The 113,858-nt window shown below is 59.3% G+C and carries 104 protein-coding genes and 1 tRNA gene (2 of these 105 running past the window's edge); 52 read left to right on the plus strand and 53 right to left on the minus strand.

Features of this window, described 5'->3' with window-relative positions:
• The 3 genes in view from EKL02_RS04865 to EKL02_RS04875 are tightly spaced (at most 25 nt apart) and all read right to left on the minus strand, a layout consistent with a single transcriptional unit that may run on beyond the window.
• Nucleotides 1-2,624, minus strand: partial view of an efflux RND transporter permease subunit gene (locus tag EKL02_RS04865; protein WP_128900993.1) — the 5' portion only. The gene continues 553 nt to the left of window position 1, outside the view; 2,624 of the gene's 3,177 nt are visible here — the first part of the coding sequence; it begins with the start codon at nt 2,622-2,624; its stop codon lies beyond the left edge, outside the window.
• Nucleotides 2,625-2,649: 25 nt separating this feature from the next.
• A complete protein-coding gene (locus EKL02_RS04870) occupies nt 2,650-3,843 on the minus strand; it encodes an efflux RND transporter periplasmic adaptor subunit (protein WP_128900994.1) in 1,194 nt (397 codons plus the stop codon).
• Nucleotides 3,837-4,505, minus strand: a complete 669-nt coding sequence (locus tag EKL02_RS04875; RefSeq protein ID WP_128900995.1) for a TetR/AcrR family transcriptional regulator — start codon at nt 4,503-4,505, stop codon at nt 3,837-3,839. Before EKL02_RS04875 ends, EKL02_RS04870 begins: the two co-directional genes overlap by 7 nt.
• Nucleotides 4,506-4,749: 244 nt before the next feature.
• Here EKL02_RS04875 and EKL02_RS04880 point away from each other — a divergent pair, with 244 nt between their 5' ends.
• Genes EKL02_RS04880 through EKL02_RS04890 form a run of 3 tightly spaced genes read left to right on the plus strand, consistent with a single transcriptional unit; the run spans nt 4,750 to nt 8,248 of the window.
• A complete protein-coding gene (locus EKL02_RS04880) occupies nt 4,750-6,252 on the plus strand; it encodes an efflux RND transporter periplasmic adaptor subunit (protein WP_164931951.1) in 1,503 nt (500 codons plus the stop codon).
• An 11-nt stretch (nt 6,253-6,263) separates the two neighbouring features.
• Nucleotides 6,264-7,019, plus strand: a complete 756-nt coding sequence (locus tag EKL02_RS04885; RefSeq protein WP_128900997.1) for an ABC transporter ATP-binding protein — start codon at nt 6,264-6,266, stop codon at nt 7,017-7,019.
• Nucleotides 7,016-8,248 (plus strand): ABC transporter permease, encoded by a 1,233-nt coding sequence (locus EKL02_RS04890; protein ID WP_128900998.1) that lies wholly within the window; start codon nt 7,016-7,018, stop codon nt 8,246-8,248. The genes EKL02_RS04885 and EKL02_RS04890 overlap by 4 nt, the downstream gene beginning before the upstream one ends.
• A gap of 6 nt (nt 8,249-8,254) precedes the next feature.
• Here EKL02_RS04890 and EKL02_RS04895 read toward each other — a convergent pair whose 3' ends face one another.
• Entirely contained in the window at nt 8,255-9,253 is a 999-nt protein-coding gene (locus EKL02_RS04895) for a PHB depolymerase family esterase (RefSeq protein ID WP_128900999.1), read from the minus strand.
• Between the two features lie 99 nt (nt 9,254-9,352).
• Between EKL02_RS04895 and EKL02_RS04900 the strand changes: the two genes are divergently transcribed.
• On the plus strand, nt 9,353-9,616 hold the full coding sequence (locus EKL02_RS04900; RefSeq protein WP_128901000.1) for a YkgJ family cysteine cluster protein: 264 nt from the start codon (nt 9,353-9,355) through the stop codon (nt 9,614-9,616).
• Between the two features lies 1 nt (nt 9,617).
• Here the strand turns inward: EKL02_RS04900 and EKL02_RS04905 are convergent, their stop codons facing one another.
• Both EKL02_RS04905 and EKL02_RS04910 read right to left on the minus strand, forming a co-directional pair.
• On the minus strand, nt 9,618-11,009 hold the full coding sequence (locus EKL02_RS04905) for a cytochrome P450 (RefSeq protein WP_128901001.1): 1,392 nt from the start codon (nt 11,007-11,009) through the stop codon (nt 9,618-9,620).
• Nucleotides 11,006-12,226: a hypothetical protein gene (locus EKL02_RS04910; RefSeq protein WP_128901002.1), complete on the minus strand. Its 1,221-nt coding sequence runs from the start codon at nt 12,224-12,226 to the stop codon at nt 11,006-11,008. Before EKL02_RS04910 ends, EKL02_RS04905 begins: the two co-directional genes overlap by 4 nt.
• 58 nt (nt 12,227-12,284) lie before the next feature.
• Here EKL02_RS04910 and EKL02_RS04915 point away from each other — a divergent pair, with 58 nt between their 5' ends.
• The 5 genes from EKL02_RS04915 (at nt 12,285) to EKL02_RS04935 (ending at nt 17,952) form a co-directional block, all read left to right on the plus strand.
• Nucleotides 12,285-12,866 (plus strand): DUF1439 domain-containing protein, encoded by a 582-nt coding sequence (locus EKL02_RS04915; protein ID WP_128901003.1) that lies wholly within the window; start codon nt 12,285-12,287, stop codon nt 12,864-12,866.
• Nucleotides 12,867-12,958: 92 nt separating this feature from the next.
• Nucleotides 12,959-13,804: an undecaprenyl-diphosphate phosphatase gene (locus tag EKL02_RS04920; RefSeq protein ID WP_128901004.1), complete on the plus strand. Its 846-nt coding sequence runs from the start codon at nt 12,959-12,961 to the stop codon at nt 13,802-13,804.
• Entirely contained in the window at nt 13,804-15,627 is a 1,824-nt protein-coding gene (recQ, locus tag EKL02_RS04925) for a DNA helicase RecQ (protein WP_128901005.1), read from the plus strand. The genes EKL02_RS04920 and recQ overlap by 1 nt, the downstream gene beginning before the upstream one ends.
• A 33-nt stretch (nt 15,628-15,660) precedes the next feature.
• Nucleotides 15,661-16,692, plus strand: coding sequence for an RNA methyltransferase (locus EKL02_RS04930; RefSeq protein ID WP_128901006.1), 1,032 nt, complete (start codon nt 15,661-15,663; stop codon nt 16,690-16,692).
• 24 nt (nt 16,693-16,716) lie between these two features.
• Nucleotides 16,717-17,952 (plus strand): DEAD/DEAH box helicase, encoded by a 1,236-nt coding sequence (locus EKL02_RS04935; RefSeq protein WP_128901007.1) that lies wholly within the window; start codon nt 16,717-16,719, stop codon nt 17,950-17,952.
• 36 nt (nt 17,953-17,988) lie between these two features.
• Here the strand turns inward: EKL02_RS04935 and EKL02_RS04940 are convergent, their stop codons facing one another.
• Nucleotides 17,989-18,795: a hypothetical protein gene (locus EKL02_RS04940; RefSeq protein WP_128901008.1), complete on the minus strand. Its 807-nt coding sequence runs from the start codon at nt 18,793-18,795 to the stop codon at nt 17,989-17,991.
• 156 nt (nt 18,796-18,951) lie between these two features.
• Between EKL02_RS04940 and dinB the strand changes: the two genes are divergently transcribed.
• A complete protein-coding gene (gene dinB, locus EKL02_RS04945; RefSeq protein ID WP_128901009.1) occupies nt 18,952-20,115 on the plus strand; it encodes a DNA polymerase IV in 1,164 nt (387 codons plus the stop codon).
• 4 nt (nt 20,116-20,119) lie between these two features.
• Here the strand turns inward: dinB and trmB are convergent, their stop codons facing one another.
• The 3 genes from trmB to EKL02_RS04960 form a co-directional block, all read right to left on the minus strand.
• Nucleotides 20,120-20,836 carry a tRNA (guanosine(46)-N7)-methyltransferase TrmB gene (gene trmB, locus EKL02_RS04950; protein ID WP_206732451.1) on the minus strand — a complete coding sequence of 239 codons (717 nt, stop codon included), beginning with the start codon at nt 20,834-20,836 and terminating at the stop codon, nt 20,120-20,122.
• Nucleotides 20,837-20,907: 71 nt separating this feature from the next.
• A tRNA-Gly gene (locus EKL02_RS04955) sits at nt 20,908-20,981 on the minus strand.
• Between the two features lie 62 nt (nt 20,982-21,043).
• Nucleotides 21,044-21,694 carry an alpha/beta hydrolase gene (locus EKL02_RS04960; protein ID WP_128901010.1) on the minus strand — a complete coding sequence of 217 codons (651 nt, stop codon included), beginning with the start codon at nt 21,692-21,694 and terminating at the stop codon, nt 21,044-21,046.
• A gap of 334 nt (nt 21,695-22,028) precedes the next feature.
• Here EKL02_RS04960 and EKL02_RS04965 point away from each other — a divergent pair, with 334 nt between their 5' ends.
• Together EKL02_RS04965 and EKL02_RS04970 are read left to right on the plus strand one after the other, a co-directional pair.
• Nucleotides 22,029-22,565 carry a superoxide dismutase family protein gene (locus EKL02_RS04965; RefSeq protein WP_128901011.1) on the plus strand — a complete coding sequence of 179 codons (537 nt, stop codon included), beginning with the start codon at nt 22,029-22,031 and terminating at the stop codon, nt 22,563-22,565.
• A gap of 128 nt (nt 22,566-22,693) precedes the next feature.
• Nucleotides 22,694-23,215 carry a YXWGXW repeat-containing protein gene (locus EKL02_RS04970; RefSeq protein WP_128901012.1) on the plus strand — a complete coding sequence of 174 codons (522 nt, stop codon included), beginning with the start codon at nt 22,694-22,696 and terminating at the stop codon, nt 23,213-23,215.
• A 1-nt stretch (nt 23,216) separates the two neighbouring features.
• Here the strand turns inward: EKL02_RS04970 and EKL02_RS04975 are convergent, their stop codons facing one another.
• Nucleotides 23,217-23,450 (minus strand): hypothetical protein, encoded by a 234-nt coding sequence (locus EKL02_RS04975; RefSeq protein ID WP_128901013.1) that lies wholly within the window; start codon nt 23,448-23,450, stop codon nt 23,217-23,219.
• Between the two features lie 103 nt (nt 23,451-23,553).
• Here EKL02_RS04975 and EKL02_RS04980 point away from each other — a divergent pair, with 103 nt between their 5' ends.
• From EKL02_RS04980 to EKL02_RS04990, 3 genes are all read left to right on the plus strand, one after another.
• Nucleotides 23,554-25,632, plus strand: coding sequence for a TonB-dependent receptor (locus tag EKL02_RS04980; protein WP_128903383.1), 2,079 nt, complete (start codon nt 23,554-23,556; stop codon nt 25,630-25,632).
• Nucleotides 25,633-25,941: 309 nt separating this feature from the next.
• Entirely contained in the window at nt 25,942-26,871 is a 930-nt protein-coding gene (locus EKL02_RS04985; RefSeq protein ID WP_128901014.1) for a hypothetical protein, read from the plus strand.
• Between the two features lie 153 nt (nt 26,872-27,024).
• The gene (locus tag EKL02_RS04990) at nt 27,025-27,438 is read left to right on the plus strand and encodes a hypothetical protein (RefSeq protein ID WP_128901015.1); all 414 of its coding nucleotides are present in this window, start codon (nt 27,025-27,027) and stop codon (nt 27,436-27,438) included.
• A gap of 110 nt (nt 27,439-27,548) precedes the next feature.
• On the opposite strand, the gene EKL02_RS04995 is transcribed toward EKL02_RS04990, so the two are convergent.
• From EKL02_RS04995 to EKL02_RS05045, 11 genes are all read right to left on the minus strand, one after another.
• On the minus strand, nt 27,549-28,763 hold the full coding sequence (locus EKL02_RS04995) for a class I SAM-dependent RNA methyltransferase (RefSeq protein ID WP_128901016.1): 1,215 nt from the start codon (nt 28,761-28,763) through the stop codon (nt 27,549-27,551).
• 63 nt (nt 28,764-28,826) lie between these two features.
• A complete protein-coding gene (locus EKL02_RS05000) occupies nt 28,827-29,249 on the minus strand; it encodes a CopD family protein (protein WP_128901017.1) in 423 nt (140 codons plus the stop codon).
• Nucleotides 29,250-29,251: 2 nt separating this feature from the next.
• Complete coding sequence (locus tag EKL02_RS05005; RefSeq protein WP_128901018.1) at nt 29,252-30,517, minus strand: glutamate-5-semialdehyde dehydrogenase; 1,266 nt, start codon at nt 30,515-30,517, stop codon at nt 29,252-29,254.
• A 45-nt stretch (nt 30,518-30,562) separates the two neighbouring features.
• Nucleotides 30,563-31,582, minus strand: coding sequence for a DNA polymerase III subunit delta (gene holA, locus EKL02_RS05010; RefSeq protein ID WP_128901019.1), 1,020 nt, complete (start codon nt 31,580-31,582; stop codon nt 30,563-30,565).
• 7 nt (nt 31,583-31,589) lie between these two features.
• On the minus strand, nt 31,590-32,165 hold the full coding sequence (gene lptE / locus EKL02_RS05015) for an LPS assembly lipoprotein LptE (RefSeq protein WP_128901020.1): 576 nt from the start codon (nt 32,163-32,165) through the stop codon (nt 31,590-31,592).
• Between the two features lie 10 nt (nt 32,166-32,175).
• Entirely contained in the window at nt 32,176-34,815 is a 2,640-nt protein-coding gene (leuS, locus tag EKL02_RS05020; protein WP_128901021.1) for a leucine--tRNA ligase, read from the minus strand.
• Between the two features lie 113 nt (nt 34,816-34,928).
• Nucleotides 34,929-35,255, minus strand: a complete 327-nt coding sequence (locus EKL02_RS05025) for a barstar family protein (protein WP_128901022.1) — start codon at nt 35,253-35,255, stop codon at nt 34,929-34,931.
• 3 nt (nt 35,256-35,258) lie between these two features.
• Nucleotides 35,259-35,702 (minus strand): biopolymer transporter ExbD, encoded by a 444-nt coding sequence (locus EKL02_RS05030; RefSeq protein ID WP_128901023.1) that lies wholly within the window; start codon nt 35,700-35,702, stop codon nt 35,259-35,261.
• Between the two features lie 22 nt (nt 35,703-35,724).
• Nucleotides 35,725-36,411 carry a MotA/TolQ/ExbB proton channel family protein gene (locus EKL02_RS05035; RefSeq protein WP_128901024.1) on the minus strand — a complete coding sequence of 229 codons (687 nt, stop codon included), beginning with the start codon at nt 36,409-36,411 and terminating at the stop codon, nt 35,725-35,727.
• A 7-nt stretch (nt 36,412-36,418) separates the two neighbouring features.
• Nucleotides 36,419-37,222 (minus strand): 4-hydroxy-tetrahydrodipicolinate reductase, encoded by an 804-nt coding sequence (gene dapB, locus EKL02_RS05040; protein WP_128901025.1) that lies wholly within the window; start codon nt 37,220-37,222, stop codon nt 36,419-36,421.
• A 29-nt stretch (nt 37,223-37,251) separates the two neighbouring features.
• On the minus strand, nt 37,252-37,863 hold the full coding sequence (locus EKL02_RS05045) for an outer membrane protein assembly factor BamE (protein ID WP_241687784.1): 612 nt from the start codon (nt 37,861-37,863) through the stop codon (nt 37,252-37,254).
• Nucleotides 37,864-37,965: 102 nt separating this feature from the next.
• Here EKL02_RS05045 and fur point away from each other — a divergent pair, with 102 nt between their 5' ends.
• On the plus strand, nt 37,966-38,397 hold the full coding sequence (gene fur / locus EKL02_RS05050) for a ferric iron uptake transcriptional regulator (RefSeq protein ID WP_128901027.1): 432 nt from the start codon (nt 37,966-37,968) through the stop codon (nt 38,395-38,397).
• A gap of 4 nt (nt 38,398-38,401) precedes the next feature.
• Here fur and hrcA read toward each other — a convergent pair whose 3' ends face one another.
• Nucleotides 38,402-39,424, minus strand: coding sequence for a heat-inducible transcriptional repressor HrcA (hrcA, locus tag EKL02_RS05055; RefSeq protein WP_128901028.1), 1,023 nt, complete (start codon nt 39,422-39,424; stop codon nt 38,402-38,404).
• Nucleotides 39,425-39,582: 158 nt separating this feature from the next.
• On the opposite strand from hrcA, the gene EKL02_RS05060 reads away from it, so the two are divergent.
• The 6 genes from EKL02_RS05060 to dnaJ all read left to right on the plus strand — a co-directional run bounded on the left by EKL02_RS05060 (nt 39,583) and on the right by dnaJ (nt 47,289).
• Complete coding sequence (locus tag EKL02_RS05060; protein WP_128901029.1) at nt 39,583-40,494, plus strand: NAD kinase; 912 nt, start codon at nt 39,583-39,585, stop codon at nt 40,492-40,494.
• A gap of 4 nt (nt 40,495-40,498) precedes the next feature.
• Nucleotides 40,499-42,148 carry a DNA repair protein RecN gene (recN, locus tag EKL02_RS05065; protein WP_128901030.1) on the plus strand — a complete coding sequence of 550 codons (1,650 nt, stop codon included), beginning with the start codon at nt 40,499-40,501 and terminating at the stop codon, nt 42,146-42,148.
• 22 nt (nt 42,149-42,170) lie between these two features.
• Nucleotides 42,171-43,277: a ferrochelatase gene (gene hemH, locus EKL02_RS05070; protein ID WP_128901031.1), complete on the plus strand. Its 1,107-nt coding sequence runs from the start codon at nt 42,171-42,173 to the stop codon at nt 43,275-43,277.
• A 128-nt stretch (nt 43,278-43,405) separates the two neighbouring features.
• The gene (gene grpE, locus EKL02_RS05075; RefSeq protein ID WP_128901032.1) at nt 43,406-43,939 is read left to right on the plus strand and encodes a nucleotide exchange factor GrpE; all 534 of its coding nucleotides are present in this window, start codon (nt 43,406-43,408) and stop codon (nt 43,937-43,939) included.
• Between the two features lie 99 nt (nt 43,940-44,038).
• Nucleotides 44,039-45,979 carry a molecular chaperone DnaK gene (gene dnaK, locus EKL02_RS05080; protein ID WP_128901033.1) on the plus strand — a complete coding sequence of 647 codons (1,941 nt, stop codon included), beginning with the start codon at nt 44,039-44,041 and terminating at the stop codon, nt 45,977-45,979.
• A gap of 170 nt (nt 45,980-46,149) precedes the next feature.
• Entirely contained in the window at nt 46,150-47,289 is a 1,140-nt protein-coding gene (dnaJ, locus tag EKL02_RS05085) for a molecular chaperone DnaJ (protein ID WP_128901034.1), read from the plus strand.
• Nucleotides 47,290-47,343: 54 nt separating this feature from the next.
• Here the strand turns inward: dnaJ and EKL02_RS05090 are convergent, their stop codons facing one another.
• Together EKL02_RS05090 and EKL02_RS05095 are read right to left on the minus strand one after the other, a co-directional pair.
• Nucleotides 47,344-50,208 carry an EAL domain-containing protein gene (locus EKL02_RS05090; protein WP_128901035.1) on the minus strand — a complete coding sequence of 955 codons (2,865 nt, stop codon included), beginning with the start codon at nt 50,206-50,208 and terminating at the stop codon, nt 47,344-47,346.
• Nucleotides 50,205-51,068: a phosphate/phosphite/phosphonate ABC transporter substrate-binding protein gene (locus tag EKL02_RS05095; protein WP_128901036.1), complete on the minus strand. Its 864-nt coding sequence runs from the start codon at nt 51,066-51,068 to the stop codon at nt 50,205-50,207. The genes EKL02_RS05090 and EKL02_RS05095 overlap by 4 nt, the downstream gene beginning before the upstream one ends.
• 184 nt (nt 51,069-51,252) lie before the next feature.
• On the opposite strand from EKL02_RS05095, the gene can reads away from it, so the two are divergent.
• A complete protein-coding gene (gene can / locus EKL02_RS05100; RefSeq protein WP_128901037.1) occupies nt 51,253-51,927 on the plus strand; it encodes a carbonate dehydratase in 675 nt (224 codons plus the stop codon).
• A 15-nt stretch (nt 51,928-51,942) separates the two neighbouring features.
• On the opposite strand, the gene panB is transcribed toward can, so the two are convergent.
• The 6 genes from panB to hda all read right to left on the minus strand — a co-directional run bounded on the left by panB (nt 51,943) and on the right by hda (nt 56,444).
• The gene (panB, locus tag EKL02_RS05105) at nt 51,943-52,773 is read right to left on the minus strand and encodes a 3-methyl-2-oxobutanoate hydroxymethyltransferase (protein WP_128901038.1); all 831 of its coding nucleotides are present in this window, start codon (nt 52,771-52,773) and stop codon (nt 51,943-51,945) included.
• 88 nt (nt 52,774-52,861) lie between these two features.
• Nucleotides 52,862-53,209, minus strand: coding sequence for a DMT family protein (locus EKL02_RS05110; RefSeq protein WP_128901039.1), 348 nt, complete (start codon nt 53,207-53,209; stop codon nt 52,862-52,864).
• Nucleotides 53,210-53,224: 15 nt separating this feature from the next.
• On the minus strand, nt 53,225-53,707 hold the full coding sequence (folK, locus tag EKL02_RS05115) for a 2-amino-4-hydroxy-6-hydroxymethyldihydropteridine diphosphokinase (RefSeq protein ID WP_128901040.1): 483 nt from the start codon (nt 53,705-53,707) through the stop codon (nt 53,225-53,227).
• Nucleotides 53,707-55,116, minus strand: coding sequence for a polynucleotide adenylyltransferase PcnB (gene pcnB, locus EKL02_RS05120; protein ID WP_128901041.1), 1,410 nt, complete (start codon nt 55,114-55,116; stop codon nt 53,707-53,709). The genes folK and pcnB overlap by 1 nt, the downstream gene beginning before the upstream one ends.
• Complete coding sequence (locus tag EKL02_RS05125) at nt 55,109-55,783, minus strand: HAD family hydrolase (RefSeq protein ID WP_128901042.1); 675 nt, start codon at nt 55,781-55,783, stop codon at nt 55,109-55,111. Before EKL02_RS05125 ends, pcnB begins: the two co-directional genes overlap by 8 nt.
• Nucleotides 55,761-56,444 carry a DnaA regulatory inactivator Hda gene (gene hda, locus EKL02_RS05130; RefSeq protein WP_128901043.1) on the minus strand — a complete coding sequence of 228 codons (684 nt, stop codon included), beginning with the start codon at nt 56,442-56,444 and terminating at the stop codon, nt 55,761-55,763. Before hda ends, EKL02_RS05125 begins: the two co-directional genes overlap by 23 nt.
• Nucleotides 56,445-56,681: 237 nt before the next feature.
• Between hda and purM the strand changes: the two genes are divergently transcribed.
• Nucleotides 56,682-57,725, plus strand: coding sequence for a phosphoribosylformylglycinamidine cyclo-ligase (gene purM / locus EKL02_RS05135; RefSeq protein ID WP_128901044.1), 1,044 nt, complete (start codon nt 56,682-56,684; stop codon nt 57,723-57,725).
• A 73-nt stretch (nt 57,726-57,798) separates the two neighbouring features.
• On the opposite strand, the gene EKL02_RS05140 is transcribed toward purM, so the two are convergent.
• The 4 genes from EKL02_RS05140 to EKL02_RS05155 all read right to left on the minus strand — a co-directional run bounded on the left by EKL02_RS05140 (nt 57,799) and on the right by EKL02_RS05155 (nt 61,954).
• Nucleotides 57,799-58,683: a proteasome-type protease gene (locus EKL02_RS05140; RefSeq protein WP_128901045.1), complete on the minus strand. Its 885-nt coding sequence runs from the start codon at nt 58,681-58,683 to the stop codon at nt 57,799-57,801.
• 94 nt (nt 58,684-58,777) lie between these two features.
• Nucleotides 58,778-59,575: a transglutaminase family protein gene (locus EKL02_RS05145; RefSeq protein WP_128901046.1), complete on the minus strand. Its 798-nt coding sequence runs from the start codon at nt 59,573-59,575 to the stop codon at nt 58,778-58,780.
• 29 nt (nt 59,576-59,604) lie between these two features.
• A complete protein-coding gene (locus EKL02_RS05150; protein WP_128901047.1) occupies nt 59,605-60,537 on the minus strand; it encodes an alpha-E domain-containing protein in 933 nt (310 codons plus the stop codon).
• Between the two features lies 1 nt (nt 60,538).
• A complete protein-coding gene (locus EKL02_RS05155; RefSeq protein WP_128901048.1) occupies nt 60,539-61,954 on the minus strand; it encodes a circularly permuted type 2 ATP-grasp protein in 1,416 nt (471 codons plus the stop codon).
• Nucleotides 61,955-62,270: 316 nt separating this feature from the next.
• On the opposite strand from EKL02_RS05155, the gene recA reads away from it, so the two are divergent.
• From recA to EKL02_RS05225, 14 genes are all read left to right on the plus strand, one after another.
• The gene (gene recA, locus EKL02_RS05160; RefSeq protein ID WP_128901049.1) at nt 62,271-63,371 is read left to right on the plus strand and encodes a recombinase RecA; all 1,101 of its coding nucleotides are present in this window, start codon (nt 62,271-62,273) and stop codon (nt 63,369-63,371) included.
• Nucleotides 63,372-63,443: 72 nt separating this feature from the next.
• Nucleotides 63,444-63,899: a recombination regulator RecX gene (gene recX / locus EKL02_RS05165; RefSeq protein WP_128901050.1), complete on the plus strand. Its 456-nt coding sequence runs from the start codon at nt 63,444-63,446 to the stop codon at nt 63,897-63,899.
• Between the two features lie 400 nt (nt 63,900-64,299).
• Nucleotides 64,300-65,466: an ADP-forming succinate--CoA ligase subunit beta gene (gene sucC, locus EKL02_RS05170; protein ID WP_128901051.1), complete on the plus strand. Its 1,167-nt coding sequence runs from the start codon at nt 64,300-64,302 to the stop codon at nt 65,464-65,466.
• 12 nt (nt 65,467-65,478) lie between these two features.
• Nucleotides 65,479-66,360: a succinate--CoA ligase subunit alpha gene (gene sucD / locus EKL02_RS05175; RefSeq protein ID WP_128901052.1), complete on the plus strand. Its 882-nt coding sequence runs from the start codon at nt 65,479-65,481 to the stop codon at nt 66,358-66,360.
• Nucleotides 66,361-66,558: 198 nt separating this feature from the next.
• On the plus strand, nt 66,559-67,377 hold the full coding sequence (locus EKL02_RS05180) for a Stp1/IreP family PP2C-type Ser/Thr phosphatase (protein ID WP_128901053.1): 819 nt from the start codon (nt 66,559-66,561) through the stop codon (nt 67,375-67,377).
• Nucleotides 67,378-67,472: 95 nt separating this feature from the next.
• On the plus strand, nt 67,473-68,753 hold the full coding sequence (locus EKL02_RS05185; protein ID WP_128901054.1) for a nucleotide sugar dehydrogenase: 1,281 nt from the start codon (nt 67,473-67,475) through the stop codon (nt 68,751-68,753).
• 3 nt (nt 68,754-68,756) lie between these two features.
• Nucleotides 68,757-69,920, plus strand: coding sequence for a DegT/DnrJ/EryC1/StrS family aminotransferase (locus EKL02_RS05190; RefSeq protein ID WP_128901055.1), 1,164 nt, complete (start codon nt 68,757-68,759; stop codon nt 69,918-69,920).
• 109 nt (nt 69,921-70,029) lie between these two features.
• Nucleotides 70,030-70,569, plus strand: a complete 540-nt coding sequence (locus EKL02_RS05195) for a class I SAM-dependent methyltransferase (protein WP_164931952.1) — start codon at nt 70,030-70,032, stop codon at nt 70,567-70,569.
• Nucleotides 70,566-71,246 carry a class I SAM-dependent methyltransferase gene (locus EKL02_RS05200; protein ID WP_128901057.1) on the plus strand — a complete coding sequence of 227 codons (681 nt, stop codon included), beginning with the start codon at nt 70,566-70,568 and terminating at the stop codon, nt 71,244-71,246. Before EKL02_RS05195 ends, EKL02_RS05200 begins: the two co-directional genes overlap by 4 nt.
• A gap of 308 nt (nt 71,247-71,554) precedes the next feature.
• Entirely contained in the window at nt 71,555-72,997 is a 1,443-nt protein-coding gene (locus EKL02_RS05205) for an MOP flippase family protein (protein ID WP_128901058.1), read from the plus strand.
• Nucleotide 72,998: 1 nt separating this feature from the next.
• The gene (locus EKL02_RS05210; RefSeq protein WP_128901059.1) at nt 72,999-74,159 is read left to right on the plus strand and encodes a glycosyltransferase; all 1,161 of its coding nucleotides are present in this window, start codon (nt 72,999-73,001) and stop codon (nt 74,157-74,159) included.
• Between the two features lie 239 nt (nt 74,160-74,398).
• Nucleotides 74,399-74,923 (plus strand): class I SAM-dependent methyltransferase, encoded by a 525-nt coding sequence (locus EKL02_RS05215; protein ID WP_206732452.1) that lies wholly within the window; start codon nt 74,399-74,401, stop codon nt 74,921-74,923.
• 5 nt (nt 74,924-74,928) lie between these two features.
• Entirely contained in the window at nt 74,929-75,852 is a 924-nt protein-coding gene (locus EKL02_RS05220) for a glycosyltransferase family 2 protein (RefSeq protein ID WP_128901061.1), read from the plus strand.
• A gap of 36 nt (nt 75,853-75,888) precedes the next feature.
• The gene (locus EKL02_RS05225; protein WP_128901062.1) at nt 75,889-76,875 is read left to right on the plus strand and encodes a glycosyltransferase family 2 protein; all 987 of its coding nucleotides are present in this window, start codon (nt 75,889-75,891) and stop codon (nt 76,873-76,875) included.
• A gap of 39 nt (nt 76,876-76,914) precedes the next feature.
• Here EKL02_RS05225 and EKL02_RS05230 read toward each other — a convergent pair whose 3' ends face one another.
• The 7 genes from EKL02_RS05230 to moaC form a co-directional block, all read right to left on the minus strand.
• A complete protein-coding gene (locus EKL02_RS05230) occupies nt 76,915-77,934 on the minus strand; it encodes a glycosyltransferase (protein WP_164931953.1) in 1,020 nt (339 codons plus the stop codon).
• Nucleotides 77,927-78,853, minus strand: a complete 927-nt coding sequence (locus EKL02_RS05235) for an NAD-dependent epimerase/dehydratase family protein (RefSeq protein ID WP_128901064.1) — start codon at nt 78,851-78,853, stop codon at nt 77,927-77,929. The genes EKL02_RS05230 and EKL02_RS05235 overlap by 8 nt, the downstream gene beginning before the upstream one ends.
• Nucleotides 78,850-79,953 carry a glycosyltransferase family 4 protein gene (locus EKL02_RS05240; protein WP_241687785.1) on the minus strand — a complete coding sequence of 368 codons (1,104 nt, stop codon included), beginning with the start codon at nt 79,951-79,953 and terminating at the stop codon, nt 78,850-78,852. Before EKL02_RS05240 ends, EKL02_RS05235 begins: the two co-directional genes overlap by 4 nt.
• A 1-nt stretch (nt 79,954) precedes the next feature.
• On the minus strand, nt 79,955-80,836 hold the full coding sequence (locus tag EKL02_RS05245) for a glycosyltransferase family 2 protein (protein ID WP_128901065.1): 882 nt from the start codon (nt 80,834-80,836) through the stop codon (nt 79,955-79,957).
• A 5-nt stretch (nt 80,837-80,841) separates the two neighbouring features.
• Entirely contained in the window at nt 80,842-82,797 is a 1,956-nt protein-coding gene (locus EKL02_RS05250) for a hypothetical protein (protein WP_128901066.1), read from the minus strand.
• 58 nt (nt 82,798-82,855) lie between these two features.
• The gene (locus tag EKL02_RS18645; RefSeq protein ID WP_277750577.1) at nt 82,856-83,317 is read right to left on the minus strand and encodes a pilin; all 462 of its coding nucleotides are present in this window, start codon (nt 83,315-83,317) and stop codon (nt 82,856-82,858) included.
• A gap of 368 nt (nt 83,318-83,685) precedes the next feature.
• Complete coding sequence (moaC, locus tag EKL02_RS05260; protein ID WP_128901067.1) at nt 83,686-84,180, minus strand: cyclic pyranopterin monophosphate synthase MoaC; 495 nt, start codon at nt 84,178-84,180, stop codon at nt 83,686-83,688.
• A 56-nt stretch (nt 84,181-84,236) separates the two neighbouring features.
• Between moaC and EKL02_RS05265 the strand changes: the two genes are divergently transcribed.
• On the plus strand, nt 84,237-85,787 hold the full coding sequence (locus EKL02_RS05265; protein WP_241687786.1) for a M48 family metalloprotease: 1,551 nt from the start codon (nt 84,237-84,239) through the stop codon (nt 85,785-85,787).
• A gap of 6 nt (nt 85,788-85,793) precedes the next feature.
• On the opposite strand, the gene EKL02_RS05270 is transcribed toward EKL02_RS05265, so the two are convergent.
• The 7 genes from EKL02_RS05270 to EKL02_RS05300 form a co-directional block, all read right to left on the minus strand.
• Nucleotides 85,794-86,894, minus strand: a complete 1,101-nt coding sequence (locus EKL02_RS05270) for a hypothetical protein (protein ID WP_128901068.1) — start codon at nt 86,892-86,894, stop codon at nt 85,794-85,796.
• The gene (locus EKL02_RS05275) at nt 86,869-88,284 is read right to left on the minus strand and encodes an MBOAT family O-acyltransferase (RefSeq protein WP_128901069.1); all 1,416 of its coding nucleotides are present in this window, start codon (nt 88,282-88,284) and stop codon (nt 86,869-86,871) included. The genes EKL02_RS05270 and EKL02_RS05275 overlap by 26 nt, the downstream gene beginning before the upstream one ends.
• A gap of 131 nt (nt 88,285-88,415) precedes the next feature.
• Nucleotides 88,416-89,018: a DUF2946 family protein gene (locus EKL02_RS05280; RefSeq protein ID WP_128901070.1), complete on the minus strand. Its 603-nt coding sequence runs from the start codon at nt 89,016-89,018 to the stop codon at nt 88,416-88,418.
• Nucleotides 89,019-89,068: 50 nt separating this feature from the next.
• A complete protein-coding gene (locus tag EKL02_RS05285; protein WP_128901071.1) occupies nt 89,069-90,043 on the minus strand; it encodes an alpha/beta fold hydrolase in 975 nt (324 codons plus the stop codon).
• Nucleotides 90,040-90,471 carry a nuclear transport factor 2 family protein gene (locus EKL02_RS05290; protein ID WP_128901072.1) on the minus strand — a complete coding sequence of 144 codons (432 nt, stop codon included), beginning with the start codon at nt 90,469-90,471 and terminating at the stop codon, nt 90,040-90,042. Before EKL02_RS05290 ends, EKL02_RS05285 begins: the two co-directional genes overlap by 4 nt.
• Nucleotides 90,472-90,488: 17 nt before the next feature.
• Complete coding sequence (locus EKL02_RS05295) at nt 90,489-90,689, minus strand: zinc-finger domain-containing protein (protein WP_128901073.1); 201 nt, start codon at nt 90,687-90,689, stop codon at nt 90,489-90,491.
• Between the two features lie 25 nt (nt 90,690-90,714).
• Nucleotides 90,715-91,635, minus strand: a complete 921-nt coding sequence (locus tag EKL02_RS05300) for a branched-chain amino acid transaminase (RefSeq protein ID WP_128901074.1) — start codon at nt 91,633-91,635, stop codon at nt 90,715-90,717.
• 216 nt (nt 91,636-91,851) lie between these two features.
• Here EKL02_RS05300 and EKL02_RS05305 point away from each other — a divergent pair, with 216 nt between their 5' ends.
• From EKL02_RS05305 to pbpC, 12 genes are all read left to right on the plus strand, one after another.
• Entirely contained in the window at nt 91,852-92,598 is a 747-nt protein-coding gene (locus EKL02_RS05305; protein ID WP_241687787.1) for an AzlC family ABC transporter permease, read from the plus strand.
• On the plus strand, nt 92,595-92,930 hold the full coding sequence (locus EKL02_RS05310; RefSeq protein ID WP_128901076.1) for an AzlD domain-containing protein: 336 nt from the start codon (nt 92,595-92,597) through the stop codon (nt 92,928-92,930). The genes EKL02_RS05305 and EKL02_RS05310 overlap by 4 nt, the downstream gene beginning before the upstream one ends.
• Nucleotides 92,931-93,042: 112 nt before the next feature.
• Nucleotides 93,043-94,236 carry a phosphoglycerate kinase gene (locus EKL02_RS05315; protein WP_128901077.1) on the plus strand — a complete coding sequence of 398 codons (1,194 nt, stop codon included), beginning with the start codon at nt 93,043-93,045 and terminating at the stop codon, nt 94,234-94,236.
• A gap of 70 nt (nt 94,237-94,306) precedes the next feature.
• Complete coding sequence (gene pyk / locus EKL02_RS05320) at nt 94,307-95,743, plus strand: pyruvate kinase (protein ID WP_128903387.1); 1,437 nt, start codon at nt 94,307-94,309, stop codon at nt 95,741-95,743.
• 38 nt (nt 95,744-95,781) lie between these two features.
• Nucleotides 95,782-96,846 carry a class II fructose-bisphosphate aldolase gene (gene fba / locus EKL02_RS05325; RefSeq protein WP_128901078.1) on the plus strand — a complete coding sequence of 355 codons (1,065 nt, stop codon included), beginning with the start codon at nt 95,782-95,784 and terminating at the stop codon, nt 96,844-96,846.
• A gap of 62 nt (nt 96,847-96,908) precedes the next feature.
• Nucleotides 96,909-97,805 (plus strand): phosphoribosylaminoimidazolesuccinocarboxamide synthase, encoded by an 897-nt coding sequence (locus EKL02_RS05330; protein ID WP_128901079.1) that lies wholly within the window; start codon nt 96,909-96,911, stop codon nt 97,803-97,805.
• A gap of 9 nt (nt 97,806-97,814) precedes the next feature.
• On the plus strand, nt 97,815-98,321 hold the full coding sequence (gene purE / locus EKL02_RS05335) for a 5-(carboxyamino)imidazole ribonucleotide mutase (protein ID WP_128901080.1): 507 nt from the start codon (nt 97,815-97,817) through the stop codon (nt 98,319-98,321).
• The gene (locus EKL02_RS05340) at nt 98,318-99,511 is read left to right on the plus strand and encodes a 5-(carboxyamino)imidazole ribonucleotide synthase (protein ID WP_128901081.1); all 1,194 of its coding nucleotides are present in this window, start codon (nt 98,318-98,320) and stop codon (nt 99,509-99,511) included. Before purE ends, EKL02_RS05340 begins: the two co-directional genes overlap by 4 nt.
• Nucleotides 99,512-99,525: 14 nt before the next feature.
• On the plus strand, nt 99,526-100,563 hold the full coding sequence (locus EKL02_RS05345) for an L-threonylcarbamoyladenylate synthase (RefSeq protein WP_128901082.1): 1,038 nt from the start codon (nt 99,526-99,528) through the stop codon (nt 100,561-100,563).
• Between the two features lie 376 nt (nt 100,564-100,939).
• Nucleotides 100,940-102,178, plus strand: a complete 1,239-nt coding sequence (locus tag EKL02_RS05350) for an outer membrane protein transport protein (RefSeq protein WP_241687788.1) — start codon at nt 100,940-100,942, stop codon at nt 102,176-102,178.
• A 159-nt stretch (nt 102,179-102,337) separates the two neighbouring features.
• Entirely contained in the window at nt 102,338-107,452 is a 5,115-nt protein-coding gene (locus EKL02_RS05355) for an alpha-2-macroglobulin (RefSeq protein ID WP_128901084.1), read from the plus strand.
• Entirely contained in the window at nt 107,436-109,760 is a 2,325-nt protein-coding gene (gene pbpC / locus EKL02_RS05360; RefSeq protein ID WP_128901085.1) for a penicillin-binding protein 1C, read from the plus strand. Before EKL02_RS05355 ends, pbpC begins: the two co-directional genes overlap by 17 nt.
• Before the next feature lie 23 nt (nt 109,761-109,783).
• Here the strand turns inward: pbpC and EKL02_RS05365 are convergent, their stop codons facing one another.
• The 4 genes from EKL02_RS05365 to EKL02_RS05380 form a co-directional block, all read right to left on the minus strand.
• Nucleotides 109,784-110,842, minus strand: coding sequence for a hypothetical protein (locus tag EKL02_RS05365; RefSeq protein ID WP_128901086.1), 1,059 nt, complete (start codon nt 110,840-110,842; stop codon nt 109,784-109,786).
• The gene (locus tag EKL02_RS05370) at nt 110,779-111,171 is read right to left on the minus strand and encodes a hypothetical protein (RefSeq protein ID WP_128901087.1); all 393 of its coding nucleotides are present in this window, start codon (nt 111,169-111,171) and stop codon (nt 110,779-110,781) included. Before EKL02_RS05370 ends, EKL02_RS05365 begins: the two co-directional genes overlap by 64 nt.
• 310 nt (nt 111,172-111,481) lie before the next feature.
• The gene (locus EKL02_RS05375) at nt 111,482-112,687 is read right to left on the minus strand and encodes an acyl-CoA dehydrogenase (RefSeq protein ID WP_128901088.1); all 1,206 of its coding nucleotides are present in this window, start codon (nt 112,685-112,687) and stop codon (nt 111,482-111,484) included.
• 31 nt (nt 112,688-112,718) lie between these two features.
• Entirely contained in the window at nt 112,719-113,228 is a 510-nt protein-coding gene (locus EKL02_RS05380) for a flavin reductase family protein (protein ID WP_128901089.1), read from the minus strand.
• Between the two features lie 198 nt (nt 113,229-113,426).
• Here EKL02_RS05380 and msrA point away from each other — a divergent pair, with 198 nt between their 5' ends.
• Nucleotides 113,427-113,858 carry the 5' portion of a peptide-methionine (S)-S-oxide reductase MsrA gene (gene msrA / locus EKL02_RS05385; RefSeq protein WP_128901090.1) on the plus strand. It continues 96 nt past the right edge of the window, so 432 of the gene's 528 nt are visible here — the first part of the coding sequence; it begins with the start codon at nt 113,427-113,429; its stop codon lies off the right edge, out of view.

Here is a 113,858-nt window from a genome sequence, read left to right on the forward strand (position 1 = left end):
TTCTTGGCAGCACCCCCCACCTGAAAGCGGTAACCGGGCGGCAAGTCCAGGGATTGCAGGGCCGCTTTGACTTCCGCGCTGGCCTGGCCGGCGGAGCGGCCGACGACATTGGCCGACAGCTCGACTTCGCGGTTAAGGTCGCGCCGGTTGATCTGGTTGGCGCCGACTGCCGGGGTGATTTCGGCTACCTGGCGCAAGGGCACCATTTTCGGCGTGCCATCGGCATTGGTTTGCGTACTGCCGAGCATCAGGCGCGACAGGTCCTCGATGCTGTTGCGGTCGGTGGGCGCCAGGCGGACGTTGACATCGTAATTCTGGTCATCCGGAGCGCGCCAGTTGCTGGCGGCTTCGCCTGCCAGGAGCGGGCGCAGCGCTGCGCCAATCTGTCCTACGCCAATGCCCAGGTCGGCGCCGATATCGCGACGTGGTGTCACTGAAATTGTCGGCTTTTGCGATTTCAGGCTCGAATCGATATCCACTACACCGGCAATGGCGCGCAATTTCTCCTGCACCTGCTCCGACAGCCGGGCCAGCTGGGTGAGATCCGGGCCAAGGATGGACAGGCGCATTTGCTTGTTGTCGCCGCCCACACCATCCAGCGTGCCGATATGCGTGACTGTAATGCCTGCCACGTGGGCCAGGCGGTCGCGCAAGGGGCCCGCCATCTGGCTGGCACTGCGGCTGCGTTCGCTGCGCGGCACCAGGCGCACGAAAATGGTCGCATAATTCTTGCCTTGGGCATTGCCGGTATTGACGGTGGTGTACAAATCGCGCACTTCGGGAAATTCGCGCAGGATCGCCTCGACCTGGTGCGCCTTGCTTTCCGTGAGTTCCAGGGAAGAGCCCACCGGCGTGTAGAACGTGACGCCGGTTTCCGAATAATCCGCCTGTGGCACGAATTCCGATCCGATCAGGCCGCTGGCCGGCAGCAGGAAGCCGCCGAGGAAGGTGGCGGCAGCGATCGCCAGGGTCGTCTTGCGATGCTTGAGCGACCATTTCAGCAACACCTGGTAGGTATCGGACAGCCATTGCACCAGGCGTTCGAACTGTTCCAGCACGCGGCCGATGGTTTGGGCGTACCAGCCGCGGCGCGTGCCTTTCTCGCCGTGGACTGCCGGATCGGGCCAGATGGAGGAGAGCATCGGGTCCAGCGTAAACGACACGAACATCGAGATCAGTACCGCAGCGGTGACGGTGATGCCGAACTGGTGGAAGAAGCGGCCGATGATGCCGCCCATGAAGCCCACCGGCAAAAATACCGCGACGATCGAAAAGGTGGTCGCCAGCACCGCCAGGCCGATTTCTGCCGTGCCCTCGAGGGCTGCCGTGCGATGGCTCTTGTAGGCGCCATCGACCTTCATGCCGGCGTGGCGCACGATGTTTTCGCGCACCACGATGGCGTCATCGATCAAGAGGCCCACGCACAGCGACAGCGCCATCAGCGTGATCATGTTGATGGTGAAACCGAACATGTGCATGAAGAGGAAGGTGCCGATCAGCGCCACGGGCAACGTGAGTCCCGTGATCACGGTCGAGCGCCAGGAATTCAGGAACAGGAAGACGATCAGGATGGTCAGCGCCGCGCCTTCGAACAGGGTCTTGCGCACATTTTCGACACCCACGCGGATCTGGCGTGAACTGTCCTTGATGACTTCGAGTTTTACGCCGGGGTACAGCGCTTGCAGGGTCGGCTGCAAATCCCGGATTGCCGCGGCCAGGCCATCGGCGACTTCGATGGTGTTCTGGCCCTGCGCCTTGAGAATGTCCAGCGCCAGCGTGCGCTGGCCGTTGTACAACGCCAGGTTTTCCTGTTCTTGCTGGCCATCGACAACCGTGGCGACCTGCGACAGCAATACTGGCTGGCCGCCGCGGCGGGCGACGATGAGCCGGTTGAAGTCGGCCGGATTCTTGATCCTGCCCTGCACCTGCACGACGTTTTCGCTGGAGAGCGAGCGCACCGCGCCCGCCGGCAATTCCTGGTTTTCATTGCGCAGCGCGTTCATGACCTGGTCGACGCCGATGCCGAGCGCTTCCATTTCCGTCGGCTTGATGTAAATATTGATTTCGCGCATGACCCCGCCGACCAAGGTCACTGAACCGACGCCTCGGACGTTTTCCAGGCGTTTCTTGACGACCTGGTCGGCAATCACCGTCAGTTCGCGCATGGTATGGCGGCCATTGCGGGCATCGTTGGCGACCGACACCGAATAGATCGGCCGGTCAGCCGGATCGTAACGGGTGACGCGCGGTTCCTTGACCTCTTTGCGGAAAACCGCCTTTACCAGCGCCACCTTTTCGCGCACATCTTGCGCCGCCTGTGCCGGGTCGACCGTCAGGGCGAATTCGATGATGACGACCGAGGCGCCTTCATAGGAGCGCGAGGTCAGGCTGTTGATGCCGTTAATGGTATTGACCGCTTCCTCGACCTTGCGCGTGACATCGGATTCGACCGTCTCGGGCGATGCGCCCGGGTAGTCGGTCTGGACCACCACGACCGGAAACGTAATATCCGGGAACTGGTCGACCGGCAGGCGCTGATAGGAAAACAGGCCCAGCACCACAAAGGCCAGCATCATCATGGTGGCCAGGACCGGGTTGGCAATACTGATGCGGGTGAACCACATGGCGTCTCAGTCTTTCATCCTGGCGTCAGCGCGCCGCCGGCGTGGCACTGACGGTTGTCGTAGCCGCGCGAGGAGGCGATGGCGCGATCTGGCCACCCTGTGCCAGGCGCACCTTGACGCCCTCCGGCAATTTGCCGAGATTGCTGTTGACAATCAGGCTGCCGGCCGCAAGGCCCTCCAGGATTTCCACGGCTTCGCCTTTGCCATCATTGCCGCGCATACCGACTTTCACGCGTTGCTGACGCAATTCGCCATCGGCAATGGCGTATACCACCGTGCTGCCGGCCTGATCCTGGATGGCGCCTGGAGGGACGCTCAGTACGCCTGGCTTGCTGGTCAGCGTGATCAGGGCCTGGCCAAACATGCCGGCTTTCAGCATGCCTTGCGGATTGTCGACCTGGATAAACGTCATGACCGAGCGCGATCCTGCCTGGGTGAGCGGGTTGATGCGCACGATCCTGCCGGTCAGCGCGGCAGGCAAGCCTTCCAGCCGCACCTCGGCTTGCTGGCCGGGCGCAATCTGCAGGATGTCAGTGGTTGGCACTGCCGCCTCCAGTTCCAGCTGGCGCAGGTCGACCAGATCCAGCAGGCGGCCATCGACCGAAACCTTTTCGCCCGGCTGCACCGAGCGGCTTGCCACTACCCCGGCAATCGGCGCGCGCACGACACTGTCGGTCAGGGCTTTTTGCGCCACATCCAGTGCGCCCTGCGCGGATTCGACGTTGGCATGGGCGATGTCGTACTGGCTGGCAGCGTTATCGAAGGCATTTTGCGAAATGAAGCCCTTGGCGACCAGCGCCCGATTATTTTCGCGGGCCTTGGTGGCGATGGCCAGCTGGGCGCGCGCAGCGTGCAGGCTGCCCCTGGCCTGTTCCAGGCGCGCCTGGTATTCACTGGCGTCGATTTTTACCAGCACCTGGCCAGCTTTTACCGCTTCGCCTTCGCGCACCAGCACTTCACGGACTTCGCCGGCCACCTTGGCCTTGACTTGCGCCTGGTTGACGGCGCGCAGCGCGCCCGACAATTGCAGCACCTGGCGCAATTCGTGCGGCTGCACTTGCGTGATATCGCCCGGCAGGAATTCCAGCGCAGGTGGCGCCTTGGTCAGGGGGGGCTGGACCGGTGCGGCAGCCTGGCGTTTTTTCATTGCCACGGCGCCTGCGCCGAGTGCGAGCAAGCCTGCCAGCGCCAGGATCCAGATTGTGCGTCGCTTCAGCATGGCATTCTCGGTGGCGGCAACGGCATGCCCGGATCCTGCAGCAAGCCGCGCAAGTAAATGTCGATATAGGTCCGCAGGTAGTCTTGCGGCGAAATCTGTTCCATCTGGCAGGCGCCAAACGATTGATTCCATAGCATCAGCATGACCATGGGGGCGATCACCACTTGCAAGGCATGCCGGGTATCGATCGGACGGAATTCTCCCCGTGCGATGCCCAGTTCGAGCACGCGCAAGATCATGCCGCTGACGCGGGAACTGACTTCTTCATAATAAAAACGCGCCACTTCCGGGAAATTCCCGGACTCGGCCATGATCAGTTTGGGAATGCCGGAAATCTTGCTGTTGCCCACCCGGTCCCACCAACCCAGCATGATTTCCTGAAACAACGAGGCGCTGTCGCCCTGGTGTTGCGCAATCATGTCTTCGGCTTCACCGATCATGGGCAGCATGTTTTCGCGCACCACTGCCTTGAACAGATCTTCCTTGTTGGCGAAGTACAGGTACAAGGTGCCCTTGGACACGCCAGCGCGGGAAGCGACATCATCCAGGCGCGTCGCGGCAAAGCCGCGTTCGACAAACAAGTCCAGCGCGGCGGCCAGCAATTCCTGTGGCCGGGCTTCCTTGCGGCGTTCCCAACGCTTGCTTTTAAGAGGACATTGCATGAAGGCAACTCAATAACTTACTAACGAGTCAGTAATGTAAAATGCATTTTACCGGTCGTCAAGTCGCATTTTTTTCCGGGCGCCCGGATTCGCCGGGTATAACGCCGGTTCGCCTGTGCCGATGAATGCAAGTAGAATCGCGCTTGTTGCTTTCTATCAGTGGCGGATCATGAGTCGAATGCGTAAATGGTGGGTGTGGGTCGTTATCGTACTGTTAGCGATTTTGGCGGCAGCCGGATACCGTATGTGGGCAAAAAACGGCGAGCAGCCCCAATACAAGACCGGGAAAGTCGAGCGGGGCGCCATTACCGCCAGCGTATCGGCTTCCGGCACCTTAAGCCCGGTGGTATCCGTCCAGGTCGGCTCGCAAGTGTCCGGCCAGTTGAAGGAGATTTACGCCGACTTCAATAGCGAAGTCAAACAGGGGCAGATCATTGCCCGCATCGATCCGGAAACTTTTGAATACCGGGTGCGCCAGGCGCAGGCCGACCTGGATGCGGCGCGTGCGCAGGTGCTGACCCAGGAAGCCCAGGTTGCCGCACAACAGGCGCAGGCGGCGCAGGCGGAGGTCAACCTCGTTGAAGCCCGCCGCGACCTCGACCAGAAGCAGCAACTGGTCGACAAGGGCTTCATTTCCGCCGCCGAACGCGACAAGGCGCGTGCGATCTATCATGCGCTCGGCGAGCAGACCAATGCCGCACGCGCCCAGGTGCGGGTAGCGCAGGCAGGCAAGGGCAATGCGCAAGCCGCAGTCAAGCAGCGCGAAGCGGCGCTGGCGCAAGCCCGGATCGAACTCGAACGTACGGCAATCAAGGCGCCGGTCAACGGAATCGTGATCAAGCGCAGCGTGGAAAAAGGCCAGACGGTGGCCGCCAGCCTGCAGGCGCCGGAATTGTTCATCATTGCTGAAAGCCTTTCCGACATGCGCGTCGACACCGCCATCGACGAATCGGAAATCGGCCGTATCCGCAATGGCCAGAAAGCCAGCTTTACCGTTGATGCATTCCCCGGGCGTACCTTTGAGGGGCGCGTCAACCAGATCCGCAAGTCGGCGCAAAACGTCTCCAATGTCGTCACTTACATGGTCGAAGTCGATGCCCCGAATCCGCGCAAGGAATTGCTGCCGGGGATGACCGCCAATGTGCGCATCGTCACCGATACGCGTAGCGAGGTCTGGAAAGTGCCCAATGCGGCATTGCGCTTCCGTCCGCCCGGCGCGGCGCGCGGCGCCGCTGCGGCGAATGCCGCCGCGCCCGGGCAGGCTGACAGCCAGGCGGCAAGCCAGGGCCGCGGCCAAAGCGGCGCGTTGCGCGAGCAGCTGGAAAAGGAACTGCAGCTCACCGATGACCAGAAGGGCAAGCTTGATGCGATCTTTGCCGGCATGCGCGAAAAAATGACGGCCGCGCGCGAAGCGCCCCAGGAAGAGCGGCAAAAGCTGATTGAGCGCAACCGCGCCGACATGCGCGCGAAAATCGCTGAAATCCTGACGCCCGAGCAGCGCAAGAAATATGAGGAAATCACTGCGGAACAGGCAGGCAGGCGCGGCACGAATACGCCCGGGCGCGTGTACATCCTCGACGACAACCAGCAGCCCAGGGAGCTGCCGCTGCGCGCCGGCCTGACCGACGGCACCATGACCGAAGTGACGGCGCCGGACCTGAAGGAAGGCATGGTGGTGATCACCGGCGTGATCGCGGCGCCGGCTGGCAGCAAGCCTGCGGCGGCGCCCGGCCCGCGCATGTTTTAATTGAGGCACGCATGAGTGCACTGATCGAGTCGCGTAACCTGGTCAAGGACTATGTCATGGGCAGCAACCATGTCTTTGCGTTGCGCGGCGTGTCGCTGTCGATCAAGGAAGGCGAATTCGTTGCGATCATGGGTGCCTCCGGTTCCGGCAAATCCACGTTCATGAACATGCTGGGTTGCCTGGACTTGCCGACTTCGGGCGAGTATTTCCTGGCCGGCGAGCTCGTGTCGGCAATGGATAATGATCAGCTGGCAGCGATCCGCAACCGCCGCATCGGTTTCGTGTTCCAGCAATTTAATCTCTTGCCGCGCACGACGGCCCTGGACAATGTTGAATTGCCCTTGCTGTATTCATCGGTGCCGGCGGCCGAGCGCCATGCGCGCGCCGCGCAACGCCTGGCCGAAGTGGGCCTGGCCGAGCGCATGGACCATCACCCGGCGCAACTCTCCGGCGGCCAGCAGCAGCGCGTGGCGATTGCCCGCGCCCTGGTGAACAACCCTGCGCTGATCCTGGCCGATGAACCGACCGGTGCGCTTGATTCGCGCACCAGCGTCGAAATCATGGCGCTGTTCCAGAAACTATCCCGTGCCGGCATGACCATCGTGCTGGTGACCCATGAGCACGACATCGCCAGCTTTGCCTCGCGCATCATTACTTTCCGCGATGGCAATGTCATTGGCGATGCCGCCAATCAGCCGCAAGATGCGCAGGCGCAGCTGGCCGCAATCGACCAGGCAAGCATTGCCGCTCCGGAAGCAAGCGCATGAACCTGCTGGCGACATTTCGCATTGCCCTGAATGCCTTGCGCGTCAATATGCTGCGCTCGATGCTGACCATGCTTGGCATTATCATCGGCGTGGCCGCTGTGATCACCATGATCGCGGTCGGCGCCGGCGCGCAGGCGCGCATCCAGGAACAGATCAAGAGCCTGGGTTCCAACCTCATGATCATCATGCCGGGATCGACCACTGCCTCCGGGGTGCGGCTGGGCGCCGGCGCCAACCAGAACCTGACCGAGGACGATGCGCTTGCCATTGCCCGCGAAATCCAGCAAGTGCAGGCGGCCGCGCCGTCCATGCGCAGTTCCGCGCAACTGATTGCGGCAGGGAGCAACTGGTCGACGCAGATCAATGGCGTCACGCCCGATTACTTCGAGGTGCGCGAATGGCCGCTGGCGTCCGGGCGCATGTTCGAGGCGAATGAATTGTCCGGTTCGGCCAAGGTCGTCATACTTGGCCAGACAGTGGCGGACCAGCTGTTCGGTGACATCGACCCGGTCGACCAGATCTTGCGCATCAAGAATGTGCCGCATACCGTGATCGGCGTATTGGCCAGGAAAGGCCAGAGCATGACGGGGCAGGACCAGGACGATGTGGCGATGGTGCCGCTGTCGACGGCGCGCAACCGCCTCTTTGGCAGCACCCAGGGCAAGCTGCGACGGGTCGGCACGATCCAGGTCAAGGTGCGGGAAGGCGCCGACATGAAGGAGGCGGAAGAGGGGATTCGCCAGTTGCTGCGGCAGCGCCAGCGCACACAGCCGGGCGCCGACGATGCCTTCACGATCCGCAACCTCACGGAGATCCTCGCGACCCAGGAAGAATCCTCGCGCATCATGACCATCCTGCTGGCGGCGGTGGCCTCGGTGTCGCTGCTGGTGGGCGGCATCGGCATCATGAACATCATGCTGGTGTCGGTCACCGAACGCACCCGGGAAATCGGCTTGCGCATGGCGGTCGGCGCGCGCGGCCGCGATATCCTGACGCAATTTCTGGTGGAAGCCATCACGCTGTCGCTGATCGGCGGCTTCATTGGCATCGTGCTGGGCGTGGCCGGCTCGTTCCTGGTCAGCCAGTTCGCCGGCTGGGCGACCCGGCTGTCGCCCGAATCCATCGTCCTGGCAGTGGGTTTTTCTGCCGCGATCGGCATTTTCTTCGGCTTTTATCCGGCGCACAAGGCGTCGAAGCTGCTGCCGATCCAGGCGCTGCGCTACGAGTAGAGGAAGCTAGCGCCTGGCGCGCAGGTTGTTGTCGAAGAAAAAGCGCGTTACCCAGGCCGGGTAATTGATGTGCCGGTAGTCGTGGAACGTGTCGCCATAGGTGCCGCCGCCGCTGCCGCCATCGCCCACCGCGAACGCGTGGCCCATGCCTTCGACCTGGATGTGCGCCACGCGCACCCGGCCCTTGTCATCCTTGTGCAGGCTGCCGTTGCTCTGGTTGGTTTCGGCGATCTTCCCGGCATCCTGGCTGGCGCCATACAGGGCTTGCAGGGCATCGCGGTTGCGCTCGGCATGCGCCGGCTGGGACATGCGGTCTTCGCTGCCGTGGATGACGCTGGCAACCTGGCTGGACAAGGCAGCTTGCTGCTCGCCTGCATAGCGCCGGCAATTCTCGACGATGGTCGCGGCTTCCACCTTGGGCGGGCCGAACATGTCCATGACATTGGAGCCCATCGCAGGCGCGGAATGCAGCCCGACGCCGGCGACCAGTTCCGGGTAGGCGCACGCCAGCACTTGCGCCACGGCGCCGCCTGAAGACATGCCGACGACATAGACTTGCGCGGGATCGATGTTCAGTTCAGGACGTGCCTGCAAGCCCTTGATCATGCCGGCCAGCGCGCCGATGTCGCGGCCGCCGCGCTGGTGCTCGGTGCCGAACCAGTCCCAGCAGCCGGCAAACAGGCGCGACCCGGGTGTATTGGTTTCCGGGACATCGGGTGCGGCCACGACCATGCCATATTGTTCTGCCACGTTTTCCCAGCCTGAACGCTTGCCCATGATGTCGCCATGGACCGTTTGCTTGCAGCCGTGCAGCACCACCATCAGGGCGCGTTTGCTGGAAAGTTTCGGCCTGACTTGCTGCGGCAGGTAGACATACAAGTTGAACATGCCGTAACTTTGCGCGCTTTCCGTCCATGCGCCGGCTTTTGGGGCTGCGGCAATGGCGCCTGCGCTGACCAGAAAAAGCGCCAGGGCGCGTACAATAGGGCGTGAAAGTGGCAGCATCGTGTCGTCCTCGCTTCCCGAAATGAAGTGTATTGATCTTTGTGGCTTGATTCTACGCGGCGAATTATTTTCGTGGCAATTCTTTGTGCAATTTCCATCATGACTGCCTATTCCTGCCGCAACGGGTGCGGCGCCTGCTGCATCGCCCCGTCAATTACCTCGCCGATTCCGGGCATGCCGTCCGGTAAGCCGGCCGGGGTGCGCTGCGCGCAACTCGACGCGCAAAATGGATGCCGCATTTTTGGCGACCCGCGCCGCCCAGCGGTCTGCGCCAGCCTGCAGCCTTCAACTGAAATGTGTGGCGATTCGCCGGCTCAAGCCATGCACTGGCTGACGCGACTCGAAGCGGCGACTTCCCCCTGAATCAAGTCGCCGTGCGCTTGTGGATCGTCACGCGCACACCGTTTTCGGAGCGGATCGTGAGGCGGCCGACCGGTTGCGGCGCCTGGCCGTCCGGCGGCGCAGCAAACCGGAAGCGGCGCACCAGCGTCGCCAGGATCAGCGCGGCTTCCTGCAGCGCAAAGCTGGCGCCAATGCACACCCGCGGGCCCATGCCGAAGGGCAGGTAGGCGCATTTCAGCGATTCTTTCGCACTGTCGCTGGCGAAGCGGTCAGGATCGAACTCGTCCGGGCGCTCCCACAGGTCGCGATGGCGCTGGATGAGCCAGGGGGCAATCACGATGATGGCGTCCTTGGCAACGTTCTTGCCGCGCATCGTGCGGCCAACTTTTGCCTGCCGCACGAAAAAGCCGACCGGCGGGTATAGCCGCAGGCTTTCGCGAAAAACATTCCAGGTCAGTTCCAGGTCTTTGACGTGGCCATATTCAATGTCGCCATCGCCCACCACCGCCGAGAGTTCGGCGTGCATGCGCTCCTGGATTTCCGGGCTCATGGAAATCAGATACAGCGACCATGCCAGTGCACTTGCCGAGGTTTCATGCCCGGCCAAAAACAGCATGCCGACCTGGTCTACCAGTTCACTGAAAGCGAAGCCGTCACCGGTGTCCGGGTTTTTTGCGCCCAGCAGGGCGGAAAGAATATCCTGATGCTCGCCAGGATTGCCGGCGCGGTGGGCATCAAAGCGCGGGCGGATGAATTTTTCGAGCAGGGAGCGGATTTCGCGCGCGGCGCGATTGCTGCGGTAAATGTCGAGCCAGGGCGAGAGCCAGCGCGGCAGCCCGAACATGATCGGGGTAATCTGGCGTGGCGCCATTTTCTGGAAGATATTGAAATTGTGGAAAATCTTGCGCGCATCCTCACTTTCCATCGACAGCGAGAGGATGGTGCGGAAAATGATATCGGCCGTGACATGGGTCATTTCCTGGTCGATATCCGTGACGATGCCATCGGGCAGCGCGGCAACGCGCGCTTCCATCGCATCGACCGCTGCCATCATCAGCGGGAAAGCCGTTTTTAATCGCATGTGGCTGAACCCGGTGCCCACCATTTCGCGCTGGATTTGCCATTGCCGGCCATTGGTCGTGAAAATGCTCGGGCCGATCAGCGGGTCGAGCAGCTTGCCCAGCAAGTCGGTTTTGGGAAAATTGGCATACTCATCGACCATCGCTTCCCGCACCAGCTTGGGATCGTTGACGATGTAGAGGTCGAGCCCGGGAAATTTGACCTCGGCCATTTGCATCTGGTAATTGCGTTCGACCAGGCCATCCAGCCACGAGCGGCGCAGGCTGGAAAACAGGCGCAGCGCCCCGGACCTTGCCTTGTGCGGTTTGGGATAGACCGGGCAAAAACGGCTCATGGCTTGGCTTTCCTTAATACGGATTTGTCGAGAGAGGGCTTGGCGCGGTAGCGTTCCGCCAGGCTGAGAGGCCCGGCGGTGATCGCGAAATAATCGTATTCGCCGGCTTTTTCGCCCGCCATCAGGTACTGGAAATGGTTGCGGTACCAGCTGCGGCGGATGCGCGCATAGCTTTCGGCAGAAAACAGCGTGACAAAGCGCGCCGACAGCAATTTCGGCCGGGGCTCCATGTTGTCGCGACGGATGCCGGCCAGCGCTACCGTGTCGAGGAAGACGAAACAGGCAAGATCCGTGGGGGCGGTGAAGTCGATCCAGTCGAGCCGGTCGGCATGGGCGATGGCCGCCAGTTCGGCATGGAAGGATTTTGCCTGGGGAAACAGGCTGAGGATCGGGATGCATTGCCCGAGCGTCATCAGGCTGATGCGCGGGCGGTGCGCCGTCAATTTCGGGTAACGCTGCAATGCCCGGCCCAGCACGGCGGCGGCGATAATGGCGCCGGAACTGTGACCCACCAGCAGCACTTCATTGGCCTCGCTGTCACGGACCAGGTCCGCCAGGTAGTGCGCAAATTCATCCAGCCGCGCGTCCAGATCGGGCGTGGCGCCAAGCGCTTGCTGGGTATGGAATGCCATGCTGCGCGCCAGCCAGAAGCTGTTGCTGAGACGCTCGATCAGGCGGCCGCCCTGGATGACCAGGCCGAAGGCAATCAGCCCCGCCGCGATGCCGAGCCAGCGCGGCAGGCTTGCCGCTTGCGCCAGCCAGTCGATGCCGATGACGGCGCCGACGCCCAGTCCCAGTACTGCCAGCATCAGGAAGGCGGGATACACGGCGGCGATGAACATCCAGATCGATTCCTTGCGGATCTTCCACAAGACCCCGCTGGTGAGGTAATGCCGCAGCGCTCTCAGATACCGCGCCATCAGGATCAGGTCGTTGCGCGGCCAGTGGTGACTGATGACATCTTCCCAGCGCATGAATTCATAGGTGGTCTCGACCGTCCTGCCTTCGCATTGCGTCTGCATCTTCCAGCCGCTGGCGAGTGTCGAGGTTTTCTCGCTCTTGCTGAAATCGATCGTCATGCCGTTCAGGACGGCTTGCTTGGCGGCTTCCGCACGGTAGAGGCGGCGGTAATGCGCCGGACCGCGCGGATCAAAGCCGCTGAAATACAGGACATGACGCTTGTTGACAGGAGTATGCTGCGGGATGTTAGGGCTCATGCGGAGTCATGTGGTGTGGGCCGGGCGCTTGCCGTTCTATTATATAGAGTCCGGTTAGTTGATTGAATGGAATAAAGGAAGTGTGGAAATGACAAAAATGGCGCTGCGTTGCTGTCTCGTCATGGTGATGGTCTCCATGGTTGGCTGTGCCAGCCTGCTGGGGCCGCGTGACTTCGAGTTGCCCTTGTCGACCTTGCAATCCTCGCTCGAGAAACGCTTTCCATTTAACAACCGCTATCTGGGCTTGTTCGATATTCAATTGAGCGCCCCGCGTCTGGACTTGCAAACCGGGAGCAACCGCATTGTCACCAGCTTTGATGCGGCGATTGCGCCTGCCTGGCTCAAACGTTCATGGCAAGGCAATTTTGCCTTGTCGGGCGAACTGGCCATCGATTCCGTTAAAAACGCCGTGATCTTGACGGATCCGCGGGTTGAATCGCTGAACATTGCCGGCCTCGATGACAGGTATGCAAAGCAATTACAGAAAGTCAGTGGCATCATTGCCGAAGAGTTATTCCGTGGCATGCCTTTATATACATTCCAACCCACTGAATTCCGGTATGGCGGAACGTCTTTCTTGCCTACAAAAATCAATACGCGTGGAAACGGGCTCGTGGTAACCTTTGAACCGGTAAAATAGCGTTCTTGTTGTTCCCTTCTGGCATTTTCAGAGCCCGCGCAGCGCTACGGCCGCGGGTTTTTTATTGATTATTTGAATAATTCTCCCACCGCATGGATTTAACGATTGTAATCAAGGCCCTGATCATGGGCATTGTCGAAGGCTTGACCGAATTCCTGCCGATTTCCTCCACCGGCCATCTGATCCTTGCCGGCAGCCTGCTCGATTTCGGCCGCGACATTGGCAGCGACAAGCTCAAGGTATTTGAAATCGCCATCCAGTCCGGCGCCATGCTGGCCGTGGTCTGGGAATACCGCGTCAGGATCGCCGCCGTGCTGGCCGGCCTATTCTCGGACGCCCGCGCGCAGAAATTCGCGCTGAATGTGCTGGTGGGCTTTTTGCCGGCCGCCATCCTGGGCTTGTTGTTCAACAAGGCGATTTCGGCCGTGCTGTTTGCCCCGGTGCCGGTAGCAATTGCCTTCATCATCGGCGCGTTCGTCATCCTGTGGGTGGAGCGGCGCAACCGCACCAATCCGGCAGCCGTGCGCATCGAATCGGTCGACGACATGAGCTTGCTCGATGCGCTCAAAGTGGGCTGCGCGCAGGCGTTTGCCCTGATCCCGGGCACGTCGCGTTCCGGCGCCAGCATCATCGGCGGCATGCTGTTTGGCATGTCGCGCAAGGCCGCCACGGAGTTTTCCTTTTTCCTCGCCTTGCCAACGCTCTTTGGCGCCTCGATCTATTCGCTGTACAAGGAACGCGCCCTGCTGTCGGCGGCGGACTTGCCGCTGTTTGGCCTTGGCGGCGTGGCAGCGCTGGTATCGGCCTTCCTGTGCGTGCGCTGGCTGCTGCGCTATATCAGCACGCATGATTTCACCTTCTTTGCCTGGTACCGCATCGTTTTCGGCGTGGTGATTCTCGTGACGGCATTCCAGGGCTGGGTGGACTGGTCGCATTGATGGAAGAGTCCGGCATACGCGCACGCGCGCAGCACATTCTCGATAGCGTATTCGGCTATCCGGCATTTCGCGGCCAGCAAGCCGAGATCGTCGAGCAGGTTGCCCTCGGCGGTGATGCCCTGGTCTTGATGCCCACCGGTGGCGGCAAGTCGCTGTGCTACCAGATCCCGGCCTTGCTGCGCGACGGCGTCGGCGTGGTGGTGTCGCCGCTGATCGCCCTGATGCAGGACCAGGTCGATGCGCTGGCTGAAGTCGGCGTGCGCGCGGCTTACCTGAACTCGACCCAGAGCTTCGATGAAATGGTGCAGACCGAGCGCAAGTTGCGCCGCGGCGAGCTCGACCTGGTGTACGTGGCGCCGGAGCGCCTGATGACGCCGCGCTGCCTGGAATTGCTGGAAGCCTCGAAGATCGCCCTGTTCGCCATCGACGAGGCACATTGCGTTTCGCAATGGGGACATGACTTCCGCCCGGAGTACATCAAGCTGTCGGTCTTGCACGAGCGCTTCCCCGCCGTGCCGCGCATTGCGTTGACCGCCACGGCGGACCAGCAGACGCGTGAGGAAATCATCGAGCGCCTGCAGTTGCAGGAAGCGCTGCAGTTCGTTTCTTCCTTCGACCGCCCCAACATCCGTTATCAGATCGTCGAAAAGGTCAACGCCCGCAAGCAGCTGCTCGATTTCATCGAAAGCGAACATGCGGGTGACGCCGGCATCGTGTATTGCCTGTCGCGCAAAAAAGTCGAGGAAACCGCCGAATTCCTGAATGCCAGCGGCATTGCCGCCTTGCCTTACCATGCCGGCATGGAGACGGCCAAGCGCAGCGCCAACCAGGCGCGCTTCCTGCGCGAAGATGCCATCGTGATGGTGGCGACAATTGCTTTCGGCATGGGCATCGACAAGCCCGATGTGCGCTTTGTCTGCCATCTCGACCTGCCCAAAAGCATCGAGGGCTATTACCAGGAAACCGGCCGCGCCGGCCGCGATGGCGCTCCCGCCAACGCCTGGATGGCGTACGGCTTGCAGGACGTGGTGCAGCAGCGCCGCATGATCGACCAATCCGAGGCAGACGACAGTTTCAAGCGGGTGCAGGGCGCCAAGCTCGATGCCATGCTGGGCCTGTGCGAAACCCTGTCGTGCCGGCGCGTGCGCCTGCTGGAGTATTTCGGCCAGCCTGCCAGCGCCTGCGGCAACTGTGACACGTGCCTGAATCCGCCGGTGTCCTTCGATGCCACCGTCCCCGTGCAAAAGCTGCTGTCGGCGATTTACCGCACCGAGCAGCGCTTCGGCGCCATGCACGTGATGGATGTGCTGCGCGGCGTCGAGGCTGACAAGGTCAAGCAATGGCAGCATGACCAGCTCTCGGTGTTCGGTATCGGCGCCGAGCGTGGCGACGCCGAATGGCGCGCCATCCTGCGCCAGGCCATCGCCCTGGGCCTGGTGACGGTGGATCACGACAGCTTCAATGCCCTGAAGCTGACCGATGCGGCGCGGCCGGTCTTGCGCGGCGCGCAAAAGATCCTGCTGCGCGAATACCAGAAACCGGTCAGCCAGCGCAAGAAGGGCGTCAAGCCCAAAGGCTATGTGGAAAGCGACCTGTCGACGCAGGAGCAGACGGTATTCGACAAGCTGCGCTGGTGGCGCGTCGAGACCGCGCGCAAGCACAATGTGCCAGCCTATGTCATTTTTCACGATGCCACCATGCGCGAAATCGCCAAGGCCCGGCCTGCCTCGCTGGATGACTTGCGCCATGTCTCGGGCGTCGGCGAGAAAAAGCTGGAAACCTATGGCGAGGAAATCATCGCGCTGATGGCCGAACTGGCCTAAGCTCTCACCTTTATCGCAATCCTGGCTGTTCCCATGGAAATCGACCTCATTCGCCAGCGCCTGCGTGCCCTGGGCGCCCGACCGGAACACGAGCAGCGCGTGCTGCGCGACTGGCTGCAGGCACGCCCCTATGACCAGGGGCGGCGGCGTCCGAAGGATTATCTGCCGCTGACGCTGCGCGAGGCGCTGCCGGAAATCGATACGCAATTGCGCGGCATGGTGCGCCTCCTGTCTTGCCACGAGACGGCGGAGGGTTCGGCGCGCCTGCTGGTGAGCCTTGCGGATGGCCAGACGATTGAGAGCGTGCTGTTGCCGCGCGACGGGCTCTGTGTTTCCAGCCAGGTTGGCTGCGCCGTCGGCTGCCAGTTTTGCATGACCGGGCGCAGCGGCCTGATCCGCCAGCTCACCAGCGGCGAGATCGTCGCCCAGGTGGCCCTGGCGCGCCAGCAGCGCGTGGTCAAGAAAATCGTGTTCATGGGCATGGGTGAACCCGCGCACAACCTCGACAACGTGCTGGAAGCCATCCAGTTGCTGGGCACGGAAGGCAACCTCGGTCACAAGAACCTGGTGTTCTCGACGGTCGGCGATGCCCGCGTATTCGAGCGCCTGCCGCAAGGCAAGGTCAAGCCGGCACTGGCCCTGTCGCTGCATACCACCAAGCCGGCGTTGCGTGAGCAATTGCTGCCGCGGGCGCCGCGTCTGACGCCTCAGGAACTGGTGGACCTGGCGGAAGCCTATGGCCGCGCCACGGCCTATCCCGTGCAATATCAGTGGACCCTGCTGGAAGGCATCAACGATGGCGAGGATGAAATCGACGGGATCGTGGCTCTGCTCAAAGGCAAGCATGCGGTGCTGAACATGATTCCCTATAACACCATCCCGGATCTACACTTCAAGCGGCCCTCATGGGAACGCGCGCGTGCCATGGTGCGCGTGCTGCACCAGCGCGGCGTGCTGGCCAAGCTGCGCGATTCGGCGGCGCAAGAGGTCGATGGCGGCTGTGGCCAGTTGCGGGCCAGGGCGATTGCTGCGCAGACGCCGACCATCAAGATTCATGCCCTGTGATTTTTCTTTTTTGACTGATTGAGTATGTCTGCAACCTTCGCCTCCTTTGGCCTGATCGACGCGCTGCTGGGCGCTGTCGATACGCTCGGCTACAAAACCCCCACGCCGGTGCAGGTGCAAGCCATTCCCGTGATCCTGGCCGGGCGTGACTTGATGGCGGCGGCGCAGACCGGCACCGGCAAGACCGCCGGCTTTGCCTTGCCGCTGCTGCAGCGCCTGACCATGGAAGGCCCGCAAGTGGCCAGCAATTGCGTGCGCGTGCTGGTGCTGGTGCCGACACGCGAACTGGCGGAACAGGTCTACCAGAGTTTTTGTGAATACGGCGCGCATGTGCCCTTGCGCATGGCGGTGGCCTATGGCGGCGTGAGCATCAATCCGCAGATGATGAAACTGCGCAAAGGGCTGGACGTCCTGGTGGCCACGCCCGGGCGCCTGCTCGACCTGTACCGCCAGAACGCCGTCAAGTTCACGCAATTGCAGACGCTGGTGCTGGACGAGGCTGACCGCATGCTCGACCTGGGTTTTTCGCGCGAGCTCAACGCCGTGTTCGAGGCCTTGCCGAAGCGCCGCCAGACCCTGCTTTTTTCGGCGACCTTTTCGGATGCCATCCGCACCATGGCGGCGACGCTGCTGGTGGACCCGGTCAGCGTGGAGGTCAGTCCGCGCAACGCGGCGGCGAAAACCGTCAAGCAATGGCTGGTGCCGGTCGATAAGAAGCGCAAGCCCGAGCTCTTCCTGCACTTGCTGAAGAAAAAGCGCTGGGGCCAGGTGCTGGTCTTCGTCAAGACCCGCAAGGGGGTCGAGCAACTGGTCGATACCCTTGCAGCAAAAGGCGTGAGCGCCGATTCGATCCACGGCGACAAGCCGCAGCCGGCACGCCTGCGCGCCCTGGAACGCTTCAAGGCAGCCGAGGTGCAAGTCCTGGTGGCAACCGATGTGGCCGCGCGCGGGCTTGATATCGACGATTTGCCGCAAGTGGTCAATTTCGACTTGCCCATCGTCGCCGAGGATTACGTGCACCGTATCGGCCGCACCGGCCGCGCCGGCGCCACCGGCGAGGCGGTGTCGTTAGTCTGCGCCGATGAAGTGCAATTGTTGTCGGCAATCGAAACCCTGATCCGCCAGACCCTGGTGCGCATCGACGTGCCGGAGTTCGAGCCGGACCACCGGGTTCCCATGACGGATGGGCGCGGGCAGGTGCTGAAAAAGCCGAAGAAGCCGAAGAAGCCCAAGTTCGGCCCGGGACGCCCGGCGAAGTAACCGCTTACTGATGGCGCATCCGGCAGGCGTTGGGGGCTATTGCCCGCCGCGTGCCTCGGCAAGCGCAATGGTCAGGTGCTGCACCTTCTTTTTCAGCTGGTCGCGCTCTTCAGTCAGTTCGGCGACGGCTTGCGTCAGGCGATGGATTTCGAGCTGATCGGGCGAGGCGTCGTCGGGAGGCGGCTCCGCTGCCGGCTTGGGCGGCAAGCGGGCTTCGCGCACCTGGCGCGCCACCTGGCGCAATTCTTTCTTGCCGCCGGCAACCGCTGCGACCTGCTTTTCCTCGGGCAGGGAAGCGACGGTAGCGGCGGCATTAATCGAAATCATCCCCGACTTGACCGCGCTGACCAGTTCGGGCGTGGCCGTTTTCTGGATTTTCTCGATCTGGCCCAATGTGGCGCTGCTCACCCGCGCCGCCTTTGCCACGACCTCGCGCTTCGTCCATGGCGGGTCCGACACGGGCCTGGCTGTGGTATCGGCGCCGGCAGGCTTGGCCGACGGCGACGGGGTCTGTGCCAGGCGCGCTGCGACGATTTCTTTCTTGCGCAAGGCCAGCACCCCGCGCTGAAAATCCGAGACGCTGCGGCGCCCGAGATGGTTGTCGATCATCCACAGGTGCACATCGTCGATGGATTTGAACGTCTGGTTCTGGATGGTGTTGAAGGGGATGCCGTGTTTCTGGCAAATGCCATAACGGTTGTGGCCATCCACCAGCAGGTCGCCCCACAGCACCAGGGCATCGCGGCACCCTTCGGCGAGCAGGCTGCGCTCCAGCGCGGCGTATTCGTCTTCGGTCAGCGGATCGATGTAGGCACGGAGGTCTTCGTTGATGGTAAGGGTCATGGTGTTGCGTAAATAAATCGGTAGCGGCGTAGTGTACACACGGCTGCGGATTTGCGCCGCATGGCGCACTGGAATTTCAGGCGATGACCTGTTGTTATATACAGTATAATCGGTGGCGTCACGATTTTGCTTGGTTCATCTTACTGCCTTCAAACGATGCATCTGCCGCCTGACGTTCGCCGCATTGCCCATCTCGACATGGATGCCTTTTACGCATCGGTCGAACTCTTGCGCTATCCGGAATTGCGCGGCATGCCGGTCGTCATCGGCGGACGTTCGGTGGACCGGCCCGAAGTGCAGCCGGACGGTACCCGCCGCTTTGCCCGGCTGCGCGACTATGCCGGGCGCGGGGTCGTGACGACCTCGACTTACGAGGCGCGTGCGCTGGGCGTGTTTTCCGCGATGGGGATGATGAAGGCGGCGCAACTGGCGCCAGAGGCCATTATTTTGCCGGTCGATTTCGACGCCTATCGCCATTATTCACGGCTCTTCAAGAAGGCGGTGGCGCAGATTGCGCCGCATATCGAAGATCGCGGCATCGATGAAATCTACATCGACTTGGGCGATATTGCCGAAGACACGCGCGCGCTGGCCTTGCGCATCAAGCAGGCCGTGCGCGAGGCCACAGGCCTGTCTTGTTCGATCGGCGTGGCGCCCAACAAATTGCTGGCCAAGATATGCTCCGACCTCGAAAAACCGGACGGCGTGACCATTCTTTCCCATGCCGATATCCCGGGCCGCATCTGGCCGCTGCCGGTGCGCAAGATCAATGGCATCGGCCCCAAGGCCGGAGAAAAACTTCAGGCGCTCGGCATTGGCACGATCGCCGAACTGGCCCGGGCCGAGCCGGATCTGCTGCAGGCGCATTTTGGCCTCAGCTATGCGCAGTGGCTATGCAAGGTCGCGCAGGGAAGTGACGACAGGCCCGTTGTCACCCGGTCGGAACCGAAATCGATCAGCCGCGAAACCACGTTTGAGCGGGACTTGCATGCCCGTCAGGACCGCGACACCCTCTCGCGCATCTTCACGGAATTGTGCGTGCGGGTAGCCGAGGATTTGCGCCGCAAGAACTACGTCGGCCGCACCATCGGCATCAAGTTGCGCTATGCGGATTTCCGCACCGTGACCCGCGATGTCACCTTGCCCGAGCCGACTGCCGATGCGGCAGGCATTCGCCGCGCGGCCGGCGAGTGCCTGCGCCGGGTGCCGCTGGAGCAGCGCCTGCGGCTTTTTGGCGTGCGGGTGGGGGCGCTTTCCCGGCCGGAGGCAGTCAAGGCAAACGCCGGTATTGTTCAGACGGCGTTTGCTTTCGGCGAGTGAGTTTCTAGCGTTTGACGAACACCAGGTCCCAGACGCCGTGGCCGAGCTTGATGCCGCGCTTCTCGAACTTGGTATTGGGCCGGTAGGCGGGACGTTCGGCGTAATTCCCGGCCGTATTTTGCAAGCTCGGTTCGGCCGACAGCACGTCCAGCATTTGCTCGGCATATTCCTGCCAGTCAGTGGCGCAGTGCAGGTAGCCGCCGGGGGCGATGCGGGACGCGAGCAGATCCACGAAGGGCGGCTGGATCAGGCGGCGCTTGTTGTGGCGCGCCTTGTGCCAGGGGTCGGGGAAAAATACATGCACGCCGGCCAGCGCTGCCGGTGCAATCATGTTGGTAACCACCTCGACTGCATCATGCTGGACGATGCGCAGGTTCTGCAAGCCTTGTTCGCCAATCAGTTTCAGCAGGCTGCCCACGCCTGGGGTATGCACTTCGACACCGATGAAATTTTTCTCCGGCATGCCGGCGGCAATCGTTGCCGTGGTGTCGCCCATGCCGAAACCGATTTCCAGGATGGTGGGGGCGGTGCGGCCGAAGACCATCTCCACATCCAGCAAGGCTTTCTTGTAGGGCAGGCAGAATTGCGGGCCGAATTCTTCCAACGCGCGCGCCTGGCCGGTCGACAGCCGCCCGGCGCGGGTGACAAAGCTGCGGATGCGGCGCTCGGTCGGATCATAGAACAGCGGTTTGCCGTCGGCGTTTTCTGGAAGGTCGGACATGCTGTGGTCGCAAAGGCAAAAATTGGGCGTGATGCCAAGAAAAAGGCACCGGCTTGCGGTGCCTGGAAAGCTGGAGCGGGTGAAGGGAATCGAACCCTCGTCGTAAGCTTGGGAAGCTTCTGCTCTACCATTGAGCTACACCCGCGACAGCCGACATTCTACGCAAGTTTGCAGGAATTCGGCAAATGCCGGGCGCAGACGGCGCATCTATGAAGCAGCCTGATTCATGTCCAGGCGAGCGAGATTGCGGGGCAGCGCTGCGCCGGGGCGCACCGGGTCGTTCTCGATTTCCCGGATGGCTTTGCGGATCGTGGCCACGGTGTCTTCATTCAACAGGACTTCGTAGTGATTCGATTCGATCTCGACCAGGCGCATGTCATCCCTCTGGCGCATGGATGCCAAAGTCACGACGCCATCATTGGCGGTCGCCATGAAGGGTGAATGTCCCTTGACGCTGACAATATTGGTCCACGCGCACGGCGGCTCGAATTGCAGGCTATTGACGATTGGCGCGCCTTTTGGGCGGATATCCTGGAATACTTTGTTGAACGGCATCATATAGGCCAGCACTTCCGCAGCTTCACTCCCGCCATAGGGGGTACTGATCGTGACTGCGCCAAGGATACGTGACTGCAGTTCTTCTGCCAGGTGCAGCGCGTGGATGCCGCCGAGCGAATGTGCTACCAGGAATATGTCATCGATGCCGTCGATTTTCCGGAGCATGTCCTGGTGATTGGCATAAAAGCCATTGTCGCTGTTGTACTCCAGATAAATATGCTTGTGGCGGGACAACTTGCTCGATAGGAAATTGAAGCTTTGCGCCGTGGCCCGATGCCCATGGATGAATACGATATTCATTTTGTTTCCCCTTCCGAAATTTCAGAGTTCGCCGTCAGAGCGCCTTCATGGTGACATGTGAAATGCCGGTGTTGGTTTTTGTAATTTATGCTGCATTGCAGCGTGACGCCAATCACGCTTCTCGATAGCTGTTATACAAGGAATGGATATAAGGCGCTGCTTGATACCCCACATATGCGGAATTTGCATTTCATCAATGCATGCCTTGGCCATCTGCAGATTGAGGAAAAACAAATGACATGTTGCATGGCGGCCGCCGTTCGATATGGGGAAGTGCTAGATTGATGTCTTGATAACTGGTCCATCCTTTTTCATGGAATCAAAGGAGAACAGCATGAGCAATCCCTACCTGGCTACGGCGGCACTGTCTGCAATCTTGCTGGCGGCAGGCTGTGCATCGAACTCGAACTCGAGCTCGAGCGACAGGGTGTCTGCGCAAGCGGCCATGCAGCCTACCCAGGGCCAGAATGCCCGCGGCAATGTCACCTTTACCCAGCAAGGCGAGCAGGTCAGTGTGGTGGCATCGTTCAGCGGCCTGACACCGGGCGGGCATGGCTTCCATATCCATGAAAAAGGCGATTGCAGTGCACCGGACGGCACCAGCGCCGGTGGCCACTTCAATCCGTCTGCCAAGCAGCATGGGCATCCGCAGCAGGATGAACACCATGTGGGCGACTTGCCTATGCTGGAAGCCGACGCCAGCGGCAACGCCAGCCTGACGGTGACCTTGTCCGGCCTGAGTCTGGGCAAGGGCAGCGACAGCATCATTGGCCGTGGCCTGATCGTGCATGCGGCCCCGGATGACTTCAAGACGCAGCCGACCGGTAATTCCGGCGGGCGCATTGCGTGCGGCGTCATTGCGGCGCAGTGAGAAGGGGGCTGTGTGCGGCGGCGCAACCGGCGTCAGGATGTATCTCTTGTAAGCAAATGCGTCATTTGATTGCCGGGCGCGGGCAATCCGATAAAGTGAATCCATCACAACGCTGATTGGAGATCACAATGAAACGCATCCTCTGTACTGCTGCTGCCATCATTCTCGGTACTGCCGCATTTCTCCCGACCCAGGCGCTCGCCCAGGTCGGCGTCAATATCGTGATTGGCAATGCGCCGCCGCCGCCAAGGCATGAAGTCATGCCTGCCCAGCGTCGCGGATATACCTGGGCGCCTGGCTACTGGAACTGGAATGGCAGAAGGCATGTGTGGGTTGATGGCCATTGGGAGCGTACTCGCCCGGGCTATTACTATCAACGCCCGGAATGGCGCCAGGGCCAGGATGGCTGGCATCTGAATCGCGGCGGCTGGCAGCACGGCCCACGCCATGCCGGCCACAACCGCTATGACAACCAGAACCGCTACGACAACCAGAATCGTTACGACCACGCCGACCGCTATGGCAATCGCCGGCCTGGTCCGGCCGACCAGGACCGTGACGGTGTGCCGGACCGTGTGGATCGCGACCGCGATGGCGATGGTGTGGCCAATCGTTATGACAGCCGGCCATACAATCCGCGTCGCGACTGAATTATTGCTTATGCGAAATGGCATGCTGGCAATCGACCTTTTCCTTGCGTTGATGCAAGCATGCCGCCGCTTGGCAAGGCATGATAGCGCTTTCTGGCCAGCATACTGCTGCAGAGAACATGCCTTTGTTCAATCGAATAATCGTCGCATAAAAAATAATCCCGTTCGTTGGAAGTGTGCGGGACAGGAGAAGCAGCACCGTGCCAGCAGGGAAGCGGACAACATCCATCAACATGGTTACAGGGTGGCGTGGATGCTATCCACAGTTTTGCCATGCCGACATCGCAGGCTCCTTGCTGCTGCGCCGGGCCGCCGTTGCGGCGCTGGCGGCGGCGTGCATGGGCGCCAGGGCTGAGCCAGTAGAATCCGCGCCGCCGTCCAGCCTGAAGCCGGTCATCGTCACCAGTACCCGCACGGGCTTGCCGCCTTTTGCGACGCCGGCTTCGGTGGACGTGGTCGACGGCGAATCGATGCGCAGCAACCTGCCCCAGGTGAACCTGTCGGAAAGCCTTGCCGGCGTGCCCGGCATGCTGATCCAGAACCGGCAGAATTACGCGCAAGACTTGCAAATCGCCATACGCGGGTTCGGCTCGCGTTCCACTTTCGGGATTCGCGGTGTGCGCCTGTACGTCGATGGCATTCCCGCTACCTTGCCGGATGGCCAGGGCCAGAGTTCGAATATCGACATTGCCTCGGCCGAGCGCGTGGAAATTTTGCGGGGTCCGTATTCTGCGTTGTATGGCAATTCTTCCGGGGGCGTAATCCAGGTATTTACCGAAGAAGGCAGCGGTGCGCTCCGGCTCACGCCCAGCCTGACGGTCGGCAGTCATGGCTTGCGTCGTTATGGCACCAAGGCGGCGGGCTCAGGCGGCGAGGAACACGGCGCACTGGATTACCTGGTGAGCGCCAGCCGCTTCACCAGCGACGGCTACCGTGAACACAGCGACGCTGCCAGAAACCTTGCCAATGCCCGGCTGGGCATCCGGCTGGACACGGACAGCAAGCTGACGCTGGTGGCCAATAGTGTCGCGCTGAAGGCGCAGGATCCGCTGGGTCTCGATTGGGCGCAGTTCCGTGCGGATCCACGCAGCGTCGCCGCGGTCGCCATCCAGTTCGACACACGCAAGACCGTGCAGCAAGCGCAGGGGGGGCTGGTCTATGAGCGGCGCATCGATGGCGCCAACGACATGCGCATCATGGCCTACTACGGCCAGCGCGACACCGTGCAGTTCCAGGCAATTCCGCCTGGCCCGCAAGCCAATCCGCGCCATGCCGGTGGCGTGATCTCGCTGGGGCGCGACTACGGCGGCATCGATGCACGCTGGACGACGCGCCTGCACCTGGCCGGACGTCCGCTGACGCTGGTGGGCGGACTTGCCTGGGATACGCTGGAAGAGCAGCGCCAGGGCTATGAGAATTTCATCGGCGCCACTCTGGGCGTGCAAGGCGCCTTGCGTCGCAATGAAAGCAATACTGTCTGGAACCTTGACCCCTACTTGCAGGGGGCATGGGAATTTGCCGAGCGCTGGACGCTGGATGCGGGCGTGCGCCAGAGCACAGTGCGCTTTTCGTCGGACGATTTGTATATCGTCGGCCTTAACGGTGACGACAGCGGTGCGGCACGCTATCGCAAGCTGCTGCCCATGGCGGCATTGCGCTACCAGGCCCGCCACGACCTGAACCTGTATGCGACGGTCGGGCGGGGATTTGAAACGCCGACGTTCAATGAACTCTCCTATCGTACCGATGGCCTTTCTGGCCTGAACTTTGGCTTGCGTCCCTCTGTCAATACCAGCGCCGAACTCGGCGCCAAGGCGCGGCTCGGCGGCGGCATGCTGACGGCGGCAGTCTTCCGGATCCGCACCGAGGATGAAATTGTCAGTGCCGGAAGTCTCGGCGGGCGCGCCACGTTCCAGAATGCCGGCCGCACCCGCCGCAACGGCATGGAACTTGGCTGGGATGGCAAATTTGCCCACAATTGGCGTGTGCAGGCTTCCCATACCTGGCTGGAGGCGACCTATCGCGACAGTTTCTGTTCGCCTGCCTGCAGCGGCGTCAATCCTGCCATCCCGGCTGGCAACAGCATCCCCGGGATTGCCCGGCAGATGGCTTACGTGTCATTGGCGTGGGCACCGCCGCAAGGGTGGCGCACCGGGATCGAAGGTCGTTATCTTGACCGGATTTATGTCAACGACCGCAATTCGGAAGCGGCTCCCGGCTATTTCACTGCCGCCGTTCACACCGGCTACCTGCTGCAGATAAATCGCTGGACCATCGATGGCTATGCCCGTATCGACAACCTGTTCGATCGCCGCTATGCCGGCTCGGTCATCATCAACGAAGGCAATGGGCGTTATTTCGAACCGGCGCCAGGGCGCAACTGGAGTGCGGGCATGAGTGCGGCTTATCGCTTTTAGCCATATTTCCCATTTGCCCTTGCCGCGCCTGTCGTCCGGCGACGGGATGAACTGGTACGTTCAATGTGTTTTTTCAGGGGTTCCAAGGTGAAGGATGGCGCCACGCATAGCCATTTTCTCTCCCGGGAAAGTTTGTCCTCCGTCACATTATTCGTCGAAAGCGGACAATCTATTGAAGCGTCGAAATTTTTGCATATTTTCACTTGAGGCAGCGCAGCGGCGCAGCGTCGTTGCAAGGATACATTGCAACGACGATAAACCTCTTCCTCAAGCAAACAGGCAGGAAGATCCACGCTTGAAAGGTAGTCTATGCCCCGTACCATACAGCCGCGCGACCTGATCGTCCTGAGCTTTGCTTTTCTCGGCGCCTGCGGGGGCGGTGCGGATGGCACGTCCGGATCCGATACCGCAGGAGGAACGACGCCTGCTCAGGCTGTGAATCCGCCGGGCAGCAGCACTGCCACCAGCGCCCCGGCGACGACAACCAGCTCTGCGGCAGGAACGACTTCCACCACCTTCCCGGATACCACGACCACGACAACCGCCAGCACGGCTGCGGTGACGACTACCAGCAGCCTGGTCTCCAGCACCACGACCAGCAGCAGCGTGGCCACGACCAGTAGCACCAGCAGCACCAGTACGACCTTTGCCACCACGACCACAACCGCTTCGAACACTACCACGACGGCCAATTCGAATCTGCCCCCGCTTTCGGGCACGCCGATCACGCTGGATGGCGGACCCAACGGCACGCTTGGCGTGCGCGCCTGGTCCGATGGCAATACCGGCAGTGGCGGCCAGGGAGCGCCAGCCGGCAATGCCAAATGCATTCCCTACGATGCTCTGGATACCAATTATTTTGTCCATGCCCATATATCGATTTTCCGTGACGGACAGCGCCTGGCTCTGCCGCAATACATCGGCATGGCGTCGACATGTCTTTACGAAATTAATACCGACAACCTGTCCGGCGTCGTTGACGCGTTTTCCAGCGCATACAAGCGCCTGACGCTGGGCGATCTTTTTGCCGTCTGGGGGCAAGCGCTCACCTGGAATAACATTGCCGGCTTCAGCGGACAGCCTGTCGTCATTTATGTGGAAGACAATGGCGTCCTGAAGCAACATGCTGGCGATCCGGGAGATATCGAACTCCTGTCCAAGCGCTCCATCACGATCCAGATCGGTGCGCGCCTGACCGAGATTCCGGTTTATAAATGGGATAAGTATCTTGGCGAATAGACGAAAGCAAGCCGCCAGGTGGGTTGCCATGCCGTAATGCGGGATATTTGAAAAAAAGAAACACTCTCCATTCAGACATTTGTTGGTTCTATTTAATTTGCTTATACTAAATGTCCTTTTATAAACTTTGAGGCGACAAATATGATCCGTTCCATGCTGACTATCGCTGGTTTGACCGCAGCCCTCGTCCTGACAGGTTGCGCATCGCAACCTGCCGCACCGGTTTCCAAGGAAGCCGCTGCCGCGACTGCAGCCAGCGATGCCGCCTTGGCCGCCAAGCTGAAAGGTAACTGGGCTGGCGATTGGGCATTGCCGGGTTTTGGCAGTGGCAAGTTTGAATTGATCGTTGCCGACGTCAATGGCACTGATGTCAAGGGCAACGCGAACTGGTATGGCACGGCCGCTGGCGACACCAAGGCGCCGCTGACTTCGGCGACCGTGCAAAACGGCCAGCTGGTCGGCAAGCAAGGCACCGCAGTGATCAAGTTGTCGCTCAAGGGCGATAATGCCCTGTCGGGCACCTGGGAAAACGGCGGCTACAGTGGCCCGCTGAACGTCAAGCGCTAAGCACGGTTTGCCTGGGACTTCCGGTTCCGGGCCAGTAAAAAAGGGAGCCTCGGCTCCCTTTTTCTTTGCATGCGTGGTGCAACAAGCGCCAGCAATTCGCAGCTCTACAGTCAGGCCGGTGGCGAATTCTTTGGCAGCGCACTCTCGCGGCGGTTGAAGCCGGCAACCATATCGAAGCGGAACAGGCGGCATTCCAGCGCGCCATTGAAAAATGGCGTCTTGCGCGATTCTTTCAGACGCAGCAGCTTCGGCACGCCGAGGTCGGCGGTAAACAGGAAGACCGACCAGCCGGCGAAACGCTGTTTCAGGGTGGTGCCGAAGGCGCTGAAAAACGACTGCGCCATTTCATCGGTGGCAATCGTGCTGTCGCCGCGCACGCCGATCCGTTCACCATAGGGCGGGTTGGTCAGCAGAATGCCGGGCGTTTCGGTCGGCGGCTTGACTTCCTGTGCCTCGATCTGTTTCAGCGGCACCTCGAACTGGATGCCGGCACGCTGCAGGTTGTGGCGCGCCATGGCGATCATGTCGCCCGAAATATCGCTGCCGAAAATCGTCGGTGTCGCGGGCAGGGGACTGGGCTTGAAGCCGCCCTTCATCGCCAGCCAGGCGTCGGCATCGAATTCATGGAATTTTTCAAAGGCAAAGCGGCGGCGTGCCCCGGCCGGAATGCCGGCCAGCATTTGCGCGGCTTCCGCCAGGATGGTGCCGGAACCGCACATGGGGTCGAACAGCACCATGCCCGGTTTCCAGCCAGCCACGCGCAAGAGGCCCGCAGCGAGGTTTTCGCGCAAAGGCGCGTCGCCCGTATCCTCGCGCCAGCCGCGCTTGAACAGCGCTTCGCCGGACGTGTCCAGGTACAGCGTGAAGGTGCGCTGGTCGAGGAAGCCCGAGATGCGCATGTCGGGCGTCTTGGTATTGACCGAAGGACGGCTGCCGAACTGGTCGCGGAAGCGGTCGCACACGCCATCCTTGATCTTCAGGGTGGTGAATTCCAGGCTCGTGAGCGGCGACTTGATGGCAGTCAGGTCCACACGGATGGTGTGGTCGACATTGAACCAGTCTTCCCAGGGGGCGCCCAGGGCCAGGTCGTAGATGTCGTTTTCATTCTTGTAGCCGCAATGTGCAATGCGCAGCAGCACGCGCGAGGCGATGCGCGAATGCAGGTTGATGCGCCAGGCGTCCGTCAGTTTGCCGGAACAGTGCACGCCGCCAGGCACGTGGTTGTGCACCTTCAGCGACGGGCTGTGTTCGGCAATTTCGCGCAGCTCCTCGGCCAGCGGCCCTTCCATGCCGCGCGGGCAGGGGCAGAAATAGGAGTAATTCATTGGGGAACCCTTTATCCGTAAGTATTGCTTGCCAATCGCCTCCCCCAGCGGGAAGGGCGACGTTTAAAACGGTTTGATGACGACCAGGAGCACTGCCGCCAGCAAGCCCAGTACCGGCACTTCATTGAACCAGCGGTACCATTTGTGACTGCGCTGGTTGGCGCCGCGTTCAAACTTTTTCAGCAGTGAACCGCAGGCGTGGTGGTAGCCGACCAGCAGCACCACGATCGCCAGCTTGGCATGCAGCCAGCCATTGCCCGGACCCTTGCCGATGCCGTAACCGAGCCACAGCCACAGGCCGAGCAACAGCGCCGGAATGGCGAGGATCGTCATGAAGCGGTAGAGGCGGCGCGCCATCAGCAAGAGGCGCTCGGTGGCGGCGGTGTCGCTGACTTCCGCGAGGTTGACGAAGATGCGCGGCAGGTAAAACAGCCCGGCAAACCACGAGGCGACGAAGACGATGTGCAGCGATTTCACCCACAGCATGGTCACACCCTCACTTCGCCGTGACCAAAGACGACGTACTTCAGCGATGTCAGGCCTTCCAGGCCGACCGGGCCGCGTGCGTGCAGCTTGTCGTTGGAAATGCCGATTTCGGCGCCAAGGCCATATTCGAAGCCGTCGGCGAAGCGGGTGGAGGCGTTGACCATCACCGAGGCGGAATCAACTTCGCGCACGAAGCGCATGGCGCGGCTGTAGTCCTCGGTGACAATGGCATCGGTGTGCTGCGACGAATACAGGTTGATATGGGCGATGGCTTCATCGATGCCGGGTACGATCTTCACGGCCAGGATGGCTGCCAGGTATTCGGTTTTCCAGTCTTCATCGGTGGCGGCTGCCAGGTGCGGATAGCCTTTGAGGACCGCGCGCGCTTCGTCGTCGCCGCGCAGTTCCACTTCCTTCTGCTCGTACAGTTTGGCCAGTTCCGGCAGCACGCGCGGGGCGATCTCGCGCGCGACAAGCAGGGTTTCCATGGTGTTGCAGGTGCCGTAGCGGTGGCACTTGGCGTTGAAGGCGACGCGCAGCGCCTTGGCGACATCGGCCTTGTCATCGATATAGACGTGGCAGATGCCGTCCAGGTGCTTGATCATTGGCACTTTGGACTCGCGCATCAGCCGTTCGATCAAGCCTTTGCCGCCGCGTGGCACGATGACGTCGACATATTGCGGCATGGTGATCAGTTCGCCCACGGCAGCGCGATCGGTCGTCTCGACAATCTGTACCGCATCGGCCGGCAGGCCGGCACCGGCCAGGCCTTCCTTGACCAGCTTGGCCAGCGCCTGATTGCAGTGGATTGCCTCGGAGCCGCCGCGCAGGATGGTGGCGTTGCCGCTCTTGATGCACAGGCCGGCCGCGTCCACGGTCACGTTCGGGCGCGCTTCGTAAATGATGCCGATCACGCCCAGCGGCACGCGCATCTGGCCGACCTGGATGCCGCTCGGACGGAATTTCATGCCGGAGATTTCGCCGATCGGGTCAGCCAGGGCGACGATCTGTTCCAGCCCTTCGGCCATGGTGTCGATGGCTTTGTCGGAAAGCGTCAGGCGGTCCAGCATGGCGGCGTCCATGCCGGCCGCGCGCGCGGATTCGAGGTCTTGCTGGTTGGCGGCGCGCAGGGTGGCGGCGTCGCGCCGGATGGCGGCGGCGATCAGGGTCAGCGCCTGGTTCTTGGCGGCGGTATCGGCACGCGCCATGGCGCGCGAGGCGGCGCGGGCACGCTGGCCGACGTCATTCATGTAGTGCTTGATATCCATGATGTTTGGATTCCGGTAAATATAGTGAAAATTCGTTTGTGACAGCTAGCGGCCGCGCGCGACTTTCAGGCCCAGCTGCAGCATCGCATCCCAGGCATCGCCGGCAAAGGCCTTGGCGCGCAGACCCTTGACCATCTTATCGATTTGCGCGGCTTCCTGCAGCGCAGCTTCCAGGGTGGCCATGCTGACGCGGCGCAAGGCTGGCTCCATCAGGCGCTCGCGCGGACCCCAGATGCGCAATTCCTTCAGCAGCATGCCGAGCGGGCGCCCCTGCGTTACGCCTGCCTTGAGCTTCAGCAGGGTGCGGATTTCCTCGGCCACCGCCCACAATACCAGGGGCAGCGCTTCGCCTTCCCCCTTCAAACCTTCCAGCATGCGTGCCAGGCGCGCGGCATCACCGGCCAGCATGGCTTCATTGAGCTTGAAGACATCGTAGCGGGCGACGTTCAGCACCGCGTCCTGGATTTGCTCGAAGCTGAGCTTTCCTTCCGGATAAAGCAGCGCCAGCTTCTGGATTTCCTGGTGCGCCGCCAGCAGGTTGCCCTCGACGCGCTCGGTGATGAAATCGATCCCCGGGCGGTCGGCGCTCTGCTTCTGTGCCGCCAGGCGCGACCCGATCCAGCCCGGCAACTGGTTGCGTTCCACCAGCGGGATGTCGATATAGATGCCGGCTTGCTGCAGGGCGCCGACCCATGCTGCCTTTTGTGTGGCCCAGTCGAGCTTGGGCAGGGTGATCAGGGTAACGTTGTCGGGCGACAGGCTCGCAGCATAGTTCTGCAGCGCCTGGCCGCCTTCCTTGCCGGGTTTGCCGGTGGGGATGCGCAACTCGATCAGCTTGCGGTCGCCGAACAGCGACTGCGACTGGTTGGCTTCCAGCAGTGCGCCCCACTTGAAGCTACGTTCCACCACCAGCACTTCGCGCTCGGAAAGTCCTTGCGCGCGCGCCGTCTTGCGGATGCGGTCGGCAGCTTCGAGCGCCAGCAAGTGTTCGTCGCTGGCGATCACGTACAGCGGCGCCAGCGGCTTGGCCAAATGCGCTTCCAGGGCGTCGATCCGCAGTTGCATAGGTCTTCTATTTTTCCAGTGTTGCCGGTTTTCCCTGTGTTGCAGGTTCTGCCGGCGCTGCCGGTGCTTCAGCACCTGGAGGGATTGCCGCCAGCCGTCGCAGGATCTGCTGCACCAGGTCCGAGCGCATGTCCTTGTACAGCATGGCTTTTTCTCCTTCCTTGGCGAGCACGGCGGCTTCGTTGAAGCTCATGTCGCGCTTGAGCGAGATTTCGGTCGTCGGCAACAACTGCTTGCCTCTGCCATCCCTGACGCTGAAGGAGAAATTGTAGAACAGCGAAAGTTCGCGGATACGCCCCTGGCTATTGATCGACAGGACCGATTCGCCCGCAGTTTCCGCCAGTGGAACCAGTACTGCCTCCGCAATATTTATATCGCTGACGACCGTCGTACTGCCGCTGGCGCTGATATAGCGCCGCAACTCGATTCCCAGCGGCGAGTTCGCCGCGAAGGCCATGTAAATCGTCTTGAACGGCAGGCTGCTTTCGCCGGCGCCGCGCAGGCGAAAGCCGCAGGCAGACAGCGCAGAGGCGCCGGCCAGGCTGGCCATGAGGGCGAGTGCGCTACGGCGCGAGATACGCATCTGTTTCTCCTCAGGCGACGATGTTGACCAGCTTGCCGGGCACGACGATGATTTTCTTCGGCGTGCCTTCAATGTATTTCTGCACATTTTCATTGGCCAGCGCTGCCGCTTCAATGGTGGCCTTGTCGGCTGCCTTGGCAACCAGGATGCTGCCGCGCAGCTTGCCATTGACCTGCACCATCAATTCGATTTCAGACTGTTCCAGTGCCGCCGGATCGACCTGCGGCCAGGGCGCATCCAGAATGTCGCCGTGTGCCTTGCCATAGCCAAGCTCCTGCCACAGCACATGGGTGACGTGCGGCGCGACCGGATTCAGGATGCGCAGGAAGATCGCCAGGGCTTCGGCAATCACGATATTGCTGGTATTGCTCTCATCCAGCTTGGCGCTTTCCAGGGTGTTCAGCATCTTCATGCAGGCCGACACCACGGTGTTGTACTGCAGGCGCTTGTAGTCGTGTTCGGCCTGCTGCAGGATCTTGTGCACTTCGCGCCGCAAGTTCTTTTGCGCGTCGGTCATGGAGTCCAGCGCGCCGGCGGAGGCGATGCGGTGCGACTGCGCATGGCCGTACGCCCACACGCGCTTGATGAAGCGGTGCGCGCCTTCGACACCGGCATCGTTCCATTCCAGGGTCTGTTCCGGCGGCGAGGCGAACATCACGAACAGGCGCGCGGTGTCGGCGCCGTACTGGTCGATCAGTTCCTGCGGGTCGACGCCGTTGTTCTTCGACTTCGACATCGTCGTCATTTCATACTCGACCGGGGTGCCGTCGGCTTTCAGCTTCCCGCCGATGATCTGGCCCTGCTCGTTGGTGATGACGTCGACTTCATGTTCCCAGTAATAATTCTTGCCGGCGTCGGCAGGCTTATGGAAAAACGCGCCCTTCAGCACCATGCCTTGCGTGAGCAGGTTGGTGAAAGGCTCGTCGATTTTCACAAGGCCCAGGTCGCGCATGACCTTGGTCCAGAAGCGCGCGTACAGCAGGTGCAGGATGGCATGCTCGATGCCGCCGATGTACTGGTCCATCGGCATCCAGTAATCGGCGCCGCCGGCGACCATCTGGTCGGGGTTTTTGGCGTCGCAATAGCGCATGAAGTACCACGACGAATCCACGAAGGTGTCCATGGTGTCGGTTTCGCGCCGCGCCGGCTTGCCGCAGCACGGGCAATCGACGTTCAGGAAGTCGGCGCGCTTGTTCAGCGGGTTGCCCGAACCGTCCGGCACGCAATCCTGCGGCAGCACCACCGGCAAGTCCTTTTCCGGCACGGGCACGGCGCCGCAGGCGTCGCAATGGATGATCGGGATCGGCGTGCCCCAGTAGCGCTGGCGCGAAATGCCCCAGTCGCGCAGGCGCCAGGTGGTTTTCTTTTCGCCGATGCCGCGCCCGGCCAGGTCGGCGGCGATCCTGTCGACCGCTGCCTTGTAATTCAGGCCATCGTACTGTCCCGAATTGATCGTCACGCCTTGCTGCTTGTCGCCATACCATTCGGCCCAGGTGTCGGTCGAATAGTCCTTGCCTTCGACGGCAACGACCTGTTTGATCGGCAGGCTGTATTTTTTGGCAAAAGCGAAGTCGCGCTCGTCGTGCGCCGGCACACCCATGACGGCGCCGTCGCCGTAGCTCATCAGCACGTAATTGCCGACCCAGACTTCGACCTTGTCGCCGGTCAGCGGGTGCGTGACGAAAAGCCCCGTCGGCATGCCTTCCTTCTCGCGCAGGGCGAGTTCGGCTTCGGTGGTGCCGCCTTGCTTGCATTCCTCGATGAAGGCGGCCAGCTTCGGGTTCGAAGCGGCAGCATGTGTAGCCAGTGGATGTTCCGCCGCCACGGCGCAGAACGTCACGCCCATGATGGTGTCGGCGCGCGTCGTAAACACGTACAGCTTGCCATCCTGGATCAGCTGGCCAGCGGTATCGGCGATGGCATGCGGGAAGGCGAAGCGCACGCCTTCGCTCTTGCCGATCCAGTTTTCCTGCATCAGGCGCACGCGTTCCGGCCAGCCCGGCAGCTTGTTGACCACGTGGTCGAGCAATTCTTCGGCGTACGCCGTGATGTTCAGGTAGTACCCCGGGATTTCGCGCTTTTCGACCAGCGCGCCGGTGCGCCAGCCGCGCCCGTCGATCACCTGCTCGTTGGCCAGCACGGTCTGGTCGACCGGATCCCAGTTGACGACCTGGGTCTTGCGATAGGCAATGCCCTTGTCCAGCATCTTCAGGAATAGCCACTGGTTCCACTTGTAGTAGGCGGGGTCGCAGGTGGCGATTTCGCGCGACCAGTCAACTGCCAGTCCCATCGCCTGCATCTGCTTTTTCATGTAGGCGATGTTGTCGTAGGTCCACTTTGCCGGCGGCACCTTGTTCTTCAGTGCGGCGTTTTCGGCTGGCAAGCCAAAGGCATCCCAGCCCATCGGCATCAGCACGTTGTAGCCATTCATCCGCAAAAAGCGGGTGAGCATGTCATTGATGGTGTAGTTGCGCACGTGCCCCATGTGCAGCTTGCCTGAAGGGTAAGGCAGCATCGAGCAGGCATAGAATTTCTTCTTGTCCTGGCCGTTCTTGTCCTTTGCGTGCTCGACGGCGCGATAGGCGTCGATGGCTTGCCAATGGTCTTGCGCCGATTTTTCGACATCGGCGGGGCTGTATTTGTCTTGCATGACGGATGGTAGGAAAAGGGGATATGAACCCGACATTATACTGGTTCGGGCAGGGCCTTACGAGGCGGCAAAACGACGGCAAGCCGCCGGAAAAACGTGAAATTGTCGGAAAATCAGCGCAATACCAGCTTCAAAGCCGGTTTTTCGCCGTAATCGGCATAGCGCTCGTTGATGCCTTCGATGCAAAAGCTCAATTCTTCGAGCAATTCCGGCGCCTGGGCGCGCAAGGCTTCTGCATTGCCAATTTCGATTTCCAGTACTTCATCCTCGGCGAGGTGAAAACGGGTCATGCCATCGTCGTCGCGCAGGTAGGAAAGGCAATCGACCCAGGCATCAAGATTGTTGCCATAAAAATCGGGAAAGCCGAAGGCATCACGGCATTGGGCATGAAAAGAAGGCCAGTCGGTAATGGTGGTGCCATCGAGGCGGACGTGGGCCATGGCTTATTTGGCCTCGACAGGCGTGGCGGCGCCGGGTTTTGGGTCGGTGACGAAGCCGAGCCGGGTCAAGCCCTTGCCTTGGGCCGCTGCCATGACTTCGGCGATGACTTCATAGCGGGTCGCCTTGTCGGCGCGCAGGTGTAATTCGGGCTGCGGTTTTTTGTCCGCTGCCTGCGCCAGGCGTGACTCCAGGTCTTCCCGGGTGACCGCGTCATTGCCCCAGAATATCTGTCCTGCGCTATTGATGGACAGGGAAATGGTTTCCGGCTTTTCCTGCGCGGCCTCGGATTGGGCGGCGGGCAAGTCCAGCTTGATGGCGTGGGTGAATAGCGGCGCGGTAATGATGAAAATGACCAGCAATACCAGCATCACGTCGACCATGGGCGTGACATTGATGTCCGACATGGGCGCTGCCTGCTGGTTCTGGTTGAATCCGCCGAAGGCCATTTTCTTGCCTCTATAGGGTTGCTTATTTGCCGACGCGTGCGCCGGTGGTCAGGTAGGCATGCAGGTCATGTGCAAAGCCATCCAGTTCCGCCAGGGTCAGGCGATTGACGCGGGTGAAGGCATTGTAGGCCAGCACCGCCGGAATCGCCACTACCAGCCCCAGCGCCGTCATGATCAGCGCTTCGCCAACCGGCCCGGCGACCTTGTCGATTTGCACCGTGCCGGTGGTCGAGACCGCCATCAGCGCATGGTAGATGCCCCAGACGGTACCGAACAGGCCGACGAAGGGGGCGGTGGAGCCGACCGACGCCAGCAGGGTCAGGCCGTTTTCCAGGCGGGCGGCGACACGGTTGATTTCCTGGCGCAGGGTCCGGGTGATCAGCTCGCCCGGGTCGGTGTGGGCATTCAGCGAGCCGCCCTGGGTGCCGACGCTGGCTGCCTGGGCACTTTGGGCGGCCAACGGCGTGTAGACGTTTTCCGGGTCGGCGGCGCGGATCAGGCTGATGGCGTCATTCAGGGTCGGGGCGCTCCAGAAGGCTTCCAGGGTGCGGGCGCTTTTGCGGATGCGCCAGGAAGTCCATGCCTTGGAAAGGATGTAATACCAGCTGGCGACCGACATCAGCAGCAGGGCATAGGCGACCGCATGGGAAACTGCATCGCCCTGCGCCCAGTAATGCGCGAAACCGAGAGTGGGAGTGGTTGGGTTCATAAATTAATTAACGCAGGCCGAGTACATCCTGCATGTCGTACAGGCCGGTGGCCTTGTCCGCCAGGAAGCGCGCAGCACGCAGGCTGCCATGCGCATAAGTGACCCGGCTGGAAGACTTGTGGGTAATTTCGATGCGCTCGCCGATGCCGGCGAACAGCACCGTATGGTCACCGACGATATCGCCGCCGCGAATGGTGGCAAAACCGATCGAGGACGGGTCGCGCGGGCCGGTGACGCCTTCGCGGGCGAACACGCCGACGTCCTTCAGGTCGCGCCCGAGGGCTTCGGCGACCACTTCGCCCATCTTCAGCGCGGTGCCGGAAGGCGCATCAACCTTGTGGCGGTGGTGCGCCTCGATGATTTCGATGTCGTAGCCTTCGGAAAAGCTCTTTGCCGCCATTTCCAGCAGTTTCATTGTGACGTTGACGCCAACGCTCATATTGGGCGCGAACATGACTGCCGTCTTTTGCGCCGCAGCGGCAATCGCGGCCTTGCCGGCTTCGTCAAAGCCGGTCGTGCCGATGATGACCTTGATGCCGTGGGCGGCGCAGTATTCCAGGTGTTTCAGGGTGCCTTCGGGGCGGGTGAAGTCGATCAGGTAATCGGCATTCGCCAGGCCTTTGGCCAGGTCCGATTCGATGATCACGCCGCAGGGCTTGCCGGCAAAGGCGGTGGCATCACTGCCGGTATTCGGGCCGGGGATGTCGAGGGCACCGGCCAGAACGGTGTCGCCGGCTTCCTGCACGGCTTCGATCAGCATGCGGCCCATGCGGCCGGAGGCGCCTGCAATGGCGATTTTCAATGGATTCATGAGGCTAAACCAGATTTATTGGCAATATGTTATTTGCTTGCTTTGGGTGCATCGGGCTTGGAACCGGCGATCAGGGACAGGTAATCCTGCTCGTTGGGCAAGCTGCCTGCATCGATTTTGGCGACGCGGTTGTCCTGGAAATGCACGGCGATGCGGCTGCTGATGACGTCGCCGCTGCCCTTTTGCATGCGGAAGACATAATCCCAGCGGTTGGCATGGAACAAATCGTTCAGCAAAGGTGTGCCCAGGATGAAATGCACCTGTTCGGGCGTCATGCCGGTCTTGAGTTGCGAGAGTTGTTCCTGCGAGATGAAATTACCTTGCTGAACGTCGATCTTGTACGGGGAGAGAATCCCGAACAGGCGCTTTTGCTGGGTAGTCTGTACGCCGGTCGCAGCTGGCGCGGGCGCCGGGGCTGCCGCCGTTTGCGCGGGTTGGGCAGCGGGCGTGGCTGGCAGCACCGGTACGGCGGACGCGGTTGCGGGCGTTGCCGGGGGTGCAGCTTTCGCTGCCGCAGCCGGTTGTGCGGCCGGTGCAGTCGCAACCGGTTCGTCCATCAGGGGATTCTTTGAGGCGCACCCGATCAGGGCGCTTGCCGCGACCAGGCACAATGCGCGGGACAAGGCTGAGGCGGAGGGCATTACGGAAAACGGCAGGCGCATAAATATAGAGTCGTGATCGATTCGGGAAATTTTTGCAAAAACACTATATGATAAAGCAGTTCTCACCTTCCAACCATAAACATGCCGAACAATCCTTCCGACTTGAAAGCCAGCGGCTTGAAAGCCACTTTGCCGCGCCTGAAAATTCTGGAAATTTTCCAGAACAGCACGGTGCGCCATCTGAGTGCGGAAGACGTCTACAAGGTTCTCCTGGCCGATAACATGGATGTCGGCCTGGCAACCGTCTACCGCGTCCTGACCCAGTTTGAGCAGGCCGGACTTTTGCATCGCAATCATTTTGAAACCGGCAAGGCGGTCTTCGAGCTGAATGCGGGCTCGCACCATGATCACCTGGTTTGCCTGGATTGCGGCCTGGTCGAGGAATTCTTTGACGAGGAAATCGAGCAGCGGCAGCAGAAAATTGCCGCCGAGCGCGGTTTCAAGATTGCCGAGCATGCGCTGGCGCTGTATGGCCATTGCACCAAGGAGAGTTGCCCGCATCGCGGGCGATAGTGAATCAATGTTGGCTGAGCGCGTTCGACAGCAGCTTGGCCGTGATGTCGACGATCGGGATCACCCGTTCGTAGGCCATGCGCGTGGGGCCGATCACGCCCAGCGTGCCGATGACCTTGCCATTGGCTTCGTAGGGCGCTGTCACCACGCTCATTTCCTCCATCGGCACCAGTTGCGATTCGCCGCCGATGAAGATCTGCACGCCCGTGGCATTGCTGGAGATATCCAGCAATTGCATCAACCCGGTCTTTTGCTCGAACACGTCAAACAGCTTGCGCAGCGACACCATGTTGGACGACAGGTCCGACACCGACAGCAGGTTGCGTTCGCCCGAGATCACCACGTCTTCGCCTGTATCGGCCATGGCATCGCTGCCGGCTTCCACCGCCGCCTGCATCAGGGCGGTCATGTCGTCGCGCAGCTGGCGCAGTTCGCCCTTGAGGCGCAGGCGCACATCGTCGAAACTCATGCCGCCATAATGCTGGTTGATGTAGTTGGCCGCATGTGTCAGTTGCGAAGGGGTGTAATCGACCTCGGTCAGCAGCAGGCGGTTTTGCACCTCGCCATTGGGAGCCACGATTACCAGCAGGATGCGTTTTTCCGACAGGCGCAAGAAATCGATTTGCTGGAATACCGATTCATGGCGCGGCGTCAGCACCACCCCGGCGAATCGCGACAGCGACGACAGGATCTGCGCCGCGTTGGCCATCAGCTTTTGCTGGGAATGGCTTTGCAGGCGCGACTGCATCTGGGATTCCAGGCCCGACTCGTCGATGGTTTGCACGGTCAGGAGGGTGTCGACAAACACCCGGTAGCCGCGCGGCGTCGGCACCCGGCCTGCAGATGTATGGGGACTGGCGACAAAACCCATTTCTTCCAGGTCTGCCATGATGTTGCGGATGGTGGCCGGCGACAGCTCCAGTCCGGAAATCTTTGACAACGCGCGTGAACCGACAGGCTGGCCATCCGCTATATAGCGTTCCACCAGGGCTTTCAACAGCGTTCGTGCTCGGTTATCAAGTTGCATGGAAGTATTTTAACCAGCGCTTTTTCGCCAGGCTAGAGTCTGATTGGCATGATTGTGGTATTTCGGAGGGCTTTCCGGTAAACCGCTTCATGTTACGGTAAATGGGTTCTTGTCTGGCATCTTTCAAGACTTGCCATAAATATGGTCTAATCCGCATCATGCCTTATAACAAGTTCTTATCTTCGGCGGTCAAGACTATCGCCATCGTCGGCAAGCCCATGGCGGCCGGCATCGGTGATTCCTTGACTGAAATTGCCAATTTTCTGACCAATGTCGGACATAAAGTCGTGTTCGAGGCAGAAACCGCGCGCAATATCGCCGTCGATAATGCCATCGCACTTACTCCTGAGCAAATCGGACAGCAAGCCGATGCCGCGATCGTGGTCGGCGGCGATGGCACCATGCTTGGCATCGCCCGGCAACTGGCGCCGTACAATGTTCCGTTAATCGGCATTAACCAGGGGCGCCTCGGTTTCATGACCGATATTCCGGTCGACCGCATGATGCCTGTCCTGGAAGACATGCTTGCAGGAAAAATTGAATCCGAACAGCGCAGCTTGCTGGAAGGCGAGGTGGTGCGTGGCGATGCCATCATTTTCACCGGCCTGGCCTTCAACGATGTGGTGGTGGCGCGCGGCAGCGGCGCCGGCATGGCGGAATTGCGCGTCGATGTGGATGGCCACTTCATGTATAACCAGCGCTCGGACGGCTTGATCGTGGCAACCCCGACTGGTTCCACGGCGTATGCCCTGTCGGCCGGCGGCCCCTTGCTGCACCCCAACCTGAGGGGCATTGCCATGGTGCCGATTGCGCCGCATGCACTTTCCAACCGCCCCATTGTCTTGTCGGATACCAGCGAGATCGTGATTGAAATCGTCAACGGTCGGGATATCAGCGTCAATTTTGATATGCAAACCTTCGCCAGCCTGCAGCACCGTGACCGCGTCGTGGTGCGCCGTTCGCGCCATGTCATTACCTTCCTGCATCCGGTCGGCTGGAGTTACTACGACACGTTGCGCGAGAAGTTGCACTGGCATGAATATCCTTCCGCGGAAGGGAAGTTAAAATAAAATCATGCTGCGCACACTTTCCATACACGACTTCGTGATCGTCGATGCCATCGAGCTCGACCTGGCGTCCGGTTTTACGGTTTTCACTGGCGAAACCGGCGCCGGCAAGTCGATCCTGATCGATGCCCTGGCCCTGGCGCTGGGCGGCCGCGGCGACGCAAGCGTGGTGCGCGAGGGCGCCGCCCGCGCCGATATCACGGCCGAGTTTTCTGCCGGCCCCGACGCTGCCGCATGGCTCGCCGAACATGAATTTGCCGGTGATGATGACGCTATTCTCTTGCGCCGGGTAATCGACAATGCCGGCCGCTCGAAAGGCTACATCAATGGCATTGCGGCCACCGCGACCCAGTTGCGCGAACTGGGCGAGTTGCTGGTCGATATCCATGGCCAGCATGCGCACCAGTCGCTGCTCAAATCCGATGCCCAGCGCCTGCTGCTCGATAGCCAGGCCGGATTGCAGGAGGACGCGCGCGCAGTTGCTGCAGCCTGGAAAGCCTGGCGTGCGCTGGCGCGTCAGCGCGAGGAAATCGAGCGCGATGCCCGCAATGTCCTGCTGGAGCGCGAGCGCCTGGAGTGGCAGGTGGGCGAGCTGGAAAAGCTCGCTCCCAGGCCGGGCGAATGGGATGAGGTCAACCACGAATACAGCCGGCTGTCGCATGCGGCCACCCTGATCGATGGCGCCCAGGAAGCGCTGACGGCGATTTCCGATGCCGAAGATGATCCCATGCTGGCGCGCCTGTCGTCGCTGAACCAGAAGCTGGCCAAGCTGGCGGATATCGACGAAGCCCTGAAGCCCGTGCTGGAAGTGCTGGAGCCGGCGCGCATCCAGTTGCAGGAAGCCGTGTATGCCTTGAACGATTACCTGGGGCGCCTGGAACTCGATCCGCGGCGCCTGCAGGAAGTCGAAGGGCGCATGGGCGAACTGCATGTCGCCGCGCGCAAGTTCCATGTCGAGCCGGATGCGTTGCCGGGCGAACTGGAAACGCTGGCGGCCCAGCTGCGCCAGCTGGCCGATGCCAGCGACCTGGACGCGCTCAAGGCGCAGGAAGAAAAATTGCGGCTTGCCTACATGGCTGTTGCGCAAAAACTGTCAAAGGCGCGCGCCAAGGCCGGCAAGGCGCTTGGCGCCGCGGTGACCACGGCCATGCAGGACCTGAGCATGGCCGGCGGCCGCTTTGACGTGGCCTTGAATGCCGGCGAGCCGGCCGCGCATGGCCTGGAGCAAGTCGAATTTCTGGTGGCCGGCCACGCCGGCACGCAGCCGCGGCCGCTGGCCAAGGTGGCGTCCGGCGGCGAACTGGCGCGCATCTCGCTGGCCATTTCGGTCATCACCTCGACCGCGACGGCGACGCCGACACTGATATTCGATGAGGTCGATTCCGGCATCGGCGGCGGCGTCGCCGAGGTGGTGGGGCGCCTGCTGCGCCGCCTCGGGCAGGATCGCCAGGTGCTGTGCGTGACCCATTTGCCGCAAGTGGCCAGCCAGGCCAACCAGCATTTCCAGGTCAGCAAGCGCAATGCCGCGGGCAAGACATTCTCGAGCATCGAGCCGCTCGAAGCGCCGGCGCGCATCGAGGAAATCGCCCGCATGCTGGGCGGCCTTGAAATTACTGCCACCACGCGCAAGCACGCTCGCGAACTGCTGGCGCTGTAACCCAATCCCGAATCGAGAGTACATGGCTTTTCGTAAAGAACCTGCGCATACGCATGGAACGGCGCAACAGACGGCGGTCGTGCTGGTCAACCTGGGAACCCCGGATGCCCCGACCGCGCCTGCGGTGCGGCGCTACCTGAAGCAATTCCTGTCCGATCCGCGCGTGGTGGAAATTCCCAGGGCGCTATGGGCCCCCATCCTGCACGGCATCATCCTGCCGTTCCGCTCGGGCAAATCGGCCGCAAAGTACGCTTCCATCTGGAGCGCCGATGGCTCTCCCCTGAAAGTCCATACCGAGAAGCAGGCGACCCTCTTGCGCGGCTACCTGGGCGAGCGCGGCCATCGGGTGCAGGTCGCCTACGCGATGCGTTACGGCGCACCCTCCGTGCCGCAAGTCTTGCAGCAACTCCAGGAGCAGGGCTGCACCCGCATCCTGGTGGTGCCGGCTTATCCACAGTATGCCGGCAGCACCACGGCCTCGGTCTATGACGCCGTGTTTGCCCATTACGCCGGGCAGCGCAATGTCCCGGAACTGCGGCTGGTCAAGCATTACCATGACCATGAAGCCTATATCGAGGCGCTAAAACACTCGGTATTGACCCATTGGGAAGCGCATGGCCGTCCTGACAGGCTGGTCTTGAGTTTTCATGGCGTGCCCAAGCGCACGTTGCTGCTTGGCGACCCTTATCATTGCGAATGCTACAAGACCGCACGCCTGCTGGCGGCGCAACTCGGCCTGACGGCGGAGCAGTATGTTGTGACATTTCAATCGCGCTTCGGCAAGGCCGAGTGGCTGCAGCCCTATACTGCGCCGACCCTGAAGCAGCTGGCGCAGCAGGGTGTCAAGCGCGTTGACGTCATGTGCCCGGGCTTTGTCGCCGATTGCCTGGAAACGCTGGAAGAAATCGACATGGAAGCCCGCCAGGATTTTCTCGATGCCGGCGGGCGCGAATTCCATTACATCCCTTGCTTGAATGAAAGTGCGGCCTGGATCCATGCCCTGACAGATATTGCTGAAGAGCATTTGTTGGGGTGGCCCACCATGTCCAATGCGGCAGCGCGGGATGCCCAGGAGCGGGCGCTGGCAACCAGCCGCGAACAGGCGCTGCGCCTGGGGGCGCCGCAATAAGGGTTGGCCCCCAGGGGCGCCGCTTTCGAGAACCGCCTACAACATTGACATTCCCCTCTTGAAATTCGGGTTAATGCCCCTATTTAGGAGAAATTGTTATTTAAGTCATTGATTGTTGGGAGTTTTCGATGCAAGACCAGGAAAAGCAAGCCGGCCAGGAAGCCGCAATGGAAGAAAATCCGGGCGTGGAAGCAGTCGGTGCTGTTGAGCAAGATTTAGCGGAAAAATTGGCCGCGGCAGAAGCCAAGGCGGCTGAATTGCAGGATGCTTTCCTGCGCGCCAAGGCTGACGCCGAGAATATTCGCCGCCGTGCCCAGGACGATATTACCAAGGCGCACAAATTTGCCATCGAGGGTTTTGCCGAAGCCCTCGTACCGGTCAAGGACAGCCTGGAAATGGCGCTGAAGGTGGAGGCGCCCTCGATCGAATCCTTGCGCGAGGGTGTTGAAATGACCTTGAAGCAGTTGAATGCCGCGTTCGACAAGGGCCGTCTGGCCGAGGTCAATCCGCAGGCCGGCGACAAGCTCGATCCGATGAAGCACCAGGCAATTTCGATGGTGCCGGCCGAGCAGGAAGCCAATACCGTGGTCAGCGTCCTGCAGAAGGGCTATACCATCGCCGACCGCCTGCTGCGCCCTGCCCTGGTGACCGTAGCTCAGTAAAAAATCACGAAAACCGCCGGGGGAGCGCTTGAAAGTGCGGTTTTCCTCCACATATTGACGACATCAGAATCTGTTATCCAGCTATAAAAGGACAAAATCATGGGCAAGATTATCGGTATCGACCTGGGCACCACCAATTCCTGCGTTTCCATCATGGAAGGCGGGCAACCGAAGGTGATTGAAAACTCCGAAGGCGCGCGCACGACGCCTTCCGTCATCGCCTACCAGGACGATGGCGAAATCCTGGTTGGCGCGCCGGCCAAGCGCCAGGCCGTGACCAACCCCAAGAACACCCTGTATGCCGTCAAGCGCCTGATCGGCCGCAAGTTCGACGAAAAGGAAGTGCAGAAGGACATCAGCCTGATGCCTTACGCGATCAGCAAGGCCGACAATGGCGACGCCTGGGTGACGGTGCGCGACCAGAAGCTGGCGCCGCCCCAGATTTCCGCCGAAGTGCTGCGCAAGATGAAAAAGACCGCCGAAGACTACCTCGGCGAGGAAGTCACCGAAGCCGTGGTGACCGTGCCGGCCTACTTCAACGATGCCCAGCGCCAGGCCACCAAGGATGCCGGCCGTATCGCCGGCCTCGATGTCAAGCGCATCATCAACGAGCCGACCGCGGCTGCGCTGGCATTCGGCCTGGACAAGGCTGAAAAGGGCGACCGCAAGATCGCCGTATATGACCTGGGCGGCGGCACCTTCGACGTTTCGATCATCGAGATCGCCGACGTCGATGGCGAAAAGCAGTTCGAGGTGCTGTCCACCAACGGCGACACCTTCCTCGGCGGCGAAGACTTCGATCAGCGCATGATCGACTACATCATCGACGAGTTCAAGAAGATCAACGGCCTCGATCTGGCCAAGGACGCCATCGCCCTGCAGCGCATCAAGGCTTCCGCCGAGCGCGCCAAGATCGAGCTGTCGTCGTCGCAGCAGACCGAGATCAATGAGCCCTACATCGCCATGGTCAATGGCGCGCCGGTCCACCTGAACCTGAAAATGACCCGCGCCAAGCTGGAATCCCTGGTGGAAGACCTGGTTGCCCGCACCATCGAGCCGTGCCGCACCGCCATCAAGGATGCCGGCGTCAAGGTTTCTGACATCGATGACATCATCCTGGTCGGCGGTCAGACCCGCATGCCGATGGTGCAGGATAAGGTCCGGGAATTCTTCGGCAAGGACCCGCGCAAGGACGTCAACCCGGACGAGGCTGTCGCTGTCGGCGCCGCCATCCAGGGCTCGGTCCTGTCGGGCGACCGCAAGGACTTGCTGCTGCTGGACGTGACGCCGCTGTCGCTGGGGATCGAAACCCTGGGTGGCGTCATGACCAAGATGATCCAGAAGAACACCACCATCCCGACCAAGTTCAGCCAGGTGTTCTCGACCGCCGACGACAACCAGCCGGCCGTGACCATCAAGGTGTTCCAGGGTGAGCGCGAGATGGCTGCAGGCAATAAAGGCCTGGGCGAATTCAACCTCGAAGGCATCCCGCCAGCGCCGCGCGGCACCCCGCAGGTGGAAGTGACCTTCGACATCGACGCCAACGGCATCCTGCATGTCGGCGCCAAGGACAAGGCCACCGGCAAGGAAAACAAGATCACCATCAAGGCCAATTCCGGCCTGACGGAAGAGGAAATCCAGAAGATGGTGCGCGACGCCGAGGCCAATGCCGAGGAAGACAAGCGCCTGAAGGAACTGGCCGAAACCCACAATCAAGGCGATGCTCTGGTGCACTCGACCCGCAAGGCGCTGGGCGAGTACGGCGACAAGCTTGAAGCCGGCGAGAAGGAAAAGATCGAAGCCGCCATCAAGGACCTGGAAGCCAGCCTGAAGGGCAGTGACAAGGCCGACATCGATGCCAAGGTTGCAGCCCTGTCGGCAGCAGCGCAAAAACTCGGTGAAAAGATGTATGCCGACGCCCAGGCGCAGCAGCAGGCTGCCGGTGGTGCGGCGCCCGAAGGCGGCGCCTCGGAGCAGCAGGCCAAGCCCGCCGACGACGACGTGGTGGACGCCGACTTCAAGGAAGTCAAGGACAAGTAAGTCCCTACCCGCTGCGCGGTGGAAGATTTCCGCCGCTGCGGCGCGCGCCGAGTCGATGTGGCCGTTGCGGTCCCCGGCTCGGCGTTTTCCGTTCAGGCAGAGCCTGTTTCATGCAGCCTGCCTGCGGGTTGTGCATGAAACCGGTTTTGAAATAACAAGGTGCCGAGAAAATGGCCAAGCGAGATTTTTACGAAGTACTGGGCGTTGGCAAGAACGCTTCTGATGACGACATCAAGAAGGCGTATCGCAAGCTCGCCATGAAATACCATCCGGACCGCAATCCGGACAGCAAGGGGGCAGAAGAGAAATTCAAGGAGGCCAAGGAAGCCTACGAGATGCTGTCGGACCCGCAGAAGAAGGAAGCCTATGATCGCTACGGCCATGCCGGGGTCGATCCCAACATGGGCGCGGGCGGCTTTGGCGGCGGCGCAGGGGCTGGCGGCTTTGCCGATGCCTTTGGCGACATCTTCGGCGACATTTTCGGCAATGCCCGCGGCGGGCGTGGCGGCGCCGGCGGGCCGCAAGTCTATCGCGGCGCGGATCTGCGCTACAACCTCGACATTACCCTGGAACAGGCTGCGCACGGTTTCGACACCACCATCCGCGTGCCCTCGTGGGACGGTTGCGACGTCTGCCACGGCAGCGGCGCCAAGCCGGGGACCCAGCCGACCACCTGCCCGACCTGCGGCGGGCATGGCCAGGTGCGCATGCAGCAAGGGTTCTTCAGCATCCAGCAGACTTGCCCGAAATGCCACGGCACCGGCAAGATCATTCCGGAGCCGTGCACCTCGTGCGGCGGCGCCGGGCGCATCAAGCGCAACAAGACCCTGGAAGTGAAAATCCCTGCCGGTATCGACGACGGCATGCGCATTCGCTCCTCCGGCAATGGCGAGCCGGGCATGAATGGCGGCCCGCCGGGCGACCTGTATGTGGAAATCCACATCAAGCAGCATACGGTGTTCCAGCGCGATGGCGACGACCTGCATTGCGAGATTCCAATTTCGTTTGCCAAGGCGGCGATCGGCGGCGAGGTCGAGGTGCCGACCCTGAGCGGCAAGGCATCCTTTTCGCTGCCGGAAGGCACGCAGACCGGCAAGACTTTCCGCTTGCGGGGCAAGGGCATCAAGGGCGTGCGCTCGGGCTATCCGGGCGACCTGTTCTGCCATGTGGTGGTCGAGACCCCGGTCAAGCTGACCGAAAAGCAAAAAGAGTTGCTGCGCGAACTGGACCGATTGACCAACGAAGGTGGATCGAAGCATAACCCCCAGTCCAAGTCCTGGATGGACAAGGTCAAGGGATTCTTCGAGTAAGCGAGTACGTTTGACGACAGAAAAACGCCGGCTTTGACGCCGGCGTTTTTTTATTCAGAATCCCGCCATGATCTGGTCGTCCGGCGGCAGCCTGTCGTCGCGCCGGCTGTGCAGTTTCGGACTCGCCTGGGGCAGGATTGCCGGCGTCGGCAGGCTGCCCAGGGGCTCGGCGCGGCCAAACAGGAAGCCTTGCGCATAATCGACCCCGATGTGGCGCAAGGCATCGAGCGTTTCCTGGTTTTCCACCCATTCGGCGATCGTCTTGATGCCCATGACATGGCCGATATTGTTGATGGCTTCGACCATCGCCGCATCGGTGCGGTCGCTCGCCATGTCGCGCACGAAGGTGCCATCGATCTTCAGGTAATCGACTGGCAGGTTTTTCAGGTAGCCGAATGACGACATGCCGCTGCCGAAATCATCCAGGGAAAAACGGCAACCCATGTGCTTCAGTTCGCGGATCAGGGTATTGGCACGCTCAAGATTGGCAATCGCCGCCGTTTCCGTCACCTCGAAGCAGATGTTGTGCGGGTCGACGCCATAATCGACAAATTGCTTTTTCAGAAAATCCAGCAGCAGCGGGTCGCTCAGGGATTCTCCCGACAGATTGATCGAAATCATTGGGGACGCGTCTGTGCCCGGTCCGACTTGCGGCAATTCCTCGAATGCCATGCAGACCACCCGGCGGTCGAGCGCGCGCATCAGGTTGTAGCGCTCTGCCGCCGGGATGAAGCTCATCGGCGGTACCACGGTGCCATCCTGGTCGATCATGCGCAGCAATGCCTCGTAGTGGATACTGCCGGCGTGGTCGTCTTGCACCGGGACAATGCGCTGGTAGTGCAGGCGGAAACGGTTTTCCTCGAGGGCGCTGTTGATGCGCGCAACCCATAGCATCTCGCCGCGGCGCTGGCTGAGCTCGCGGCTGTTGGGGCTTGCCTGCACCTGGTTGCGGCCGCGGTCTTTCGCGGTATAGCAGGCGGCATCGGCCACGCCCATGATGTCGGCATTGTCTTCGCGCTTGCCGGCGATTGCCACCACGCCGATGGAGACGCCGATGGTAAAGGTCTTGTCGCGCCAGGCAAAGCGGAATTCAGCCACGCTCAGGCGCAGGGATTCGGCAACCTCCATGGCTTTTTCAAGCGGGCAGTCGGCCAGCAACACGCCAAATTCATCGCCGCCCAGGCGGGCAATGGTATCGGAGCCACGGATGCGGCCGTTGAGCAAGGCGCCCAGCTGGCGCAGCAATTCGTCGCCGGCATTGTGGCCGCTGGTGTCATTGACGATCTTGAACTGGTCCAGGTCCATGTAGAGCAGGGCGTGCTGGCGACCATATTCGTCCGCCGTCTCGATCAGGGATTGCAGGCGTTGTTCGAATTCGCGCCGGTTGACCAGTGTGGTCAGGGCATCATGGCTGGCTTGCCAGGATAGCTGGCGCGCCATGCTGCGCGAGGCGCTGACGTCGCGGAACACCAGGACCACCCCCATGATTTCGCCTTCGTGGCTGATAATCGGCGCCGCCGCGTGTTCGATCGGAAAACGTATGCCGTTGCGCGATGCCAGCACCGCGCCGCCGCGCACTTCCAGATGTTCTTGCGTGTGCAGGACCAGGTCGACCGGATTGTCGATGGGGTCGCCGCTGGCTTCGTCGCTGCCCTGGAAGACTTCGCCCAGACCGCGGCCGAAGGCATCTTCGGAGCGCCATCCCAGCAGCCGTTCGGCGACCGGGTTCAGGTAATCGATATTGCCCGCCGTATCCGTGGTGATGACGGCATCGGCAATCGAGGCTAGCGTCACTTGCGCGCGTTCCTTTTCCTTGGATAACGCCACTTCGGCGCGCTTTTGCCGGGTGATGTCGCGCGAGATGCCGATTTCGCCGATATGGCGGTTGTTTTCATCGTACAGCGGCGAAACGCTGGTGGAAATTTCCAGTACCCGCCCGTCGCGGGCCATGCGCTGCGCTTCGAAGCTGGTCGGCTGGGCAGCCCGGGTTCGCGCCAGGGTTTCCTCGAATTCGGCTAGCGCGCCCGGCAGGTGCAGCACGCTGACGGGCTGGCCGATCATTTCCTCGGCGCTGTAGCCATACAGGGCGCTTGCCGCCGCGTTCCAGCTGGTGATGATGCCTTGCAAATCCTTGGTAATGATGGGGACGTTGGATTGTTCGACGATCACGGCCAGCAGGCGATTGCGCCCGCCACTCTCCTGCAGCGAGGCGAACAGGCGCTCGATGCTGGATGCCATGTTGTTGAAGGCAAGGATGCAGGCCTGCATTTCCGGCGGGCCGCTTGGCGCAACGCGCAAGGCATGATTGCCCTGGCCGAACTGCTGCGCCGCTTTTTGCATGTCATGCAGCGGGCGCAATGCATTCGAAACCAGTGTGGTGATCAGAATGAACAGGCTCGTTACACTCAGCAGCAGAAGGGCAAGCTTGCCCAGCATTGCCTGCCAAATCTGGTTGATGGCGGGTGTGGCGGTCATCCAGACCTGGATGCGGCCGTAGGATTCGCCGCCGACAATGATTTCCTTGTCTTTCGTGAAGCCCGGTAAATCCAGCCATTGCGCAAACCAGCGCGGCGCTGCGAGCGCCACGGTGCCGGGGGCATCGGTTAAACTTTGCAGCTGGTGTGCGCTGTTGTCGCGCCAGACGATGCGTTGTATTGCAGGCTGGCGCACTCGCTGGTCAAGCAATTGCTGTATCAGGGCGTAATCCCCTGTAATGGCCGGTTCGGCCAGCGCCGGCGCGAGGAAATCCAGTTCGTAGTGCAGACCTTGTTCCAGCTGGCTGCGCTGGGCGTGGATTTCATTACGCAGGTCGACGCCAAAGTAGACGCTGCCCATCAAGGTCAGCATTGCGCCGGAGGCCAGCGCGATACGGGCGGACAGGCTGAGGTTGCGCCATCCTGGAAGGACTCTCATGTTCATGGGATATTCCGCAGTTCCTTGCGCTGCCTGTGAAAGCGCCGCATCTGGCCGTAGTCGTTGTCGCTGGCGGCAGTGAATCCATGCAGCGCTTGTGCGCCGAAGAGCGGCGCGCTGTCGGCCAGGATTCTTTGTCCCTGCGGATCATCGGCCATTTGCAGAAAAGCGGCACGGACTGCGGCGACTGAATCCTGGGGCACGGCAGGGTGGACGGAGACCGGGAGCGCCGGATATTCCTCCGAGCTCCATAAGACACGATAGACAATTTTTTTGCGTGCCGCATAATTCTGGGCGATCAGGGAATTGACTGCTGCCGCTTGCACCCGTCCCGACACCATTTGTCCCAGCGCGCTTTCCAGGGTGCCGGCAAAATGCGGCTCTACTGTGATGCCGGCGCGTTGCAGGGCATCCATGGGCGCGAGGTAACCGGCAAAGGCACCACGGGAGACAAAGGCAACGGCATGGCCGCGCAATTGATCCAGTGATTGGTGGGGAGCGGTGGCCGGGACGATGATCTGACTGTACATCGGTGCTTCAACCGGGCGGACGATCGCGAGATAGCCAGCGGCGTCATTCCCCGGTGCAAACTGATAGTAAGAGTAGATAAAATCGAGTTCGCCACGGATAATCATGGCTGCATGGTCTGCGTTGGATTTGGCGAGCCGGAGCTTGAGCGGCACGCCGCTTTTCTGGCTGATATGGCGCAGGATCGGATTCCAGTACTGGGCAGTTGCGACGGCACTGCGTACCTTGAGGACGCCAAAGGTCAGCGGCGCGCTGGAATGCGTTGGCTGTGCCTTGCTTGCCATGGGCAAGGCGAGACCGGTAACAAGTGCAAATGCCAGTATCCACGGCAATTTCAATCGTGCTTCCTTTGCTTGTGCGCGCTATGCCCGCTGTATGCCGGCATAGGAGGCAAGGCTGGTTCGCAGGTTTGGAGCCGCCATGCGAAAATGTTAAGCGATTCGCTAATGTAACATTTATCTTTTGCGTTTTGGCAACATTAATAGCGTTTTTTTGATCATTCAGACCTCTAATGGAATACCGATGACTCTGCAAAAACATGATGGCCTGGCTGCGCTGTTTCGCAACAACAGCGAGTGGGCGGCATCCATGGTGAAAACAGATGCCGATTTTTTCAAGAAGCTCGTGGCGCAACAGTCGCCCGAATACCTGTGGATCGGCTGTTCCGACAGCCGCGTGCCTGCCAATGAAATCGTTGGCCTGGCGCCGGGAGAATTGTTCGTTCATCGCAATGTGGCCAATGTCGTGGCCCATTCCGATCTGAACTGCCTGTCGGTGCTGCAGTTCGCCATCGAAGTCCTGGGCATCAAGCATGTCATCGTGTGCGGGCACTATGGTTGCTCCGGCGTGCATTCGGCGCTGGCAAAGCGCCGCATCGGACTGGCCGACAACTGGCTGCGCCACGTCCAGGATGTGCATCAGAAGCACGAACGCTATCTCGGCGAACTGTTGCCCACGCGAGAAAAGCAGGATCGCCTGTGTGAACTCAACGTGATCGAACAGGTGGCGAACGTCTGCCAGACTACCATTGTGCAGGATGCCTGGGAGCGCGGCCAGAATCTGACCGTGCACAGCTGGATTTATGGCTTGCAGGATGGCTTGTTGCGCAATCTCGGCGTGACCGTGAGCGGATCAGGCGAGCTCGATGCCATGCTGCAGGCAAGCTACGCGCGCTATGAGGATTACTGCCCGGACTGAGGTCCGGGCAAAGGCTCAGAAGCAGTGTTCCGGCGCCGGGAAGGAGCCATCCCGGACTGCGCCGACGTAGGCACGGAAAGCGGCATCGATACTTTCCTGGCCCTGCATGAAGTTGCGCACGAAGCGCGCTTTTTTGCCGGGGAAGACATCCAGCATGTCATGCATGACCAGGACCTGGCCCGAACAATCCGGACCGGCGCCGATGCCGATGGTGGGGATCGCCAGCAGCTCGGTGACTTCCTTGCCGAGGGCGGAAGGGATGGCTTCCAGCACGATGAGCGACGCGCCGGCGGCTTGCAGGGCGAGGGCATCGGCTTTCATTTTTTCCGCGCCGGCCGCAGTCTTGCCCTGTACCTTGTTGCCGCCCAGTACATGTACCGATTGCGGGGTCAGGCCAATGTGGGCACAGACGGGGATGCTGCGCTCGACGAGGAAGTGCACGGTGTCTGCCAGCCAGGCGCCCCCTTCGAGTTTCACCATGTGGGCGCCGGCCTGCATCAGCGTTGCGGCATTGTCGAAGGCCGCTTCCCTGGTCGCGTAAGTGCCGAAGGGCAGGTCGGCCGCCACCAGCGCCGTCTTGTTGCCGCGCGCCACGCAGGCGGTATGGTAAGCCATGTCGGCAATCGTCACCGGCAGGGTCGAGCTTTGCCCCTGGCAGACGTTGCCGAGCGAATCGCCGATCAGCAGCACATCCACGCCGCAGTGATCCATCAGTGTTGCAAAGCTGGCGTCGTAGCAAGTCAGCATGGCGATCTTTTCGCCGGCGGCACGCATTGCCTGCAACGCCGGGATGGTGACCGTTTTTTTGCGTGCTTCGTTCTGGTTGTCTTGGGCGTATCCGGCCATGTCGGTTCCTCTGGAGTGAAAGATTGCTGCCTGCGGCGACGTAATGATAAAAGAAACGGCGCCAAGTTTCAGGCGGGGCGCACCCGGGTCATGTACGGAAGATGAAATACACCGCGCCGACCAGGCACAGGCCTGCCCATACATAGTCGAGCTTGAACGGCTCGTTCATGTACAGCATGGCAAACGGCACGAACACGGTCAGCGTGATCGCCTCCTGCACGATTTTCAGTTGTGCCAGGCTCATTTCGGTGTGGCCGATGCGGTTGGCCGGCACCTGCAGCAGGTATTCGAACAGGGCGATGCCCCAGCTGATCAGCGCGGCCATCCACCATGGCTTGCTTGCCAGGTTTTTCAGGTGGCCATACCAGGCAAAAGTCATGAATATGTTTGACAGCACCAGTAGGACGACGGTTTGCAGGGCGACGGGAATTTGCATGGCCGCGATGTAAGGTCAGAGTTTGGTAATGGCCTGGTCCGCCACGCGGGGGACGAACTGGTGCGCAGCGCCATGGCCGGGAATGCTGATGAACGGATCGATCTGCAGCAGCGGAATCAGCGCGAAGGCGCGCTGGGCCAGGCGCGGATGGGGCACCGTGAGCGCGGGCGTGTCGATGACCTGGTCGCCGTACAGCAGCAGATCGAGGTCCAGGGTGCGCGGCGCATTGCGAAAGGGGCGCTCGCGCCCGGCCGCCAGTTCCAGCGCCTGCAGCTGTTCCAGCAGTGCCGGTGCCGGCAGTTCGGTTTCGATGCGGGCGACGGCATTGATGAAATCGTCGCCGCCGGCATCCACCGGTGCGGTGCGGAACAGGCGGGATTGTGCCGTCAGCCGGCTTTGGGGCAGGCGTGCGAGGGCGGCAAGCGCCTGCTCAACCTGGACACGGGCATCGCCGAGATTGGCACCGATGCCGATGAAGGCGCTGACTTTGGCGGCCATTACGCGCCGCCGCTGTCGACGTCGTTGCCGGCACTTTCGACTTCACTGCCGCTGGCATTTTCACCGGCGGCACCCTTGCTACGGCTCTTGCCGCCGCGCCGGCGGCGCTTTTTCGCCACGCCGGTTTCCCCTTCGGCGCTCGATTTTTGCTGCAGCAGGGTTTCGCGGCCGGGGCCGTCAGATTCCATGAAATCGGTCCACCATTGGCCGAGGTCGGCGTCCAGTTCACCCGATTCGCAGCGCAGCAGCATGAAATCGTAGCCGGCGCGCAGGCGCGGATGCTCCAGCAGCTTGTAGGGCGTCTTGCCGGTGCGACGTTCGAAGCGCGGCTGCATGGCCCACAGGTCGCGCATGTCCGAGGTGGTCTTGCGCTGCAGAGCCAGCTTTTCGCTTTGCGACTCCAGCACGTCGTCGGCAGCCTGGTGCAGGGCAGGGATCGGATATTCGCCGGCGGCCTGGTAGGCGCGCCATTTTTCCAGCACCTGGTGCCACAGCAAGGCGGCAAACAGGAATCCGGGCGATACCGGCTTGCCCTGGCGGACGCGTTCGTCGGTATTGTTGAGCGCCTGGGTCACGAACTTCTTGCCCATCGGCTGCTCCAGCACCACGTCGAGCAGCGGCAGCAAGCCGTGGTGCAATCCTTCCTTGCGCAACTGTTTCAGGCACGCCAGCGCATGGCCGCTCATCAGGAGCTTGAGCATCTCATCGTACAGGCGCGCCGCCGGCACATTGTTGATCAGCGGCGCCATCACTGCCATCGGCGCGCTGGTGTCGGGGTCAATCGAAAAGCCGAGCTTGGCGGCAAAACGCACCACGCGCAGCATGCGCACCGGGTCTTCGCGAAAGCGCGCTTCCGGCACGCCGATCATGCGCAGGGTCTTGCTGCGGATATCGGCCATGCCTTCATGATAGTCGAGCACGCTCTGGCTGGCCGGATCGTAATACATGGCGTTGATGGTGAAGTCGCGCCGCACCGCGTCTTCGTGCTGCTCGCCGAAGGTGTTGTCGCGCAACACGCGCCCATGCTCGTCCTTGGCAGCCGATTCCATCGTCGTGCCGCGGAAGGTGGTCACTTCGATCAGTTCCTGGCCAAACATCACGTGCACGATCTGGAAGCGGCGGCCGATGATGAAGGCGCGCCGGAACAGGCGCTTTACCTGTTCCGGCGTGGCGTTGGTGGCGACGTCGAAATCCTTGGGCTTGACGCCCAGCAGCAGGTCGCGCACCGCGCCGCCCACCAGGAATGCCTTGAAGCCGGCTTCCTGCAAGGTTTGCGTGACCCGCACCGCGTTGGGCGACACCAGCCTGGGATCGATGCCATGCTCTTTTTGGCCAAAGACGACGGGGATGGTCGGGTCGGCAGCCTTGTTCTTGACGCCGAGGATGCGGCGGATGAATTTTTTAATCATGGAACAATTGTAATGTAGGCCAGCCGTGGGCTTGCGCATGCGCGGCGAGCAGGGCATTCGGATTGGTCGCGACCGGATTGGTCACCAGCGACAGCAGGGGAATGTCGTTTTGCGAATCGCTGTAGAAATGGCTGCGCTCAAAGCCGTCCAGCGTGTGGCCCAGGCTGGCCAGCCATGCCTGGGCGTTGACGACCTTGCCGGCGCCATAGGGCGGGGTGCCCACCAGGCGGCCCGTCAGGTCGCCATTGGCAGCCAGTTCGGGTTCGGCGGCGATCAGGTGCTCGACGCCGAAGGCGCGGGCGATCGGGCCGGTGACGAAACGGTTGGTGGCCGTGATGATGGCCACCAGGTCGCCGGCCTCCTGGTGTTTTTGCACCAGCTCGCGCGCTGCCTGCCGGATCGAAGGTGTAATGACTTCGGCCATGAATTCCTGGTGCCAGGCATCGAGCTGCGGGCGCGGAAATTGCGCCAGGATGCCGAAGACGAATTCCAGATAGGCCACCGGGTCCAGGGTGCCTGCCTGGTATTGCTGGTAAAACGCGGCATTGCGCTTTTCCAGTGCATTGGCATCCACTGCACCGGTACGGGCCAGGAATTGCCCCCATTCGAAATCGGAATCGAGCGGCAAGAGCGTGTGGTCGAGGTCAAACAGAGCCAGGTTCGTCATGAAGTATCAATTCTTTCAGCAATGGCAGTGTAATCGGGCGCTTGGTTTCCAGCGAATAGCGGTCGAGCGCGTCGAGCATCGCCATCAGGGACGGCATGTCGCGCTTGAAGTGCGTCATCAGGTAGGGTAAAACACCGGCAGAAAGCACCAGCCCACGTGCGGCAGCGGCTTGTTCCAGAGCGGCAATTTTTTCTGCATCGGTCAGGCCGTGCACCTGGTAAATCAATCCCCAGCCAAGGCGCGTGCGCAAATCCTCGCGCACGGTAAGTAGCGCAGGCGGTTGCGGGCCGGCAGCGACCAGTACGCCGCCCTGTTCGCGCACCTGGTTAAACAAGGTAAAGGCAGCGATTTGCGCCTCCGGCGACAGGTTTGCGACATCGTCGAGCAGGTACAGGCGTAGCCGCGGCCGGTAAGCCAGGGCTGCGTCGGTTGCCTCGCCACCCAGATAAGTTGCGCCTTCCAGCGCGCCCAGCGCCCGCAGCAGATGCGACTTGCCGGCGCCGGCTTCGCCCCACAGATAAATAAAACGTTCGCCCAGGCCGCTGACGGCGCCTTGCGCCACACGCTCCAGCAAAGCCATCAATTCGCCGTTTTGCCCGGTCACGAAAGTGTCCAGGGTCGGTGAAGAGTGGGCATTCAGGTCCAGCAATAACTGTTTCATTAACAAAAGATAGTAGGCAAGCGGGCGCTAGGATAATCGGTCTGCCCCGGTTTTGCCAGCATGGCAAGTGGTTTACCACAGACAAGTGATGACGGAACGGCAACCCTCGCTTTTCAGGGAAAGATGAAATGCCATCCACAAGCTGGAAAACGGGGCAATTTTGTTAAAATAGCGGTTTGCCGCAGGATTCTCGCGGCTAACACCTGCTATTTTACCGCCTCTGCCGCCAATCACATCATGAGTTTCCCTTCTTCTGTTTCTCTCTCCTACCGCGATGCCGGCGTCGATATCGAAGCCGGTGATGCCCTGGTTGAAGCCATCAAGCCGTTTGCCAAGCGCACCATGCGCGAAGGCGTGATGGGCGGAATCGGCGGTTTTGGCGCCTTGTTCGAAGTCAGTAAAAAATTCAAGGAGCCGGTGCTGGTCTCCGGCACCGATGGCGTCGGCACCAAGCTGAAGCTGGCTTTTCACCTGAACAAGCATGACACCGTCGGCATCGACCTGGTCGCCATGAGCGTCAACGATATCCTGGTGCAGGGCGCCGAGCCGCTGTTCTTCCTGGATTATTTCGCCTGCGGCAAGCTCGATGTGGCCACTGCCACCGATGTCATCAAGGGCATCGCCCAGGGCTGCGAACGGGCAGGCTGCGCGCTGATCGGCGGCGAGACCGCCGAGATGCCGTCCATGTATCCGGCCGGCGAGTATGACCTGGCAGGCTTTGCCGTCGGCGCGGTCGAAAAGTCGAAACTGATCGACGGCAGCAAGATCATTCCCGGCGACGTCGTGCTGGGCCTGGCATCCTCGGGCGCGCACTCCAACGGCTATTCGCTGGTGCGCAAGATCCTGTCGGTCGCCAATCCGGACCTGAACGCCGACTTCCATGGCCGTCGCCTCGCCGACGTCTTGCTGGAACCGACGCGCATCTACGTCAAGCCTCTGCTGGCGCTGATGGAGAGCATGGAAGTCAAGGGCATGGTGCACATCACCGGCGGCGGCCTGGTGGAAAACGTCCCGCGCGTCTTGCGCGACAACCTGACCGCAGTCCTGCAGCGCGATGCCTGGACCATGCCGCCACTGTTCCAGTGGCTGCAGCAGCATGGCGGCGTGGCCGACGCCGAGATGCACCGCGTGTTCAACTGTGGCATCGGCATGGCCGTGATCGTGTCGAAGGAAAATGCGGATGCGGCTGAAGCGCAATTGAAGGCCGCCGGCGAAACCGTGTTCCGCATCGGCGAGATCCGCGAGCGCCAGGGTGACGAGGCGCAGACCATCGTCGTCTGAGGCTGCTTCGCCAAGTCACGATGAAAAGCCGCAGGGGGCAACTCCTGCGGCTTTTTTAATGTCAGTGCTCGTTTTAATGCTGCTTCGTGCTTCCGGATTGCTGCGCCAGTGTTTGCAGCTGCGTCGAAAGATTGTTCACTGAAGCGCCAGTCAGTGCGGCTGGCGGCGATACCCGCACCGGCAGGCTGCCCGCCTGCGCCTTTGACAATACATTGGCGCTGGTATCGGGCGCGGCATTCCAGACCGGGTCGTCCATTCCTTCGAAGACCGCTTTCAATTGCTGCCCCCAGGTCGCGCGGATCATCTGGAAATACTGGTTTTTTTCATCGACGCTGACAAAGCGCGTAACCGCCAGCCGGCCTGATTCATACACCAGCAAGTCCAGCGGCAACCCGACCGAAATATTCGAACGCAGCGTCGAATCCATCGAGATCAGCGCACATTTTGCCGCTTCATCGAGGGACGTCGCCGGCGTGACCACGCGGTCGATGATGGGCTTGCCGTACTTGGCTTCGCCAATCTGGAAATAGGGATTCTCATTGTGCGACTCGATGAAATTGCCGGCCGAGTACATCTGGAACAGGCGGCAGCGCTCGTTGCCGATCTGCCCGCCGAAAATCATGCTGACATTGAAATCGATGCCGAATTTTTCCAGCGAAGCAGCATCGCGCTCATGCACCAGGCGAATGGCATCGCCGACGAGCCGCGCTGCTTCATGCATGGACTGCACGGTCCAGATGCTATTGCCGTCGCCATCGACATAGTCGGCAACGATCTGGCGGATCGACTGGGAAATCGACAGGTTCCCGGCCGTCAGCAGCACCATGACGCGGTCGCCCGGCTTTTCGAACACGCTCATCTTGCGGAATGTGCCGATCTGGTCGACCCCGGCATTGGTGCGGGAATCCGACAGGAATACCAGTCCGGCATCGAGGCGCATGGCGACACAATAAGTCATGTTCGAAACGCAAAGAATAAAACTCCGATTCTATCGCAGGGCGCGCGGAAATCCATATCTGCTTGATCGAAAGGGGGACTCTCCATCCAGGCTGTCACGCACTGGCCACATCCACCCGTACCGTTAATGTCTCGGTGCCGCCGCCGTGCCGCACGCCACGCACCGGCGCGGCGGAATCGTAATCCCGTCCGATCGCAAGGCGGCAATGCATGGCGCCGGTGAATTGTGCATGGGTGACATCGATGCTCACCCAGCCGGAAAAGTCCACATCGTCCACCCAGACATCGACCCAGGCATGGCTTTCAGCATGGTCGGTGTCGCCGGCGTGGATATACCCCGAGACGTAGCGTGCCGGAATATCCTGGCTATGGCAGCACGCCAAAAACAGGTGCGCATGGTCCTGGCACACCCCGTAACCCAGCCGCAGGGCATCGGTGGCTGTAGTGGTCACCCCGGTCGCCCCGCTCTGATACATGACGGATCCGCGGATCGCATCCGCCAGCGCCATCAAGGCACCGCTGCGAGCGCCGGTGCCCAGATGTTGCGAGGCGAATTGCCGGACCGCGTCGGTGGGCTCGGTCAGCCCCGTCGGCACGGTAAAGACCAGCGGCGACAGGCTTTCCCGCGCAGGCAGGCGGCCGCAATACAGTGGCGCCACGTCCACCAGCCCCTGGGCGACGATGCGCACTTCATTGTGGCGCCCGTTGACGGTCAGCGTATGGCTGGCATTGCCATAGGCGTCGATGAATGCGTGGCAACGCCCGCCGGTCGTTATGTCCCAGGCTTTAATATGCTGGTGTGCATCATGCCGCGGCGTCAGCCGCAATTGCTGGATGGTGTACGTCAGCGGCGCGGTGTAGCGGTAAATGGTTTCGTGGCGAATTGCGAGCATGCAGGTTCCCGTTGAGGATATGGCCGGTTTCAAGCCGCCAGCGGCATCATGAAATCGCGGCTGACGCGCTTGCCCAGTTCGAAAACGCTTTCCAGGAAAGCCGTCAGGTAATCATGCAGGCCATCGGCGAGGATATCCTGGATATTGGCAAAGCGCAGCTGCGCATGCAGCCGGCCGGCCAGCCTCTCCGTATTGGCGGACATGTCGTTGCCGATCTCTTTCAGGTTCGCCACGACTTCGTCCATGCAGGCCATCAGCGAGCGCGGCATGTCGGCACGCAGCATCAGCAATTCTGCCACCCGCGCCGGCGTGATCACATCGCGGTAGACCTTGCGGTAGATTTCAAAACCCGACACCGAACGCAGCAGCGCAGCCCAGTAATAGAAGTCGAGCTGCGGCTCGTCCCCGGCGCCATGGTATTTGACATCGAGCAGGCGCGCGGTATTGTCCGCCCGTTCCAGGAAGGTGCCCAGGCGAATGAAGTGGAATGTTTCGTCCTTGAGCATGGTGCCGATGGTGACGCCGCGCGACAGATGCGAGCGGTGCTTGACCCACTCGAAAAACTGGCCGGGGTCGCGTTCGAGCATGTCACCTTTCAACAGCGGTTGCATTTCCAGCCAGCTGCCATTCAGGGTCTCCCAGACTTCGGTGGTGAGACTGCCTCGCACGGCCCGGGCGTTTTCCCGCGCCTGTGTCAGGCAGGAGGCGAGCGATGACGGATTGGCGGGATCGCGCACCATGAAGTCGAGCACATCCCGGGGCGTGAGCAAGGGGTATTTGTGGTCGAACATGTCCTGCAATTCCGATATGCCCAGCGTGGCGCGCCAGCCTTGCTCGGCGGCCTGCGCCGATTGCGGCAGCAGCGAGGTTTGCATGTTGACGTCGAGCATGCGGGCAGTATTCTCGGCGCGCTCCGTGTAGCGGGCCATCCAGAACAAGTGGTCGGCGGTGCGGCTTAACATGTCAGTTCTCCAGTATCCAGGTATCCTTGGTGCCGCCGCCTTGCGAGGAATTCACCACGAGAGAGCCGGCCGTCAGCGCCACCCGGGTCAGGCCGCCCGGCACCATCGTCACCGACTTGCCGGACAAGACAAAGGGGCGCAAGTCGATATGGCGCGGTGCGATGCCGGATTCGACATAGGTCGGGCAGGCCGACAGCGCCAGGGTCGGCTGGGCGATGTAGCCCTCCGGGTTGGCCTGCAGGCGGCGGCGGAAGTCTTCGATTTGCTGCTTGCTTGAGGCAGGTCCGACCAGCATGCCGTAGCCGCCGGCGCCATGCACTTCCTTGACCACCAGTTTTTCCAGGTTGGCCAGGGTGTATTCCAGTTCTTCTTTCTTGCGGCACTGGTAAGTCGGCACGTTGTTGAGGATCGGTTCTTCCGCCAGGTAGAAACGGATCATGTCCGGCACATAGGGGTAGATCGACTTGTCGTCGGCCACGCCGGTGCCGATCGCATTGGCCAGCGTGACGCGTCCGGCACGGTACACCGACAGCAGTCCCGGCACGCCGAGCGAGGAATCGGCGCGGAAAGCAAGCGGATCGAGGAAGTCGTCGTCCACGCGCCGGTAGATCACATCGACCCGCCGCGGGCCCAGGGTGGTGCGCATGAATACCGCATTGTCATTGACAAACAGGTCCTGGCCCTCGACCAGTTCCACGCCCATTTGCTGCGCCAGGAAGGCATGTTCGAAATAGGCCGAGTTATACATCCCCGGCGTCAGTACGACGACAGTCGGGTCGATGACGCCGGCCGGCGCGACCGAGCGCAGGTTATCCAGCAGCAGGTCAGGGTAATGATCGATCGGCGCCACTTTGTGGCGCGAGAACAGTTCAGGGAAGAGGCGCATCATCATCTTGCGGTCTTCCAGCATGTAAGACACGCCCGAGGGCACGCGCAGGTTATCTTCCAGTACGTAGAATTCGCCGGCCCCCGCGCGCACGATATCCACACCGGCAATATGCGCATAGATGTCGGATGCGACGTTAATGCCTTGCATCTCGGGGCGGTACTGGGCGTTGCGGAAAATCTGTTCGGGCGGGATGACGCCGGCTTGCACGATATGCTGGGCATGATAGATATCGTGGATGAACATGTTCAGCGCCTGCACCCGTTGCGTCAGTCCTTTTTCCAGCTGTCCCCATTCGGCGGCCGGGATGATGCGGGGAATGATATCGAACGGAATCAGGCGCTCGGTGCCGGCATCATTGCCATACACGGCAAAGGTAATGCCGACGCGCCGGAATGCCAGATCCGCTTCTGCACGCTTGCGGGCAATGGTATCGCTGGCCTGTTCTGCCAGCCAGGCCTCGAATTCGCCGTAATGCGGCCGCACCGATCCCGCCTCATCGCGGTACATTTCATCGAAAAATTTTGTCATGGTGTACTTGCCGTCCTTTTCTGCTAAGTAACAAGAAGCATGCCAAGCAAAAAGTCCGGATTGCGCCCAAAATGCACCAAAGAAGGGCGGTTTCGCCTTTATTCATGCACTTGAATATTTTTTGCTGCGACTGCAAATTCCGCTTGCAAAAATCACTGTTTGTTTATACAGTACTGTTTCACCAGCTGAAAGCGCACATCCCGATGCTGTTTCTGCATCCGGTGTTTTGTGCAATGTTTTGTATGTAAGCAGGCAAGCCGCAAATTCGCTGCACTTTTGACAAACGATTATTGCCAGCCATTTTCGAAAGAGACCTATGGACGACAAAAAGTACGCCCCCAATCTGGACAAGAGCAAAGCTCTGGCTGCCGCCCTGGCGCAAATTGAAAAGCAGTTCGGCAAGGGTTCCGTGATGCGCATGGAAGACGGCGCAGTGGTCGAGGAAGTGCAAGTGGTCTCGACCGGTTCGCTCGGTCTGGATATTGCCTTGGGCGTTGGCGGTTTGCCGCGCGGCCGCGTGGTGGAAATCTATGGCCCGGAATCTTCCGGCAAGACGACGCTGACGCTGCAAGCTATTGCTGAGATGCAAAAAATTGGTGGCACCTGCGCCTTTATCGATGCCGAACATGCGCTCGACGTGACGTATGCCCAAAAGCTGGGCGTCAACCTGTCGGATTTGCTGATCTCGCAACCGGATACTGGCGAGCAAGCTCTGGAAATCACCGATGCGCTGGTGCGTTCGGGCAGCGTGGACCTGATCGTGGTCGACTCGGTGGCGGCCCTGACGCCGCGCGCCGAAATCGAAGGCGAAATGGGCGATTCGCTGCCGGGCCTGCAGGCGCGCCTGATGTCGCAAGCCTTGCGCAAGCTGACCGGATCGATCAACCGCACCAATACCCTGGTCATTTTCATTAACCAGATCCGCATGAAGATCGGCGTCATGTTCGGTAGCCCGGAGACCACCACCGGTGGCAATGCGCTGAAATTCTATGCCTCGGTACGCCTGGATATCCGCCGGATCGGCTCGGTCAAGTCGGGCGATGAAGTGATCGGCAATGAAACCAAGGTCAAGGTTGTCAAGAACAAGGTGGCCCCGCCGTTCAAGGAAGCGCATTTCGACATCATGTATGGCGAAGGCACATCGCGCGAAGGCGAGATCATCGATCTGGGCGTGGAAGCCAAGATTGTCGACAAGTCGGGCGCCTGGTACAGCTACAATGGCGAAAAGATTGGCCAGGGCAAGGACAATGCACGCAATTTCTTGAAAGAAAATCCGGCGCTGGCGTACGAGATTGAAAACAAGGTGCGCGCTGCCTTGGGCGTGCCGCTGCTGCCACCGGTCAAGGGTGCTGAACCAGCTCCCAAGAAAGCTGGCAGCAAGGACAGCAAGGACAAGGAAAGCAAGGAAGTAGAATAAGGCCGCCGGGGCTGCCCGCGGGACTACCCTCAAAGCCATGGCACTGCCCATGGCTTTTTTCATTCATTCTTGATGGCAAAACTGCAACTAAGCTTGAAGGGACGCGCCTTGCGTTACCTGTCCATGCGCGAGCATAGCCGGCTTGAACTCGCCCGCAAGCTGGCGCGCTATGCGCAAGAAGGCGATGATATCGACGCCGTGCTGGATGTGCTGGAGGCAGCCAAATTGCTGTCCGAGGCCCGTTTTGCCGAATCGCTGGTGCATCGCCGTGCTGCGCGTTTCGGTAACCAGCGTATTCTGACGGAACTGCAAAGCCATCGGCTCGGCGACGAATCGCTGGCCGGCATTCGCGAACAACTGGCCGGCGACGAAGCTGCACGCGCCCGTGCCGTGTGGCAGCGCAAGTTCGGCCAGGTGGCGGCGGATGCCGCCGAACGCGCAAAACAGATGCGATTCCTGCAGCAGCGCGGTTTTTCTCATGAAGCGATCAGGGCGGCCATGCGTGCCGTCAATTTGGAAGAAGACTGAGCCGACTCATCACGCTAATGTTTGCCGCCGCCACCCTATATTGCCCCGGAAGACGGACTTGCCGTTACCTTGCCGGCGGCCTGCCGCCGGCAGTAATAAATACGAAATACGAGACTGGCGGTGCGATAGTCACTGTGCTACACTTTTTCAGCTTTTTTTCAGCCGTATGTCGGATGGTCGCCGCGGTCAACGCGGGATTGTCATGCATGCGGCATTAATTTTGCCAATCTGCCGCCGCTGCTAGTTACCCTTGAGCTCCTACAGTCTCCTGACTTGCATAACTTTCCAACGGAAGTGGGCAAAGGCGTCGCATGCGGGGAAACTTGGCGTTCACGCCACCGCAGCAGTAACAGCCGGTATCAAATTTACTTTATCACCAAGCGTCTGAAGGGAAGTTCGCATGAAAATCCATGAGTATCAGGGCAAAGAAATCCTCCGCAAGTTCGGTGTGACCGTGCCGCGCGGCATTCCGTGCCTGTCCGTCGATGAAGCCGTCAAGGCTGCCGAAGAACTGGGCGGTCCGGTCTGGGTCGTCAAGGCACAGATCCACGCCGGCGGTCGCGGCAAGGGTGGCGGCGTCAAGGTCGCCAAGTCGCTCGAACAAGTCAGGGAATATGCGAACGCCATTCTCGGCATGCAACTGGTCACCCACCAGACCGGCCCGGAAGGCCAGAAGGTGCGCCGCCTGCTGATCGAAGAAGGCGCTGACATCAAGAAGGAACTCTACGTTTCCATGGTGACCGACCGTCTCAGCCAGCGCGTGGTGCTGATGGCTTCGAGTGAAGGCGGCATGGATATCGAGGAAGTCGCTGAAAGCCACCCCGAACTGATCCACAAGGCCGAGATCGACCCGGCGCTGGGACTGACTGACGCGCAAGCCGATGACATCGCCGCCAAGATCGGCGTGCCGGCCGCATCGATCGCCGATGCTCGCGCGCAACTCCAGGGCTTGTACAAGGCTTACTGGGAAACCGATTCGTCGCTGGCCGAAATCAACCCCTTGATCCTGACCGGTTCCGGCAAGGTCATCGCCCTGGACGCCAAGTTCAATTTCGACTCCAACGCCCTGTTCCGTCATCCGGAAATCGTTGCCTACCGCGACCTGGATGAAGAAGATCCGGCGGAAGTCGAAGCTTCCAAGTTCGACCTGGCTTACATTTCCCTCGACGGCAATATCGGCTGCCTGGTCAATGGCGCCGGCCTGGCCATGTCCACCATGGACACCATCAAGCTGTTCGGCGGCGAGCCGGCCAACTTCCTCGACGTCGGCGGCGGCGCCACGGCCGAGAAGGTGACCGAAGCCTTCAAGATCATGCTGAAGAATCCCGGCCTGAAAGCCATCCTGGTCAACATCTTTGGCGGCATCATGCGCTGCGACGTGATTGCCGAAGGCGTGATCACCGCTTCCAAGGCAGTCCAGCTGGGCGTGCCGCTGGTGGTGCGCATGAAGGGCACCAACGAAGATCTCGGCAAGAAAATGCTGGCCGACTCCGGCCTGCCGATCATCTCGGCCGACACCATGGAAGAAGCCGCGCAAAAAGTTGTCGCTGCGGCCAACGGTAAGTAAGAGGAAAATCACATGTCGATCCTGATCAATAAAGACACCAAAGTCATCACCCAGGGCATTACCGGCAAGACCGGCCAGTTCCACACCCGTGGCTGCCGCGACTACGCCAATGGCAAGAACGCCTTCGTCGCCGGCGTCAACCCGAAGAAAGCCGGTGAAGATTTCGAAGGCATTCCCATCTACGCCAGCGTCAAGGATGCCAAGGCGCAGACCGGCGCGACCGTTTCCGTCATCTATGTGCCACCCGCCGGCGCCGCTGACGCAATCTGGGAAGCAGTCGAAGCCGAACTCGACCTGGCCATCTGCATCACCGAAGGCATTCCCGTGCGCGACATGCTGATGGTGAAGGACAAGATGAAAAAAGCCGGCAGCAAGACTTTGCTGCTCGGCCCGAACTGCCCTGGCCTGATTACCCCGGAAGAGCTGAAAATCGGCATCATGCCCGGTCACATCACCAAGAAGGGCCGCATCGGCGTGGTGTCGCGTTCCGGCACCCTGACCTATGAAGCCGTCGGCCAGCTGACCGCCCTGGGCCTGGGCCAGTCGTCCGCAGTCGGCATTGGCGGCGACCCGATCAATGGTCTGAAGCACATCGACATCATGAGAATGTTTAACGACGACCCGGATACCGATGCCGTCATCATGATCGGCGAAATCGGCGGCCCGGACGAAGCGAATGCTTCGTACTGGATCAAGGAAAACATGAAAAAACCGGTGGTCGGCTTCATCGCCGGTGTCACCGCTCCCCCGGGCAAACGCATGGGCCATGCCGGCGCACTGATTTCCGGTGGTGCCGACACTGCTGACGCCAAGCTCGCGATCATGGAAGAGTGCGGCATCAAGATCACCCGCAATCCTTCCGAAATGGCTCGCCTGCTGAAGTCAGTGCTGTAAAAGACTTGTTTTAGGCAAGCCTTCGGGTTTGTCTGGCATGTGACGGGGAGCTGGCGCTCCCCGTTGTCGTTTAAAGTTAATTTTTGCTCAATACTGACAATGCCGCTGATTTTTAGGTATGATTTCCCCTAGACAATATTGAAAGTATTTTTGTGACTTTTGCCATCCCTTCGCGGGGGCCATGCGCCTGAGCTGCCCATGGCCTACCACGTATCGCTAGAGAGCGTTGCCAAGACGGATACCGGCATGGTGCGATCGCACAATGAGGATTTCATTGCGATCAGCCCCGAGCATGGCTACGTCATCCTGGCCGACGGGATGGGCGGCTACAGCGCTGGCGAAGTTGCCAGCAGCATTGCGGCGACCGTTGTACAGGAAATGCTTGAAGAGCAATTGCCGCACCATTTCAAGGAATGGAGCCGGCAGAGCGACAAGCAACTGCTGCAACTGGTACAACAATCGGTTGTACGCGCCAATACCTCCATTATCGATGCTGCCGAAAACGAGCCGCAATTCCACGGCATGGGCACGACTATCGTGGTCGGGCTATTCCAGCAGGATCGCCTGATCCTGGCCCATGTCGGTGATTCGCGCGCATATCGCTTGCGCGATGGCGTACTGGACCAAATCACCCGCGACCATTCGTTGCTGCAAGAGCAGATCGATGCCGGGCTGATCAGCCCGGAAGCAGCGCAGCATTCACCCAACCGCAACCTCATCACCCGCGCAGTCGGCGTCGATCGGGAACTCGACGTGGAAGTGCACGAACATGCAACCCGCGTTGGCGATATCTATCTGCTCTGCTCGGATGGCCTGTCCGACATGCTCACCAGTGAGCAGATTGCCGCCACCCTCATCGAATTCGGGGCCGACCTGGAATCGGCTTGCGGCACCCTGGTCCAGCGCGCCAATACCCATGGCGGCAAGGATAATATTTCGGTGATTCTGGCGAAGGTGGTAGCAGTGGATGTTAAAAATGAAAGACTGCTGGACCGGGTGTTGAAGTGGGTGCGGTAGCAGCCTGATTCGTTGGTAATTAACGACATTGCATAGGTGAAAGTATTGATCCTCTGACGTATGATGGCTGACTTCGAAAAGAAAAGTCACATTTCATGAACGTCATCGCGGTTGTCGGATTGGGATATGTAGGGTTGCCATTGGCGGCGGCGTTCGGCAAACGCCAGCCAACGATAGGCTACGATTTGTCGGCGGAAAAGATCCGGCATTGTGAAAATCACCGCGATCCCAGCGGCACGGTCACCCAGGATGAATTGCGGGCCGCCAGCAAGCTCAAATTTACGACCGATGCTGCCGCACTGGCGGAAGCGGACTTCATCATCATCGCGGTACCGACGCCGATCGATGCGGCGCGCCATCCAGATTTCAGTCCCCTTATCAGCGCCAGCCGCGATGTCGGCCGTCACATGAAGCGCGGCGCGACTGTCATTTTCGAATCCACCGTTTATCCCGGCGCCACCGAGGAAGTCTGCATCCCGGTGCTGGAACAGGCTTCCGGCAAAAAGTGGAAAGCTGATTTTCAGGTGGGCTACTCGCCTGAGCGGATCAACCCGGGCGACAAGAATCACACCCTGGTCAATACGATCAAGGTAGTGGCCGGTGACAGTCCAGAGTGCCTCGAGCAGGTCGCACAGTTATATGAAAGCGTGGTCAGTGCCGGCGTCCATCGGGTCTCGTCGCTGCGGGTGGCAGAAGCTGCCAAGGTAATCGAGAATACCCAGCGCGACCTCAACATCGCCCTGATGAACGAGCTGGCAGTGATATTCAACATGCTCGGGCTGGATACGCTGGAAGTGCTGGAAGCCGCTGGCACCAAGTGGAATTTTCTGCCGTTCCGGCCTGGACTGGTCGGCGGACATTGCATCGGGGTCGACCCTTATTACCTGACTTACAAGGCCGAGATGGCCGGCTATCATCCGGAGGTGATTCTGGCCGGCCGACGCATCAATGACGGCATGGGCAAGTTCATCGCCGAGCAAACAGTCAAGCAGATGATCCAGGCGGGTAGCCAGATCAAGGGCGCCAGGGTGAATGTGCTGGGGATTACCTTCAAGGAAAATGTGCCGGACTTACGCAGTTCGAAGGTGATTGACCTGATTCGGGAGCTGGAGTCCTATGGGATTGAGGTGCTTGTGCATGATCCGGTGGCGGATGCGGAAGAAGCTCATCGTGAATACGGGGTCAGATTGTCCGCTTGGGAGGATTTGCCGCGCGCGGAAGCACTGGTGGTGGCTGTCGCGCACCGGCAGTTTATGGAGCTTCCTATGGAAGATTATTCAGCCAAGGTGGTGGACGGCGGTTGCCTTATCGATGTGAAGGCCAAGTTTGACGCAGCAACGTTGCGTGAAGCTGGGCTAAGGGTTTGGAGGTTGTAAAAAATGGCAAATCACGCAAGCAAGGACTTTCTGGTATTCGGTCAGCCAAAAATTGAGCAGCCTGAGATAGACGAAGTCGTTGATTCGATGCAGAAGGCCTGGCTGGGCACTGGTCCCAAGGTAGCGCAATTTGAACAAGATTTTGCCAGATACAAGGGCGTTGATCATGTCGCCGCACTGAATTCATGCACTGCGGCCTTGCATTTGAGTTTGCTCGCTGCTGACATTGGGCCAGGCGATGAGGTAATTACGACGCCAATGACTTTTTGTGCCACCGTGAATGCAATCATCCATGCCGGGGCTACACCAGTTCTTGCGGATATCGATCCGGATACGTTTAATATTTCTCCCGAGCGGATTAAGGAAAAAATCACGTCAAGGACGCGTGCGATAGTGCCCGTGCATTTTGCGGGTAGGCCATGCAACATGGAAGCGATAATGGCGATAGCGCATGCAAATGGCTTGAAAGTGATTGAGGACTGTGCACATGCCATTGAAACTGAATACCACGGCCGAAAGACCGGCACATTCGGTGATTTCGGTTGCTTCAGCTTTTATGCCACTAAAAACATCACAACGGGCGAGGGGGGGATGGTGATCGCTCAGCGTGAAGAGGATATCGAGCGGATAAAAGTACTTGGATTGCATGGCATGAGCAAGGATGCCTGGAATCGATTTGGTGACGATGGTTATAAGCACTATTATGTCGTCGAATCCGGATTCAAGTACAACATGATGGATTTGCAAGCCGCCATCGGCATTCACCAACTTAAAAGAATTGAGTCGAACTGGCACAGACGTAGTCAAATTTGGTCGCAGTATATGCAAGCTTTTGAAGGTTTACCATTGGGCCTTCCTGCATGTGTTGAGAAGGATACTCGCCACGGATACCACCTATTTACTGTTTTGATTGACCAAGAAAAGGTGGGCATCTCTCGTGATCAATTCTTAAGCCATATGACTGAGAAAAGTATCGGTGTGGGCGTGCACTACCTTAGTTTGCCAGAGCATCCTTTCTACCAAAAATCCTATGGATGGAAAACGGAAGATTATCCTAACGCTGCATTAGTTGGTCGTCAGACAGTAAGTTTGCCAATTTCCGCAAAGTTGACGCAGCAGGATCTGGATTATGTAATTCAGTCTGTGAAAAATGCGATTAATTTTTAAACGCTTACGGAATTGTCTGCATCAACTCATAACGCTAGAGTCAAAAACGAATCTAAAGAAATATTGGCGGAATCGTGCAAGGCAATATGGTAAGCGCAGCGTTTTAAACTTGGCGCATTCCGACGAGGAGTTTGATGAAGTAACTGAATTTCAAAAGCAGTTACTTTTTCCTTTGCTGAAAGCTGAATTGACAGGCAATGAAAATTTATTGCTTGATTTTGGTTGCGGTCCAGGGCGATTTACTGCCGGACTTGCTGATCTAATTCACGGTAAAGCAATAGGTGCCGACATAATCGCGGATTTGTTAGCACTTGCGCCAAAGGACGAATCAGTTTCGTATCAGCTCATTGAGGAAGATGCTTTACCTTTCCCGGACTGCGCATTTGATGTTGTATGGTCGTGCCTGGTATTGGGAGGGATACCAGACAATCGAATTGCTAGGGCCGTTGCAGAAATCAATCGGGTCTTGCGCCCTGGAGGTATATTTTTCTTTGTTGAGAATGCCGCCAAACTGGACAACACAGCATATTGGACATTCAGGAGCGAAGAGACCTATGTCAAGCTGGCAGAATTTTGCAGTCCAGGAATCGTTGGAAGCTATTTAGACATGGGGCAGCAAATAGTTATTTTTTCCGGGAAAAAGCGATGAGTAACTCCGCAGCAAAAAATATTGGCATCGCTCCGGCTGGATACCACCAACTGTATTACGCAGATAGGGATTGGCATTCTTATGCATCATTGCTTGCAATGGTGGTGAAATACTCCGAACCCGGCCCAATTCTTGATTTGGGAGCAGGGTGTGGCTATTTTGTTGAAGCAGGAATGCAGTGGGGACTTCAATGTGTTGGTATTGACGGGGCTCATGAGGCAATAGAATTGGCCACGAGTCGAGCCCCAGAGATTGACATCAAGCTGCATAAATTGAGTGAACCCTTGCCGTTTCAAGATCACTCCTTTCAGACAATCGTCATGAACCAGGTAATTGAGCATCTGGAGCCAAGCGTATTGGAAATGGCATTGCTCGAAGCATTTCGTGTATTACGGCCTGGCGGGACAATTTTGATTTTGTCGCCATCTGCAGCCAATAAAAATGAGTGGGACGCCGATCCAACGCATATAAATCTCCTTTCCCCGAGCGAGCTTAGAAACGTATTGGTTAAGTCTGGCTTTGAAAAAATTATCCCATTTGATAATTCATTAAACCTCCTGGGGAATAGTCGGTTCGCTAGAGGGATGATGTATGTACTCTTTAAATTACTAAAATTGGATATGTTGAGTGCAACAGCCAATGCCGTAGCATACAAACCTCGTGCGGGAAATCGATAGAACAACAACGGCCCAGTCAGAGATCGGCATATTTGCGTCTACCGGAACAAATCTCTTGGGCTTTGAATTGGTGTTGGTATTTAGCAGTGCTGTTATCTAAACGAAATAAGATTAGATACGTCATTAAGTTTTACGAAAAAGTTTTGCACCATTCGGCTGCCAGCACGGCAAAACATTTGATTCGAGATTCCCATTTATATTGATCCCTTCTATGGTTCCGCTGCTTTATCAAAGCTGGCAATTTCCAAAGATTTTCTTCTGGACTGTCACGAATCGCTTTCGGTAAATATTCAGCTTACCAGCAAAATATGAGTTCACTGCGCCAACAAACCGTATCCGGATTGAAATGGATGTCGCTAGCGCAATTTAGCCGACTTGCAGCCCAAATATTTGGGACTTTCGTATTGGCGCACATTCTATCTCCATCAGATTTTGGCCTCATTGCCATGGCATCGGTATTTATTGGCATTGCCAATCTCTTTCGTGATTTCGGTACGGCCGCCGCGATCATTCAGAAGCAGGAGCCAAGTCCGCAACTGCTTGATTCGGTTTTTTGGCTAAATATTGCTATTGGTTTGGGACTTGCGCTATTGGGCAGCTTGTGTGTTCCGTTAGTGGCGCTATGGTTCGGTAGTCCAAGCTTGAACAACGTATTGTTGATCCTGCTGCTTAGCTTTCCAATTACTAGTTTGGGCATAGTGCAGCAAGCACTACTGGAAAAAAAATCTCACTTCCGTTCTATCGCTCTCATTGAATCGTTTTCGGCTTTTATCGGTCTGGCGGCAGCAACCTTGTTGGCTTTCGCAGGATGGGGAGTGTTCAGCCTGGTTGCTCAGACTTTGGTTATGTCGGCGCTTAATACAATCGGCTTTTGGTCCTGCGCTAAGTGGAAGCCGAAATTGAGAGTGGATATCAGTGAAATACAAAAAATATTTAGCTTTAGTGGAAGCTTGGTAGGATTTAATGTGGTGAATTATTTCATCCGCAATGCAGATAATTTACTCATTGGGCGTTACCTTGGAGCGACTGATCTTGGTTATTATTCAATGGCTTATCGTTTAATGCTTTGGCCATTGCAGAATATTTCAAATGTAATTGGACGAGTATTATTTCCTTCGTTTAGTCAGCTGCAGCAAGACAAAAAAGGGCTTGCTGAAGGATATATTTATTCCACAGCAGCTATCACATTATTGGCTGCTCCATTAATGTTGGGATTTTTTGTGCTGCGTGAATCATTTGTTCACATCGCATTAGGGACACAATGGAGAGCGGTTGTCGGCATCCTCATGTGGCTTATTCCGGTAGGGTTGCTGCAGGCGATCGGTACCACGGTGGGAACGCTATATCTGGCCACGGGACGTACTGATATATTATTCAAATGGGGAATTGCAGCTTCTTTTATTGTAATTCCGGCTATTGTCGTTGGATTGCAGTGGGGATTAACGGGTGTTGCAGCAGGATACTGTATGGCTTCATTCGTCCTCTTTTGGCCATCATTGATGATCGCACTTCGGCTTGTCGGGCTAAAAGTGAATCATCTGATTATAAAAATAATGCCAACAGTTATTGCGGCAGTGCTAATGGCTTTATTGGTTTCCATACTGAATAGTCTTATTCGGTTTGGGCCGGAGTATGAGTGGCTGCGTTTAATTTTACTGGTTGGCGTCGGTGTTATTGCGTACATTGCACTTATTTGGATAACGCAGAAGTCATTTTTTCGTGAAATTGTTCGAGCAGTAGCTAACCGATAAAATGAATAAAGAAATTACTGTTGCACATAGTGTCTCAAGCTGGTTGCCGCAAACGCAAACGTGGTTGTTTAACCAGATCCGCTATCTTCCAAAAGAAATAGTAAATCATGTGATTTGCGAATTTACTGAGAATCTCGACCAGTTTCTGATCCCTAATATTCATTGCTTATCCAATGAGGCTCCCTTTCGCTACTATTGGGACAAAATTTTAATTAAGGCAAGGATTCGACATCATCTAGGTTATCTCGCCCTTAAGTCACGTCAACATAACATTAATATTCTTCATTCCCATTTTGGATACAGTGGCTGGCAGAATTTAAACGTCGCAAGAACAAATTCAATTCACCATGTAGTGACTTTTTACGGTCTTGACGTCAATAAGCTCCCGGTCCTTTTTCCTCAATGGAGGAAAAGATACGCGACGCTTTTTCGAGAGGTGGATCGTGTCCTGTGCGAGGGCGCATTTATGGCGAACTCCATAATAAACTTGGGATGCCCCGCTGAAAAGGTCGCTGTCCATCACCTGGGAATTGAAGTTGATTTGATTTCTTTTAGGCCCAGGGTGTGGAATCCTGGTTCGCCATTACGTGTATTGATTGCAGCGTCATTTAGGGAAAAAAAAGGTATTTCTTACGCAATTGAGGCATTGGCCCGGCTAAAAGGACAGATTCCTCTGGAAGTTACGATAATTGGTGATGCGGGCCGGGACTCTGCAGAGCAGGAAGAAAAGCGCAAAATTCTTAAGACGATTGATAAACATGGTCTGAATTCCTGTATCCGGATGATGGGATACCAGCCTCACTCGGTGTTATTTTCTGAAGCCTACAATCACCACATTTTTCTTTCGCCCAGTATTACAGCTTTAGACGGCGATACGGAGGGGGGCGCGCCAGTAACGCTCGGAGAAATGGCTGCAACAGGAATGCCGATTGTCAGTTCTTTTCATTGCGATATCCCGGATGTCATTAAACATGGAATAACTGGCAGATTGGCAAATGAACGAGATGTAGACGAGTTGGTATCCCAACTGAGTTGGTATATTGAGCATCCTGAAAAATGGCATAGCCTTCTGGTGGCGGGCCGGCAGCACATGGAGTCTGAATATAATTCCATCACTCAAGGCAATAGACTCGGCGCGATATATGAAGAATTGCAAAAATAGCTATGAGAATATTTGATGCTGCTAGACAGATAAAACGATCGCTGAGAAAAGCAATGTTTCGAGGCAGTCGGTATTATTGCCCGATTTGTCGCGCTAGCTATTCTCGTTTTCTGGATACAGGGAATCCGGTGCGAAAGGCAGTCAGATGCCCAGGATGCGATTCATTGGAGCGACACCGGTTACTTTGGCTATGCCTGGAATACCTGGAAGGAAAGCAGGTGCTGAGACAGTGCGGACGTATGCTTCATGTTGCCCCTGAAGCATGCCTGACAAAGAACTGGAAAATACTATACAAAGACTATGTCACTGTTGACCTGTTCGCCCAAAACGTGAAAGTCCGGGCAGATGTCACAGAATTGTGCTTTCCGAATGCGTGCTTCGACGCTATCGTTTGTAACCATGTCTTGGAGCATGTGCCAGATGATGCCAAAGCTCTGGCGGAATTGTATCGAAGCCTCAAGCCAGGAGGCTGGGGCAGCATTCAAGTCCCGGTTCTCGGTGAGATTACCCAGGAAGACGCTTCGGTCACTGATCCTGCAGAACGATTGCTGAAATTTGGTCAATCTGACCACGTCAGGCAATACGGGGCGGATTTCAAGCAGCGATTGGAGCAAGCTGGATTTATCGTCTTGGAAATTTCAAAGACTGAATTCCTGGATTCGGAAGCAGGGCAACGGATATCAGCTGAATGCGAGAATGGGGTAACGTTGGTCATTAAGCCAGTAATTGAAAACAAAGATCCTTTTCAAGAATGTAAATTCTGAGCCTTATGCAGCCCATTCAACCGTTAGTAAGCGTCATCATCCCGACATTCAACCGAGGCAATTTGATTGCGCGCGCTCTGCATAGTGTGTTACGGCAAACATATCAGAACTTGGAAGTTATTGTTGTGGATGATGGGTCAACGGACGACACTGAGGCAGTTGTAGCTGCGATAGGTGACCAGCGGATTCGCTATTTAAGAAGCTCAACCCGCTTGGGAGCCGCAGCCGCTCGTAATATTGGCATCGCTGAGGCGCGAGGGAATTTCATCTCGTTTCAGGACAGCGATGATGAGTGGCTGTGCCAGAAGCTTGAAAAGCAAATGGATGCTTTTTTGTCCGCCGGCGAGGACGTGGGCGTTGTCTTTTCTGGATTTTTCAGACTTCAGGGGAATAGAGCAAATTATTTTCCGGCAAAGGCTCAACAAAGAAAAAATGGACATATTCTTGATGTCCTACTTTATGAAAATTTTATTACGACTCAGTCTACAGTCGTAAGGAAAGAATGCTTTTCAGCGGTTGGGGCATTCGATGAGAAAATGCCGCGATTGCAAGACTGGGAGCTATTCATCCGCATTGCAAAAAAATATAAGTTTATCTGTATTCAAGAGCCTCTGTTATGCGCTTTTCATTCAAGTGAAAGCATTACTGCGGATAAAACTTTGTTGCCCTTGGCATTTCGCAGGATATTGACTAATCACTTTGAGCTTTACTCTCAGCGTAAATATCAATTGGCGCATTTTTATGTGATGATGGGCAAGGCTGCTTGGGAGGCGGGTGGCATTCTTGACGGATATTTAAATTTTCTCTCAAGTTTACGCATTGCGCCTTTTAGCTTGCAAAACTGGCGTCAAATATTATCAGTTACGCTCGGAAGCGTATGGTTGAAAATTAAACAGAATCGGGCGATTAGTGCAGGGCGACATGTATAGAACAATTCGACCGGGACTGCTATCGGGCTCCGTGCAATGAAAATTTCAGTGGCATTATGTACCTATAACGGATCACGCTATCTTCATTCTCAACTTGAGAGTATTGCTGCGCAAAGCAGGCTGCCTGATGAGTTGGTGATTTGCGATGATGCCTCTACTGATAAAACTGTTGAGATAATATCTGGGTTTTCTCAAAGGGTGCCATTTCCAGTTCGGCTTCAAGTTAACCCGGTAAATCTTGGATCAACTGCAAATTTTCAACAGGCGATCCTGATGTGTACTGGAGATATCGTCGTTTTATCTGATCAGGATGATATATGGCTGCCATCGAAGTTAAGCTTGATGGAGCAGGCATTTGATAAAGATGAAGCGGTTGGAGCTGTCTTCTCAGATGCGACATTAGTCGATGAGAATTTGCAGCCGTGGGGACGCACCATGTGGGAACATGTCGGCTTCACCTCAGGCAGTCAAGAAAAATGGACGCGAGGTCAACGCCTGGATGTCTTGCTTAAACACGTAGTCGTGACCGGCGCAACTCTCGCATTCAGAAGTCGTTATCGCGAGTTGCTTTTGCCTATACCCACAAAGTGGATACATGACGCTTGGACGGCATTGCTGATTTCCGCGTGTGCTAAGGTTGAATTAATACGTGAGCCGCAGATTCTGTACCGTCAGCATATGCAAAATCAAATTGGTGCGAGAAGAGCTCATTTATTTGCAAGGATAACTGAAGCACTGAACCTCAATCGAGCAAATTACTATGGCGATGAAATCGCACGTTATTCATGTGCCAAACAGAGGCTTGCGCAGTTTCCTGAAGTGATTTCGCCACAGTCTCTATCGCAACTTGACGCCAAGCTTGGGCATCTGCGTTATCGAGCCTCCTTGCCCAAGTGGCGTTTGCTAAGATTGCCGTTTATTCTGGTAGAGCTATTAAAGTTAGGTTATTGCAAATATTCATTCGGATGGCAAGTGGCGATCAAAGACTTGCTCATTCCGTCTTCCGCCTCGAACGCGAGCTAGTTTTATCAATGACAGGGATAAAGCCTGGCTGACAGAAAATCAAGTTACTTTCGGCATGCCATGCCTAATCAGCATTCTGAGTTTGTGTGGGATCAGGGTGTGCGTTTTGAGAAAATCACGAATGCCAATAGCGCGTCCAGTCTGTATTTGCCGGCGCAATTGCCTCAGGCGAGCGCGCTCCCGCCATAGTTGGATAAAACAGTTCAGATAAATATCCTTCAGGATTTTTGTTTCCATCTTGATGAGTGCCAGTAAAACTCCCTCAAACATCAGCAAGGTGAAATGCAACGGCAAGATCGCATACAAGAGCGGTGGCGGGTAAGTCAGCGCCATGACATAGGTCTTGTTGCGTTCACTTAATGCCCGACGTTTGGCGCTGGTGACCAGCTTATTTCCTCGAACCTTACCACCGCCAAAGCTTGCACCAACCCAGTGACGAAATCCAGAGTTGGTAAGGGCGCGCACCGGATACCCTTGTAGTCTTGCTAGGGAACTTAAATACATATCTTCAGCCATGCTGCCAAACCATTCAGGAAATCCACCGAGGGATATCCACAGGCTTCTCGGTATCCAGAAGCAAGCGCCGATGATCATGCCGACATCGCTACGTTGCGGATCAAGATTGGGAAAGGGATTTAAGAACGGGTCAAATAAACTGCCCCGGTCTATCAGCATGCCTGTAGTCGCATCATATTGCGGTAAGCCAAGTACGCTTGGCTGAGCGCACGACTGTGCCTCTTGAAACAGTATTCCAATCGCATCAGAAAAAAGCTCAGCGTCATTATTCAGGAGCAGTAAATACTGCCCCTTGGCTTTTTCAGCCATTCGGTTGTTGGCGACACAAAAGCCGACATTGGCTGAGCTTTCAATCACGACAACTTGGGGATAGTGCGTACGGATATGCGCAACCGAACCGTCGGTTGAGGCATCGTCATGAACAATAATTTCAATACTGAAGGAAACATCCTGCTCCAAAACGGAACGCAAGCATGCATCAATATATGCCATGCCATTGTAGTTTGCGACACAGACTGAAACTACAGGTGGCGACTCATCCATGATCTTTAAGCCAATGCCATGTGCGCCGAATGCCATCTTCCAGTGTTACGGCAGGGCGCCAGTCAAGTTCGGATGCAATACGTGATATGTCAAGAACGACTGCACGGACATCCATGCTACGCGCAGGCCGATAGATAACATCCAATGGTTCGCCGCAAACATTTTTTGCAATTGCCAACACCTGATTGAGTGAATATCCGATGCCGCTGCCGACGTTATAGGTGACACTTCTCGGTGGGGCGTTTAGTACCGCTTCAATCGCTTGCACTATGTCGTCGACATAAATGAAATCCCGCACACTTTCTCCGTCGCCCCAGATTTCCAGGGTTGATCCGTCAAGAATATGCTGTAGTATCGTGCGCACCAGTCCAAACCCAAGGTTTAATTTCTGGTCCGGGCCATAGGCATTGGAGGGGCGGAGAATCGTGACAGGGTGGCCAGCTATCCGAAATGCATTTAAAAATGCTTCGGCGGCCATTTTGCCTGCACCATGATAAGAAAGAGGCGAGAGCGTAGTGGATTCCTGAACGGGAATCTGGGCAGGGTTTCCATACACGGTTCCACCAGACGAGAGATAAATGAGCCTCGTATCCGGCCAGTTTTCCAGAACTTCTAAAAGCTGTAGCGTGGACGTCAGATTTTCGATTTCGAGTGCCGGATGCCGGCCAGACGTGCCGGGCTTGGTAGCCGAGGCTAGATGTACGACCTTGTCGCATAGTGGGAGCAATTCTTCAAGCAAGGCCCTATTCCCTAGATCCCCCGCATGAACGGTAATTCCGGGTTCATTGATGAGCCCGAGCCCGGAAGTGCGCGTTATGACGTGTACATGCTGGCCCTGGCTTGCCAGTCGGCGCCGCAGCACACTCCCTATGAAGCCGCCACCGCCCAATAGCAGAATTCCGTTTCCGCGCATGCTCATGACGCCAGTAGTTTTAGATAAAGTGCTGCATAGCGGCTGGCACAATCATCCCAGTTGCCGATATGTTGTTTGGCCCAATTGCGCGAAGCATTCCCGATGACCTGGTTGAACTCCTGATTTTCCAGATGAACTAATGCGTCGTGGAAGTCTTGGCTGGACTTGGCAATCCATCCGGTCAGTTCGTGCTGAATTATGTCGCGGTGCGCAGCGATTTCTGATGCGATGACCGGCAGGCCCGCGGCCATTGCCTCAAGCATCACCTGCGGTCGTCCCTCGTCATGGCGGCTCAACGTGATAAGGCCGCTCGCCCGTGGGAACCAATTGTTCAACAATTCCTCTGGGTGCGTCGGACCGTGATACTGAACCCATTGCGGGATATCGATTTGTTCCTGCATCGGGCCGAATAAGTGGAGAACGCGATTTCCCCCGAATTTGCCGTCTCCCCACGCAAACAAGTCCCCTATTTTATTTGCGGTTAATCGCGTAATAGCGAGCCAATGATGAGTATTGTCGTTGGTGAACTGACGCTTCATTTCAAACCAGGCGTCGTCAACCCCAAATGGAACCGGCGTGACTTCGGCGACGTCGCCAAAAGCTCGTACCAACCTCGATGCCATCCAGGTCGAGTTAGGGGCTAGGATAGTGCGCCGTTGTTTGAAAACCGAGCGAAGCGCAGCTGTCATGCCAGGCAAGCGCAGTAGTCCAAAGTCCGTTCCCAATACGCTAATTAATGCGGGAGTGTTGGTTCCCCACAGTGGCAAGGCATTTTGCAGCCAGTTGACATGCGCTACGTCGTGGCCGTGAGTCCTGTAGGCATGACGCAATATCTTTAATAAATTAAAAACGGACCGACTGGCATCTATTGGGTGGCTTCGCAGCAAGTGCGCCACACCACCCCGTTGCGACATGCCTTGAAGCCAAGCTCTGTCAGAGTTGGATGTGGCATCCTGTACGCCTGCAGGCATTTCTCCTGGGGGGGCCCATAACGAGAGCTGAATGTCGGTCTGGCGACTGAGTCCGGTAACCAGATTGGCTATGAAGCGGCCACGCCAGTCCTGGCGGTTTGCCGGATACGAGGTGCTCGTCATGAGGACATTCAAGTTATTTCCCTTTATCTTCAGTGGTATCAATATCTTTGTAATGAAGGGCCGAAATTTGCTCGGATACGATACCGATTAAGAATGTCAGGATTGCTGAAATAAACAGCAAGGCGCTCATATTGGTAAAGCGGTTAAAGCTCAGGTACGTATAAAGATAATAAATTAGCCCTGTGATAAAAAAAGACCCGCTGATTGGCAAAAACAGCTTTTGCGGCGAATAGAGGGTGCCGATCTTAATAATGATCATCAGGAACCGTGCCCCATCCCGTATCGGACTAATATGGCTGCTGCCGCCAATTCGTTGAGGGGCATGAATGGGCACATATGCAACTCTGTAGCCAGCCCGGAAAAAGCTCATGGTTATGGTGGTTGGATAGGAGAATCCATTCGGCAGCAAATAAAGAAACTGCCGGAATTTCGAGGCGCGTACCGCGCGAAAGCCGGAGGTCAGATCGGCTATCGGTTGCATCACCATCCAGCTGGCAATGCGGCTGAACACATCATTTGCTACTGCCCTGTGGATTCCCGCTTGCGAGCCGGATTGTCTGCTTCCAACGGCCATATCGTATCCCTCACGAAGTTTCTCAAGCAGACGGGATATATCGTCAGACTTATGCTGGCCATCGGCATCCATGAAAATCAGGATATCGCCATTTGCGGCGCGCGCCCCGCTCTTGACCGCTGCGCCGTTTCCCATGCTGTAGGGATGCGAGACTACCTTGACCCGATACGACTGGCAAACCGCAAGAGTATCGTCGGATGAACCGTCATCCACAATAATGATTTCGGTATCAGGGTAAAGTCGTGTCAATTCCGGTAGCAGGGACTTGAGTGCAGTAGACTCATTTTTTGCAGGAAGGATAATGGATAACTTCTCAGCCATGGTTTTTATTTCCCTGATTCTTCTTTGCCATCTTGAATGCTGGCGATACGCTTTTCCTGCATATCCAACTTTACGGCATAGTGATGCGCGTTATCCAGCTGCCTTGCATAGTGGATTTGTTGCTGCGCCTCGTTTAATTGCCCCATATTAATCAAAAAATGGATGAGAGTGACATGAAACTCCAAATAATTGGGGGAGTTGTTGACAGCTTCGTACGCTGCAGTTGCCGAGGCTTGCTTATCACGTGCAAAGTTGAAAAGGAAATCGCTCCAGGTGAACAGCACCTGCGTTTTCGGTTTGCCTTTCAAGGTCGGATTACGTAGTGCTGCTTCTATCAGCGATTTCATTGCTTCGTTGGGGATCTTGCATTTACCCGCCGTCATGCATTTTTGTAGATTCGCCAATGAATTGCCGGTATTGGGCGAAAAAGGATTGCGCTCGATACGGCCCGCTAATGCACGTACCCATGCCTCTTCAATCGGAATGCCACGCTCCGCATTCAGTGCAATCAGCCTAAAGAGCCCTAATGTGTCCGCACGTGAAATCTCGGCGGCCTTGGCAAAATGTTCATAGGCGCGTCGATAAAACTCGTTGGCTTCGTCCTGCGTGGAAGCGGGCATCGCCGCATAAAAGGCCCCGAGATCGATATGTGAACGGATTGAATTTGGGTGGTGCTCGCTGGATTTTTCCTTCATCACCACCGGGTCGCTCCATTGATGGGCGCGCAAGAAGGTGATGCTTCCAAATAGCAGAACTATGGCGATGACCAGGCCGCGGCGCAGAAGCAGGCTTTGAATGTGGGCGTATGGGTATAGTAAATAATAAAACAGGACAAATAATAGACCGTAATCAGGCAAGTAGTTACGGTGCTCATGCACCAATTCGAGCGCGAGCACACTTGATTCAAGGCTATGGCCGATCAGGAAGAACAAAATGCCGAATGTTGCAACCGGATGGCGCTTCCGGAGCGCGATTGCGGCAATGGCGAGTGCGAATATGCCGGTGAGCGCAAACAAGGTGCTGACTGGCGCCAGCAAACCTCGGGAAATGGGAATGTCGTCATGGTACAAGCCCATTTCTGTAATGTCCGGTACAAAAATCAAACGTATGTAAAACCAGACGATTCGTGCCTCCGTCATCACACGGTCTGACAGCGTAAAGTCGCGTATGGCATACCCGCTTGTCAGGTGCGCCGGATTGCCTGCGATAAGAATCAAACATGCCATCAGTGGCGCAATGACAATGATGCCAAATAGCGCCATCAACAGGCGTTTGGCAAAAAGGTCGGGCGTTTGAAAGCGGAAAAAAACCAGTTCAATCAGGAATAGAAAGACCGGGAGCAATACGCCATTCTCTTTGCTGAAAATTGCCAGCGGAGTAAATACGGCAAAGCTGGAAACGATCCATATCCAGCCGGATGAGCGTTCCATGATGGAACGCCGCCCATAGACATACGCAATCAGGCCTAGCAAAGTAAACAGGGCAGCCAGGCTGGTCATTCTCTGCACGATATAGAGAACGCCGGTAAGATTTAGCGGATGCAAGAGCCAAACGGTCGCGACCGACAGGCTGACCCATCGTATGCAATTTATGTCCAGTTTGGCGCAATCGCGTTGGCGATAGGAGTTCAGCAATAAACTGGTCAGAATAAAAATGCATAGGCCATTCAACAAGTGAATGACGATATTGGTAAGCTTGAAGTAATACGGGTTAAATCCGCTGAAGTAATAATTGAGGGCGAAACTGAGCATGCTCAATGGCCGCCCTAGTTGCCCCGCCTCGCCGGAAAATGCGGCGCTCTGTAGTGCTTGGATATTGATTGACTCGATACGAAGCAGGTCATTGTTGACAATGTTGATTGTGTCGTCAAAGGTGAAATAACCTGCGGTGCCGGGAAAATATACCCATGCTGTCAGTATGAGGGAAATGAGTAAAGCAAACTGTGGCAATAATCTTTGCATGGCGTAAGAAAGAAAAAAAGGGTGCTTGCGCACCCTTTCTTATTACACGAGAAATACCTTAGATCTTCGGCAGGTATTTGGCGGTGACTGTGCCAGTAGTATTCGTCCAGGTCATGCCGGAGCCAGTCGTGCAAGTTCCGGTATAGATGATCGTTGCGTCTTGGGCCACTGCCGAACCAATTGCGTTGTATGTAATTGTGAGTTCAACCGTTGTTGCTGTCGGCGTACCTGTCACACCTACCGATTTGACATATTTGTTGTCGGTAACAGAGGTCGCTGTCGCTGGCAATCCAAAGAAGGCATTGGTGGCAGATGCCAAGGTGCCTTCACTGCAAGCAACGCCTGCAGCAGTCATTGCAGGAGAAGCCAGGCTTGGGCCCGCAGTAACTTTGGCTTTAACGGTGTAGTCCTGGTAAGCCGGAATTGCGACGGCAGCCAGAATGCCGATAATGGCAACCACGATCATCAGTTCGATCAGGGTGAAGCCTTGCTGGACCTTCTTCATATTCATTGCTTTCATTTGAAACTCCCTAGAGATGGAAATACAAAAATTTAATTGGTTGCGCATCAAATGAATCAGACTGGTCTGAATTCAGCGAGGCCTTGCCAATCGATAATTTGCGGCTTGCGCTTGCAATAACGCAATCTCCATGCCAGAAAATGCCCTGAGGAAATTGCTGATCTATATTAATGAAAGAGATAGAGGGCTGACAACTGAAAATTGATAAAAATCATATAGTTATCGAACTTTTGTATGATTTCTGCGAGGAAACTATTGAGTCGGTGGGTTGTTATTGAAATGAATGCCTTTGGGCTGGTGGTGACGGAATTTGTCAGTAAGTAACTTTGAAAGGTGGCGTTGCTGACAAAAATTGTCGGGTGAGAACTCTAAACTGCCGTCGCTTCCCAATTCCCTGACTTGCCGCCAGCTTTCTTGAGTACCTGTATTTCTCCCATCACCATTCCCCGGTCCACCGCCTTGCACATGTCGTAAATCGTCAGCAGCCCGACCTGCACGGCGGTAAGCGCTTCCATTTCCACGCCGGTCTTTCCAAAAGTTTCGACTTGTGCCGTGCAGCTGACACTGGAGGTGGCCACATCGGTATCAAACTCCACCGTTACCCGCGTCAATGCCAGCGGATGGCACAAGGGAATCAAGTCGCTGGTCCGCTTGGCCCCCATGATTGCCGCGATCCGCGCAATTCCCAGGACGTCGCCCTTTTTAGCGCTACCCGACTGGATGAGCGCCAGGGTTTCCGGCAGCATGCGGATCATCCCGCGCGCCACGGCGATGCGGTGCGTCTCATCCTTGCCGCCCACATCGACCATATGCGCCTGGCCCGCCCCATCGAAATGGGTGAGCGATGGTTTCTTGATTTCCATTGGTAACAAAATATGAAGTTTCTTGAACGATTCCTGAGTGCAGGTATCATAGCACCGTGAATTCCAAACCGACCCTTTCTCACCTTCCGATCCTGCGTGGTTTGCGCCGGCAGACGATTGCTGCTGCAGTGGTGGCGCTGTCATGTCTGGTCCAGGCGGCAGCGCCGTCGTTGGCCGCGGCGCAAAACCTCCCCAGCCTGGGCGACACTGAACGCGAGGAGCTGTCTCCCGTGATGGAGCGCCGCCTCGGCGAGGAAATCATGCGCGATGTGCGGCGCGACCGCGATTACCTGGACGATGCCGCCGTGCTCGAATACCTGGATGGTTTCGGCGCGACCCTGCTGGCAGCGCGCCCGGATGCGCGCGGCGAGGCTGGCTACGATTTTTTCTTTTTCGCCGTGCGCGATCCGTCGCTGAACGCGTTTGCCCTGCCGGGCGGTTTTATCGGCGTGCATTCGGGCCTGGTGCTGGCGGCGCAGTCGGAGTCCGAACTTGCCTCGGTGCTGTCGCATGAAATCGGCCATGTCGCCCAGCGCCACATCGCCCGCATGCTTGGGCAGCAGCGCCAGGACGCGCTGCTGCCGCTGGCCGGCATGATCCTGGCGGCCTTGGCCGCACGCTCCAATTCCGATGCCTCGGCCGCGCTGATGCTGGGCAGCGAAGGCATCGCGCTGCAGCGCCAGCTCAATTTCAGCCGGTCCGCCGAACGCGAGGCAGACCGGGTCGGCCTCGAGATCATGAAGGATGCCGGGTTTGATACTTCCGGCATGATCGGCTTTTTCAGCCGCATGCAGAATTCCACGCGCGCCTACACGGATAGCGTCCCTTCATTCTTGCGCACCCATCCTCTGACAACCGAACGTATTGCTGATATACAAGATCGCACGCGGAGCATGCGTTACCGGCAGCGCGCCGACAGCCTCGAATTTCACCTGGTGCGCGCACGGCTGCGCCTGTTGCAGGATGGTTCAACGGAAGGTTTGCGCCAGGCAGCGACCTTCTATGAAGGGCAGTTGGCCCTGAAAAGCCGCAGCCAGACGATCGCCGGCAGGTATGGCCAGGCCTTGCTTGCCCAGAAGCGGGGCGATATCGAGGTCGCGCAAGCGTTGCTGGCGGAAGCCCGCGCGGCGCTGCCGCAGGGAATGAAGCCGAGTTCCGTGCTGGCCAGCCTGGCAATTGAACTCAAGCTGGCGGCGCAGCAGCCGGCTGAGGCAGTCCGCGAAGCGGCAGCCGCGCGTACGCAGTTTCCCTTGTCGCGCGGGATTGCCTATCTTTATGCGGATGCCTTGCTGGCGGCCGACCGCAGTGAGGAGGCGGTGCGCTTCCTGCGCGACCAGGCCCAGCTCTATCGGCAAGAGCCCAAGTTGCAGCAGCGCCTGGCGAAGGCATATGCCGCACAGGGCAAGCTTGCATTGCAGCATATGGCGCTGGCTGAATCCTATGCGCTGTCCGGCGGCCTTTCCGCAGCATTGGACCAGCTGGGCATTGCGCGCCGCGCGCCGGATGCTTCGTTTTATGACCAGTCGCTGATCGATGCGCGCGAACGCGAATGGCAGGGGCGCTTCAAGGAAGAAATGAAGGAGCGTCGGGGCGGGGCTGGACGTTGAGTTTTGTCACGGGGAGAGGGGCGCTTTGCCTGGCCGCTGCAGGCCAAGTGCTTGGGCCATTGCAATGGTGAATTTTCGCCTGTCGCGGAAATCCAGATGCGAACCATCCGGGCATGAAAAATCTCTGAGCAGTGGATGGTCGAAAGAGCGCACTGCCTTTGCACCGGTTATATCAATAAATGGTTTCCAGAATTTCTCCGGTGGAAAGCGTTTTTCTTCCACTTGCCTGACCATGCCACTGGAGGGCATTTCGAGGAACAGGACGCGCCCACCTCGAGCCTCGATTGCTGAAACAAGCTGCCGGATTCGGGCGGCGTCATTAATAAACGCCGCATTGTCGATTTGGGATGTCATGGAAACTTGCTTTGCAAGTGACGCTTCGGTATTTTCATTGAAACTGGATAAATTGATCCCCAATGTTCTGGCAACCCGTCGATGATAGTACTCAGGCATTTTCACCAGAGTGTAGTCGCCAAGGCGAGAACGGTCGGGACGTGTGGTGACCAGCGATCTAGCCCCGTCATCGTCCAGAATTCTGAATAAAAGGGAATTCAGCGGGCTGGCTCCATCCGTGTAGCTTGCCATGCGCTCCTGCGCCCATTCCGTCAGAAATTTTTCCGACTGCCTGTATGGCGAGGCTTGACGGTGACGTGTTGCCGCACCATGACTTTCAAAACCGGCTTGGTATTTTTTCCCCAGCCCGCCATAGTCGCCAATGGCATGGCTATAGTAATCGACGATAACCGTGCCGCGAATTTCAGGATCGGTCGCCAGCCCCGCAAGGACGGGCATCGGCGTACTGCCGTCAATGGCCAGTTGAACCGGTTCCATGCCTGTTATCGTGCGCAATATGTCGAGGTCCACGCCAAGCTGAATTCGTGAGGCGCCGATTAGTATGAGCGCCTTTTCGCCAAGCTGGTTTGCCCGCGCTCTTTCTTCTTCCCACTTTTCCTGAGAATCCCTGGCATTGGCGACAACGCCGATCTGAGCAAGCCGCACTTCCATTCCCAATGCGAAAAGCAGAAAAACTGCTACGGCAATACCTAGAATGCGTGACCAGGGCATTTCAACCGGCGATCGTTCAAAACTGGAAGTAAATGAATGCATGTTGGTCTCCCCCGGAATACAGGAATAAGGCGATCAGACATAGAGATAACGCCACTGTGAGCCAGGCAGGCCCAAGGCGGCGTGCTACGTTCTCGAGCGTGGAGTCTCTGAGCCTTACGTGCCACCAGACCGTGACGAACAGGCATATTGCCGCCAGCAGAGCAGGATATGCGAGAGGGATCAAGCCCGGTTTGAATCGGACCAGACTTTCAAGTACGGCAAAGGCCGTCGTTGGAGAAGTCGCCCGGAAGGGAATCCACGTCAGGGTGATGACGATGAAAATCAAAAAATCCTGCAGCCGGTATTCGGCACTCCCGGAAGACACGGGCAGCGAATGAAGCTTCCGGGAGACACGTTCCAGCGCGAGATAGCTTCCATGCAGGGCCCCCCACAAAACAAACATCCACGATGCACCATGCCAGATCCCGCCGATAATCATGGTGGCAACGAGAAAAACGTAAGTTTTCATCATGCCGCTCCGATTGCCGCCGAGAGGAATGTAAAGATAATCGCGTAACCAAGTCGAAAGGGAAATATGCCATCGCCGCCAAAAATCGGAAAAACTTCGCGCCGCATAAGGATGACGGAAATTGTCGGGGAATGAGAAACCGAAGCTTAGCGCCAGTCCAATCGCGCATAAGGAGTAGCCGCTAAAGTCATAATAAATTTGGCCGGAAAAACTCAGGACGGCTGCCCAGGCTGCTGGTGCGCTGAAGCGGGAGGGCGCCGCATAAAATTCATTGGCGACTGGCGCGAATATGGCATCGGCCAGTACAACTTTCATGACCAGCCCCATGATGATGAGCGCGCAACCCCAGCCAATCTGGCTGGAGGTGGGGCGGCGGGGAACTGCAAATTGCGGTAACAGCAAACTGGCGCGAACGATGGGGCCTGCCACCAGATGCGGGAAAAAGCTGACAAACAACGCATAGTCAGTAAATGAGGTGGTTGCCCGGATTTCCCGTCGGTAGACATCAATGGTGTAGGACAGGGAGGCAAAAGTATAAAAAGAAATCCCCACCGGCAGGATGATACTCATCGGTACTGGCTGGAATGTAACGCCAAAGGCGCTTAAGAATGCGATGAAATTATCTAGCAGGAACTGGCCATACTTGAAATAGCCAAGGATACCAAGATTGCATGCAAGGCTTAGTACAAGGAGGGTACGCCTGCGCTGCTTGGTGCTGGCAAAGTCGATTTGTCGGGCCAGCCACCAGTCCAGCACGGTGCAAAATAAAAGTATCCCGACATATGGGGGGCTCCAGGCAGCGTAAAAAATGTAGCTGGCAGCAAGCAGCAATAGCTTTTTGCTTTTCCAGGTTGGTAATGCCCAGAAGGCACAATACACCAACAAGAAAAAAATGAGAAAGGTGAATGAGTTAAATAACATCTGCAGTCATGGCAATTTTTAATGCAATAGTGCCATGCTGCTTGCTGTATGTATAGAAAATCAGGCAATGCCGCCGGGCTTGCCAGTTGAGTTGGAGACTTGACTTCGGCAAGTCTTGGGTCAATTTGCGATCAAGCGATTTCCGGACGGGGCGCTCGTATGAAGTGAAATTGCATTTCAATGGATTCAGGCCGAATGCGTTGCACGGGGAGAACCTGTTCGCCATACCGCAAGCGCAATTCCGGTGTGCCTGCATCAGCCTCCAGCCAGGCGAGCAATTCATCATCCCCCAAAGGTCTGTTGTTGCATTCCAGGTAAGGGAGGCATTGCGCCATGTCGCGGTCATCGACCTGGGCGACGATTTCGCCGCATTCCAATATCAGCGCGCCATCCTCATTCATCCATACGGCATCGATCCGCTCCAGCGCGGCGCCCGTGTGCAGGATGAATCCGGCTTGTGGATCGGTGCGCACGATGTAGGGTGTCGCTTGGAGGCTGACATACACCCGTTGCGGCCCATTCTGGAAATACCAGCGACCCTGGCCGTCATGCGTGTAATTGCGGTTGATGAAGCCCAGCAGCGCCGCATTGGCAATCCGCTCGCCGGCTTGCTGCAGCGCCTGTGCCTGTTCGTTGCGCATGCGCCAGCCACCACGGGCATCCAGCGCCAGCCAGCCGTAGCAGTGCGGCACGTTTGGCCACTTGGCCATTGCCTGTTTGACGATCTCATCCATGAATCAATCCTACACCACCTCGGAAAAGCACGTCTTCGGCGGGCAGCGTCTCAGGCGCCGGGCGCGGTGTCGCCCTGCAGGAAGCGCAGCATGCGCTGCGGCAGCCAGTCGATCCGTCCCGGGAAGGGACCGGTGGCAAAGCCGACGTGACCGCCGTGCTTGGGAAAATCCAGGGTAACGCAAGGCGCGGCTTTTTGCGGCAGGTGATGCGCCGGCAGGAAGGGGTCGTTTTGCGCATTCATGACCAGGGTGGGTACGGTGATGTCCGACAAGACATGGCGCGCGCTGGCGCGGTGCCAGTAATCCTCGGTATTGCGGTAACCGTGCAGCGGCGCGGTCACGATATTGTCGAATTCGTAGAGATTGCGCGATTCGAGCATGACATCGCGGTCGAACAGCCCGGGGAACTGCTGCAACTTGGCCAGGCACTTGGGTTTCAGGGTATTCAGGAAGACCCGGGTATAAATCATGTTCAGGCCGCGCGAAAGCGCAGCGCCACCGCCGGCCAGGTCGAGCGGCGCCGAGATCGCGCAGGCAGCATCGACAAAGTCAGCCTGGTGCTGCGATTCGCCGAGCCAGCGCAGCAGGGCATTGGCGCCCAGTGACACGCCGCAGGCATGGAATTTCGAGCAGCCGCGGCGGTCGGCGACGATTTTCAGGCGGCGCAGGACCCAGTCGATTTCCGCGGCGTCGCCGGAGTGGTAGAAGCGCGGCGCGCGGTTCAGTTCGCCTGAGCAGCCGCGAAAGTGCGGCACCGCGCCCGACCAGCCGAGTGCCGCGATGTGCGCCATCAGCGCGCGGCTGTAATGGCTGGCGGAGGAGCCTTCAAGGCCATGGAACAGGACGATGAAAGGCTGGCCGGGCTGGCCATCGATGAAGTCGATATCGACAAAATCGCCATCCGGCGCATCCCAGCGCTCGCGCCGGAAGGGCGCCGCCGGCTTGGCAATTGCCGTTGCCGGGTAAATGGTTTGCAGGTGGCCGCCCGGCAGCCAGCCGGGCGCTGTGTAGGTGGCGGCGCTCAATGGAAAACCGGCGTGCCTGTGTGCACTTCCGGCATCTTGCCGGGGACGATGCTGGCATGGTGCGTCGCCAGGCGCCAGCCATGCGGCGTCTTCAGGTAGACGTTGGTGGCGAGGACGTGCATCTCGCTGCCTTCATGCGGGCCCTGGCGCACATCCTCGATGACGCTGTGCACGGCGCTCATCATGTTTTGCATGGCATGCAATTGCACCGGGCGGATATGTATGCCGCCGCGCTCGAAGATGGCTTCCCAGGAAGCGCGGATGGCGGCGTGGCCGACCAGGCGGGGGGCGCCCGGATGCACGCAGACGATTTCTTCTTCCTCTGACCAGAGGGCCATCAGAGCGTCGAGGTCGGCGTGGCTGAGCGCGTCATAAAAAGCCGCTTCAACTTCTTCGACGGTGCCCAGCGGCTTGCGTGACTTGGCCATGGCGTGCGCTGCAGGAATCAGTGGTGGCCGGCGTGGGCGCCGGCCTTGAGACGGTACACCGTGCCGCAGTAGGGGCATTTCGCTTCGCCGCTGGCGGCAAAGTCCAGAAATACGCGCGGATGCGAAGACCACAGCGGCATGTTCGGGTTGGGGCAATAGGCCGAGGTGTAGCTGGCATCGTCCAGTTCCACTACGGTGACATCAATTTTTTCGCTCATCGGGGTTCTCCAGGTTTTGTAATCTTCAGACGTGTGCCAGCCAGTGCTGGTATTGGGGCGCTTCGCCAGCCACCACCTGGAAGAACAGCTTTTGCAGTTTTTCCGTGATGGGGCCGCGGCTGCCGCTGCCGATCTGGCGGTTGTCGAGTTCGCGGATCGGCGTGATTTCGGCGGCCGTGCCGGTAAAGAAGGCTTCGTCGCAGCAGTAGACTTCATCGCGGGTAATGCGTTTTTCGATCACTTCAATGCCGTGGTCGCGCGCCAGGGTCAGCACGGCATCGCGCGTGATGCCATCCAGGCAGGAAGCGAGGTCGGGCGTGTAGAGCTTGCCATTCTTGACCATGAAAAAGTTCTCACCCGAACCTTCCGAGACATAACCTTCCGTATCCAGCAGCAGGGCTTCGTCGTAGCCATCGGCCAGGGCTTCCTGGTTGGCCAGGATCGAGTTGATATAGTTGCCGGACGCCTTGGCGCGTACCAGCATGACATTGACGTGGTGGCGGGCGAAAGACGATGTCTTGACACGGATGCCGCGGCTCAGGCCTTCCTCGCCAAGATAGGCGCCCCATTCCCAGGCAGCGACCGCGACGTGGATGGTATTGCCCTTGGCCGAGACGCCGAGTTTTTCGGAGCCGATCCAGACCAGCGGGCGGATATAACAGGATTCAAGCTTGTTTTCGCGCACGACCTGGCGTTGCGCTTCCATTACCGTATCGAAGTCGAACGGAATAGTCAGCTGGAAAATCTTGGCCGAATTGAACAGGCGGCGCGTGTGTTCTTCCAGGCGGAAAATGGCCGTGCCCTGCGCCGTCTTGTAGGCGCGCACGCCCTCGAATACCGCCATGCCGTAGTGCAGGGAATGCGTCAGCACATGAATTTTGGCATCCCGCCATTCGATCAGCTTGCCATCCTGCCAGATCTTGCCATCACGATCGTCCATCGACATGGTCATTCTCCAGAAAATGATTTATGCAAAACCAAGATTTTACCCCGGATAAGGCCTTGAAAGAATCCGCACGGTGCACCGGCTTCCCCGGTAAAATATGCTCGTAAGCAACATTATTAGCGGCGATGCCCTGGACTGGATGTCCTGGCATGCGCTTTATATTTCAGCGCCATGCAGGCCAAGCCGCATGGCGCTTCAGTTTGAAGTATGGGAAAAATGACATTCAGGTTGCCGGCGCCGGGCGTGCCTGCAGCCGAACGTGCTGCTTTTGACGAAGCTGTCGCGACGGCTTTACCAGCCATGGCAGGCATTTTTGCGTGGGGCATGGTGACTGCCATGGCCATGCTCAAGGCTGGCCTGACGGTCGGGCAGACGCTGGGCATGACTTTTATTGTGTTTGCCGGATCAGCCCAGCTGGCGTGCCTGCCGCTCATCATTGCCAATGCTTCCGTTTGGGTGGTGTTCGCCACGGCCCTGGTGGTTAACCTGCGCTTCGTCATCTTCGCCGCGGCCATGGGGCCGCATCTGGCGCATTTGCCCTGGTACAAGCGTCTCTGGCAAGGCTATTTGAATGCCGACCTGACCATGGCGCTGTTTTCCCAGCGCTTCCCGCCGCATACCCAGCCGCAGCCCCAGGGCAAGGAAGGATATGCCACCGGCATCAATTACCTGAACTGGTGCGCCTGGCAAGCCGGCTCGGTAGTGGGCATTCTGCTGGCAAGCCAGATTCCGCAGAGCTGGGGTATTGCCTTTGCCGGCACGCTGGCCTTGTTGGCCGTGCTGATTCCGCTGACCATGAATGCCGCGGCGCTGGCCGGCGTCATCGTGGCCGCCGCCCTGTCGGTGGCGACCGTGCACTGGCCGTATCGGCTCGGGCTGCTGGTTGCGGTCGTCGCAGGCATGCTGGTGGCGATGGCCATCGACAAACTGGATGCGCGCCGCAAGGCACGGGGGCAGGCATGAGCGACCTCGACGTCTGGATCACCATTGGCCTGATGTTTGTTGCTACTGTTGTAACGCGCAGTTCTTTTTTCATGCTGGGCGATGCCGTCAAGCTGCCGGACTGGATGCGGCACGCCTTGCGCTACGCTCCGGCCGCCGCACTGGCTGCTGCCATTGCGCCGGATTTGCTGCTGGCAACCGGCGGTGCTGGAAATTTAACTCTGACCCCGATTAATCCGAAATTGCTTGCGGCGGCAGGGGCAGCAGCGTTCTTTATGGCAACTCGACACATGCTGGGCACGATTGCCGTCGGCATGGCCTTGTTCACGGCGTTTCGGTTGTTTTTGATCTGAAGCAGCGGGTTGCGCGTCCGGGCTTTTCGGCCTTGAAGCGCGATGGCTTTTTTGCAGGGTCCGGGTGGGGTAAAATGGCGGTTTTTCCATTTTTCGCGATTCACGGGGATTTATGCAATTCAAACGCCTGGGCGATTTGTGCGCCAACCAGCAACTGCAGGGCAAACGTGTCTTTATCCGCGCCGATCTGAACGTGCCGCAGGACGATGCCGGCAACATCACCGAAGATACCCGCATCCGCGCCTCGGTCCCGGCGATCCGCATGGCGCTCGACGCCGGCGCGGCCGTCATGGTGACATCCCACCTGGGCCGCCCGACCGAGGGCGAATTCAAGCCGGAAGATACGCTGGCGCCGATCGCCTCGCGCCTGACCGACTTGCTGGGCCAGCCGGTCGAGTTGCGCCAGAACTGGGTCGATGGCGTGGAAGTTGCGCCCGGCCAGGTGGTCTTGCTGGAAAATTGCCGTGTAAACAAGGGCGAGAAAAAGAACAGCGATGAGCTGGCAAAGAAAATGGCCAGCCTGTGCGACGTCTACGTCAACGATGCCTTCGGCACCGCGCACCGCGCCGAAGCGACCACCCATGGCATGGCAAAGTACGCGCCGGTAGCCTGCGCCGGCCCCTTGCTGGCAGCCGAACTCGATGCGCTGGGCAAGGCCCTGGGCCAGCCGGCACGTCCGCTGGTGGCCATCGTTGCAGGCTCCAAGGTCTCGACCAAGCTTTCCATCCTGGAGTCGCTGGCTGACAAGGTCGACAACCTTATCGTTGGCGGCGGCATCGCCAATACCTTCCTGCTGGCCGCGGGTCTGAAGATCGGCAAGTCGCTGGCCGAAGCGGACCTGGTGGCGGACGCCAAGCGCATCATCGACAAGATGGCTGCACGTGGCGCCTCCGTGCCGATTCCGGTGGATGTGGTATGCGCCAAGGAATTTGCGCCGACGGCTGTTGCCACCACCAAGGCCGTGGCGGACGTGACCGACGACGACCTGATTCTCGACATCGGCCCGCAAACCGCAGCGCTGTTAGCCGAACAACTCGCGCAAGCGGGCACGATCGTCTGGAATGGCCCGGTCGGCGTGTTCGAATTTGACCAGTTTGCCGGCGGCACCAGGACCCTGGCGCAGGCAATTGCCGAATCCAAGGCATTTTCCATTGCCGGTGGTGGCGACACCCTGGCGGCGATCGCCAAGTACGAAATAACCGACAAGGTCGGTTATATCTCCACCGGCGGCGGTGCCTTCCTGGAATTCCTGGAGGGCAAGACTCTGCCGGCAGTGGCGGTGCTGCAGGAACGCGCCGCCGCCTGACCGGCCTGATGAAAGGGGCATGCCTGGCATGCCCGTCCCCTGACTTTTTTTGATGGAAAAAACACTCTGCATGCGCCGCGCCACTAAAATTGTTGCCACCATCGGTCCCGTTTCGAGCGACCTGGACACCCTGACCCGCATGATCCAGGCAGGCGTGGACGTCGTCCGCCTGAATTTTTCGCATGGAAAGGCGCAAGATCATATCGACCGCGCAAGGCTCGTGCGTGAAGCCGCGCAGGCCTGCGGCCGCGAAGTGGCCATCATGGCGGACTTGCAGGGTCCGAAAATCCGCGTCGGCAAATTCGAGCATGGCAAGATCATGCTGGAAAAGGGGGCCAAGTTCATCCTCGATGCCAATTGCGAAATGGGCAACCAGGACCAGGTCGGCCTCGATTACAAGGAACTGCCGCGCGACCTGAAGCCGCGTGACGTGCTTCTGCTCAACGATGGCCTGATCGTGCTGGTGGTCGACAAGGTCGTCGGCAGCGCTATCCATACCACCGTGAAAATCGGCGGCGAGCTGTCCAACAACAAGGGCATCAATCGCCAGGGCGGCGGCCTGTCTGCGCCGGCGCTGACGGCCAAGGACATGGAAGACGTCAAGACGGCCATGGCCATGCAGGCGGATTATGTTGCCGTGTCCTTCCCCAAGAATGCGTCCGACATGATCATGGCGCGCCAGCTGGCCAATATTGCTGGCGAGGCCCATCGCCACAAGCCGATGATGATCGCCAAGATCGAACGCGCCGAGGCGATTCCTGCCCTGCAGGAAATCCTCGATGCTTCCGACGGCATCATGGTGGCGCGCGGCGACCTGGCGGTGGAAGTGGGCAATGCCGCCGTGCCGGCGCTGCAAAAGCGCATGATCAAGATGGCGCGCGCCTCCAACAAGGTAGCCATTACGGCCACCCAAATGATGGAATCGATGATCGTCAATGCGATCCCGACGCGCGCCGAAGTCTCCGACGTGGCCAACGCCGTGCTGGACGGCACCGACGCCGTGATGACCTCGGCCGAAACCGCGTCCGGCCGCTATCCGATTGAAACCGTCGAAGCCATGGCGGCGATCTGCCTGGAAGCGGAAAAGTCCGAGGAATACTCGCTGGACGATGACTTCATGAACAAGACCTTTACCCGCATCGACCAGTCGATCGCGTATGGCGCCTTGTTTACCGCCCACCACCTGGGTGTGAAAGCGATTGTTGCCCTGACCGAATCCGGTTCCACGGCCCTCTGGATGAGCCGCTACGATATTGCCATTCCCATCCTGGCGATGACCCACGTCCTGGGCACCCAGCGCAAGGCTTCCCTGTACCGCAATGTGCAGACCTTCGAAATGAACCATTCGCTCGATAGCGAAGCCGTCATGAAAGCCGCGGAAGATTTGCTTCTAGCCAAGGGCCTGGTGCAAAAAGGTGACATGATCGTGGTGACCTGGGGCGAGCCGATGGGACAGGTCGGCGGCACGAATGCCCTGAAGATCGTGCGTGTCGGGGAAAACTGTTAATACTGATTTATTTGATTTGATTATTAGGGAGATTTACCATGCCACTCGTATCGATGCGCCAGTTGCTCGACCATGCCGCCGAAAACGGCTACGGTTTGCCGGCATTCAACGTCAATAACCTGGAACAGGTTTCCGCCATCATGGCTGCCGCCGATGAAGTCGGCGCGCCGGTGATCATGCAAGCCTCGGCGGGCGCGCGCAAGTATGCCGGTGAAGCCTTCCTGCGCCACCTGATTTCGGCGGCCGTGGAAGCCTACCCGCATATCCCGGTGGTCATGCACCAGGATCACGGCCAGTCGCCGGCGGTCTGCATGGCAGCCATCAAGTCCGGCTTCACCTCGGTGATGATGGATGGCTCGCTGACCGAAGACGGCAAGACCGTTGCCAGCTACGAATACAACGTCGACGTCTCGCGCGAAGTGGTGAAGTTCTCGCATTCGATCGGCGTTACCGTCGAAGCCGAGCTGGGCGTGCTCGGTTCGCTGGAAACCATGAAGGGCGACAAGGAAGACGGCCACGGCGCCGAAGGCACCATGACCCGCGAGCAGCTCCTGACCGACGTCGCCCAGGCTGCCGATTTCGTCAAGCAGACCCAGTGCGACGCCCTGGCGATCGCCATCGGCACTTCGCACGGCGCCTACAAATTCTCGCGCAAGCCCACCGGCGACATCCTGGCGATCGACCGCATCAAGGAAATCCACGCGCGCATCCCCAACACCCACCTGGTGATGCACGGTTCGTCTTCCGTGCCGCAGGAATTGCTGGCCGTGATCCGCGAATTCGGCGGCGACATGAAAGAAACCTATGGCGTGCCGGTCGAGGAAATCCAGGAAGGCATCAAGCATGGCGTGCGCAAGATCAATATCGACACCGATATTCGCCTGGCCATGACTGCAGCGATCCGTCGCTACCTGTTCGAGAACCCGTCCAAGTTCGATCCGCGCGATTACCTGAAGCCGGCCCGCGAAGCTGCGATGCAAATCTGCAAGGCGCGTTACCTGCAGTTCGGTTGCGAAGGCCAGGCCGCCAAGATCAAGCCGCTGTCGCTGGACAAGATCGCAGAGAAGTACAAGAAAGGCGAACTCTCGCAAATCGTGCAGTAACGTTTGCAAGTTCCTCCATCGGCCGGCGGCGCAGGCTGCCGGCCAGTATCAAGATAATCCCCATGAACAGCCTCTACCAATCCAGCATCACCTCCCTCCAACTCCTTGGCCGCGGCAAGGTGCGCGACAACTACGCCGTCGGTGACGACAAGATCCTCATCGTCACCACCGACCGCCTGTCGGCCTTCGACGTGGTGATGAACGAGCCGATTCCCGCCAAGGGCCGCGTCCTGAATCAGATGTCCGACTTCTGGTTCGACAAGCTCGCCGGTATCGTCCCCAACCACCTGACCGGCATCGCGCCGGAAACCGTGGTGGCGCCGGCAGAGGTGGAGCAGGTCAAGGGCCGCGCAGTCGTGGCCAAGCGCCTGCAGCCGATCATGGTGGAGGCAGTCGTACGCGGCTATATCATCGGCTCGGGCTGGAAGGATTACCAGGCCACCGGCGCCATTTGCGGCATCGCCTTGCCCGCCGGCCTGCGCCAGGCCGACAAGCTGGCCGAGCCCATTTTCACGCCGGCGGCCAAGGCCGATATCGGCGAGCACGATGAAAACATCAGCTTTGAAGAGATGGAAAAGCGCATCGGCAAGGAACTGGCGGCAAAGATGCGCGACATCAGCATCCAGTTGTACAAGACTGCCGCGGATTACGCTGCCACGCGCGGCATCATCATTGCCGACACCAAGTTCGAATTCGGCCTGGATGAAAACGGTGCATTGCACCTGATGGACGAGGTGCTGACTGCCGACTCCTCGCGTTTCTGGCCGGCCGACTCCTACGCGCCGGGCATGTCGCCGCCGTCGTTCGACAAGCAGTTCGTGCGCGACTACCTGGAAACCCTGAGCGACTGGAACAAGACTGCGCCGGCCCCGGCACTGCCTGCCGACGTGATCGAAAAGACCGGCGCCAAGTACCGCGAAGCGCTCCAGCGCCTGACCGGCGAAACCCTGAAGGATTGAGAGGCCGCCATGTCTGAACAAGCGAAACAGGCTGCGCCCCTGGTCGGCGTGGTGATGGGTTCTTCCTCTGACTGGGAAGTGATGCAGAACGCCGTGGCGGTGCTCAAGGAATTTGGCATACCGTTTGAAGCGCAAGTGATTTCCGCGCACCGCATGCCCGACGAAATGTTTACCTATGCCGAGACGGCGCGCCAGCGCGGCCTGCGCGCGATCATCGCCGGCGCAGGCGGCGCAGCCCATTTGCCGGGCATGATCGCCGCCAAGACCATCGTCCCGGTGCTGGGCGTGCCGGTGCCATCCAAGTATCTGCGCGGCGAGGATTCGCTGCTGTCGATCGTGCAAATGCCCAAGGGTATCCCTGTTGCGACCTTCGCCATCGGCGAAGCGGGCGCGGCCAACGCCGCCCTGACGGCGGTGGCCATCCTGGCCTCGACCGACAATGAACTCGCCGTGCGCCTGCTGGATTTTCGCGCCAAGCAAACCCAGGCGGCGCAAGCCATGAGCCTGCCGGCATGAGCGGGCAAAAGCCTCCTTTCGTGCCATCCGCCACGCCGCCGACCTGGCTGGGCGTGATGGGCGGCGGCCAGCTTGGCCGCATGTTCGTGCACGCCGCGCAAGCCATGGGCTTCAAGGTGGCCGTGCTGGAGCCGGCGCGCGATTGCCCGGCCGGGCATGCCGCCGATTACCTGCTGACCGCCGGCTACAACGATCCGGTCGCGCTGAACCAGCTTTCCGGCCTGTGCGCGGCGGTCACTACCGAATTTGAAAACGTCCCGGCGCAAAGCCTGGCGCAGCTGGCGGCGCACAGCTTTGTCGCGCCGGCGGCCGCCAGTGTGTCGGTGGCTCAGGACCGCATCGTTGAAAAGCGCTTCTTCACCGAGTGCGCCGCGACCTCGCATGTGCTGCCGGCGCCGCACAAGGTCATTGCCAGCGAAGCTGACATCGACGCCATCACGCCTGAGCTGTTGCCGGGCATTCTGAAAACCGCCCGCCTCGGTTACGACGGCAAGGGCCAGGTGCGGGTGCGCACGCAGGAAGAAGTGCGCGCAGCTTTCAGGGAAATGCAGGGCGTGACCTGCGTGCTGGAAAAGATGCTGCCGCTGGCTTATGAAGTCTCGGTGCTGGCCGCGCGCGGCGCCGACGGCGAATCGGCGGTGTACCCGATCGCTGAAAACGTCCACCGCGACGGCATCCTGTTTTCCACTACCGTGCCCGGTCCGAATGTCTCGGACGAATGCGCGCGCCGCGCGCAGCATGCGGCGCTGGCCATCATCGGCAAGCTCGAGTACGTGGGCGTGCTGTGCATCGAATTCTTCGTGCTGCAGGATGGCTCCCTGGTGGTCAATGAAATGGCCCCGCGACCGCACAACAGCGGCCACTACACCATCGATGCCTGCATCACCAGCCAGTTCGCGCAGCAGGCCCGCGCCATGGCGCGGCTGCCGCTGGGCGACGTGCGCCAGCATTCGCCGGCAGTGATGCTCAACATTCTTGGCGACATCTGGTTCGAGGGCGACAGCGACAACGCGCGCGAACCCGTCTGGGACAAGGTGCTGGCGCTGCGCGGCGCCAACCTGCATTTGTATGGCAAGGATGACCCGCGCCGCGGCCGCAAGATGGGGCACGTCACGTTTGTCGCGCCAAGCCTGGCAGAAGCGCAGGAAAGCTTTGACGCTGCCTGCCGCATGCTCGGCATCCCGGCCTGAACGGAACAGGCACGATGGCTGAGCTGATTCCGGATGCGGCGGCGATTGCCGCCGCTGCGCGCCTGCTGGAGCAGGGCGAACTCGTGGCGTTGCCGACCGAGACCGTCTACGGCCTGGGTGCCGATGCTGAAAATCCCCAGGCAGTCGCAAGGATCTATGCCGCCAAGGGGCGTCCGGCCAACCATCCGGTGATCGTGCATTTGGCGCCCGGGGCGGATATCGCTTACTGGGCGACCGACATTCCCGTGGAAGCGACGCGATTGATCGAGGCCTTCTGGCCGGGTCCGCTCACCCTGATTCTCAAGCGCGCTGCACATATTCCGGCTGCCGTTTCCGGCGGCCAGGACAGCGTTGGCTTGCGCTGTCCCTCGCATCCGGTGGCGCAGGCGCTGCTGCGCGAATTCAAGGGCGGCCGCGGCGGCGTGGCCGCACCCTCGGCCAACAGGTTCGGTCACGTCAGTCCGACCACCGCGCGCCATGTGCGCGATGAATTCGGCACGCCGCCGCAAGGGCCGCTGGCAGCCATCCTCGATGGCGGCCAGAGTGCCGTCGGCATCGAATCGACCATCCTGGACCTGTCCCGCATGGCAAGCCATGGGCCGGTGCTGCTGCGGCCGGGCCATATTTCGCCGCAACAGATTGCCGACGTCATCGGCGTGCTGCCGGCCTTGCCCGACGCTGCTGCACCGCGCGCTTCCGGCACCCTTGACGCACACTATGCGCCTGCTACGCCTGTGGCTTTGGTCGCTGCGGAGCAATTGCCCGGCTTGCTGGAAAATGCAGCCAGCACAGGCAAACGTATTGCGGTAATGAATCGCAGTGAATTGTCAGCAATAAATAGTGTGGCGCAATACCACATGCCGGCCACGCCAGAGGGTTATGCGCATGACTTGTATGCGGCATTACGCGCAATGGATGCAGTGCACGCTGACCTGATCGTTGTGGAAGCCCTTCCTGCGACTGCTCCCTGGCAAGGCATTAATGACCGCTTGCGCCGCGCTGCGTTCGACTCGGCAGGCATCCTTGAGCGCCTGGCCTTGACCGGTATATAAGGCTAAGGCGCATTTATTGCGCCTGCAGAAAATTATTCTGCGACGCAGAAGAGAATAGCCCCCGGCTTTTGATCAATAACTATAGTGTGAACGAGAGCACTTGCGTCTTCAAGAAGTGATGCGATACTAATTTTTTCGAATAGAACAAACGTTCTATTCGAAAAAAACTATCGAGGGGACGACAGACATGCACTCTTTCTGCGATGCTTCCGTAATGCCGCCTGTCTTACAGGCCCAGGCACTTTCCCGCTTTTCACGCAAAACAAGAATTTTGCGCTTACCCTGCTTACGCATTGTTGCCGCAGGCTCCCTGGTCACGCTGTTTGCAGTTGTTCCAGGCAGTAATGTTTACGCAAGCGGATTCGCATTAAATGAAATGAGCGCTGCCAGTCTCGGCAACGCCCATGCAGGCGCAGGGGCCGTTGCTGAAGATTTGAGCACCATCTATTTCAACCCTGCCGGATTGAGTCTTATGTCCGGGAGACAATTCCTGGTGGCGGGATCGGCGATTCGTCCCTCGGCCAAATTTTCGAATGCGGGCTCGAGGTCAGTATTGGGCACGCCTCTCGCCGGCGGCAACGGCGGCGATGCCGGTGGCTGGGCGCTGGTGCCGGCCTTGTACTATGCAATGGATCTCGCGCCCAATCTGCGTTTCGGCATCGGGCTGCAATCGCCCTTCGGCCTCAAGACGGAATACGATGCGGGCTGGGCCGGGCGGTACCAGGCGCTCAAGTCAGAAATGAAAACATTCAACATCAATCCCTCGCTGGCCTACCGCGTAAACGATTTCGTTTCACTTGGGGCCGGGGTGAGTTTCCAGTATGTTGACGTCGAGCTGTCTCAGGCAATCGATTTCGGTACGGCGTGTATCGCCGGCCTCGGCGCGCCAACTTGCGCGCCGCTTGGCTTCCTGCCGCAAGCCAGGGATGGCACGGCAACCATCAAAGGCGATGACTGGGGATATGGCTTCAATCTGGGGGCGTTGCTTACGCCAAGCCAGAATAGCAGGGTCGGCGTTGCGTACCGGTCCAAAATCCGTCACACCCTGAAAGGCAATGCCAGTTATGCCAAGCCCGCAGGCCTGCCCGCGCCGCTCGCGGCATCGGCCACTTTTACCGATACGGGCGCAAGTGCCGATGTCACCTTGCCTGAATCGCTGAATGTGAGCGGCTATGTCGATCTGGATCCGAAGTGGGCGCTGCTGGGCGAGATTGGCTGGGTACGCTGGAGTCGCTTCAAGGAATTGCGCGTGCGTTTCAATAATGGCGCAGCTGACAGCGTGACACCGGAAGAATGGGGTAATGCGGTTCGGGTGGCCATCGCAGTCAACTATCGTTATAACGATGCGTGGAAGCTGCGTGGAGGCCTTGCCTACGATCCGACGCCGGTGAAAACCGCATTCCGTACCCCGCGCGTTCCCGATGCCGACCGCACCTGGCTGACGTTCGGCGCCCGGTACAAGCCTTCAGAAAACGATGCCTGGGACTTTGGCTATGCACACATATTTATCAAGGATGCACCGATCAACAAGACCGAGCCGAATCGCGGCACGTTGACCGGCGAGTACGAAAGCAATGTCAATATCCTGAGCGTTCAATACAGCCGTACTTTTTGAACGGCTGGCAGTCTTTTCGCATTTCCTCGTCAGGCGGTATTTGCCGTCAGTGCCACTGCGACCTTTATCCAAAGAAAGAACAGGCCTACGAATATGCCATAATACTCTGGCAAGCTTTCCGCTTGCGACAAATAATAAAACTAATCGCTCGGGGAAAACATGCGTGCAAAAATTGTCGCCATCGCCATGGCGGTCATCGCCCTTGTTGCAGCTGCTTACTGGTATTTTGGCAGGAATGACGATGGCGCTTTTGCGCCAGCGGGACCGGAGACAACCAGCTTCCAGCTGATCGATGCCGCCGACCGCAGCCTCGATGGTTCGCCGGCGCTGGCGCTGACGTTTTCCCTGCCGCTGGATGCGCGTACTTCCTATGACAAGTATGTCCGCGTCTTTGAAATGCCGACCCCGGTCGATGGCAGCGCCGCACAGTCCGACGAGGAAGACGAGTATGCCGGCAGTCCCGCCAAGGGCAAGGCTTATTCCGTCAGCACCAAGCCGGAAGAGACCAATCCAAACGGTGGCAAGCCGGTCGAAGGCGCCTGGGTGGTGGGCGACAATCCGCGCCTGTTGTACTTCCCGCACATCAAGCCGCAAACCCGCTATGTCGTCCAGGTTCTGGTCGCGCTGCCGGCAAAGAACGGCAGCAAGCTGCCGTCGGAAGCGCGTTATGCCATCACCACGGCGCCGGTGTCGCCGGCCTATTATTTCGCCAGCAATGGCATGGTATTGCCGGCCAAGCAGAATGGCGGCTTGCCTGTGGTGACCGTCAATGTGCCGGAAGTCGATGTGCAATTCTTGCGCGTCAAGCCGGACCAGTTGCCGCGATTCCTGGACCGGGTCATCGGCGGGCGCAAGCCTGCCAAGGACAAGTCGGAACAGGCCGGTGAAGCGGGGGAGGAAGGCGAGGCCGGCTACGATTACGACTATGACTGGCGCAAGAGCAAATTGCGCGGCGCCGTGTATGTCGGCCAGCTCGACGACTTGCGCAGCCTGACCGAGAGCGTCTATCTGGGGCGCTTCCTCACCGAGCAAAAGCCCAACCGGCGCAGCGTGACGCACTTGCCGGTGGAAGATATCCGTGAATTGCAGGAGCCGGGTGTCTATGTCGCGGTGATGAGCCAGCCGGGGCGCTTCCGTTACGAATTCCAGACCAGCTATTTTTATGTCAGCGATATCGGCATGCATGCGCGCCTGTTCGACAAGGGCGCCGATGTCTTCGTCAGCTCGCTCATCGATGGCAAGGCAGTCAGCGGCGTCGACATATCCTGGCTCGATGAAGAGGGCAAGGTGCTGGCGCAGGCCGCAACCGATGGCGATGGCCATGCGGTATTTGCCGAGCGCCCGAAAAATGCCAGGGTGGCAGTCGCCCGCAAGGATCGCCAGGTCAGCATGATCGCCCTGAAGGAGCCGGCGCTGGACCTGTCGGAATACGACATTACGGGCGCCACCTCCAGGCCCGTGCGTCTGTTTGCCTGGTCCGGCCGCAACCTTTACCGGCCTGGCGAATCGTTCGACTTGTCGGTGCTGGCGCGCGACGCCGACGGCCATCCGGTGGCGGCGCAGCCGGTGCAAGCCATCCTCAAGCGCCCCGATGGCAAGCGCCATTTCACGGCCAGCTGGAAGCCGGATGGGCGTTATCCGGGGTATTACCTGAAACGCCTGGAATTGCCGCCCGATGCGCCGACCGGTTTCTGGAGCCTGGAATTGCGCAGCGACCCCGCCGAAAAAACGCCGGGCACGGTGATGCGCTTCGGCGTCGAGGAATTTTTGCCGGAACGCATGAAGCTCGATTTGTCGAGCAAGCAGGCCGTGCTGGCGCCCGATGGCGAATTTGGCATCGAGGTCCAGGGCAAGTACCTGTATGGCGCGCCCGCCGCCGGTAACCGCCTGCTCGGCGTGGCGCAGTATGAGCGCAACAAGAACCCGCTGGCAAAGGAATTCCCTGGATTCGAATTCGGCAATATTGCCGATGATGACTTCAAGACGCGCAAGGAACTCGACGAAGACAAGCTTGATGCCGAAGGCCGCGCCAGTGCAGCCATTGACCTGTCGCCGGTGGCCAAGCGCCGTTCACCTTTCACCGTGCGCGCCACCTACAGCCTGCTGGAGTCGGGCGGCCGTCCGATCGTGCGCAGCATCGAGCGCGTGGTCTGGCCGGCGCCGGTCATCCTTGGCATGCGGCCGCTGTTTACCGGCGACTACGCCAAGGAAAACAGCCAGGTCGAATTTGAAGTGGTGCGCGCAGGCAGTGATGGCAAGCTAAAAGCTTCCGCCAGCATGCCGGTGCGCCTGTTCCGTGAAAACCGCGATTATTACTGGCGCTTCGAAGACCAGCGTGGCTGGCATTCGGGCTTTACCGAAACCGATGAACTGGTTGAGACATCGTCCGTCAGCGTGCCCGCCGGCGCGCGTGGCAAGCTGCGCGTGCCGGTGCGTTATGGCCGCTACCGCCTCGAAGTCATGGACCCGGAAACCGGCCTGACAAGCGCTTACCGCTTCTATGCCGGCTGGAGCGCACGCTCCGACGAAGAGCAGGGCGTGCGCCCGGACCGCGTGGCGTTGAAGCTCGACAAGCCCGCCTATCGCGACGGCGATACCGCGCGCCTGACCATCACGCCGCCGCACCAGGGCCAGGCGCTGGCGACCGTGGAGGGCGACCGCACCTTGTGGACCAAGCGCGTCGCCATCAAGGACGCCAGCGCCACGGTCGACATTCCCCTGGGCGAAAACTGGAAGCGCCATGACCTGTACGTCACGGTGATGGTAATGCGGCCCGGCAGCGAAGGCGACCGCGTCACACCGGCGCGCGCGCTGGGCATCATGCACCTGCCGCTGGAGCGCACCGAACGCAAGCTGAATGTAACGCTGGAAGCGCCGCAGAAGGCGTTGCCGGAAACCACCGTCAAGGTTAAAGTGAAGGTGCCGGAGGCAAAGGGCCAGCAAGCCATGGTCACGCTGTCGGCAGTGGATGTCGGCATCCTCAACATCACTCGCTTTCCCACGCCGGACCCGCACGGTTTCTATTTCGGTCGCTTGCGCTATGGCGCTGACCAGCATGACATCTACGGGCGCCTCATCGAGAAGCTGCAAGGGCAAAAGGGCAAGCTCAAGTTCGGCGGCGACAATACGCCCAAGCCATCGCGTAGCCTGCCGAAAAAAGTCAGGCTGGTGGACCTCTTCAGCGGGCCGGTGCAACTGAATGCCCAGGGCGAGGCGGAAATCCCGCTGGCGCTGCCTGACTTCAACGGCAGCCTGCGGCTGATGGCCGTGGTGGCCAGCGCCGACAAGTTCGGCTCGCGCGACGCCGAAATGACGGTTGCGGCGCCGCTCGTTGCCGAACTGGCAACGCCGCGCTTCCTGTCCTTCGGCGACAGCGCCGTGGTTGCGCTCGACTTGCACAACATGTCCGGCGCGGAGAAAAAGCTGCAGGTGTCGCTGAACGGCGGCGGCGCGCTGCAATTGCAGGAAGCCGAGCGCACCGTGATGCTGAAAGACCAGGAAAAGCGCACCCTGCGCTTCCCGGTCGAGGCGCGTTCGGTGCCGGGCCTGCACACCATTGCGCTCAAGGTCAGCGGCGAGCAGATCAAGCTGGAGCGCAGTTTCGTATTGCAGGTGCAGGCGCCCACGCCCCAGCAGCACTTCACGCGGCGCTACAGCGTCAAGCCCGGCGAGTCGCTGGAGATCCGCGATGCCGAACTCTCCGGCCTGCATCGCGGCTCGGTGCTGGCGCATCTCGTGGTGTCCAACAAGGCGCCGATCGACATACGCGCCGCCATCCAGGGTTTGCTGACTTACCCGTATGGTTGTGCCGAGCAGACCACCAGCACGGCCTATCCGCATGTCTTTGTCGACGAGGAGGCGGCGCGCCGCTTCGGCCTCAAGCCCTATAGCCGGGAAAAGCGTGCCGAAATGCTGGAGCAGGCAGTTGCCAGGCTGGCTGCGATGCAGGCGCCCAACGGTGGCTTCAGCTTGTGGGGCAATGTGTCGGAATACGAATACTGGTTGTCCGCCTACATCACCAGCTTCCTGCAGGATGCGCGCGAGCAGGGTTTTGCGGTGCCGGACGCCATGTACGGCAAGGCCATGGATTTCCTGCTGAAAGGCTTGCAGGAAGGCGTGGCGCACTTGCCGGCAGCGCCCGCACCGGCAAATGCCGCCGCCGGCACGACGGCGACCGGCATGTGGCAGGAAGACCGCGAGCGCGACAATCGCCGCTTTGGCGTGCTGGCTTATGGTGCCTACGTGCTGGCACGTGAAAACAAGGTTCCCGTCGCAAGCCTGCGCCAGTTGCACGAGGTGCGCGCGCAGGCGCATTCCGGCTTGCCGCTGGTGCACCTGGGCATCGCCCTGAAACTGATGGGCGACAAGGACCGCAGCAGCGCCGCCCTGAATGAAGGCGTGCGCAAGAATCGCGACAGCAGCTACTGGTGGTGGGATTACGGCAGCACGCTGCGTGACGCTGCCCTCAGCCATGCCCTGCTGGAACGCCACAAGATCGCCATCGAAGGCAGCGAGAACCTGGTGGCGGTGCTTGCCGCGGAAATGGAAAAGCACCGCTATTACAGCACCCAGGAAAAGCTGGCGCTGTTCCTGGTCGGGCGCACCTACGCCGCCGACAGCGGCGAGGCCTGGAGCGCCGACATTGCCGTTGATGACAAGACCGCGCAGCTGGGCGGAAAGGGCGCTGTCTTCCGCGAGCTGCAGGCAACGCAGCTGGCGGGCGGCGTCAAGCTTGCCAATACTCACAAGGAGCGCCTGTATGTCGAGCTGTCGCTGTCAGGCAACCCGGTCAAGCAACCGGCACCGCGCAATGACCCCATCGAACTGAGCCGCAGTTTCCATACCGCCGAGGGCAAGCCGATTGCCGGACGTGCGTTGAAGGTCGGCGAGACCGTGCTGGTGCGCATCACTGCCAAATCGAAAACCGCTATCGGCACCGGCATGGTGATCGACAAGATTCCCGCCGGGCTGGAAATCGAAAACATGAACATCGTGCAGGGCGAGCAGATGGGCATCGTCAAGATCGGCGATATCAACCCGGCCGAAGCCATGAACGACAGCCGCATCAAGCATGTTGAATTCCGCGACGACCGGTTCGTCGCTGCGGTGCGGCTCGATGCGCGCGGCATCAACCTGTTCTACCGCGCGCGCGTGGTCACACCCGGAAAATTCGTGATGCCGCAGCTGTATGCCGAAGACATGTATCGCCCGGACCTGTTCGGCGTGCATGGCGGTGGCGAGACCCTGATCGTGGTGGATGCGAACGCGCCGTAAATGGTGGAAGGCGGCATCCGGCGCAATAGTGGTCTGCGTCATCGCCTTACTGCTGTTCGATCGCCTGTTTCCGCTGCCGGCGCCGGGGCGCGATGCGCCGTACGCGCTGGTGGTGGTGGCGCGCGACGGCACGCCGCTGCGCGCCTTCCCGGACCGCGAACATGTCTGGCGCCACCCGGTGCCGCTGGACGACGTGTCGCCGCTGTATCTTGAGGCGCTGGTGGCGTATGAAGACCGCGCTTTCTGGTGGCATGCCGGCGTCAATCCCTGGGCGCTGGCGCGCGCCGGCTGGCAGTGGCTGGTGCATGGCCGCATTGTCTCCGGCGGCTCCACCATCACCATGCAGGTGGCGCGCATCCTTGAACCGACGCCGCGCACGCCGGGCGGGAAATTGCGCCAGATCGTCCGCGCCCTGCAGATCGAGGCGCATTACTCCAAGCGCGAGATCCTCAATATCTACGTCAACTATGCGCCCATGGGCGGCGTGCTCGAAGGCGTCGAGGCTGCCAGCCGCGCCTATCTCGGCAAGCCGGCGCGGCGCCTGACGCATGCCGAAGCCGCAATGCTGGCGGTGCTGCCGCAACGCCCCTCGGCCTTGCGGCCGGACCGCTATCCGCAGCGGGCCAGGGATGCGCGCGACAAGGTCTTGCGCCGCCTGGAAGGCCGCTGGCCGCAGAGCGCGGTCAATGATGCCCTGACCGAGCCGGCGTATGCCAACAAGGTCAGCGACCCGATGCTGGCGCCCTTGCTGGCGCAACGCCTGAAGCGGCAATCCCGTGGCAGGACGCGCATCGACACCACCATCGATGCGGCAGCGCAAGCCGGCGTCGAGGGGCTGCTGGCCGATCGCGCCCGCATCCTGCCGCCGCGCGTGTCGCTGGCGGCGATGGTGGTGGACAATGCCGATGCCAGCGTGCTGGCTTATGCCGGGTCTGCCGATTTTGCTGATGCGGAACGCTTCAGCCACGTCGACATGGTGCGCGCTTCGCGCTCGCCGGGGTCGACCCTGAAGCCCTTCCTGTATGCCTTTGCGCTGGACGAGGGGCTGGTGCATTCGGAGTCGCTGCTGTCGGACACGCCGCAGTCGTTCGGCGGCTACCAGCCGGGCAACTTCCAGCAATCCTTCCATGGCCCGGTCAGCGTTTCCGAAGCGCTGGTCAAGTCGCTGAACGTGCCGGCGGTGGAAGTGCTGGAGCAACTGGGGTCGGCGCGATTCGTGTCAATGTTGCGGCGCGGCGGCCTGCGCCTGGATTTCCCGCCGGGCGCCGGCCCCAATCTATCGGTAATCCTGGGCGGCGCCGGCGCGCGCCTCGAAGACATGGTGGGCGCCTATGCGGCATTTGCCCGGCGCGGCTTGGCGGTCACGCCGCGCTTTACGCCGGGCATGCCCTTGCAGGAGCAGCGCATGATGAGCGAGGGCGCGGCCTTCATCGTGCGCGATATCCTCGAGACTGGCGGGCCGCTGGGGCGGGCGGTGGAGGGCAACGGCGGCTATCGCGGCATTGCCTGGAAGACCGGCACCAGTTTCGGCTTTCGCGATGCCTGGGCGGTTGGCGTCAGCCAGCGCTACACCGTCGGCGTCTGGGTCGGCAGGCCCGATGGCACGCCCAACCCGGGGTTTTTCGGCGCGAATGTCGCAGCGCCCCTGCTGGTGGATATTTTCAATGCGCTGCCGGATGGCCGGGCGGCCAGTCCGCAGCCCGTGCCCGCCGGCGTTACCCAGGAGCGCATCTGCTGGCCGCTCGGCACGCGCGTTGACGACAAGGACCTGCACCTGTGCCCGCTGCAGCGCACCGCCTGGGTATTGAACGGCACTGCGCCGCCGACTTTTGCCGACCGATTGCGCAGCGGCCCGCCGGCCTATGCGTATCATGTCGACCGCATCACGCGGCTACGCGTGGCGCCCGACTGCGCCCGCAATCCGGTCGAGCGCATCGAAACGGCGCGCTGGCCATCGTCGCTGGAGCCCTGGCTGGACGCCGGCTTGCGGCAACGCATGCTGCCGCCCCGTTGGGCGCCGGAATGCGCGGCGGCCCATGCGTCAGGGGATGGCTTGAAAATTGTCGGCTTGAGCGATGGCGAGATCCTGCGCCGCGCGCAGGGCAATGACATTCCGCGAGCCCGCCTGGAAATCCGCGGCGCGCGCGAGGAAGTAAGCTGGATGCTCAATGGCAGCCTGCTGGCGCGCAGCAAGCCGGGCGCCAGCCAGGTCGTCGAATTTCCGGAACCAGGACGTTACGACATTACTGCCTTCGACGACCATGGGCGCTATGACCGCATCAGCGTCAGCGTGCATGGTGCGCGCTGACGCCGAGGTTCAGGCGCCCGTCCTTACCAGGACAAGGCTTGCTGGTGCACGCCGGTCACATTGAAGGTCTTGTAGCCGGTTGATGCGCTGGTGCGGCGCGGCGCAAACAGGGTCGAGTCGGCATAGGTGCCGCCAGCGGTCTTGGTCTGGAAGCCGCTGCCGGTCACATGCAGAAGGTAGCCGCACATGTCGTAACCGGTGGCAAACGGCGCTTTCACCACGACCTTGATCACATCGTCTTTCTTGGCGCGGAAAACGGCAAAGTCCTGGTAGCCGACCGCGCTGCCGCCCCACAGTGCCGACGCGGTATTGACGCCGAATTTCTTGCTCGGGCTGCCGAACCAGGTGGCCGCATCGCTCGCCGAATCGAAGGTGCCGCTGCTGTCGGCCTTGACGTAGACATCGAAGTCGAGCTCGGCATAGGCGTTGGTATTGCTCAGCACGAGCGAGACGAACTGGTCGGATTTCGACTTGAAGTAGAACGTGTGGTTGGCGCTGGAGGAATAGCTCAGGGTACAGCTTGCCGAGACGGCGTCGACCGAGAACGAGGTATCGTTGACGAAGTTGCTTGGATTGGCTTGACGGCTGACCAGGTTGGCGCGCGGGTACAGTTCGGACAACGGGTAGTTGCGATAGGTGGCCGGGCTGGCAGTATCGTACTGGACTTCCAGGGTGCGCTTGACCTGTCCGCTGGCGACCATGTCGCCGGTCGTGGCATCGATCGAAACCAGGCCGGAAGCGCCGTAGCCCAGCTTGCCAAGCGGCCCCAGCGGACCCAGGACGCCGAACGGACCGACCGGACCGAGGATGCCCCAGACGCCAGCAGGGTCGAGTTGATGGGGGAAGTCGTTGTAGTCGGAGGTTTGCTCCTGGTGCGCCGAGCCGATATTTTCATTCAGGTGCGGCATGCTGCGGTAAAGCGCCTGTTCGGAAAGCGTCCCGCTGGCGCCGAGCGGACCGGTCGGGCCGAAAGGGGCAGAAGAACCGAACAGCGGGTCGCCATTCCAGAAATAGCTGCCTACCCAGGACGAGTAGCTGCTCGGGAACCAGGAAATGCTGCCCCATGAAAACGAGCCCCCCACAGCGGGCCCACCGAACTCAGCGGCCCGGTATAGCCCATGGGGCCAAGGGGCCCGAGTGCGCTGCCGGCCTGCAGGTAAGCCGACCAGTTGTAATTCCAGTAGTTGGGGTTGGAGGCATATCCCGAATAGGTATCGGAATAGTCATAGTACATACGGATATTGCCCAGCGTGCTGTTGCCGGTTGGTCCGCTGACATCCGCGTAATACACATTGGTCGAGATGGTGTTGCCGCTGACCAGAAGACGATTGTTGTTGACGTCGAATTCATTGGCCCGGGTCGCGGCGGACGCGGCCAGGAGCAGGACGATTGCTGCAAATTTCTTGTTCATGGATGACACTCCCTGATGAGGTTGTTTTTGGTTTTCGATCTGCCTCCGACAAGCCTGGAACGGGATATCAGGCGCCACTCACCGCCTTGTGGGCAGGGATGCCAGCATCGTTTATTGTTTTTTAGAAATTTCGCAGATTTTCAGCGACGTGAGATAGCAATGCCAATCACATGTTTTGATAGCACGCATTTCCGAATCGAATATCTCGGTAGATTGCAGAGGGAAATGAGGAATTGCTGGAAGGGGGAAGGCGTGTTGCGGATACGTCAGCTTCTTCCTTGAAAAAGGAAGAAGCTTGTCAGGAATGACATCAGGGCTGGAATGCCTGGATGCCGGTTTGCGCCCGGCCGAGGATCAGGGCGTGCACATCGTGCGTGCCTTCATAGGTATTCACGACTTCGAGATTGAGCATGTGGCGGATGATGCCGAATTCATCGGAGATGCCATTGCCGCCCAACATGTCGCGGGCCACGCGGGCAATGTCGAGCGCCTTGCCGCAGGAATTGCGCTTGAGCATGGACGTGATTTCCACCGAGGCCGAGCCTTCATCCTTCATGCGGCCCAGCCGCAGGCATGCCTGCAAGCCCAGCGCGATTTCCGTCTGCATGTCGGCCAGCTTCTTTTGCACCAGCTGGTTGGCGGCCAGGGGGCGGCCGAACTGCTGGCGGTCCAGCACATACTGGCGCGCCGTGTGCCAGCAGGATTCGGCGGCGCCCAGCGCGCCCCAGGCAATGCCGTAACGCGCCGAATCGAGGCAGGTAAAGGGGCCCTTCAAGCCGCGCACTTGCGGAAAGGCGTTTTCTTCAGGGCAGAATACGCCGTCCATGACAATCTGCCCGGTGATCGAGGCGCGCAAGCCGAACTTGCCCTGGATCGCCGGTGCAGAAAGGCCCGCCATGCCTTTTTCCAGCACGAAGCCGCGAATGGCGCCCTCGTCATCCTTGGCCCACACCACGAAGACATTGGCGATCGGCGAATTGGTGATCCAGTTCTTGCTGCCGGAAAGGGAATAGCCGCCTGCGACTTTCTTCGCGCGGGTTGCCAGGGAGCCGGGGTCGGAGCCATGGTCGGGTTCGGTCAGGCCGAAGCAGCCGATGAATTCGCCGCTGGCCAGTTTAGGCAGATATTTCTGGCGCTGGGCTTCCGTACCGAAGGTATAGATCGGCAACATCACCAGCGAGGATTGCACGCTCAGCATCGAGCGGTATCCCGAGTCGACGCGCTCCACTTCGCGCGCGATCACGCCGTAGCTGACGTAATTCAGGCCGGCGCCGCCGTATTCTTCCGGGATGGTTGCGCCGAGCAAGCCGAGCTCGCCCAGTTCCCGGAAAATCGCCGCATCCATGCGCTCGTGGCGGAAGGCTTCCAGCACGCGTGGCTGCAACTTGTCCTGGCAATAGGCGCGCGTGGCATCGCGCACCATGCGCTCGCTTTCGGTCAATTGCTGGTCCAGCAGGAGCGGATCTTCCCAGTGAAACTGGGCTTTGGTTTTTGGTGTGGTAGAGGTGGAAGTCATGGTCGTTTGGAAAGATTGGTGAAGCCAGTATTTATTCGATGTTGGTCGCAACGAATTTGCCGCTATGAAAAACCAAAGCCGGTTGCGGTTCGACAGCACAGTGTTCGACTTCGCCGACCAGAATGACATGGTCGCCTTCCGGATAGCGGCTCCGGTTGCGGCATTCGAACCAGGCGGCCACGCCTTGCAGGATCGGCAAGCCGGTCGCCGACAATGCGAAATCCACGCCGTCGAAGCGGTTCTCGATGCGGCGCGCGAAACGGTCGGCGAGGCTGGCCTGGTGCGAAGCCAGGATATTGATGACGTAGTGCGAGCAGGACTGGAATACCGGCAAGCTGCGGGCGCTGTTGGCAAGGCTCCACAGCACCAGGGGCGGCGCAAGCGACACGGAATTGAAGGAGGTCGCGGTCAGGCCAATGAATTCGCCGGATTCTGCGCGTGCGGTGACGACGGTCACGCCCGTGGCAAACTGGGCCAGGGCATTGCGAAAATGGCGGGTGTCGAGTGGATCGGTGACACCACGCGGAAGACTATTGTGCATCTAGGGCCTGTTTTGTTCTGTCTGGCGCATCAAAGGCCGAAAAGTAACAAAAATGATACACCAAGGCGCAGATAAGGGGAAATTGCCGGGGGATGCGGGTTTTACGGTGCGCATCATTTTCAGCGCTTATAATGACCAGGTAAACTGGCGTGGCAATGGCGAACGCCGCCATCGTGCCCATCTTGAACGGAGTGCAGCATGACCACCGAAATCGCAACACTGGGAGGCGGTTGCTTCTGGTGCCTGGAAGCCGTCTACCAGGAATTGAAAGGCATCCAGCACGTGGAGTCCGGCTATGCTGGCGGCGCAGTCGCCAATCCCAGCTACGAGGATGTGTGCGGCGGCCAGACCGGGCACGCCGAAGTGGTGCGCATCAGCTTCGATCCGGCGATTGTCAGCTATCGTGAGATCCTGGAGATTTTCTTTACCATCCACGACCCGACGACCCTCAATCGCCAGGGTAACGATTGCGGCACCCAGTACCGTTCCGTCATCTATTACCATACGCCCGGGCAACAGGATACGGCCAGGCATGTGATCGCCGAAATGGCCAATGTATGGGATGCGCCGATCGTCACCGAACTGAGCCCGCTGCCGGCCTATTACAAGGCCGAGGACTACCACCAGAAT

This window comes from Janthinobacterium sp. 17J80-10, assembly GCF_004114795.1.
Lineage (GTDB): Bacteria > Pseudomonadota > Gammaproteobacteria > Burkholderiales > Burkholderiaceae_D > Paucimonas.

Bases quoted from the DNA above. Each gene is read 5' to 3' on its own strand.
- EKL02_RS05345 (WP_128901082.1), top strand. From the start codon at position 99,526: ATGGCTGAGCTGATTCCGGATGCGGCGGCGATTGCCGCCGCTGCGCGC.
- EKL02_RS05310 (WP_128901076.1), top strand. From the start codon at position 92,595: ATGAGCGACCTCGACGTCTGGATCACCATTGGCCTGATGTTTGTTGCT.
- EKL02_RS04970 (WP_128901012.1), top strand. From the start codon at position 22,694: ATGAAACGCATCCTCTGTACTGCTGCTGCCATCATTCTCGGTACTGCC.
- EKL02_RS04870 (WP_128900994.1), bottom strand. From the start codon at position 3,843: ATGCTGAAGCGACGCACAATCTGGATCCTGGCGCTGGCAGGCTTGCTC.
- hrcA (WP_128901028.1), bottom strand. From the start codon at position 39,424: ATGCAACTTGATAACCGAGCACGAACGCTGTTGAAAGCCCTGGTGGAA.
- pbpC (WP_128901085.1), top strand. From the start codon at position 107,436: ATGCGAACGCGCCGTAAATGGTGGAAGGCGGCATCCGGCGCAATAGTG.
- EKL02_RS05300 (WP_128901074.1), bottom strand. From the start codon at position 91,635: ATGTCGATGGACGATCGTGATGGCAAGATCTGGCAGGATGGCAAGCTG.
- EKL02_RS05340 (WP_128901081.1), top strand. From the start codon at position 98,318: ATGAGCGGGCAAAAGCCTCCTTTCGTGCCATCCGCCACGCCGCCGACC.
- EKL02_RS04965 (WP_128901011.1), top strand. From the start codon at position 22,029: ATGAGCAATCCCTACCTGGCTACGGCGGCACTGTCTGCAATCTTGCTG.
- EKL02_RS05220 (WP_128901061.1), top strand. From the start codon at position 74,929: ATGCAGCCCATTCAACCGTTAGTAAGCGTCATCATCCCGACATTCAAC.
- EKL02_RS04880 (WP_164931951.1), top strand. From the start codon at position 4,750: ATGTGGGCAAAAAACGGCGAGCAGCCCCAATACAAGACCGGGAAAGTC.
- EKL02_RS04985 (WP_128901014.1), top strand. From the start codon at position 25,942: ATGCCCCGTACCATACAGCCGCGCGACCTGATCGTCCTGAGCTTTGCT.
- EKL02_RS05110 (WP_128901039.1), bottom strand. From the start codon at position 53,209: ATGCAAATTCCCGTCGCCCTGCAAACCGTCGTCCTACTGGTGCTGTCA.
- EKL02_RS04905 (WP_128901001.1), bottom strand. From the start codon at position 11,009: ATGAGCCGTTTTTGCCCGGTCTATCCCAAACCGCACAAGGCAAGGTCC.
- EKL02_RS04960 (WP_128901010.1), bottom strand. From the start codon at position 21,694: ATGAATATCGTATTCATCCATGGGCATCGGGCCACGGCGCAAAGCTTC.
- EKL02_RS05370 (WP_128901087.1), bottom strand. From the start codon at position 111,171: ATGAACAAGAAATTTGCAGCAATCGTCCTGCTCCTGGCCGCGTCCGCC.
- EKL02_RS05035 (WP_128901024.1), bottom strand. From the start codon at position 36,411: ATGAACCCAACCACTCCCACTCTCGGTTTCGCGCATTACTGGGCGCAG.
- dapB (WP_128901025.1), bottom strand. From the start codon at position 37,222: ATGAATCCATTGAAAATCGCCATTGCAGGCGCCTCCGGCCGCATGGGC.
- dinB (WP_128901009.1), top strand. From the start codon at position 18,952: ATGCATCTGCCGCCTGACGTTCGCCGCATTGCCCATCTCGACATGGAT.
- hda (WP_128901043.1), bottom strand. From the start codon at position 56,444: ATGAAACAGTTATTGCTGGACCTGAATGCCCACTCTTCACCGACCCTG.
- EKL02_RS04975 (WP_128901013.1), bottom strand. From the start codon at position 23,450: ATGTTGATGGATGTTGTCCGCTTCCCTGCTGGCACGGTGCTGCTTCTC.
- recN (WP_128901030.1), top strand. From the start codon at position 40,499: ATGCTGCGCACACTTTCCATACACGACTTCGTGATCGTCGATGCCATC.
- EKL02_RS04910 (WP_128901002.1), bottom strand. From the start codon at position 12,226: ATGAGCCCTAACATCCCGCAGCATACTCCTGTCAACAAGCGTCATGTC.
- EKL02_RS05315 (WP_128901077.1), top strand. From the start codon at position 93,043: ATGCAATTCAAACGCCTGGGCGATTTGTGCGCCAACCAGCAACTGCAG.
- EKL02_RS18645 (WP_277750577.1), bottom strand. From the start codon at position 83,317: ATGAAAGCAATGAATATGAAGAAGGTCCAGCAAGGCTTCACCCTGATC.
- EKL02_RS04895 (WP_128900999.1), bottom strand. From the start codon at position 9,253: ATGCTGCCACTTTCACGCCCTATTGTACGCGCCCTGGCGCTTTTTCTG.
- EKL02_RS05190 (WP_128901055.1), top strand. From the start codon at position 68,757: ATGGCAAATCACGCAAGCAAGGACTTTCTGGTATTCGGTCAGCCAAAA.
- purE (WP_128901080.1), top strand. From the start codon at position 97,815: ATGTCTGAACAAGCGAAACAGGCTGCGCCCCTGGTCGGCGTGGTGATG.
- EKL02_RS05005 (WP_128901018.1), bottom strand. From the start codon at position 30,517: ATGGATATCAAGCACTACATGAATGACGTCGGCCAGCGTGCCCGCGCC.
- EKL02_RS04875 (WP_128900995.1), bottom strand. From the start codon at position 4,505: ATGCAATGTCCTCTTAAAAGCAAGCGTTGGGAACGCCGCAAGGAAGCC.
- EKL02_RS04980 (WP_128903383.1), top strand. From the start codon at position 23,554: ATGGGCGCCAGGGCTGAGCCAGTAGAATCCGCGCCGCCGTCCAGCCTG.
- EKL02_RS05250 (WP_128901066.1), bottom strand. From the start codon at position 82,797: ATGCAAAGATTATTGCCACAGTTTGCTTTACTCATTTCCCTCATACTG.
- EKL02_RS05180 (WP_128901053.1), top strand. From the start codon at position 66,559: ATGGCCTACCACGTATCGCTAGAGAGCGTTGCCAAGACGGATACCGGC.
- EKL02_RS05280 (WP_128901070.1), bottom strand. From the start codon at position 89,018: ATGGATGAGATCGTCAAACAGGCAATGGCCAAGTGGCCAAACGTGCCG.
- panB (WP_128901038.1), bottom strand. From the start codon at position 52,773: ATGGCCGGATACGCCCAAGACAACCAGAACGAAGCACGCAAAAAAACG.
- EKL02_RS05200 (WP_128901057.1), top strand. From the start codon at position 70,566: ATGAGTAACTCCGCAGCAAAAAATATTGGCATCGCTCCGGCTGGATAC.
- EKL02_RS04885 (WP_128900997.1), top strand. From the start codon at position 6,264: ATGAGTGCACTGATCGAGTCGCGTAACCTGGTCAAGGACTATGTCATG.
- sucC (WP_128901051.1), top strand. From the start codon at position 64,300: ATGAAAATCCATGAGTATCAGGGCAAAGAAATCCTCCGCAAGTTCGGT.
- EKL02_RS05000 (WP_128901017.1), bottom strand. From the start codon at position 29,249: ATGCTGTGGGTGAAATCGCTGCACATCGTCTTCGTCGCCTCGTGGTTT.
- EKL02_RS04930 (WP_128901006.1), top strand. From the start codon at position 15,661: ATGGAAATCGACCTCATTCGCCAGCGCCTGCGTGCCCTGGGCGCCCGA.
- EKL02_RS05205 (WP_128901058.1), top strand. From the start codon at position 71,555: ATGAGTTCACTGCGCCAACAAACCGTATCCGGATTGAAATGGATGTCG.
- EKL02_RS05245 (WP_128901065.1), bottom strand. From the start codon at position 80,836: ATGGCTGAGAAGTTATCCATTATCCTTCCTGCAAAAAATGAGTCTACT.
- pyk (WP_128903387.1), top strand. From the start codon at position 94,307: ATGCGCCGCGCCACTAAAATTGTTGCCACCATCGGTCCCGTTTCGAGC.
- EKL02_RS05350 (WP_241687788.1), top strand. From the start codon at position 100,940: ATGAGCGCTGCCAGTCTCGGCAACGCCCATGCAGGCGCAGGGGCCGTT.
- EKL02_RS05025 (WP_128901022.1), bottom strand. From the start codon at position 35,255: ATGGCCCACGTCCGCCTCGATGGCACCACCATTACCGACTGGCCTTCT.
- EKL02_RS05045 (WP_241687784.1), bottom strand. From the start codon at position 37,863: ATGCCCTCCGCCTCAGCCTTGTCCCGCGCATTGTGCCTGGTCGCGGCA.
- leuS (WP_128901021.1), bottom strand. From the start codon at position 34,815: ATGCAAGACAAATACAGCCCCGCCGATGTCGAAAAATCGGCGCAAGAC.
- EKL02_RS05030 (WP_128901023.1), bottom strand. From the start codon at position 35,702: ATGGCCTTCGGCGGATTCAACCAGAACCAGCAGGCAGCGCCCATGTCG.
- EKL02_RS05125 (WP_128901042.1), bottom strand. From the start codon at position 55,783: ATGACGAACCTGGCTCTGTTTGACCTCGACCACACGCTCTTGCCGCTC.
- EKL02_RS04890 (WP_128900998.1), top strand. From the start codon at position 7,016: ATGAACCTGCTGGCGACATTTCGCATTGCCCTGAATGCCTTGCGCGTC.
- EKL02_RS05375 (WP_128901088.1), bottom strand. From the start codon at position 112,687: ATGACTTCCACCTCTACCACACCAAAAACCAAAGCCCAGTTTCACTGG.
- EKL02_RS05380 (WP_128901089.1), bottom strand. From the start codon at position 113,228: ATGCACAATAGTCTTCCGCGTGGTGTCACCGATCCACTCGACACCCGC.
- EKL02_RS05215 (WP_206732452.1), top strand. From the start codon at position 74,399: ATGCTTCATGTTGCCCCTGAAGCATGCCTGACAAAGAACTGGAAAATA.
- can (WP_128901037.1), top strand. From the start codon at position 51,253: ATGACTCTGCAAAAACATGATGGCCTGGCTGCGCTGTTTCGCAACAAC.
- recX (WP_128901050.1), top strand. From the start codon at position 63,444: ATGGCAAAACTGCAACTAAGCTTGAAGGGACGCGCCTTGCGTTACCTG.
- EKL02_RS05355 (WP_128901084.1), top strand. From the start codon at position 102,338: ATGCGTGCAAAAATTGTCGCCATCGCCATGGCGGTCATCGCCCTTGTT.
- sucD (WP_128901052.1), top strand. From the start codon at position 65,479: ATGTCGATCCTGATCAATAAAGACACCAAAGTCATCACCCAGGGCATT.
- EKL02_RS05225 (WP_128901062.1), top strand. From the start codon at position 75,889: ATGAAAATTTCAGTGGCATTATGTACCTATAACGGATCACGCTATCTT.
- EKL02_RS05185 (WP_128901054.1), top strand. From the start codon at position 67,473: ATGAACGTCATCGCGGTTGTCGGATTGGGATATGTAGGGTTGCCATTG.
- EKL02_RS04900 (WP_128901000.1), top strand. From the start codon at position 9,353: ATGACTGCCTATTCCTGCCGCAACGGGTGCGGCGCCTGCTGCATCGCC.
- lptE (WP_128901020.1), bottom strand. From the start codon at position 32,165: ATGCGTATCTCGCGCCGTAGCGCACTCGCCCTCATGGCCAGCCTGGCC.
- fur (WP_128901027.1), top strand. From the start codon at position 37,966: ATGCCGAACAATCCTTCCGACTTGAAAGCCAGCGGCTTGAAAGCCACT.
- dnaK (WP_128901033.1), top strand. From the start codon at position 44,039: ATGGGCAAGATTATCGGTATCGACCTGGGCACCACCAATTCCTGCGTT.
- grpE (WP_128901032.1), top strand. From the start codon at position 43,406: ATGCAAGACCAGGAAAAGCAAGCCGGCCAGGAAGCCGCAATGGAAGAA.
- EKL02_RS05140 (WP_128901045.1), bottom strand. From the start codon at position 58,683: ATGACTTATTGTGTCGCCATGCGCCTCGATGCCGGACTGGTATTCCTG.
- purM (WP_128901044.1), top strand. From the start codon at position 56,682: ATGAGTTTCCCTTCTTCTGTTTCTCTCTCCTACCGCGATGCCGGCGTC.
- EKL02_RS05295 (WP_128901073.1), bottom strand. From the start codon at position 90,689: ATGAGCGAAAAAATTGATGTCACCGTAGTGGAACTGGACGATGCCAGC.
- recA (WP_128901049.1), top strand. From the start codon at position 62,271: ATGGACGACAAAAAGTACGCCCCCAATCTGGACAAGAGCAAAGCTCTG.
- dnaJ (WP_128901034.1), top strand. From the start codon at position 46,150: ATGGCCAAGCGAGATTTTTACGAAGTACTGGGCGTTGGCAAGAACGCT.
- EKL02_RS05210 (WP_128901059.1), top strand. From the start codon at position 72,999: ATGAATAAAGAAATTACTGTTGCACATAGTGTCTCAAGCTGGTTGCCG.
- EKL02_RS04990 (WP_128901015.1), top strand. From the start codon at position 27,025: ATGCTGACTATCGCTGGTTTGACCGCAGCCCTCGTCCTGACAGGTTGC.
- EKL02_RS04995 (WP_128901016.1), bottom strand. From the start codon at position 28,763: ATGAATTACTCCTATTTCTGCCCCTGCCCGCGCGGCATGGAAGGGCCG.
- EKL02_RS04935 (WP_128901007.1), top strand. From the start codon at position 16,717: ATGTCTGCAACCTTCGCCTCCTTTGGCCTGATCGACGCGCTGCTGGGC.
- EKL02_RS04920 (WP_128901004.1), top strand. From the start codon at position 12,959: ATGGATTTAACGATTGTAATCAAGGCCCTGATCATGGGCATTGTCGAA.
- EKL02_RS05290 (WP_128901072.1), bottom strand. From the start codon at position 90,471: ATGGCCAAGTCACGCAAGCCGCTGGGCACCGTCGAAGAAGTTGAAGCG.
- holA (WP_128901019.1), bottom strand. From the start codon at position 31,582: ATGCAACTGCGGATCGACGCCCTGGAAGCGCATTTGGCCAAGCCGCTG.
- EKL02_RS05230 (WP_164931953.1), bottom strand. From the start codon at position 77,934: ATGGATGAGTCGCCACCTGTAGTTTCAGTCTGTGTCGCAAACTACAAT.
- EKL02_RS05145 (WP_128901046.1), bottom strand. From the start codon at position 59,575: ATGCTCGCAATTCGCCACGAAACCATTTACCGCTACACCGCGCCGCTG.
- EKL02_RS04940 (WP_128901008.1), bottom strand. From the start codon at position 18,795: ATGACCCTTACCATCAACGAAGACCTCCGTGCCTACATCGATCCGCTG.
- pcnB (WP_128901041.1), bottom strand. From the start codon at position 55,116: ATGATTAAAAAATTCATCCGCCGCATCCTCGGCGTCAAGAACAAGGCT.
- EKL02_RS05330 (WP_128901079.1), top strand. From the start codon at position 96,909: ATGAACAGCCTCTACCAATCCAGCATCACCTCCCTCCAACTCCTTGGC.
- EKL02_RS05150 (WP_128901047.1), bottom strand. From the start codon at position 60,537: ATGTTAAGCCGCACCGCCGACCACTTGTTCTGGATGGCCCGCTACACG.
- EKL02_RS05090 (WP_128901035.1), bottom strand. From the start codon at position 50,208: ATGAACATGAGAGTCCTTCCAGGATGGCGCAACCTCAGCCTGTCCGCC.
- EKL02_RS05235 (WP_128901064.1), bottom strand. From the start codon at position 78,853: ATGAGCATGCGCGGAAACGGAATTCTGCTATTGGGCGGTGGCGGCTTC.
- EKL02_RS05270 (WP_128901068.1), bottom strand. From the start codon at position 86,894: ATGCATTCATTTACTTCCAGTTTTGAACGATCGCCGGTTGAAATGCCC.
- EKL02_RS05155 (WP_128901048.1), bottom strand. From the start codon at position 61,954: ATGACAAAATTTTTCGATGAAATGTACCGCGATGAGGCGGGATCGGTG.
- EKL02_RS05060 (WP_128901029.1), top strand. From the start codon at position 39,583: ATGCCTTATAACAAGTTCTTATCTTCGGCGGTCAAGACTATCGCCATC.
- EKL02_RS05275 (WP_128901069.1), bottom strand. From the start codon at position 88,284: ATGTTATTTAACTCATTCACCTTTCTCATTTTTTTCTTGTTGGTGTAT.
- folK (WP_128901040.1), bottom strand. From the start codon at position 53,707: ATGGCCGCCAAAGTCAGCGCCTTCATCGGCATCGGTGCCAATCTCGGC.
- moaC (WP_128901067.1), bottom strand. From the start codon at position 84,180: ATGGAAATCAAGAAACCATCGCTCACCCATTTCGATGGGGCGGGCCAG.
- hemH (WP_128901031.1), top strand. From the start codon at position 42,171: ATGGCTTTTCGTAAAGAACCTGCGCATACGCATGGAACGGCGCAACAG.
- EKL02_RS05305 (WP_241687787.1), top strand. From the start codon at position 91,852: ATGACATTCAGGTTGCCGGCGCCGGGCGTGCCTGCAGCCGAACGTGCT.
- trmB (WP_206732451.1), bottom strand. From the start codon at position 20,836: ATGTCCGACCTTCCAGAAAACGCCGACGGCAAACCGCTGTTCTATGAT.
- recQ (WP_128901005.1), top strand. From the start codon at position 13,804: ATGGAAGAGTCCGGCATACGCGCACGCGCGCAGCACATTCTCGATAGC.
- fba (WP_128901078.1), top strand. From the start codon at position 95,782: ATGCCACTCGTATCGATGCGCCAGTTGCTCGACCATGCCGCCGAAAAC.